General features: G+C 62.7%; 103 protein-coding genes, 1 other RNA gene and 2 pseudogenes (2 of these 106 cut by a window edge). 47 read left to right on the forward strand and 59 right to left on the reverse strand.

Going from position 1 to position 113,941, the window contains the following annotated elements; translation table 11 throughout:
* The 9 genes from mraY to rsmI form a co-directional block, all read right to left on the reverse strand.
* Window positions 1-533, reverse strand: partial view of a phospho-N-acetylmuramoyl-pentapeptide-transferase gene (gene mraY / locus IEC33019_RS13305; RefSeq protein WP_070092343.1) — the 5' portion only. The gene continues 550 nt to the left of window position 1, outside the view; the window shows 533 of its 1,083 coding nt (coding positions 1-533); its start codon is at window positions 531-533; its stop codon lies off the left edge, out of view.
* Window positions 533-1,900, reverse strand: coding sequence for a UDP-N-acetylmuramoyl-tripeptide--D-alanyl-D-alanine ligase (locus IEC33019_RS13310; protein WP_070092342.1), 1,368 nt, complete (start codon window positions 1,898-1,900; stop codon window positions 533-535). Before IEC33019_RS13310 ends, mraY begins: the two co-directional genes overlap by 1 nt.
* On the reverse strand, window positions 1,893-3,356 hold the full coding sequence (locus IEC33019_RS13315) for a UDP-N-acetylmuramoyl-L-alanyl-D-glutamate--2,6-diaminopimelate ligase (RefSeq protein ID WP_070092341.1): 1,464 nt from the start codon (window positions 3,354-3,356) through the stop codon (window positions 1,893-1,895). Before IEC33019_RS13315 ends, IEC33019_RS13310 begins: the two co-directional genes overlap by 8 nt.
* The gene (locus tag IEC33019_RS13320) at window positions 3,356-5,086 is read right to left on the reverse strand and encodes a peptidoglycan D,D-transpeptidase FtsI family protein (protein WP_172959815.1); all 1,731 of its coding nucleotides are present in this window, start codon (window positions 5,084-5,086) and stop codon (window positions 3,356-3,358) included. Before IEC33019_RS13320 ends, IEC33019_RS13315 begins: the two co-directional genes overlap by 1 nt.
* Window positions 5,086-5,379, reverse strand: a complete 294-nt coding sequence (gene ftsL / locus IEC33019_RS13325) for a cell division protein FtsL (protein WP_070092339.1) — start codon at window positions 5,377-5,379, stop codon at window positions 5,086-5,088. Before ftsL ends, IEC33019_RS13320 begins: the two co-directional genes overlap by 1 nt.
* A complete protein-coding gene (rsmH, locus tag IEC33019_RS13330; protein WP_070092338.1) occupies window positions 5,376-6,323 on the reverse strand; it encodes a 16S rRNA (cytosine(1402)-N(4))-methyltransferase RsmH in 948 nt (315 codons plus the stop codon). Before rsmH ends, ftsL begins: the two co-directional genes overlap by 4 nt.
* Window positions 6,320-6,775, reverse strand: coding sequence for a division/cell wall cluster transcriptional repressor MraZ (gene mraZ, locus IEC33019_RS13335; protein WP_011535546.1), 456 nt, complete (start codon window positions 6,773-6,775; stop codon window positions 6,320-6,322). The genes rsmH and mraZ overlap by 4 nt, the downstream gene beginning before the upstream one ends.
* A 310-nt stretch (window positions 6,776-7,085) precedes the next feature.
* Window positions 7,086-7,445, reverse strand: an RNA gene (gene rnpB, locus IEC33019_RS13340) — RNase P RNA component class A.
* Between the two features lie 68 nt (window positions 7,446-7,513).
* A complete protein-coding gene (gene rsmI, locus IEC33019_RS13345; RefSeq protein WP_170831767.1) occupies window positions 7,514-8,356 on the reverse strand; it encodes a 16S rRNA (cytidine(1402)-2'-O)-methyltransferase in 843 nt (280 codons plus the stop codon).
* Between the two features lie 220 nt (window positions 8,357-8,576).
* Here rsmI and IEC33019_RS13350 point away from each other — a divergent pair, with 220 nt between their 5' ends.
* The 5 genes from IEC33019_RS13350 (at window position 8,577) to IEC33019_RS13370 (ending at window position 12,366) form a co-directional block, all read left to right on the forward strand.
* Window positions 8,577-10,394 carry a penicillin-binding protein activator gene (locus IEC33019_RS13350; protein ID WP_070092336.1) on the forward strand — a complete coding sequence of 606 codons (1,818 nt, stop codon included), beginning with the start codon at window positions 8,577-8,579 and terminating at the stop codon, window positions 10,392-10,394.
* A complete protein-coding gene (locus IEC33019_RS13355) occupies window positions 10,394-10,765 on the forward strand; it encodes a YraN family protein (protein WP_070092335.1) in 372 nt (123 codons plus the stop codon). The genes IEC33019_RS13350 and IEC33019_RS13355 overlap by 1 nt, the downstream gene beginning before the upstream one ends.
* An 88-nt stretch (window positions 10,766-10,853) precedes the next feature.
* Window positions 10,854-11,447: a phosphoheptose isomerase gene (locus tag IEC33019_RS13360; protein WP_043207486.1), complete on the forward strand. Its 594-nt coding sequence runs from the start codon at window positions 10,854-10,856 to the stop codon at window positions 11,445-11,447.
* Window positions 11,444-12,022, forward strand: a complete 579-nt coding sequence (locus tag IEC33019_RS13365) for a BON domain-containing protein (RefSeq protein WP_070092334.1) — start codon at window positions 11,444-11,446, stop codon at window positions 12,020-12,022. Before IEC33019_RS13360 ends, IEC33019_RS13365 begins: the two co-directional genes overlap by 4 nt.
* A gap of 125 nt (window positions 12,023-12,147) precedes the next feature.
* Window positions 12,148-12,366, forward strand: a complete 219-nt coding sequence (locus IEC33019_RS13370) for a YgdI/YgdR family lipoprotein (protein ID WP_070092333.1) — start codon at window positions 12,148-12,150, stop codon at window positions 12,364-12,366.
* A gap of 53 nt (window positions 12,367-12,419) precedes the next feature.
* Here the strand turns inward: IEC33019_RS13370 and IEC33019_RS13375 are convergent, their stop codons facing one another.
* The 7 genes from IEC33019_RS13375 to rplM form a co-directional block, all read right to left on the reverse strand.
* Window positions 12,420-12,848, reverse strand: coding sequence for a ClpXP protease specificity-enhancing factor (locus tag IEC33019_RS13375; protein ID WP_070092332.1), 429 nt, complete (start codon window positions 12,846-12,848; stop codon window positions 12,420-12,422).
* Window positions 12,849-12,858: 10 nt separating this feature from the next.
* Complete coding sequence (locus IEC33019_RS13380; RefSeq protein WP_070092331.1) at window positions 12,859-13,482, reverse strand: glutathione S-transferase N-terminal domain-containing protein; 624 nt, start codon at window positions 13,480-13,482, stop codon at window positions 12,859-12,861.
* Window positions 13,483-13,605: 123 nt separating this feature from the next.
* Entirely contained in the window at window positions 13,606-14,388 is a 783-nt protein-coding gene (locus IEC33019_RS13385; RefSeq protein ID WP_070092330.1) for a cytochrome c1, read from the reverse strand.
* A complete protein-coding gene (locus tag IEC33019_RS13390; RefSeq protein WP_070092329.1) occupies window positions 14,388-15,599 on the reverse strand; it encodes a cytochrome b in 1,212 nt (403 codons plus the stop codon). The genes IEC33019_RS13385 and IEC33019_RS13390 overlap by 1 nt, the downstream gene beginning before the upstream one ends.
* Window positions 15,599-16,192, reverse strand: a complete 594-nt coding sequence (petA, locus tag IEC33019_RS13395; protein WP_070092328.1) for a ubiquinol-cytochrome c reductase iron-sulfur subunit — start codon at window positions 16,190-16,192, stop codon at window positions 15,599-15,601. Before petA ends, IEC33019_RS13390 begins: the two co-directional genes overlap by 1 nt.
* A 267-nt stretch (window positions 16,193-16,459) precedes the next feature.
* The gene (rpsI, locus tag IEC33019_RS13400) at window positions 16,460-16,852 is read right to left on the reverse strand and encodes a 30S ribosomal protein S9 (protein ID WP_043207470.1); all 393 of its coding nucleotides are present in this window, start codon (window positions 16,850-16,852) and stop codon (window positions 16,460-16,462) included.
* A 14-nt stretch (window positions 16,853-16,866) separates the two neighbouring features.
* Window positions 16,867-17,295 carry a 50S ribosomal protein L13 gene (rplM, locus tag IEC33019_RS13405; RefSeq protein WP_043207468.1) on the reverse strand — a complete coding sequence of 143 codons (429 nt, stop codon included), beginning with the start codon at window positions 17,293-17,295 and terminating at the stop codon, window positions 16,867-16,869.
* A gap of 255 nt (window positions 17,296-17,550) precedes the next feature.
* Between rplM and IEC33019_RS13410 the strand changes: the two genes are divergently transcribed.
* Window positions 17,551-18,591: an NADP(H)-dependent aldo-keto reductase gene (locus tag IEC33019_RS13410; RefSeq protein WP_070092327.1), complete on the forward strand. Its 1,041-nt coding sequence runs from the start codon at window positions 17,551-17,553 to the stop codon at window positions 18,589-18,591.
* A gap of 279 nt (window positions 18,592-18,870) precedes the next feature.
* Window positions 18,871-19,767 carry a GlxA family transcriptional regulator gene (locus tag IEC33019_RS13415; protein ID WP_167358094.1) on the forward strand — a complete coding sequence of 299 codons (897 nt, stop codon included), beginning with the start codon at window positions 18,871-18,873 and terminating at the stop codon, window positions 19,765-19,767.
* 149 nt (window positions 19,768-19,916) lie between these two features.
* Here the strand turns inward: IEC33019_RS13415 and zapE are convergent, their stop codons facing one another.
* The 3 genes from zapE to IEC33019_RS13430 all read right to left on the reverse strand — a co-directional run bounded on the left by zapE (window position 19,917) and on the right by IEC33019_RS13430 (window position 23,236).
* Window positions 19,917-21,011 carry a cell division protein ZapE gene (gene zapE / locus IEC33019_RS13420; RefSeq protein WP_070092326.1) on the reverse strand — a complete coding sequence of 365 codons (1,095 nt, stop codon included), beginning with the start codon at window positions 21,009-21,011 and terminating at the stop codon, window positions 19,917-19,919.
* 217 nt (window positions 21,012-21,228) lie between these two features.
* Window positions 21,229-22,575 (reverse strand): tryptophan--tRNA ligase, encoded by a 1,347-nt coding sequence (locus IEC33019_RS13425; protein ID WP_070092325.1) that lies wholly within the window; start codon window positions 22,573-22,575, stop codon window positions 21,229-21,231.
* Between the two features lie 25 nt (window positions 22,576-22,600).
* On the reverse strand, window positions 22,601-23,236 hold the full coding sequence (locus IEC33019_RS13430) for an alpha/beta hydrolase (protein ID WP_070092324.1): 636 nt from the start codon (window positions 23,234-23,236) through the stop codon (window positions 22,601-22,603).
* A 135-nt stretch (window positions 23,237-23,371) separates the two neighbouring features.
* Here IEC33019_RS13430 and IEC33019_RS13435 point away from each other — a divergent pair, with 135 nt between their 5' ends.
* Window positions 23,372-23,809: a YhcB family protein gene (locus tag IEC33019_RS13435; protein ID WP_070092323.1), complete on the forward strand. Its 438-nt coding sequence runs from the start codon at window positions 23,372-23,374 to the stop codon at window positions 23,807-23,809.
* A 147-nt stretch (window positions 23,810-23,956) separates the two neighbouring features.
* On the opposite strand, the gene mdeB is transcribed toward IEC33019_RS13435, so the two are convergent.
* Together mdeB and IEC33019_RS13445 are read right to left on the reverse strand one after the other, a co-directional pair.
* Window positions 23,957-26,638 carry an alpha-ketoglutarate dehydrogenase gene (mdeB, locus tag IEC33019_RS13440; RefSeq protein WP_372340665.1) on the reverse strand — a complete coding sequence of 894 codons (2,682 nt, stop codon included), beginning with the start codon at window positions 26,636-26,638 and terminating at the stop codon, window positions 23,957-23,959.
* 149 nt (window positions 26,639-26,787) lie between these two features.
* Window positions 26,788-27,984 (reverse strand): methionine gamma-lyase, encoded by a 1,197-nt coding sequence (locus IEC33019_RS13445; RefSeq protein WP_070092322.1) that lies wholly within the window; start codon window positions 27,982-27,984, stop codon window positions 26,788-26,790.
* 127 nt (window positions 27,985-28,111) lie between these two features.
* On the opposite strand from IEC33019_RS13445, the gene IEC33019_RS13450 reads away from it, so the two are divergent.
* The gene (locus IEC33019_RS13450) at window positions 28,112-28,591 is read left to right on the forward strand and encodes an Lrp/AsnC family transcriptional regulator (RefSeq protein WP_070092321.1); all 480 of its coding nucleotides are present in this window, start codon (window positions 28,112-28,114) and stop codon (window positions 28,589-28,591) included.
* Window positions 28,592-29,779: 1,188 nt separating this feature from the next.
* On the opposite strand, the pseudogene IEC33019_RS28200 reads toward IEC33019_RS13450, so the two are convergent.
* Window positions 29,780-29,860 (reverse strand): annotated as a pseudogene (locus tag IEC33019_RS28200) (hypothetical protein); the annotation flags it as partial.
* Between the two features lie 156 nt (window positions 29,861-30,016).
* Here IEC33019_RS28200 and IEC33019_RS13465 point away from each other — a divergent pair.
* Both IEC33019_RS13465 and IEC33019_RS13470 read left to right on the forward strand, forming a co-directional pair.
* Window positions 30,017-32,365 carry an S-type pyocin domain-containing protein gene (locus IEC33019_RS13465; protein ID WP_099593629.1) on the forward strand — a complete coding sequence of 783 codons (2,349 nt, stop codon included), beginning with the start codon at window positions 30,017-30,019 and terminating at the stop codon, window positions 32,363-32,365.
* The gene (locus tag IEC33019_RS13470) at window positions 32,362-32,625 is read left to right on the forward strand and encodes a bacteriocin immunity protein (RefSeq protein ID WP_043207449.1); all 264 of its coding nucleotides are present in this window, start codon (window positions 32,362-32,364) and stop codon (window positions 32,623-32,625) included. Before IEC33019_RS13465 ends, IEC33019_RS13470 begins: the two co-directional genes overlap by 4 nt.
* A gap of 285 nt (window positions 32,626-32,910) precedes the next feature.
* Here the strand turns inward: IEC33019_RS13470 and cysN are convergent, their stop codons facing one another.
* The 3 genes from cysN to IEC33019_RS13485 all read right to left on the reverse strand — a co-directional run bounded on the left by cysN (window position 32,911) and on the right by IEC33019_RS13485 (window position 36,747).
* Complete coding sequence (cysN, locus tag IEC33019_RS13475; RefSeq protein ID WP_070092318.1) at window positions 32,911-34,812, reverse strand: sulfate adenylyltransferase subunit CysN; 1,902 nt, start codon at window positions 34,810-34,812, stop codon at window positions 32,911-32,913.
* 15 nt (window positions 34,813-34,827) lie between these two features.
* Window positions 34,828-35,745, reverse strand: a complete 918-nt coding sequence (cysD, locus tag IEC33019_RS13480; RefSeq protein WP_023378799.1) for a sulfate adenylyltransferase subunit CysD — start codon at window positions 35,743-35,745, stop codon at window positions 34,828-34,830.
* A 243-nt stretch (window positions 35,746-35,988) separates the two neighbouring features.
* Window positions 35,989-36,747 carry a Nif3-like dinuclear metal center hexameric protein gene (locus IEC33019_RS13485; RefSeq protein ID WP_070092317.1) on the reverse strand — a complete coding sequence of 253 codons (759 nt, stop codon included), beginning with the start codon at window positions 36,745-36,747 and terminating at the stop codon, window positions 35,989-35,991.
* Window positions 36,748-37,056: 309 nt separating this feature from the next.
* Here IEC33019_RS13485 and algW point away from each other — a divergent pair, with 309 nt between their 5' ends.
* On the forward strand, window positions 37,057-38,217 hold the full coding sequence (gene algW / locus IEC33019_RS13490; protein WP_070092316.1) for a Do family serine endopeptidase AlgW: 1,161 nt from the start codon (window positions 37,057-37,059) through the stop codon (window positions 38,215-38,217).
* 172 nt (window positions 38,218-38,389) lie between these two features.
* Here algW and IEC33019_RS13495 read toward each other — a convergent pair whose 3' ends face one another.
* The 4 genes from IEC33019_RS13495 to IEC33019_RS13510 all read right to left on the reverse strand — a co-directional run bounded on the left by IEC33019_RS13495 (window position 38,390) and on the right by IEC33019_RS13510 (window position 42,545).
* Window positions 38,390-39,154: an amino acid ABC transporter ATP-binding protein gene (locus IEC33019_RS13495; RefSeq protein ID WP_043207442.1), complete on the reverse strand. Its 765-nt coding sequence runs from the start codon at window positions 39,152-39,154 to the stop codon at window positions 38,390-38,392.
* Window positions 39,155-39,164: 10 nt separating this feature from the next.
* Entirely contained in the window at window positions 39,165-40,262 is a 1,098-nt protein-coding gene (locus IEC33019_RS13500) for an amino acid ABC transporter permease (RefSeq protein WP_070092315.1), read from the reverse strand.
* Between the two features lie 10 nt (window positions 40,263-40,272).
* Window positions 40,273-41,451, reverse strand: a complete 1,179-nt coding sequence (locus tag IEC33019_RS13505) for an amino acid ABC transporter permease (RefSeq protein WP_070092397.1) — start codon at window positions 41,449-41,451, stop codon at window positions 40,273-40,275.
* 65 nt (window positions 41,452-41,516) lie between these two features.
* Complete coding sequence (locus IEC33019_RS13510; RefSeq protein ID WP_043207439.1) at window positions 41,517-42,545, reverse strand: amino acid ABC transporter substrate-binding protein; 1,029 nt, start codon at window positions 42,543-42,545, stop codon at window positions 41,517-41,519.
* 337 nt (window positions 42,546-42,882) lie between these two features.
* Here IEC33019_RS13510 and IEC33019_RS13515 point away from each other — a divergent pair, with 337 nt between their 5' ends.
* From IEC33019_RS13515 to IEC33019_RS13535, 5 genes are all read left to right on the forward strand, one after another.
* Window positions 42,883-43,539 carry an alpha/beta hydrolase gene (locus IEC33019_RS13515; RefSeq protein ID WP_070092314.1) on the forward strand — a complete coding sequence of 219 codons (657 nt, stop codon included), beginning with the start codon at window positions 42,883-42,885 and terminating at the stop codon, window positions 43,537-43,539.
* Between the two features lie 100 nt (window positions 43,540-43,639).
* Window positions 43,640-45,079, forward strand: a complete 1,440-nt coding sequence (gene rhlB / locus IEC33019_RS13520; RefSeq protein WP_070092313.1) for an ATP-dependent RNA helicase RhlB — start codon at window positions 43,640-43,642, stop codon at window positions 45,077-45,079.
* 227 nt (window positions 45,080-45,306) lie between these two features.
* Window positions 45,307-46,257 carry an ornithine cyclodeaminase family protein gene (locus tag IEC33019_RS13525; RefSeq protein ID WP_070092312.1) on the forward strand — a complete coding sequence of 317 codons (951 nt, stop codon included), beginning with the start codon at window positions 45,307-45,309 and terminating at the stop codon, window positions 46,255-46,257.
* Window positions 46,258-46,267: 10 nt separating this feature from the next.
* Window positions 46,268-47,398: an NAD(P)/FAD-dependent oxidoreductase gene (locus IEC33019_RS13530; protein ID WP_070092311.1), complete on the forward strand. Its 1,131-nt coding sequence runs from the start codon at window positions 46,268-46,270 to the stop codon at window positions 47,396-47,398.
* Between the two features lie 74 nt (window positions 47,399-47,472).
* Window positions 47,473-48,099 (forward strand): helix-turn-helix transcriptional regulator, encoded by a 627-nt coding sequence (locus IEC33019_RS13535; protein WP_070092310.1) that lies wholly within the window; start codon window positions 47,473-47,475, stop codon window positions 48,097-48,099.
* A gap of 61 nt (window positions 48,100-48,160) precedes the next feature.
* Here IEC33019_RS13535 and IEC33019_RS13540 read toward each other — a convergent pair whose 3' ends face one another.
* The 6 genes from IEC33019_RS13540 to IEC33019_RS13565 all read right to left on the reverse strand — a co-directional run bounded on the left by IEC33019_RS13540 (window position 48,161) and on the right by IEC33019_RS13565 (window position 53,231).
* On the reverse strand, window positions 48,161-48,937 hold the full coding sequence (locus tag IEC33019_RS13540) for an ABC transporter substrate-binding protein (RefSeq protein ID WP_070092309.1): 777 nt from the start codon (window positions 48,935-48,937) through the stop codon (window positions 48,161-48,163).
* Window positions 48,938-49,124: 187 nt separating this feature from the next.
* Window positions 49,125-49,571: a molybdopterin synthase catalytic subunit MoaE gene (moaE, locus tag IEC33019_RS13545; protein WP_070092308.1), complete on the reverse strand. Its 447-nt coding sequence runs from the start codon at window positions 49,569-49,571 to the stop codon at window positions 49,125-49,127.
* Window positions 49,572-49,573: 2 nt separating this feature from the next.
* A complete protein-coding gene (locus IEC33019_RS13550) occupies window positions 49,574-49,819 on the reverse strand; it encodes a MoaD/ThiS family protein (protein WP_070092307.1) in 246 nt (81 codons plus the stop codon).
* Window positions 49,819-50,289 (reverse strand): cyclic pyranopterin monophosphate synthase MoaC, encoded by a 471-nt coding sequence (gene moaC, locus IEC33019_RS13555; RefSeq protein ID WP_070092306.1) that lies wholly within the window; start codon window positions 50,287-50,289, stop codon window positions 49,819-49,821. Before moaC ends, IEC33019_RS13550 begins: the two co-directional genes overlap by 1 nt.
* 150 nt (window positions 50,290-50,439) lie before the next feature.
* Window positions 50,440-51,834 (reverse strand): PhoH family protein, encoded by a 1,395-nt coding sequence (locus IEC33019_RS13560; protein ID WP_070092305.1) that lies wholly within the window; start codon window positions 51,832-51,834, stop codon window positions 50,440-50,442.
* Between the two features lie 272 nt (window positions 51,835-52,106).
* On the reverse strand, window positions 52,107-53,231 hold the full coding sequence (locus tag IEC33019_RS13565; RefSeq protein ID WP_070092396.1) for a polysaccharide deacetylase family protein: 1,125 nt from the start codon (window positions 53,229-53,231) through the stop codon (window positions 52,107-52,109).
* Window positions 53,232-53,367: 136 nt separating this feature from the next.
* On the opposite strand from IEC33019_RS13565, the gene yaaA reads away from it, so the two are divergent.
* The 15 genes from yaaA (at window position 53,368) to IEC33019_RS13640 (ending at window position 72,747) form a co-directional block, all read left to right on the forward strand.
* Entirely contained in the window at window positions 53,368-54,147 is a 780-nt protein-coding gene (gene yaaA / locus IEC33019_RS13570; RefSeq protein WP_070092304.1) for a peroxide stress protein YaaA, read from the forward strand.
* Between the two features lie 922 nt (window positions 54,148-55,069).
* The gene (locus tag IEC33019_RS13575; RefSeq protein ID WP_070092303.1) at window positions 55,070-56,386 is read left to right on the forward strand and encodes a nucleotide sugar dehydrogenase; all 1,317 of its coding nucleotides are present in this window, start codon (window positions 55,070-55,072) and stop codon (window positions 56,384-56,386) included.
* 62 nt (window positions 56,387-56,448) lie between these two features.
* Window positions 56,449-57,930 carry a glycosyltransferase family 2 protein gene (locus tag IEC33019_RS13580; RefSeq protein ID WP_081337443.1) on the forward strand — a complete coding sequence of 494 codons (1,482 nt, stop codon included), beginning with the start codon at window positions 56,449-56,451 and terminating at the stop codon, window positions 57,928-57,930.
* A 35-nt stretch (window positions 57,931-57,965) separates the two neighbouring features.
* Window positions 57,966-59,129, forward strand: a complete 1,164-nt coding sequence (locus IEC33019_RS13585) for an alginate biosynthesis protein Alg44 (RefSeq protein ID WP_070092301.1) — start codon at window positions 57,966-57,968, stop codon at window positions 59,127-59,129.
* 13 nt (window positions 59,130-59,142) lie between these two features.
* The gene (gene algK, locus IEC33019_RS13590; RefSeq protein WP_244509743.1) at window positions 59,143-60,660 is read left to right on the forward strand and encodes an alginate biosynthesis TPR repeat lipoprotein AlgK; all 1,518 of its coding nucleotides are present in this window, start codon (window positions 59,143-59,145) and stop codon (window positions 60,658-60,660) included.
* Window positions 60,657-62,135: an alginate export family protein gene (locus IEC33019_RS13595; RefSeq protein ID WP_070092300.1), complete on the forward strand. Its 1,479-nt coding sequence runs from the start codon at window positions 60,657-60,659 to the stop codon at window positions 62,133-62,135. Before algK ends, IEC33019_RS13595 begins: the two co-directional genes overlap by 4 nt.
* A gap of 19 nt (window positions 62,136-62,154) precedes the next feature.
* Window positions 62,155-63,717, forward strand: a complete 1,563-nt coding sequence (gene algG, locus IEC33019_RS13600) for a mannuronan 5-epimerase AlgG (RefSeq protein WP_070092299.1) — start codon at window positions 62,155-62,157, stop codon at window positions 63,715-63,717.
* A gap of 13 nt (window positions 63,718-63,730) precedes the next feature.
* Window positions 63,731-65,176, forward strand: coding sequence for an alginate O-acetyltransferase (locus tag IEC33019_RS13605; protein WP_070092298.1), 1,446 nt, complete (start codon window positions 63,731-63,733; stop codon window positions 65,174-65,176).
* A 7-nt stretch (window positions 65,177-65,183) separates the two neighbouring features.
* Window positions 65,184-66,290: a mannuronate-specific alginate lyase gene (locus tag IEC33019_RS13610; RefSeq protein WP_070092297.1), complete on the forward strand. Its 1,107-nt coding sequence runs from the start codon at window positions 65,184-65,186 to the stop codon at window positions 66,288-66,290.
* A gap of 121 nt (window positions 66,291-66,411) precedes the next feature.
* Window positions 66,412-67,869: an MBOAT family O-acyltransferase gene (locus IEC33019_RS13615; RefSeq protein WP_070092296.1), complete on the forward strand. Its 1,458-nt coding sequence runs from the start codon at window positions 66,412-66,414 to the stop codon at window positions 67,867-67,869.
* A 10-nt stretch (window positions 67,870-67,879) separates the two neighbouring features.
* On the forward strand, window positions 67,880-69,037 hold the full coding sequence (locus tag IEC33019_RS13620; protein WP_070092295.1) for an alginate O-acetyltransferase: 1,158 nt from the start codon (window positions 67,880-67,882) through the stop codon (window positions 69,035-69,037).
* A gap of 13 nt (window positions 69,038-69,050) precedes the next feature.
* Complete coding sequence (locus tag IEC33019_RS13625; RefSeq protein WP_070092294.1) at window positions 69,051-69,698, forward strand: alginate O-acetyltransferase AlgF; 648 nt, start codon at window positions 69,051-69,053, stop codon at window positions 69,696-69,698.
* A 33-nt stretch (window positions 69,699-69,731) separates the two neighbouring features.
* Window positions 69,732-71,186, forward strand: coding sequence for a mannose-1-phosphate guanylyltransferase/mannose-6-phosphate isomerase (locus IEC33019_RS13630; protein ID WP_070092293.1), 1,455 nt, complete (start codon window positions 69,732-69,734; stop codon window positions 71,184-71,186).
* Window positions 71,187-71,342: 156 nt separating this feature from the next.
* Window positions 71,343-71,807, forward strand: coding sequence for a multidrug transporter (locus IEC33019_RS13635; protein WP_070092292.1), 465 nt, complete (start codon window positions 71,343-71,345; stop codon window positions 71,805-71,807).
* A gap of 115 nt (window positions 71,808-71,922) precedes the next feature.
* Window positions 71,923-72,747 carry an SDR family oxidoreductase gene (locus tag IEC33019_RS13640; RefSeq protein ID WP_070092291.1) on the forward strand — a complete coding sequence of 275 codons (825 nt, stop codon included), beginning with the start codon at window positions 71,923-71,925 and terminating at the stop codon, window positions 72,745-72,747.
* A 114-nt stretch (window positions 72,748-72,861) separates the two neighbouring features.
* Here IEC33019_RS13640 and IEC33019_RS13645 read toward each other — a convergent pair whose 3' ends face one another.
* The 4 genes from IEC33019_RS13645 to IEC33019_RS13660 form a co-directional block, all read right to left on the reverse strand.
* Complete coding sequence (locus IEC33019_RS13645) at window positions 72,862-74,301, reverse strand: efflux transporter outer membrane subunit (protein ID WP_070092290.1); 1,440 nt, start codon at window positions 74,299-74,301, stop codon at window positions 72,862-72,864.
* On the reverse strand, window positions 74,298-75,359 hold the full coding sequence (locus IEC33019_RS13650; RefSeq protein WP_070092289.1) for an HlyD family secretion protein: 1,062 nt from the start codon (window positions 75,357-75,359) through the stop codon (window positions 74,298-74,300). The genes IEC33019_RS13645 and IEC33019_RS13650 overlap by 4 nt, the downstream gene beginning before the upstream one ends.
* A 28-nt stretch (window positions 75,360-75,387) precedes the next feature.
* The gene (locus tag IEC33019_RS13655) at window positions 75,388-76,929 is read right to left on the reverse strand and encodes an MFS transporter (RefSeq protein WP_070092288.1); all 1,542 of its coding nucleotides are present in this window, start codon (window positions 76,927-76,929) and stop codon (window positions 75,388-75,390) included.
* 984 nt (window positions 76,930-77,913) lie between these two features.
* The gene (locus tag IEC33019_RS13660) at window positions 77,914-78,822 is read right to left on the reverse strand and encodes a LysR family transcriptional regulator (RefSeq protein ID WP_070093300.1); all 909 of its coding nucleotides are present in this window, start codon (window positions 78,820-78,822) and stop codon (window positions 77,914-77,916) included.
* A gap of 169 nt (window positions 78,823-78,991) precedes the next feature.
* On the opposite strand from IEC33019_RS13660, the gene IEC33019_RS13665 reads away from it, so the two are divergent.
* Complete coding sequence (locus tag IEC33019_RS13665; RefSeq protein WP_070093301.1) at window positions 78,992-79,441, forward strand: universal stress protein; 450 nt, start codon at window positions 78,992-78,994, stop codon at window positions 79,439-79,441.
* Between the two features lie 80 nt (window positions 79,442-79,521).
* On the opposite strand, the gene IEC33019_RS13670 is transcribed toward IEC33019_RS13665, so the two are convergent.
* The 4 genes from IEC33019_RS13670 to IEC33019_RS13685 are packed head-to-tail and all read right to left on the reverse strand — an operon-like array spanning window position 79,522 to window position 84,283.
* Entirely contained in the window at window positions 79,522-80,382 is an 861-nt protein-coding gene (locus tag IEC33019_RS13670) for an efflux RND transporter periplasmic adaptor subunit (RefSeq protein WP_070093302.1), read from the reverse strand.
* A 10-nt stretch (window positions 80,383-80,392) separates the two neighbouring features.
* Entirely contained in the window at window positions 80,393-80,593 is a 201-nt protein-coding gene (locus IEC33019_RS13675; protein ID WP_043207396.1) for a DUF1656 domain-containing protein, read from the reverse strand.
* Window positions 80,583-82,760 (reverse strand): FUSC family protein, encoded by a 2,178-nt coding sequence (locus IEC33019_RS13680; RefSeq protein ID WP_070093303.1) that lies wholly within the window; start codon window positions 82,758-82,760, stop codon window positions 80,583-80,585. Before IEC33019_RS13680 ends, IEC33019_RS13675 begins: the two co-directional genes overlap by 11 nt.
* Window positions 82,757-84,283, reverse strand: a complete 1,527-nt coding sequence (locus tag IEC33019_RS13685) for an efflux transporter outer membrane subunit (RefSeq protein WP_070093304.1) — start codon at window positions 84,281-84,283, stop codon at window positions 82,757-82,759. Before IEC33019_RS13685 ends, IEC33019_RS13680 begins: the two co-directional genes overlap by 4 nt.
* A 180-nt stretch (window positions 84,284-84,463) precedes the next feature.
* On the opposite strand from IEC33019_RS13685, the gene IEC33019_RS13690 reads away from it, so the two are divergent.
* A complete protein-coding gene (locus IEC33019_RS13690) occupies window positions 84,464-85,411 on the forward strand; it encodes a LysR family transcriptional regulator (RefSeq protein WP_070093305.1) in 948 nt (315 codons plus the stop codon).
* Between the two features lie 188 nt (window positions 85,412-85,599).
* Window positions 85,600-86,574 (forward strand): 2-hydroxyacid dehydrogenase, encoded by a 975-nt coding sequence (locus IEC33019_RS13695; RefSeq protein WP_070093306.1) that lies wholly within the window; start codon window positions 85,600-85,602, stop codon window positions 86,572-86,574.
* A gap of 152 nt (window positions 86,575-86,726) precedes the next feature.
* Here the strand turns inward: IEC33019_RS13695 and IEC33019_RS13700 are convergent, their stop codons facing one another.
* Entirely contained in the window at window positions 86,727-87,629 is a 903-nt protein-coding gene (locus IEC33019_RS13700) for a DMT family transporter (RefSeq protein WP_099593631.1), read from the reverse strand.
* Between the two features lie 180 nt (window positions 87,630-87,809).
* Between IEC33019_RS13700 and IEC33019_RS13705 the strand changes: the two genes are divergently transcribed.
* The 3 genes from IEC33019_RS13705 to IEC33019_RS13715 all read left to right on the forward strand — a co-directional run bounded on the left by IEC33019_RS13705 (window position 87,810) and on the right by IEC33019_RS13715 (window position 89,659).
* The gene (locus tag IEC33019_RS13705) at window positions 87,810-88,685 is read left to right on the forward strand and encodes a helix-turn-helix domain-containing protein (RefSeq protein ID WP_099593634.1); all 876 of its coding nucleotides are present in this window, start codon (window positions 87,810-87,812) and stop codon (window positions 88,683-88,685) included.
* Window positions 88,686-88,882: 197 nt separating this feature from the next.
* Window positions 88,883-89,230 carry an HPF/RaiA family ribosome-associated protein gene (locus IEC33019_RS13710; protein ID WP_070093309.1) on the forward strand — a complete coding sequence of 116 codons (348 nt, stop codon included), beginning with the start codon at window positions 88,883-88,885 and terminating at the stop codon, window positions 89,228-89,230.
* Between the two features lie 126 nt (window positions 89,231-89,356).
* Window positions 89,357-89,659 (forward strand): DUF3509 domain-containing protein, encoded by a 303-nt coding sequence (locus IEC33019_RS13715; RefSeq protein ID WP_070093310.1) that lies wholly within the window; start codon window positions 89,357-89,359, stop codon window positions 89,657-89,659.
* 3 nt (window positions 89,660-89,662) lie between these two features.
* Here IEC33019_RS13715 and IEC33019_RS13720 read toward each other — a convergent pair whose 3' ends face one another.
* Entirely contained in the window at window positions 89,663-90,133 is a 471-nt protein-coding gene (locus IEC33019_RS13720) for a phosphate-starvation-inducible protein PsiE (protein ID WP_043207367.1), read from the reverse strand.
* A 240-nt stretch (window positions 90,134-90,373) separates the two neighbouring features.
* Between IEC33019_RS13720 and IEC33019_RS13725 the strand changes: the two genes are divergently transcribed.
* Window positions 90,374-90,637 (forward strand): YebG family protein, encoded by a 264-nt coding sequence (locus tag IEC33019_RS13725; RefSeq protein ID WP_070093311.1) that lies wholly within the window; start codon window positions 90,374-90,376, stop codon window positions 90,635-90,637.
* Window positions 90,638-90,741: 104 nt separating this feature from the next.
* Here the strand turns inward: IEC33019_RS13725 and IEC33019_RS13730 are convergent, their stop codons facing one another.
* Window positions 90,742-91,761, reverse strand: coding sequence for a Leu/Phe/Val dehydrogenase (locus IEC33019_RS13730; RefSeq protein WP_070093312.1), 1,020 nt, complete (start codon window positions 91,759-91,761; stop codon window positions 90,742-90,744).
* Between the two features lie 124 nt (window positions 91,762-91,885).
* On the opposite strand from IEC33019_RS13730, the gene IEC33019_RS13735 reads away from it, so the two are divergent.
* The gene (locus IEC33019_RS13735) at window positions 91,886-92,692 is read left to right on the forward strand and encodes a SirB1 family protein (RefSeq protein WP_070093313.1); all 807 of its coding nucleotides are present in this window, start codon (window positions 91,886-91,888) and stop codon (window positions 92,690-92,692) included.
* 18 nt (window positions 92,693-92,710) lie between these two features.
* On the opposite strand, the pseudogene IEC33019_RS13740 reads toward IEC33019_RS13735, so the two are convergent.
* From IEC33019_RS13740 to hmgA, 4 genes and pseudogenes are all read right to left on the reverse strand, one after another.
* Window positions 92,711-95,250, reverse strand: a pseudogene (locus IEC33019_RS13740) (autotransporter outer membrane beta-barrel domain-containing protein).
* A gap of 213 nt (window positions 95,251-95,463) precedes the next feature.
* Entirely contained in the window at window positions 95,464-96,093 is a 630-nt protein-coding gene (gene maiA, locus IEC33019_RS13745; RefSeq protein ID WP_070093315.1) for a maleylacetoacetate isomerase, read from the reverse strand.
* Between the two features lie 12 nt (window positions 96,094-96,105).
* On the reverse strand, window positions 96,106-97,398 hold the full coding sequence (gene fahA / locus IEC33019_RS13750; protein WP_070093316.1) for a fumarylacetoacetase: 1,293 nt from the start codon (window positions 97,396-97,398) through the stop codon (window positions 96,106-96,108).
* Window positions 97,399-97,401: 3 nt separating this feature from the next.
* Window positions 97,402-98,703: a homogentisate 1,2-dioxygenase gene (gene hmgA, locus IEC33019_RS13755; RefSeq protein ID WP_070093317.1), complete on the reverse strand. Its 1,302-nt coding sequence runs from the start codon at window positions 98,701-98,703 to the stop codon at window positions 97,402-97,404.
* A gap of 198 nt (window positions 98,704-98,901) precedes the next feature.
* Between hmgA and IEC33019_RS13760 the strand changes: the two genes are divergently transcribed.
* Window positions 98,902-99,684: an IclR family transcriptional regulator gene (locus IEC33019_RS13760; RefSeq protein WP_070093318.1), complete on the forward strand. Its 783-nt coding sequence runs from the start codon at window positions 98,902-98,904 to the stop codon at window positions 99,682-99,684.
* Window positions 99,685-99,727: 43 nt separating this feature from the next.
* Here IEC33019_RS13760 and IEC33019_RS13765 read toward each other — a convergent pair whose 3' ends face one another.
* From IEC33019_RS13765 to IEC33019_RS13780, 4 genes are all read right to left on the reverse strand, one after another.
* Complete coding sequence (locus IEC33019_RS13765; RefSeq protein ID WP_099593636.1) at window positions 99,728-102,880, reverse strand: dermonecrotic toxin domain-containing protein; 3,153 nt, start codon at window positions 102,878-102,880, stop codon at window positions 99,728-99,730.
* A 354-nt stretch (window positions 102,881-103,234) separates the two neighbouring features.
* Complete coding sequence (locus IEC33019_RS13770) at window positions 103,235-104,140, reverse strand: alpha/beta fold hydrolase (RefSeq protein WP_070093320.1); 906 nt, start codon at window positions 104,138-104,140, stop codon at window positions 103,235-103,237.
* Between the two features lie 176 nt (window positions 104,141-104,316).
* Window positions 104,317-105,003: an LrgB family protein gene (locus IEC33019_RS13775; RefSeq protein ID WP_070093321.1), complete on the reverse strand. Its 687-nt coding sequence runs from the start codon at window positions 105,001-105,003 to the stop codon at window positions 104,317-104,319.
* The gene (locus IEC33019_RS13780) at window positions 104,993-105,379 is read right to left on the reverse strand and encodes a CidA/LrgA family protein (RefSeq protein ID WP_070093322.1); all 387 of its coding nucleotides are present in this window, start codon (window positions 105,377-105,379) and stop codon (window positions 104,993-104,995) included. The genes IEC33019_RS13775 and IEC33019_RS13780 overlap by 11 nt, the downstream gene beginning before the upstream one ends.
* A gap of 99 nt (window positions 105,380-105,478) precedes the next feature.
* On the opposite strand from IEC33019_RS13780, the gene IEC33019_RS13785 reads away from it, so the two are divergent.
* Window positions 105,479-106,366, forward strand: coding sequence for a LysR family transcriptional regulator (locus IEC33019_RS13785; RefSeq protein WP_070093323.1), 888 nt, complete (start codon window positions 105,479-105,481; stop codon window positions 106,364-106,366).
* 161 nt (window positions 106,367-106,527) lie between these two features.
* Here IEC33019_RS13785 and IEC33019_RS13790 read toward each other — a convergent pair whose 3' ends face one another.
* On the reverse strand, window positions 106,528-106,983 hold the full coding sequence (locus IEC33019_RS13790) for a flavodoxin (protein ID WP_070093324.1): 456 nt from the start codon (window positions 106,981-106,983) through the stop codon (window positions 106,528-106,530).
* Between the two features lie 103 nt (window positions 106,984-107,086).
* Between IEC33019_RS13790 and IEC33019_RS13795 the strand changes: the two genes are divergently transcribed.
* Together IEC33019_RS13795 and IEC33019_RS13800 are read left to right on the forward strand one after the other, a co-directional pair.
* A complete protein-coding gene (locus tag IEC33019_RS13795) occupies window positions 107,087-107,524 on the forward strand; it encodes a PAS domain S-box protein (RefSeq protein WP_070093325.1) in 438 nt (145 codons plus the stop codon).
* Window positions 107,525-107,583: 59 nt separating this feature from the next.
* Complete coding sequence (locus IEC33019_RS13800) at window positions 107,584-108,177, forward strand: hypothetical protein (RefSeq protein ID WP_070093326.1); 594 nt, start codon at window positions 107,584-107,586, stop codon at window positions 108,175-108,177.
* Here IEC33019_RS13800 and IEC33019_RS13805 read toward each other — a convergent pair.
* On the reverse strand, window positions 108,174-109,106 hold the full coding sequence (locus tag IEC33019_RS13805) for a MerR family transcriptional regulator (protein WP_372340679.1): 933 nt from the start codon (window positions 109,104-109,106) through the stop codon (window positions 108,174-108,176). The genes IEC33019_RS13800 and IEC33019_RS13805 overlap by 4 nt on opposite strands.
* 249 nt (window positions 109,107-109,355) lie before the next feature.
* Between IEC33019_RS13805 and folM the strand changes: the two genes are divergently transcribed.
* From folM to IEC33019_RS13820, 3 genes are read left to right on the forward strand one after another with little or no spacing between them, the layout of a single operon-like run.
* Entirely contained in the window at window positions 109,356-110,048 is a 693-nt protein-coding gene (gene folM, locus IEC33019_RS13810) for a dihydromonapterin reductase (protein WP_070093379.1), read from the forward strand.
* A 10-nt stretch (window positions 110,049-110,058) separates the two neighbouring features.
* On the forward strand, window positions 110,059-110,355 hold the full coding sequence (locus IEC33019_RS13815) for a DUF1244 domain-containing protein (RefSeq protein WP_070093328.1): 297 nt from the start codon (window positions 110,059-110,061) through the stop codon (window positions 110,353-110,355).
* Window positions 110,348-110,689, forward strand: coding sequence for a HopJ type III effector protein (locus IEC33019_RS13820; protein ID WP_070093329.1), 342 nt, complete (start codon window positions 110,348-110,350; stop codon window positions 110,687-110,689). The genes IEC33019_RS13815 and IEC33019_RS13820 overlap by 8 nt, the downstream gene beginning before the upstream one ends.
* Before the next feature lie 109 nt (window positions 110,690-110,798).
* Here IEC33019_RS13820 and IEC33019_RS13825 read toward each other — a convergent pair whose 3' ends face one another.
* From IEC33019_RS13825 to IEC33019_RS13835, 3 genes are all read right to left on the reverse strand, one after another.
* Window positions 110,799-111,707 (reverse strand): alpha/beta hydrolase family protein, encoded by a 909-nt coding sequence (locus IEC33019_RS13825; RefSeq protein WP_099593641.1) that lies wholly within the window; start codon window positions 111,705-111,707, stop codon window positions 110,799-110,801.
* Between the two features lie 178 nt (window positions 111,708-111,885).
* A complete protein-coding gene (gene fabV / locus IEC33019_RS13830) occupies window positions 111,886-113,097 on the reverse strand; it encodes an enoyl-ACP reductase FabV (RefSeq protein ID WP_070093331.1) in 1,212 nt (403 codons plus the stop codon).
* A gap of 251 nt (window positions 113,098-113,348) precedes the next feature.
* Window positions 113,349-113,941 carry the 3' portion of a LysR substrate-binding domain-containing protein gene (locus IEC33019_RS13835; RefSeq protein WP_070093332.1) on the reverse strand. It continues 268 nt past the right edge of the window, so 593 of the gene's 861 nt are visible here — the last part of the coding sequence; the start codon falls outside the window, past its right edge; its stop codon occupies window positions 113,349-113,351.

Consider the following 113,941-nt stretch of genomic DNA (forward strand, 5'->3'; position numbering starts at 1 on the left):
ACGATGAAGAATGCGCCCAGGGGAATGGTGAGGTCCTTGAGCATCGGCACGATCAGGGTAGTCTCGACGCTGGTCGGTGCGGTCATGTACAGGAACACCGCGGCGCCCAGGCCGAACACCGATTGCCAGAAGTACTTCCAGCGGCTCGGCAGGCCGCGGGAGTTCTTCTCGATCACCTTGCGGTAGTCGTCCACCCAGCCAATGGCACCGAACAGCATGGTCACGATCAGCACGACCCAGACGTAGCGGTTAGTCAGGTCGGCCCACAACAGGGTGCTGATGCCGATCGCGGACAGGATCAGGGCGCCGCCCATGGTGGGGGTGCCGGACTTGGACAGGTGCGATTGCGGGCCGTCGTTACGGACAGCCTGACCGATCTGGCGGATCTGCAGGGTGCGGATCATCCACGGCCCGAGCCACAGCGCCAGGGACAGCGCGGTCAATACACCCAGGATCCCGCGCAGGGACAGGTACTGGAAGACCGCGAAGCCCTTGTAGAACTGTTGCAGATACTCGGCCAACAGCAGCAGCATTAATGTTTCTCCCCGCTGGGACCGCACAAGGCCGCCACGACGTTTTCCATCGCAGCGCTGCGCGAGCCCTTGATCAAGATAGTGGTGTCGCTGGCAGTCTCGGCGCGAACGGCATCGATCAGCTCAGCTTGGGTAGCGAAATGGCGACCATTGGCGCCGTACGCCGCGACCGCGTGGGCCATATTGGTACCCACCGCGTACAGGGCGTCGACCTTGCCGCGGGCATAGTCACCCACCTGACGGTGGCCTTCTTCTGCCCATTGCCCCAGTTCGCCGATATCCCCGAGCACCAGGACGGTGCGTCCGGAAAAGCCGGCGAGTATATCAATGGCGGCGCACATCGAGGTGGGATTTGCGTTGTAACTGTCATCGATAACCCGAACCCCATGAGGTGCGATCTGAGCGACGGTCCGGCCCTTGACCGGCTGAACCGCGCCCAAGCCGGCGGCAATACCTTCCAGGCTCACGCCCAGGGCATGGGCAGCCGCGGCTGCGGCCAACGCGTTGCTGACGTTATGAGTGCCCAGCAGGTTCAGTTGAACCTGCACCGAGCCTTGCGGCCCATGCAAGATAAACGATGGGCAGCCGCGGGCGTCGCGCCCAATCTCGCTGGCATGGAAATCGGCCTGTGGGTTATCCAGAGCGAAGCTGAGGACGCGGTGCTGGCCCGCGCGCTTGCGCCAGATCTCGAAGGCTTTGTCTGCCAGATTGAGGATGGCCGTACCGCCCTCGCCCAGACCTTCGAGGATCTCGCCCTTGGCCTCGACGATTTTCTCGGGGCCGCCGAACTCGCCGACATGGGCGGTCCCGGCATTATTGATGATGACCACTTGAGGCTGGGTCAGGCCAACGGTGTAGCGGATCTCGCCGATGCGCGAGGCGCCCAGCTCGATCACCGCGGCGCTGTGCTCCGGGGAGATTTCCAGCAAGGTCAGGGGCGCGCCGAGGTCGTTGTTCAGGTTGCCCCGGGTGGCCAGGACCAGGCCACGGGTGCGCAGGATGCTGGCAAGCAGCTCCTTGACCGTGGTCTTGCCGCTGGAACCGGTGATGGCCGCGACAGGCTTGTCGAACGCGGCGCGGTTCAGGGCGCCGAGTTGGCCCAAGGCCAGGCGGCTGTCGGCGACGACCAGTTGTGGCAGGTCGACGCCTTCCACTTCACGCTCCACCAGGGCAGCCACGGCGCCCTTGACCTTGACGTCCGCCAGGTAGTCGTGACCATCGAAACGTGGCCCGGCCAGGGCGACAAACAACTGCCCAGCACCCACGGTGCGGCTGTCGATGCTGACACCGCTGAAGCTTGCGTCGGCGCCGACCTGACGCCCCGCGAGCGGCGTGACCAACTGACTGAGTGTCATGGGCTTAAGCATGCGGAGCCTCCCAGGCTGCAAGTGCCTTCTCGGCTTCGACCAGGTCGGAGAAGTCATGGCGCTCGCCTTTGATCTCCTGGTAGTCCTCATGCCCCTTGCCAGCCAGGACGATGACATCGTCGGCGGCAGCGGTGGCGATCAGGTGGGCGATGGCGTTGCCTCGGCCAGCGACGAATTCGACGTCGCATGGCTTGGCGAAACCAGGGCGAATGTCATCGAAGATCCGCTGTGGGTCTTCGGTACGTGGGTTGTCGTCGGTGACCAGCACCCGGTCGGCCAGGCGCTCGGCCACTTCAGCCATCAAGGGGCGCTTGCCGCGATCACGGTCACCACCGCAGCCAAACAGGCACAACAGTCGACCATGGGCATGCGGACGCAGGGCTTCGAGTACTTTTTCCAGGGCATCGGGGGTGTGGGCGTAATCGACCACCACCAACGGTTTGTCGCCACCACCCAGACGCTGCATACGGCCAATGGGGCCTTGCAATTGCGGGGTGACCTTGAGGATTTCGTCCAGCGGGTAGTCCAGCGCCAGCAGCGTGGCCACGGCGGCGAGCATGTTGCTCAGGTTGAAGCGGCCCAGCAGGCGGCTGCGCAGCGCGTGCTCACCCTGCGGGGTCACCAGCACCGCACGCACGCCGTCGTCATCGAAGCGGGCTTGCTTGCAGAACAACGTAGCGTCCGAATCCAGCAGGCTGTAGCTGATCAAACGGGACTCAGCATGGCTCTGGGCCAGGCGACGACCGAATTCATCATCCAGGTTGACCACACGACAACGCAGGTTCGGCCAGGCGAACAGCTTGGCCTTGGCGGCCTCGTAGGCCTCCATGCTGCCGTGATAGTCCAGATGATCGCGGGACAAGTTGGTCATCACCGCGATATCGAATGCCAGCGCCGCGACACGCCCTTGCTCCAGAGCATGGGAGGACACTTCCATCGCCACGGCCTTGGCGCCGCCATGCTTGAGGTCGCTCAAGGTGGCCTGCACGGCGATCGGGTCTGGCGTGGTCAGGCGCCCGCTGCGCAGCTCACCATAGAAGCCGGTGCCCAGCGTGCCTATCAGACCGCAACGCTGCCCCAGGGCATCGAGGGCCTGGGCCACCAGTTGGGTGACACTGGTCTTCCCGTTGGTGCCGGTGACACCAACCAGGTCCAATTGACGGCTCGGCTCACCATAGAAGCGCCCGGCGATCTCTGACAGCTGGCCAATCAGGCCGCGCACGGGGATCAGCGGCACCTCGGTGATCGGCAGAACGCTCGCGCCCTGCTCTTCATAGGCCACTGCGGCAGCGCCACGGGCCAGGGCATCGGCGATGTGCGCACGGCCATCGACCTTCGCCCCAGGCACAGCCAGGAACAGATCGCCCGGCCGCACCTGGCGGCTGTCGAGGGTCAGCTCACGGATCAGCGGATCGCGGCTGGCATGGGCGAAAAGCTTGCTCAATGGCATTGTCATCAACCACGCCCTCCATTGGCGGGTACTGCGCTGGCCTGCTGGGTCGCGGGTTGCGGCAGGTTGTCTGGCGGTACGTTCATCAGGCGCAGCGTGCCCGACATCACCTTGCTAAATACGGGGGCCGATACCAGGCCGCCGAAGTAGCCGCCCTTGCTCGGCTCATCGATGACCACGACGATGGCATAGCGCGGATCGCTCATCGGGCCAAAACCGGCGAACAGCGAACGGTAGGCGTTTTCGGTGTAGCCCTTGGAGCCTACGGTGGCCTTACGCGCGGTACCGGACTTGCCACCCACGTGATAGAACGGCACCTGCGCACGGAACACACCGCGCGGGGCTTCGATGACCTGCTGCAACATGGTCTGCACGGTTTCAGCGGTGTCGGCCGGAATCGCCTGCACAGCCTCCGGCGCCTTGTCGACCTTGAGAATCGACAGCGGAACCATCTTGCCGTCATTGGCAATCGCCGCGTAGGCGTGCACGAGCTGCAACGCCGTCACCGAAAGGCCGTAGCCGTAGGACAGCGTGGCGGTCTCGGCTTTGCGCCATTCACGGTGGTTGGGCAGGTTACCGACACGCTCGCCCGGGAAGCCCAGGCCCGTGTACTGGCCCAGACCGACCTGGGACATGACCCGGTAGATCGCCTCGCCACCAATGTCGAAGGCGATCTTGCTCATGCCGACGTTACTGGAGTTGATCAGGATGCCGGTCAGGTCGAGGATCGGGCCTTCGCTCCTGGACACGTCTTTGATCGTATAGCGGCCGATCTGCAGACTGCCCGGGTAGACCTCGACCTTGTCGGTGGGTTTCCAGCGGCCACTCTGCAAGGCCGCGCTCATGGAGATCGGCTTGACCGTCGAGCCTGGTTCGAACACGTCGATGATCGCCCGGTTGCGCATGGCCGCAGGGAACATGCTACGGCGGTTGTTCGGGTTGTAGGTCGGCTGGTTGACCATCGCCAAAACCTCGCCGGTCTTGACGTCCATGATCACCAGGCTGCCGGCCTTGGCTTCCTGTTCGGCGATGGCGTTACGCAGCTCGCGGGTGGCCAGGTACTGCAGGCGCAAGTCGATGGACAATGCCAAGGTCTTTCCGGCCTTGGCGTTCTTGGTGACCTGGATGTCCTTGATCAGCCGACCGCGCCGGTCCTTGATCACCTGGCGCTTGCCGGGCACGCCGGCGAGCCATTCGTCATAGGCCAGTTCGACCCCTTCGCGACCGTGGTCGTCCAGGTCGGTGAAGCCCACCATATGTGCGGTGACATCGCCCGCCGGATAGAAGCGGCGGAATTCTTCCATGCCATAGACGCCCGGTACCTTGAGGTCGAGCACCTGCTGGCCCTGCTCCGGCGTCAGGCCACGGACCAGATAGATGAATTCTTTGTTGGCTTGCTGGGTCAGACGCTCGGTCAGTTGCTGAGCGTTCTGCCCGAGCGCGGCAGCCAGCTGGGGCCAGCGATCACGGGCGACCTGCATTTCCTTGGGGTTGGCCCAGAGGGTAGTGACCGGCGTACTGACGGCCAGCGGCTCGCCGTTACGGTCGGTGATCAGGCCACGGTGCGCGGGAATAGGAATATGACGCAGACTGCGAGCATCGCCCTGCCCTTTGAGGAAATCACGGTCGACCACCTGCAGATCGATGATGCGCCAGGCGATGGCACCGACCATCAGCGCCAACAATGCGATCACCACCCGGAAGCGCCAGGGGTAGAGTGCGCCTTCGAGCTTCATCATGGCGCCACCATCCGCACTTCGTCAGCGGCCGGCACGCGCATTTTCAGCTGTTCGCTGGCCAGGTTCTCGATGCGGCTGTGGGCGGTCCAGGTGCTTTGCTCGAGAATCAGCCGACCCCATTCAGCCTGAGCCTTGTCGCGCTCGTTCAGTTCGCCGTAGAGGGTGTTGAGCAACTGACGGTTCCAATGGGCGCTGTAGGACACGGCGATCGCCGACACCAGCACACCGACAAACAGCAGAAGCATCAGGAAGCTTCCGCCTGGCAAAGGTTTGGCGAACAGCCGGCTCACCGCAGCTTCTCCGCCACCCGCATCACGGCACTGCGCGCGCGCGGGTTGGCCTGAAGCTCTGCATCGGAGGCGAATTGCGCCTTGCCGATCAGGCGGATCTTGGGTTCGAAGACCTTGTGCTGCACCGGCAGGTTGCGCGGCAGGTTGTCCGCCTCACCCTTGGCAAGCTTGCGCATGAAGAGTTTGACGATACGGTCTTCGAGCGAGTGGAAGCTGATCACCGCCAGGCGGCCACCGACTTCCAGCGCCTCGATTGCGGCCTCAAGACCGGTCTCGAGATCGCCCAGCTCGTTGTTGACGTGAATACGCAACCCCTGGAAGGCGCGGGTAGCAGGGTTCTTGCCCTTCTCCCAAGCGGGGTTGGCGACCTTGAGCACTTCGGCAAGATCACCTGTGCGGGTGAACGGTTGCTGTTCGCGGCGCAGCACGACGGCGCGCGCCATGCGCTTGGCGAAGCGCTCCTCACCGTACTCCTTGAAGACACGGGCGATTTCTTCTTCGGGTGCGGTGGCGATGAACTCGGCGGCACTGATGCCCTGGTCAGGGTTCATGCGCATGTCCAGCGGGCCATCATTGAGGAAACTGAAGCCACGCTCGGGGTCATCCAACTGCGGCGAGGAGACGCCCAGGTCGAGCAGAATGCCGCTGACCTTGCCATCCAGGCCACGCTGCGCGACTTCATCGCCCATCTCGGCAAAGCTGCGCTGCACAATGACAAAGCGGCCGTCTTCGGCCGCCAGCGCTTGCCCCGTCGCAATCGCTTGTGGATCTTTGTCGAACCCCAGCAGCCGCCCTTGCGGCCCGAGCTTACTGAGAATCAGGCGGCTGTGCCCGCCCCGCCCAAAGGTGCCATCCAGATAGCAACCGTCGGCGCGCAGGGCCAATGCCTCGACAGCTTCGTCGAGCAGCACGGTGATGTGGTTGAAGCCGCTATCTATCGTCACAGGATCAGGTCACGCAAGTCATCGGGCATGGCACCCGGTTGTTGAATAGCTGCAAGGTCGGCTGCCGAAACCGCGTTCCAGGCGTCCTCATCCCACAGCTGGAATTTGTTCAGTTGCCCCACCAGCATCGCCTTCTTGTCGAGCTTGGCGTATTCACGCAGACGGGGCGGTACCAGAAAACGACCACTGCCATCGAGCTCCAGGTCCACCGCATTACCGATCAGCAAACGCTGCAGGCGGCGGTTTTCCTCACGCAACGACGGCAAGGCACGCAATTTGGCTTCGATCTGTTCCCACTCGTCGAGGGGATAAACACACAAGCAGGGGTCTACAGCGTCGATGGTCACGATCAACTGACCATTGCAACGCGAATCGAGCTCGTCACGGTACCGACTCGGCATGGCGAGTCGGCCCTTTGCATCGAGGCTGACGGCGTTGGCTCCGCGGAACACGGCTGCGATTCCCCACTGATGTTAGCTTTATTTGGTCAGAAAACCCACTTCATCCCACTTTCTGCCACTTGCGCACACTATAGGAATCCGTCCGCCACACCGTCAAGGCACGTTCATAAGGAAATCCCTTACAGGACGGCGATTTAGCGCAACAAAGGAAGGAGGAACGACTACCAGCGAAGAAATTTGGCGAGAAAAATCAAAGACACGCGGACACATGCGGCGCGAACTTAAAGTGATTTATTAAGAGTAAGAATTTTTCGGTATTACCAGGACATATCTGCTATCGATTCAAGCAGGGAAGGAGGAGGTGGAGAGTCGATCTATAAGCCGGGTTCTGTCGAGGACAGTCATTCCTCTACGACGGCCATCACTGGACGCCTTTAGCAACCTACCCGGTTCCGACGCGGGCCACGCCGTAAGGAACCCTATTTGGTCTTGCTCCGAGTGGGGTTTACCTAGCCACGAACTGTTGCCAGTCGTGCGGTGCGCTCTTACCGCACCTTTTCACCCTTACCGGCACCGAAGTGCTTAGGCGGTTGTTTTCTGTGGCACTTTCCGTAGGCTCGCGCCCCCCAGGCGTTACCTGGCACTCTGCCCTATGGAGCCCGGACTTTCCTCCCCCCTCTTTTGTGGAACAAAAGAAGGCAGCGACTGTCCGATCGACTCTCCGCCGACAAGGTTAACGGCAGGCGCGCTCAAGAACAAGTGACGCAACTAAAGAATATCAATTTGCCACTACTGGGATTTCTGTTTTTCCAGTGCAATTTGATAGAGCAAGTTCTTACGAACACCAGTGATTTCCGCCGCCAATGCAGCCGCGCGCTTGAGTGGCAACTCTGCCAGCAACAAATCCAGCACCCGCTGCGCCTCACCGCTAATGGCCTGCTCGTCCTCAGGCGCGCTCCAGCCGCCGACCAACACCACGCATTCACCCCGCTGCTGGTTGCTGTCGCCTGCGACAAAGGCGCGCAGCTCACCCAGCGGCAACCCCTTGAGGGTCTCGAACGTCTTGGTCAGTTCCCGCCCCAGCACGGCCGGGCGGTCTGCACCGAACACCGCTTCCATGTCCTCCAGGCACTCAAGGATGCGGTGCGGTGCTTCATAGAAGATCAGGGTACGCGGCTCTTCCTTGACCTGCTCGAGCCGAGCGCGGCGCCCGGCCGTCTTGGCCGGCAGGAAGCCTTCGAAGATGAACCGATCCGACGGCAGCCCCGCCGCCGATAAGGCGGCAATCAATGCGCAGGCGCCCGGCACCGGCACTACTTGCACCCCAGCGGCGCGCGCCTGGCGCACCAGGTGGTAGCCCGGATCGGAGATCAAGGGCGTACCGGCATCCGACACCAACGCCACGTCGTCCCCGGCCAGCAGGCGGGTGATGAATCGCCCGCCTTCATCGCGCTCGTTGTGCTCGTGGCAAGCCGCCAGGGGAGTGGCGATACCGAAATGCTGAAGCAGGCGCACCGAGTGACGGGTATCTTCGGCAGCGATCAGCGCCACATTCGCCAGGACCTTGAGGGCCCGGGCGCTCATGTCGTCCAGATTGCCGATCGGCGTGGCGACCACATAAAGCGTCCCCATCGTGGATTTCGAAGCCCCTGCAACATCAGTCACTGCGCACACCTGTCTTGTGGATCAAAGGCGCCATTGTAGCCCGAGCACCCGTAACAGCGCGCAAAGAACTTCAAGGGCCCGCACCTGTAGACGACCTATAGTGAAGGATCAACGTCAGCAACATCGCGCCCCGGCCGACGCTTGGGTACAATTGCCGGCCACCTTGATCGAGTAACAGGACCTTTACATGATCGCTTGCCTGCGGCTGTTCACAGCCCTCTGCTTCGCTGCCCTGCTGGCAGCTTGCGCCAGCTCGCCCTCATCCAGCCTGGGCGAACTGCCACGCACCCCGGATGCCAGCATCGAGCAACTGCTCGACAAGGCAGCCACCAGCAAGTCCGCGGAAGATGCCGCACTGCTGCGCCTGAGCGCCGCCGACCTGGCCTACAAGCAGAAGGACTACCCACGCGCCGCACGCATTCTCGAGCAGGTCCCGATGGACTCGCTCAAGCCGGCCCAACAAGTGTTCGCCAGCACCCTGGCCGCCGAACTCGCCATGAGCCGCAACCAGCCCAAAGCGGCCCTGAGTGCCCTCGCTCACCCGAGCCTGCAACGCCTGGACGAACTGCCGAAGGACCAGCAGGCACGTACCTACAGCGTTCACGCCGCCGCCCTGGAGGCCGATGGCCAGACCCTGGCCGCCGCCCAGCAGCGCGTACTGCTTGCCCCGCTGCTCAGCGACAAGGCCGCCGCCGCGAACGACGACGCCATCTGGGCCCTCGTCGCCTCGCTGCCGGCCGAACAGCTGCAACAGCCCACCAACAATGAAATCCTCGCCGGCTGGACCAGCCTGGCGCTAGCCGTCAAGCGCGCCGGCACCCTGGAGCAACAACAGGCCGCCATCGACACCTGGCGCGACCAGCACCCGGATCACCCGGCCGCCAAGCAACTGCCGCTGGCCTTGGTCAAACTCAAGGAACTGGCCAGCCAACCGCTCACCAAGATCGCTCTGCTGCTGCCTCAGGAAGGCCCGCTGGCCGGCGTTGCCCGCGCCCTGCGTGATGGCTTCATGGCTGCCCACTTCCAAGCCCAGCAATCCGGCCAGCCCGCCCCGGCCGTACAGGTCTTCGACAGCTCGCGCCTGACCTCGCTCGATGACTTCTATCGCCAGGCCCAGGCTGCCGGCGTGCAACTGGTCGTAGGCCCGCTGGAAAAACCCCTGGTGAAAAAGCTCGCGGCCTATCCGCAACTGCCGATCACCACCCTCGCCTTGAACTACGCCGACGCTGGCCAGAAAGCGCCACCACAGCTGTTCCAGTTCGGCCTTGCGGCCGAGGACGAAGCCCGCGAAGTCTCACGCCGCGCACGCGCCGACGGCATGGTTCGCGCCGTAGCACTGGTACCGAGTGGCGAATGGGGTGACCGCGTGCTGGCCGCCTTCCGCCAAGACTGGGAAAGCCATGGCGGCACCCTGCTGGCTGCCGAACGCATCGCCCAGCCGGTCGCGCTTGCCCAGCAGATCGCGGAACTGTTCCAACTGCGCCAGAGCGAAGGTCGCGCCAAGAGCCTGCAAAGCACGGTAGGTGGCACCATCGCCGCACAGCCTTCGCGTCGCCAGGACATCGACTTCATCTTCCTCGCCTCGACCCCGCAGCAGGCCCAGCAGATCAAGCCAACCCTGAATTTCCAGTACGCCGGCGACGTTCCGGTCTATGCCACCTCGAACCTGTACAGCGCCAGCGGTGACGTGAACCAGTACAACGACATGAATGGCATTCGCTTCTGCGAAACCCCATGGCTGCTCGACTCCACCAACAGCCTGCGCCAGCAGGTGGTCCAGCAGTGGCCTCAGGCCGCAGGCAGCCTCGGCCGCCTGTACGCGATGGGTGTCGACGCCTACAGCCTGGCGCCGCGCCTGAACCAGCTCAAAGCCTTGCCCGACAACCGTGTCGAAGGCCTTTCCGGCAGCCTGACCATGAACCCCAGCCAGCGCGTCGAACGCCAACTGCCCTGGGCCGAGTTCTCGGGCGGCCAGGTCAAGCGCCTGCCGGACACCCCTCGCTAATGCCCGACGCATCGCCCGCCAGCGCTGGCCAAGCTGCGGAAAACCATGCCCTCGCGTTCCTTCGAGGGCAGGGTCTGCAGTTGCTGGCGCGCAACTGGCGATGCAAGGGTGGTGAGCTCGATCTGGTCATGCTCGACGCCGATACAGTAGTATTCGTCGAAGTCCGCTACCGGTTGCACGCGGCCTTCGGCGGAGCCGTCGGCAGCATCGACATGCGCAAGCAGAAGCGACTGGCGCTCGCCGCCAACCTGTTCCTGCAGAAGGAGCCACGCTGGGCCGATCAGCCCTGCCGCTTCGACGTTGTCGCCCTGCAGGGCAGCCACCATGCGGGCCAACCGCTGCAATGGCTGAAAAACGCCTTCGAATGCTGAACCCATTCCGATTTTTTAGCTCTATGTTTCGCGGGCTGGTCCCTGTCGCGCGTCGCGCCGGCCACCGCCCCTCTTAAGGTCACACCAGATGGACATGCAATCCCGAATTCGCCGGCTGTTTCAGGCCAGCATCGATACCAAGCAACAGGCGATGGACATCCTGGCACCCCACATCGAGCAGGCCAGCCTGGTCATGGTCAATGCGCTGCTCAACGAGGGCAAGATGCTCGCGTGCGGCAACGGCGGCTCGGCCGGCGATGCCCAGCATTTTTCCTCGGAGCTGCTCAATCGTTTCGAGCGTGAACGCCCGAGCCTGCCAGCCATCGCCCTGACCACCGACAGCTCGACCCTCACCTCGATCGCCAACGACTACAGCTACAACGAAGTCTTCTCCAAGCAGATCCGCGCCCTGGGCCAGCCCGGGGATGTGTTGCTGGCGATCTCTACCAGCGGCAATTCCGCCAACGTGATACAAGCGATCCAGGCCGCGCACGACCGTGAAATGATCGTCGTGGCATTGACCGGGCGCGACGGCGGAGGCATGGCCTCGCTGCTGCTGCCTGAAGATGTGGAGATCCGTGTGCCGTCGAACGTCACCGCGCGAATCCAGGAAGTCCACCTGCTGGCGATCCATTGCCTGTGCGACCTGATCGACAGCCAACTGTTCGGGAGTGAAGAATGATCCCTAAGCGCCTCGGCCTGATGGCCCTGACCCTGTGCCTGAGTATCTCTGGCTGCAGCTCGGTACTGACCTCCACCCGCAACTCGCCCATCGAGGACGATCGCGGCACCCGCACCATCGGTAGCAAGATCGACGACTCGCTGATCGAGACCAAGGTTTCGGTCAACATCGCCAAGGCCAACGCCGACCTGGACAAGGGCTCTCACATTGTCGTCAGCAGTTACAACGGCGTAGTCCTGCTGGCCGGCCAGACCCCACGCGCCGATCTCAAGAGCCTGGCCGAGCAAACCGCCAGCCAGGTACAGCGGGTCAAGAAGGTCCATAACGAGCTGCAGGTCATGCAGCCGTCCTCGATCCTCGCCCGTAACAACGACGCCTGGCTGACCACCAAGATCAAGGCTCAAATGCTGGGCGATGCCAGCGTGCCCAGCACCCGCATCAAGGTGATCACCGAGAACGGCATCGTCTACCTGCTTGGCCTTGTGACCCAGGGCGAGGCCAACGCCGCCACCAACGTGGTGCAGGGCGTCTCGGGTGTGCAGAAGATCGTCAAGTTGTTCGAATACATCGACTGACGCAAACAGCGTAACGCCTGACCGCAATACAAGCCCGCTCCTGCAGGGATCACACACGACCCTGTGGGAGCGGCAAACCCCGCCCCAAGATCCGTTCCACCCTTCGTTATCCTCAGGAAGTACCCATGAAGAAGTCCCTGCTGTCCGTCCTCGCGATCGGCGCATTCGCCGCCCTGGCCGGCTGCTCGACCCCAAGCCAGATCACCCTCAACGATGGCCGTGAAATCCAGACCGTCGACACACCGAAGTATGACAGCGACGCTGGCTTCTACGAGTTCGAGCAACTGGACGGCAAACGCACCCGTGTCAACAAGGACCAGGTTCGCAGCATTCAGGATCTGTAAGCCCAAGACCCGAAGCCAATAAAAAAGGCGATCCATCTGGATCGCCTTTTTTGTTACTTGACCACCTTGAGGCTGGGTCGACCACTGGGGCGTGGTGGCTGGCCACCTCCCTCGGGCGGACCATCGTCATCCGGCTCGACATCGTCGTCGTCCAGCTCGTCGCTGTCCAACGGCGGCTCCAGCTCGAAGACCATGCCCTGACCGTTCTCTCGGGCATAGATGCCCAGGATTGCACCGACCGGCACAAACAACGAATGCGCCACGCCACTGAAGCGACCTTCGAAACTGACCGCCTCGTTGTCCATGTGCAGGTTACGCACGGCATTGGGGGAAATGTTCAGGACGATCTGGCCATCGCTGGCAAATCCCTGGGGAACCTGGACCGCTGGAAACTCAGCATTGACCAGCATGTGGGGGGTGCAATCGTTGTCGACGATCCACTCGTACAGCGCTCGAACCAGATAGGGGCGACTGGAGTTCATCAACGGCTCCTTAAAGCTTGCGCATTTCACGTTCTGCAGCGGACAGGCTCGCCTGGAAAGGCTCGCGGGCAAACTGTCGCTCCATGTAATCCAACAGCGGCTTGGCCTGCCGCGGCAATTCGATACCCAATAGCGGCAATCGCCACAATATGGGCAATAGACAACAATCGACCAGGCTTTGCTCCTCACTCATGAAGCAAGGGAACTCTCCGAACAACGGAGATACGCCAGTCAGGCTCTCGCGCAATGCCTTGCGTGCCTCAACGCGCGCCGCCTCCGTGCTGCGGGCATCGAGGATGGTGTCGGCCAGTGCGCACCAGTCGCGCTGGATGCGATGCATCAGCAGACGGCTGTTGCCGCGCGCCACCGGATAGACCGGCATCAGCGGCGGGTGCGGGTAACGCTCCTCAAGGTACTCCATTACCACGGTCGATTCGTACAGCGCCAGATCGCGGTCGACCAAGGTCGGCACGCTGGCATAAGGGTTCACTTCGACCAGCTTGGGCGGCAGGCGTGCAGGATCGACATCGACGATCTGCACGGTGATGCCCTTCTCGGCGAGAACAAGGCGTACCCGGTGAGAATAATGATCAGCGGGGTCGGAATAGCAGGCTAACCGGTTGGTTGCGCCCATGTAGCGCCTCCTCGCATGGGGATGCTTTGTGAAACTCTAAATGCAAACGCGCCCTGGAGAGCTCCACCGCTTCAGCGATGGGGCGCTCCAGGGCGCGTTCAACTACCAGAAACTACTGCGTGATCAGTGCACGTCCTTCCAGTATTCGCGCTTGAGCAAATAAGCGAATACGAAGAAGAAAGCCAGGTACAGCAACACATAGGTACCAATGCGCTGGCTTTCCAGTTTGACCGGGTTGGCCGAATAGGCCAGGAAGGTCACCAGGTTCTTGACCTTCTCGTCGAACTGCTCGGTCGTCAGGGTACCGGATTTCGGCTCGATGGTCAGCTGGTCACAGGCTTCATGGGTCAACGGACTGCCGGTCAGCGGGTCGAACTGCTTCTTGCCATCGACCACCATCTGCACCTGCTTGCAGCCGATCACCTGATTACCCTGCAGACCAACCAGCACGTTGGGCATGCCGACGTTCGGGAACACCTTGTTGTTCACCCCATAAGGACGCGACTTGTCCTCATAGAAGCTGCGCAGGTAGGTGTACAGCCAGTCGGTACCGCGAACACGCGCAACCAGGGTCAGGTCGGGCGGTGCCGCACCGAACCAGGTCTTGGCATCGCTGGGCTGCATACCGATCGTCATGTGATCGCCGATCTTGGCGCCGGTGAACACCAGTTTCTCGAGCATCAGCTCGTGCGGTATGCCCAGATCATCGGCCACGCGCTCATAGCGCTGGAACTTGGCGCTGTGGCACCCCATGCAATAGTTGGCGAAGGTACGCGCGCCATCCTGCATGGCAGCCTTGTCGGTCAGGTCGATATCGACCTTGTCCAGCACCGGGCCGTGCTCGCTGGCGGCGAAGGACAAGGCGGGCATCATTGCCAGGAACAGTACTGCAATTAGCTTTTTCATCAGCCAGTCACCCTTTCCGGAACCGGTTTGGTCTTCTCAAGCCTTGTGTAGAACGGCATCAGCAGGAAGTAGGCGAAATACAGCACGGTGCAGACCTGCGACAGCAAGGTCCGACCCGGCGTAGGCGCCAGTACGCCCAGCACACCGAGAATCACGAAGGCAATGCAGAACACCACCAGGAACACTTTGCTCAACCAGCCTTTGTAGCGCATCGAGCGCACAGGGCTGCGGTCCAGCCAGGGCAACACGAACAGCACAGCGATTGCGGCCCCCATGGCGATCACGCCGAACAATTTGTCAGGGACCGCACGCAAGATCGCGTAGAACGGCGTGAAGTACCAGACCGGCGCGATATGCTCAGGCGTCTTGAAGGCGTTCGCCTGTTCGAAGTTCGGTTTTTCCAGGAAGTACCCACCCATTTCCGGGAAGAAGAACACCACCGCGCAGAACACGAAGAGGAACACCACCACACCGACGATATCCTTGACGGTGTAGTACGGATGGAATGGAATGCCGTCGAGCGGAATGCCGTTTTCATCCTTTTTCTTCTTGATGTCGACGCCGTCCGGGTTGTTCGAACCCACTTCGTGCAGCGCCAGGATGTGCAACACCACCAGGCCCAGGATCACGATCGGCAGAGCGACCACGTGCAGGGCGAAGAAGCGGTTCAGGGTGATACCCGAAATCAGGTAGTCGCCGCGGATCCACTGGGTCAGGTCGCCGCCGATCACCGGGATGGCGCCAAACAGCGAGATGATCACCTGGGCACCCCAGTAGGACATCTGGCCCCATGGCAGCAGGTAGCCCATGAACGCCTCGGCCATCAGCGCCAGGTAGATCAGCATGCCGAACAGCCAGACCAGCTCGCGCGGCTTCTGGTAGGAGCCGTAGAGCAGGCCGCGGAACATGTGCAGATACACCACGATGAAGAACGCCGAGGCACCGGTCGAGTGCAGATAGCGCAAGATCCAGCCGTATTCGACGTCACGCATGATGTACTCGACCGAGGCAAATGCCTCTTCCGCCGAGGGTGTGAAGCTCATGGTCAACCACACACCGGTGACGATCTGGTTGACCAGCACCAGCAGCGCCAGGGAGCCGAAGAAGTACAAGAAGTTGAAGTTCTTGGGCGCGTAGTACTTGCTCAGGTGGTCTTCCCACATCTTGGTGGCGGGGAAGCGAGCATCAATCCAGTCCATGAACTTGCTCATCATGCCTTCTCCTGATCGATGCCGATGACAATGATGTCGTCCGACTCATACGAGTGCGGGGGCACTGGCAGGTTGAGAGGTGCCGGTTGCGACTTGTAGACGCGACCAGCCAGGTCATAGTGCGAACCGTGGCAAGGGCAGAAATAGCCGCCTACCCATTTCGGCCCCAGGTCAGCGGGCGCGACCTCAGGACGGAAGGTCGGCGAACAACCCAAATGGGTGCACAGACCAACAAGGACGAGGATCTCCGGCTTGATCGAGCGATTCTGCGGGTCGACGTAGGTCGGCTGCACCGAAGCCTTGGATTCGGGATCGGACAAATCTCCGGTGATTTTCTTCAGATTGCCGAGAATTTCCTCAGTTCGTCGCACGATGAAAACAGGTTGCCCTCGCCACTCAGCCACCATCTGCTGACCTGGCTCGACCTTGGCGATATTGACCTTCACCGGTGCGCCGGCGGCTTTCGCCTTGGCACTGGGGAACCATGACCCCACGAACGGTACCGCAGCCCCCACTGCCCCCGCTGCGCCTACCACGGATGTGGCGGCTACGAGGAAGCGGCGCCGGCCTGCGTTGACGCCGTCATTGCTCATTCAGTCCTCTCCCATCAGCTGCTTTGGCCTGTTGGATCAGGCATCTACTTAGTTGTGTCTGTGGCACTAAAAGTTGGCCGCAATGGTAAGGAACAAGTCCACACACTGACAAGGTGATTACCCCCCAGGCGGGCTGCAACCCTCGCTTTGCTTGATCTGCGTCTATGCGGCAAGTTGTCACTGACATGCTGACAGGTTAGTTCAAGACATAAAAAAAGCCCGGTTCCATAAACGGAACCGGGCTTTTTTTCGACTGCCGAAGCGGTATTAACGCTTGGAGTACTGAGGACGCTTACGCGCTTTACGCAGACCCACTTTCTTACGCTCGACTTCACGAGCATCGCGGGTGACGTAGCCAGCACGACGCAGAGCGCCACGCAGGGATTCGTCGTAGTCCATCAGAGCACGGGTGATACCGTGACGGATCGCACCGGCTTGACCGCTGACACCACCACCGGAAACGGTGACGTAGATGTCGAACTTCTCAACGGTCTCGGTCAGCTCCAGCGGCTGGCGAACAACCATGCGAGCGGTTTCGCGACCGAAGAACACGTCCAGAGAACGGTTGTTGATGGAAATGTTACCAGTGCCCGGACGCAGGAAAACGCGAGCGGTTGCGGTCTTGCGACGGCCAGTGCCGTAATTTTGAGTCGCCGACATAATGAACTATCCCGTTAGATCTTCAGTTCTTGAGGCTGCTGAGCAGTGTGTGGGTGAGCAGCACCCGCGTACACTTTCAGCTTGCGGTACATGTCGCGACCCAGCGGGTTCTTCGGCAGCATGCCTTTGACCGCGGTCTCGATGACACGCTCAGGGGCTTTGTCGATCAGCTTCTCGAAGCTGATTTCCTTGATGCCACCTGGGAAACCGGAGTGGGAGTAGTACATCTTGTCCGAAGTTTTGGCACCAGTAACACGTACCTGCTCGGCGTTGATGACGACGATGTAGTCGCCGGTGTCAACGTGAGGGGTGTATTCTGGCTTGTGCTTGCCACGCAGACGACGAGCGATTTCGGTAGCCAGACGACCCAGGGTCTGACCAGCGGCGTCAACTACGTACCAGTCGCGCTTTACTGTTTCCGGTTTAGCAGTAAAAGTTTTCATTCTCTAAAGCCTCAGAGGCCGCCCAGCGAAAAATAGACGGCGAATCTTACTGGATAGTGCACAGCTTGCCAAGGGCAAGCGCGCAGCCGCACACGGACGCTATTGGGGGCTCGGGTCGGCGCGTCCAATGTTCGACAAGGGTTCCTCCTGCATGGTGGTGCATCACTTCCGCCACACGGAGAGGGGCAGAATTATCCAGATTGCAGAAAAAAATTCAACCTGATTTGATGGTTCGATTTGCAGGAGACGATGCCCATGCAATATCGCCAACTCGGCCGAACCGACCTTGATGTCAGCGCCCTGTGCCTGGGCACCATGACCTGGGGCGAACAGAATGACGAGACCCAGGCCTTCGCCCAGATCGCACTGGCCAAGGCCAGCGGGGTCAACTTCATCGACACGGCAGAGATGTATCCTGTGCCGCCACGCCCGGAAACCTACGCCGCCACCGAGCGCATCATCGGCAACTGGTTCCGCCGCCATGGCGATCGCGACGACTGGATCCTGGCAAGCAAGGTCGCAGGCCCTGGCAATGGCATCAGCCACATCCGCGACGGCCAGCTCAAGCACAACCGCCAGCACATCGTCGCCGCACTGGAAGACAGCCTGCGGCGCCTGCACACAGACCGCATCGACCTCTACCAATTGCACTGGCCCGAGCGCAGTACCAATTTCTTCGGCAAGCTGGGCTACCAGCACCTGCCCCATGATCTGTTCACGCCGTTGGAAGAAACCCTCGAGGTGCTCGATGAGCAGGTACGCGCAGGCAAGATCCGCCATATCGGCCTGTCCAACGAAACGCCATGGGGCACCATGAAGTTCCTGCACCTGGCCGAGACCCGTGGCTGGCCGCGGGCCGTGTCGATCCAGAATCCCTACAACCTGCTCAACCGCAGCTTCGAGGTGGGCCTGGCGGAAGTGGCGATCCGTGAGCAGTGCGGTTTGCTGGCCTATTCTCCCCTGGCCTTCGGCATGCTCTCGGGCAAATACGAGGACGGCGCACGGCCAGCGCACGCACGCCTGACGCTGTTCAGCCGCTTCTCCCGCTACTCCAATCCGCAGACGGTTTCCGCCTGCAGCCGCTACGTGCAGCTGGCTCGCCAGCATGGCCTGGACCCTGCGCAGATGGCCTTGGCCTTCGTCACCCGCCAGCCGTTCGTGACCAGCAACATCATGGGCGCCACCAGCGTGGAGCAATTGCAAAGCAACCTGGACAGCCAGGCCTTGACCCTCAGCGACGAGTTGCTCGCAGCCATCGAGGCGATCCATCAGGACCAGCCCAACCCGGCGCCTTGAACGCAGTCCGGCACATCCCCTGGCGGACAAACCCACCTCCACAGCGTCGCGTACTTTTCTGTGGACGTGGGCTTTTCACAAGTGGATCCAACTGGCGTTGGCGGGGTAGACACAACTACCAAAAAATAAGACGATCCAGCCGGTGATTGACCACTCTACCCTATAAGAACAATGACAATGATGTTTACCCAACCCTCCGCGTCGTTGCGGCGCGTCAGCATCCTGGCCATTGACAAGGTGTTCGCTTCGACCCTCATGCAAGCCAAGGATTTCTTCCACCTGGCCAGCCTGCGCTACAGCAAGCAATTGGGCCTGGGGCTGCAACCGATGTTCGAGATCTGCCTGGTGAGCCCGGACGGCAAGCCTGTGGACAGTTTCAGCAATGTTCAGGTCCCGGTCGACAGCGGTCTGGTCGATGCCGACGTGATCATCCTCCCGGCGTTCTGGGAAGACTTCGACAACCTCCAACAACGCTACCCCCAGGTCCTGCCCTGGCTACGCGAGCAACATGCCCGCGGTGCGGTTCTGTGCGGCGAGGCCAGCGGCGTGTTCTGGCTGGCCGAGGCAGGCCTGCTCGATGGCAAGGAGGCGACCACCTACTGGCGGTTCTTCAACAGCTTCGCCGAGCGCTTCCCCAATGTCCGACTGAACCAGGACAAACACCTGACTGACGCCGACAACCTGTACTGCGCAGGCGGCACCACGTCGGCGTGCGACCTGTACATCTATCTGATCGAGCGTTTCTGTGGTCCCAACGTCGCCCGTGCCGTGGCCCGCGACATCCTCTACGAAGTGCAGCGCAGCTACACTCCCGGGCGCATGGGCTTTGGCGGACAGAAGCTGCACCAGGACCTGATCATCCTGCAGATCCAGCACTGGCTGGAGGAGCACTTCGCCGACAAGTTCCGCTTCGAAGACGTGGCGCGCAATCACGGCATGAGCATCCGCAACTTCATGCGCCGTTTCCAGAGCGCGACAGGTGACAAACCCCTGCACTACCTGCAACGCCTGCGCATCGAGACCGCCAAGGGGCTCTTGTCGAGCACGCGCAAGAGCATCAAGACCATCAGCTATGAAGTGGGCTACGACGACGCCAGCTTCTTTGCCCGGCTGTTCCGCCAACACACCGAACTGTCACCGAACCAGTATCGACAGCAGTTCGTGCAGGAAGCCTGAATACAGGAAACCCGCGCCCACAGGACCGGCGATGATCCTTGTGGGAGCGGGTTTACCCGCGAAGAGAACGCCGCGAAAAGACAGTTGCTCCAAGAGGAGCAAAGATCCAATCGACGTTAGGCTCTGTACGAAAAGCCTTGATACAGACCCTAGGGCTTGTGCGCCCGCGCCAGGAACTCGTGGGACTGCATCTCCAGCAAACGGCTCAGCGTGCGCTGGAACTCGAAGCTCAGACGGCCACCGGTATACAGGTCCTTGAGCTCGACCTCGGCGGAGATGATCAGCTTGACGTTACGGTCGTAGAACTCGTCGACCATGTTGATGAAGCGTCGGGCGATGTCATCTGTGGTCACGCCCATCTGCTCGACATTACTCAGCAACACGGCATGGAAGATCTTGCCCAGTTCGATGTAATCGTTCTGGCTGCGCGGGCCATCGCACAAGGCGCGGAAGTCGAACCAGGCGACGTCATCGCACGTGCGGATCGCTTGGATTTCGCGGTTCTCGATCACCAGCACGTCGTTTTCCACAGCCTGGGTGCACTCGGGCGTCAAGGCGCGGAAGCTCTGGCGCAGGCTCTCGTGGGCGGCATCATCGAGCGGGAAGTGATACAGCTCGGCCTGCTCCAGGTGACGCAGGCGATAGTCGACCCCGCTGTCGACGTTGACCACTTCGGTGTTCTGTTTGATCAGCGCGATGGCCGGCAGGAAGCGCGCACGCTGCAGGCCATCCTTGTACAGGCCGTCGGGGACAATGTTCGAAGTCGCCACCAGGGTCACGCCATTCTTGAACAGCTCTTCCATCAAGGTGCCGAGGATCATCGCATCGGTGATGTCGGAGACGAAGAATTCGTCGAAGCAAATCACCTTGGCTTCGTCGGAAAAACGCTTGGCGATGATAGTGAGCGGGTTCTTCTCACCCTTGAGGGTCTTCATCTCCTCGTGCACACGCTTCATGAAGCGGTGGAAGTGCGTGCGCATCTTCTGCTTGAACGGCAGCGCCTCGAAGAAGGTGTCGACCAGGTAGGTCTTGCCGCGACCCACGCCACCCCAGAAATACAAGCCCTTGACCGGTGCCTGCTCCTTCCTGCCGAACAGCTTGCCGAACACGCCGGGCTTGTTGTTCTGCGCCGCCAGCAGGTCGTCGTACAGGCGCTGCAGGTGACGCACCGCAGTTTCCTGCGCCGCATCATGGAAGAAGTCGGGACGTTTCAGATCTGCTTGATATCGTTCGAGGGGCGTCATGATTCGTTAGCGAGGCAACAAAAAACGGGCCGTCACTGTAGCGACAGGCCCGCTTAATGGCAATCATACATACGGCCATTGCACCGCTGGGCTGTGCGCTATCGGTACGCAAGCCCCAATTCGGATTGTCTGTTCCGACCCTTTCGCGGGTGAACCCGCTCTCACAGGTACAGCACATTCACCCGCGAATGCCGGCGAGAAGCCGGCGCACTTCGCATCAGTCTTGAGGCTGCAAGGCTGCGCGCAGGCTCTCGATGGCCGCGTCACGGGCCTCGCCGGTCTGGAACTGCGGCCCATCGGCAACCTGCTCGCCGTTCAGCCAGAGCGAGAAGCCCAGGCCTTCGACACGCACATCCGCCTCCCCCCCCTGCTGCAACTGCTTGCTCACGGCGCCTGCGCTCTTGCCGTCGGCGAAGCTGCGCGAGAGCAGCAGTTGTTCGCCATCGGCGGCCAACAGGCGGAAGCGGAAGCTGCCGTCGTCGTCGCGGAAACTAATGAAACGCGCAGTCTTGGCAGCTTTCTTCTTCACTTCGGCGCTGGCCTGGACGCTGGTGCGGAACGAACGCAGGCCTACCGCCTCGCGCAGTTGCTCGAGGAACGGCGTGGCGATCTTGCGGGCCTTGGCGGCACCCGCCAGGAGAATGTCTTCCAGGTCGGATGGGCGCGAAATCAATTGGTGGTAGTGCTCACGCTTTTCGGCCAACTGGCCGTCGAGCAACTGGAACAGACGCTGCTTGGCCTCCCCCCAACCCAGGCCCTGCAACAGCTCTTCCCGGAATTCGGCCGACTGCGCGGGCGTGGCGAAGGCCTGGAACAGGGTGAACAGGTGCGAGTTGTCCGCATCTTTCGGCTCGCCCGGCGCGCGGGAGTCGGTGACGATGCGCGAGATCGCGTCTTTCATGTCCTTGGCGCTGGTGAACAGCGGGATGGTGTTGTCGTAGCTCTTGGACATCTTGCGACCGTCCAGACCCGGCAGCGTCGCCACGGTTTCCTCGATCACCGCCTCCGGCAGGGTGAAGAAGTCCTTGCCCTGGCCGAACAGGTGGTTGAAGCGCTGGCCGATGTCGCGAGCCATCTCCACGTGCTGGATCTGGTCACGGCCGACCGGCACCTTGTGGGCGTTGAACATCAGGATGTCCGCGGCCATCAGCACCGGATAGCTGAACAGGCCCATGGTGACGCCGGCGTCCGGGTCTTCGCCGGCTTCGACGTTCTTGTCCACCGAGGCCTTGTAGGCGTGGGCGCGGTTGAGCAGGCCCTTGGCGGCGACGCAGGTCAAAAGCCAGGTCAGCTCAGGGATCTCAGGGATGTCGGACTGGCGATAGAAGGTGACCTTGTCCGGATCCAGGCCACCGGCCAGCCAGGTGGCGGCGATCTCCAGGCGCGAACGCTGGATGCGCTGTGGATCGTCGCATTTGATCAAGGCGTGATAGTCGGCCAGGAAGTAGAACGAGTCGGCACCGGGCTGCTGGCTGGCGACGATCGCAGGGCGGATGGCGCCGGCGTAGTTGCCCAGGTGCGGGGTGCCGGTGGTGGTGATACCGGTGAGAATGCGCGTAGTCATGGGTGTTCGCTTGATCAGGCTTGGCTCAGTTCGAAAGACGCGGCAGCACCAGATCCTTCAGATCGGTCAGCTTGCCATGGAAAAAGTGTCCGCATTCTGCCACTTTCAGCAGCTCATGGGGGCGCGGCAGGTTGTCGGACCAGTCATACACCAGTTGGGGATCGACGACCTCATCGGTGTCCGGCTGCACCACGGTCAACGGGCAACGCTGGGCCAGCGGGAACTGCTCGCTCAGGCGCATCACCGCCGGGGCGATCATGAACAGGTGCTGCAACGTCACATCGGCAGCCTCCAGGCGCCCCGCCAGGCTGGCCGCGACGAATCCACCGAAGGAGAAGCCCATCAGCACCAGCGGCAGCTCAGGATGCTTGGCCCGCAGCCAGGCCGCAGCCGCCTGGGCATCGTCGACTTCACCTGCGCCCATGTCATGGGTGCCGGCGCTCTGGCCCACGCCACGGTAGTTGAAACGCAAGGTGATGTAACCTGCGTCACGGGCGGTACGCTGCAGGGTCGAGACCACCTTGTTGAGCATGGTGCCACCCTGGACCGGATTGGGATGGCAGATCAGCACCGCACCACGGGCATCGGCCACATCCAGGTACAAGGCTTCCAGCTGGCCGCATGGGCCATTGATGAACAAGGGGGTTTCGCGGATAAGCAAGGCACTACTCCGTGACCTCGGTGAAGGTCGACTCGTCTAGCTGAAGAATTCTGTTCTGATTTGCGATCGCTCGCGGTATACAGCGCAGGTCTGAGCCGTTAACGTAAAGCAAAGCCGTTTATAGAGGAAGGACTCGTGGAACTCTCGCTCCTTGTTTGGTTGTTGCCGACCCTGGCCCTCGTCGTCGGCGTGGTGGTGGGCTTCGTCGTTGCCCGTCTGCTGCCCAACGCAGCGCCCAGCAGCACCCAACGTCAGCTGGATGACATCCAGCAGCGCTTCGATAGCTACCAGAACGAAGTGGTCACCCACTTCAACAGCACCGCTTCGCTGGTCAAGAAACTGACCCAGAGCTACCAGGACGTCCAGGACCACCTCGCCGACGGTGCCAACCGCCTGGCCCTCGACGACGTGACCCGCCAACGCCTGCTGGCCGCCCTGCATTCCGAAGCGGCCCAGGGCCCACGTGATCGCCTGACCCCGCCCAAGGACACCGCCGAAGTGCCTCGCGACTACGCGCCGAAGACGCCGAACTCGCCGGGCATGCTCGACGAGAGCTACGGCCTCAAGCGCTGAACATCAAAAAGGCCTCGCAAGAGGCCTTTTTTGTGGGCGTTCGCCAGGGAAGACCTGGGCAATGCCCGTAGGAGCTGGCGAAGCTGCAAAGCAGCCCCAGGATGAAATGAGCTTGCCTTCAACCACAAGCCCTTGCCAGCCCGCCGCTCATCGACACCAAGGGGCCACACCGTCAGCGATTTCATACCGTGCCCTCGCCTGCCCCAACACCTCCTCGCCCAACCGCCCTTGCCTCATCAGGCTGTACAGCGCCGCCATCACCACACTGTACCGATCCACCTCGAAGAAGCGCCGCAACTGCTGACGTGTATCGCTGCGCCCGAAACCATCAGTGCCCAGTGTCATGTAAGGCGCCTGCACATATTCGGCGATCAGTTGCGGCCAGGCCCGGGCATAGTCGCTGGCGGCGACCACCGGATCATCACCGGCCAGGCACTGGCTCACATAGCTGCTCGCCTCACGCCCCTGGATTGCCGCCCGTTGCGTGTCCCGTGCCTCACGCGCCAGTTCGCTGAAACTGGTGACACTGAAGACGTCGCTGTCCACCTGCCATTCGGTGGCAAGCAGCTCGCTGGCAGCGATCACTTCACGCAGAATCGCCCCGGCGCCGAGCAACCGCACTTTGGCACGTGGCTGCAGGGCTTGCTGCCTGGCGAAACGGTACATGCCGCGCAGCACATCGCCCCGTACGGCGTCGGGCAGCGAAGGCTGTGGATAGTTTTCGTTCATCACTGCCACGTAGTGGAACTCGTCGCACTGCTCCACCAGCATGCGCCGGGCCGCGTGATCGAGTATGACCGCCAATTCGCCGGCAAAACACGGATCCCACGCCCGGCAATTGGGCACCAGCGCCGCCATCACCAGGCTGGAGCCGTCCTGGTGCTGCAACCCTTCGCCGCCCAAGGTGGTACGCCCGGCCGTGGCGCCCAGCAGCAGGCCACGGGCGCGCTGGTCAGCAGCGGCCCAGATCAGATCGCCCACGCGCTGGAACCCGAACATCGAGTAATAGATGTACACCGGCAACATAGGTTCGCCGTGTACCGCGTAGGACGTAGCCGCCGCCACCCACGAAGAAATCGCCCCAGCCTCGGTGATCCCCTCCTCCAGCAGTTGGCCGTCCCGTGCCTCTTTGTAGCTGAGCAGGGACCCGGCATCCTCAGGCTCGTAGCGCTGCCCGCAGGACGAATAGATTCCGATCTGCCTGAACAAACTGGCCATGCCGAAGGTACGCGCCTCATCGGCGACGATCGGCACCACCCGCGGCCCCAGCTCCGGCGCCTTTAACCAATGCCCGAGCAGCCGCACGGCAGCCATGGTGGTGGACATTTCCTTGTCCGCGGCATGCAGGGCGAAACCGCCGAAGGTTTCCAGATCCGGCAGCGCCAGGCGACGACAGTCGCTGCGCCGCACCGGCAACGTCCCGCCCAATGCCGCCCGTTGTTTGCGCAGGTAACGCATTTCCGGGCTGTCCTCGGCAGGCCGATAGAAGCGCAGTTGCTCCACGGCGTCGTCCGATAGGGGCAAATGGAAGCGATCACGGAACGCCAGCAGCGCCTGGACATCGAGCTTCTTGGCCTGGTGCGCGGTCATCCGCGATTCGCCGGCGCTGCTCATGCCATAGCCCTTCTTGGTCTTGGCCAGGATCACCGTCGGCCGCCCCTTGCAGGCCTTGGCCGCGGCATAGGCCGCGTGCAGTTTGCGAAAATCGTGACCACCCCGCTTGAGGGCGTTGATTTCGTCGGAGCTCATGTGCGCCACCAGACGTCGCAGCGCCGGCTGCTGGTTGAAAAAGTGCTCGAGGTTGTAGGTGCCATCCTTGGCACCAAGGGTCTGGAACTGCCCGTCTGGCGTCGCCGCCAACTGACGCAGCAGCACATGCTCGTGGTCGCGAGCGAACAGGGCATCCCACTCCGAACCCCAGAGCACCTTGATCACGTTCCAGCCTGCGCCGCTGAACAACGCCTCGAGTTCCTGGATGATCTGCCCATTGCCACGCACCGGGCCATCCAGGCGTTGCAGGTTGCAGTTGACGATGAACGTCAGGTTGTCCAACCCTTCGCGCGCCGCCAGGGTCAGGCCCGCCGTGGATTCTGGCTCATCCATCTCGCCATCGCCGAACACGCCCCAGACATGCCGTGAATCAGTCTCGAGGACGCCGCGATGCTGTAAATAGCGCATGAAGCGCGCCTGGTAGATGGCGTTGAGCGGGCCAATCCCCATGGAGCCGGTCGGAAACTGCCAGAAGTCGGGCATCAACCACGGGTGTGGATAAGAGCACAGGCCATTGCCGGCGACTTCCTGGCGATAGCTGGCCAGTTGCGCCTCGCTCAAGCGCCCTTCGAGAAACGCCCGGGCATAGATACCCGGGGCGGAATGGGGCTGGAAGAACACCAGGTCGGCCGAGCGTCGCTCGCCACCGCTCTCTCCACGGAAAAAGTGCTGGAAGCCCACCTCGAAGATCTCCGCCGCCGAGGCATAGCTGGCGATATGCCCGCCCAGATCGCCATAGGCGTGATTGGCCCGCACCACCATGGCCAGGGCGTTCCAGCGCAGGATGCCGGTGATGCGCTCATCCATCTCCAGATCGCCCGGATAGGCGCCTTGCTGCTCCACCGACAAGGTGTTGCGGTAGGCAGAAAATGGCAGGGCATCACGCGCCAGCCCTAATTCCAGGGCATGGCTTTGCAGGCGCTGCAATAAATAGCGCGCTCGGGCTGGCCCGCAATGGGCCAAGGCCGATTCGAGCGCTTCGCACCATTCGCGGGTTTCAGCCGGGTCACTGTCCAGGTCAGTATCTTGGGCCGTCAATGGCTCGTTCGGATTCATCATCGCCACCATCGGGCTTATCCTTCATGTTCCGGGCACGATTCGCGGGTAAACCCGCTCCCACAGGTTTTACGCTGCTCTCAGAAATATCGCGGTGTCTGTGGGTTTGCGCGCGGAGCAAGTCCGTTAACCCCACAGATTCTGACGCCGTTTCAGGCGCAGGCCTTCAATGCCTGGGCGATATCGGCCATCAGGTCATCGATGTCCTCCAGCCCCACCGACAGCCGTACCAAGCCTTCAGAGATGCCATGGTGGGCACGCTCCTGCGGCGTGTAGCTCGAGTGAGTCATGCTCGCCGGGTGCTGGGCCAGCGACTCGGCATCACCCAGGCTCACCGCCCGGCTGAACAGCTGCAGGGCATTCATGAACCGCCGCCCCGCCTCGATCCCGCCCTTGAGTTCGAACGCGATCATCCCGCCCGGCAGACGCATCTGCCGCTGGGCCAACGCATGCTGGGCAAAACTCGGCAGGCCCGGATAGTGAATCAATTCCACCTGGGGCTGACGCGCCAGGTATTCGGCCAACTGCTGGGCATTGCTGCAGTGGCGCTCCATGCGCAGGGCCAGGGTCTTCATGCCACGCATCAGCAGCGAGGCATCGTGAGGCGAGAGCACCGCACCGGTCATGTCCTTGAGGCCCTCCAGGCGGATGCGGTCGATCAACGCCTTGCGCCCGACCACCAGACCCGCGGTGATATCGCCATGACCACTGAGGTACTTGGTGGCCGAGTGCACCACCAAGTCGGCACCCAGCTCCAGCGGGCGCTGCAGGTAGGGCGTGCAATAAGTATTGTCCACCACGATGTGGATGTCGCGACCGCCCACCGCCTGCGCGACGGCCGCGATATCGACCAAGTGCATGTTGGGGTTGGCCGGGCTTTCGAAGTAGATCATCCGGGTCTTTGGCGTGATGGCCGCCTTCAGCGCTTTTTCGTCGTTGAGGTCAACGTGCAGGATCTTGACCCCGAACTCGCCGATGCCATGGTGCAGATAGGCGAAGGTGCAGCCATACAGGGTACGCCCGACGATCAGTTCATCGCCCGGTCGTAGCAGCGTCCATAGCGTCGAGGTGATGGCCCCCATGCCCGAAGCCAACGCCAGCCCAGCTTCGCCACCTTCGAGCGATGCCATGCGTTGTTCGAGCAAGGCCAGGGTCGGGTTGGAAATGCGGCTGTAGAAATGCCCACTCTCCTCACCTGCAAAACAGGCGGCGCCGTACTCGACGGTCGGGAAGGCATAGGTGGCGGTCTGATACACCGGCGGCACCAGCGCGCCGCCGTGGGAAAGCGGGTCATAGCCATGATGGATGGCCCGCGTGGAAAAACCGGTGTTGTTATTGGAGTCGCGCATGGCAACAGCCTCTGGTGGTTTGTTATAAGCTTATGCCACCGCGTCGCGGGTAATTTTCCAAAATCGCCCACGCATACGCATATCTTTTGGCACAAAAACAACAAAACAAACATCAGGAGGGCAAATCATGCCTTCAACCCTCGACCGCACCGACCGTGCCCTGCTCGCGGCCTTGCAGGACAACGCCCGCCTCACCGTCGCCGAACTCGCCGACCAAGTATCCCTGACCACCTCGCCCTGCTGGCGGCGCGTCAAGCTGCTGGAGGACAACGGCTACATCACCGGCTATCAAGCCATCCTCTCGCCCAAGTCGCTGGGCTTTGGCGTGACCGCCTTCGTGAGCATCATGATGGATTCGCACACCAAGGAAATGGCTCTGGCCTTCGAAAGGAAGCTGCTGGAGATCCCCGAGATCGTCGCCTGCCACAACATTTCCGGGCGCTACGATTTCTTGCTGGAGATCCTTGCGCGGGACCTGGAATCGTTCGGGGAATTTACCCGGGAGGTGTTGCAGCGTTTGCCGGGAGTGAAGGAGATCTATTCGAGCTTTTCGTACAAGGCGGTGAAAGAACGGCGAGTGATTCCGGTGTCGGAAAAACACATATGAAATAGCTCACAACCCTCATACCCAGCGACTCCACCCGACACCACAACGACTAACTTGCGCATGTTTTCATCCGGCCGATTCATCTATGCCCCATGAAAGCACGCAGCCGCCCTCCTATTGATCGCTGAAATCTATAGAGCGCAACGCTCCATGTAAGACTCGTCTCCCACTAACGAGGGGAGCTTCCTACTTGAACTTGTGAAAAAGCGAAGTATCCCGCAAGAGGGTTCACGGTGAAAATAATACCCCCCTAGATGCGCGAGCACACCATGGAACGACTCAACCTTACGATCATGTTTTTTCTTTCCGGGTGCGGCAACGACTGGATGTGGATCCCTGATAGACAAGAAATAAAATTCAAATGTGACATGGACCCCTATCGGCAAGGTTGCGAAAGAGGAATAGATCATCAAGAGCATTACAAACTGATTCAAAAGCCGAAAAATTAAATCCATTAAACTTCCCGACCTGAAGCGCAGCCGCAGCAGCTCCAACCCACGTCAATAAACCCAGCAGCTTTGCAAAGCGCAAGCAAACCAGAAGTCTTCCTTCTATAGCCACCAGAATCTCCCTACGGCCGCAGCCGAGGCATCGCACAATATAGCGCCCAGCGTTTACCAAAAATCCTTGCCAGACTTAGAAATCCAAAACACGCTCACCACAAAAGAATAATCAATGCCCGATTTACCCTACTCAACCATTAAAGAGCTGACCGTTCTATCAGCGATCTTTCTAGCAGGTTGCAATAGCGACATGCCTTTATTCTTCCCCGACCGATAAGCGGTTCATTTCCGATGCGACATAGATCCTATCCAGCAAGACTGCAAACGGCAGATGGACTATCAGGAACACTTTCGATGGATCAAGCAACCCCAGCCCTAGGCCTCTTGAAACAATCACTTCTCACCGGCCTCCTGCTGCTATCAGCCTGTAGTGCCGGCGGCCCCTACCTGGTGCCAGACAGCTCAGATCAACACTTCAACTGCGACATGTCCCCCTACAGCCCAGCGTGCGTGCAACGCAGCGATTATGACCGGCACCTGGAAATGATCAGGACTGAAAAACAGACCCGGCGTCTGTTGCGCAACTAGTCTGACGCCACGAATTAAAAAACCGTCCAAAGGCGGTTTTTTAATTCGCAATAGTCGAGAATCGAACTGTGCCGTAATGACGCAGTATATCCAACATCTAACGCCCCTCCAAACTGGTGGTTTGGGTATCGATCACCAAGTCCGCATCCAGCGGCACATCGTATGGAAAACTTTTCCCCAGGGTGTAGCTCCATAGTTAGAAGGTACATATGAATCCTACAATGTGCTCCTACAGCGCTTACCGCACCTTCGTTCACAGCCCTGCTATATACCCGACAGAATCCTCTCAGCCAATTCTCAATAATCGCCATGACCGTTCAACTTGGAGAGGCTCATGGCCCCACAAAAAATCGGAAGCACTTATTATCTAGATGAAGGCCTCTATATCAATGCTTATCGCGACAAGCCATTTACAGGTGGCATAGGTGGCGGTGGAAGCGGCTCGGGTGGCTGGGGACTGAACGAAGGCCCACGTAGGGGAGAGGGGCAAGGGTCTCAACGCCCGCGTCATGACATCATACCTGGATGGAACACTATATTATTTGACGAACTAAAAGGCATCAATGCTGATATCGATAAAAAAATGGCACCTCGCTACAAAGCGCTTTCCAAAACAATAGAGATCGAAATAAACGAAGCAAAAAATCGCCATATTTCAAAAGGCGCCACTCCTTACATCAAAGCCAAAGCCGAACAGCATGGATTATTTGAACTCATCCACAGCAAACGAAGCGAATACACCACCCACCTTGAAAGAGAGCTTTCATTCTGGGGTAGCAGCATCTTCTACAAACCCCCAATCTATTTTATTTCCAAAGGCACGAAGCTCCTGAAGAAAAACAAACTAGATGCGGCATTCTTGGGATACGAAACCTCTTTACAATCCGCCCATGAGCGAAAAATAATTGACCGAATATTCGAAGCCATCCGCCCGCACCTTCATGCTACAGCGAAAGCGTTGGAAACCACTGAAAATCTTGCCCACCTTGATTACGCCCTAACAATAAAAACCCTCGATGAAAAAGCAGACGCCATCCGGATCGAACAAATATTTCATTTCCAGGCCCTCCCTGGCTTCTTACAAAATGATTTACTGAAGGCATCTCCGAAGGCAAGCCAACAAAACTCGGTACAAACGTTGGCCTACTATGAACAAGCACTACGGACGTTGGCTGCTAATAGGGCTAAAGCGATAACCCCTTATCTCAAGGCCAATCCCAACATTAAGGCACCTCTGACAAGCGCTGAGCTGGAAGCACTTGATAGCCTGATCCAACATCAACAGCTCAAAGGTGTCGGGCCACGTTGGCTCGACTATCACAAGTCACTGCTCAACAAGGAGTCTGCTCGGATACTGAACGACACACTGACGGCATTTTCCGGACTGAATGCCCGTGCAAAACGAGTGGAGCAACAGCGAACCGCCGCCAACGCGCAGGAAGCGGCTCGCAAAAAAGCAGAAGCTGAACGCAAAGCCAAAGAGTTGGCTCAGCAAAAAGCGGACGCAGCGCGCAAAGCCGAAGAGCTCGCGCGCCAAAAAACCGAGGCTGAACGCAAAGCAAAAGAAGCTCAGCAGAGGGCTGAAGCTGAACGCCAACAGATCAGTTTCATCGCGCTGGAAGGCGCTTCGGTCTCCTTACCGCCGGCGCTTCCTATCGGTGCAGCCACCTTCGCGATTCCACAAACAGCCTACATTGCACTGCAAAACGCCATACAGGAGGCCGTGACTGGTTTGGCCCGCATTGCAGCGCCAGTGGTCGGTAACATCCTTGTTGGCACTCTGTTTCTGGCTTGGCCTTCGACATTGGGAAACAGCGAACGGCGCTACCTGGTCAGCGTCCCTCTCACAGACCTTTCTACACCTGACAGACCAGACTTAGCAGCCCTGGCTCTGAAATCGGAAAGTATCGACCTGCCCTATCTGATCGCAAGCAGCGGGAGCGGGGCCGAACTAGATCTGTACCTCACCCCCGGAGGTCGGGCGGTTCCTGTTCGCGCCGCCACGTTCGACAGCCAACGCCAAGTATACAGCCTGGCACTGGACAACCCGCAGCGCATTCTTACTTGGACGCCCGCCAACGCACCAGGTAGCGAACATGGGAGCTCCACCAGCCTGCCACCCATCCCGCCCGGCACTGTCGTCTACACCGGCAGCAGCTTGAATCCGGTCAAGACGGAGCAACAGGGCTATCCTGCGTTGGATCTGCTGGATCAAGAACGGCTGATCGTTACCTTTCCGGCTGATTCGGGTTTGCCACCGATACTGGTGATATTCAAAGATCCTCGCCTGGATCCGGGGGAACATTATGGGCAAGGCTTGCCCACCTCCGGTGTCTGGCTTGGAGATCAAGCGCGTAGCTCAGGAGCGCCTATCCCATCGGAGATTTCAAAGGCGCTATCGGGTAAAGCGGTGCGAGACATGAAAGAATTCCGAGAGGATATTTGGAAAGCGGTGGCACAAGACAATCAACTTTCCGCCCAGTTCTCCGAAGCCAACCTGAAGCGCATGGCATCAGGGCTAGCTCCAAAAGTACAAAGTATTGATCGGCACAAGTCACAGTCTACTTTTGTACTTCATCATCACATTCCTGTTTCAGCAGGCGGTGCGGTCTACGACCATGACAATATTCGAGTCGTCACCCCAAAAGCTCACTTACAAATTCATTACGGAGAGCAGCCATGAAAGAGAAAAGCAAAATTTCTGACTATACTGAATCAGAGTTCCTCGACTTTTTAAAATTAATATTCGAGACAAACGGATCCAGCCCTGATGAAATACTGGACCCATTACTGGATCATTTTGAAAACATTACCGAACACCCGCTGGGGACTGATCTAATTTTCTGGCCAGAAACGGCTGAATTAGGAAAGCCAGAGCAAATTGTTCGAATTGTCAAAGAGTGGCGCTTGGCAAATGGCAAGGACGGCTTCAGAGCTTCATAAAATTGGGCCAGTCAAGGCCCCTTATGAAACGTCAGCGCTCACCGGCCTCCTACTCCTATCAGCCTGTAGTGCCGGCAGCCCCTACCTGGTGCCAGACAGCTCAGATCAACACTTCAACTGCGACATGTCCCCCTACAGCCCAGCGTGCGTGAAACGCAGCGATTATGACCGGCACCTGGAAATGATCAGGACCGAAAAACAGACCCGGCGTCTGTTGCGCAACTAGTCAGGTGCCATAAACAAAAAACCCCGCCGAAGCGGGGTTTTCTGTTTATGGCAAGCGGATCAGATCGCGCCGCGCTGACGCAGCACATCCAGCACCTGCTTGACGCCGTCTTCAACGCTGGTGGTCTGGGTGTCGATCACCAGGTCCGCGTCCAGCGGCACATCGTACGGGAAGCTTTCGCCCGGGATGTTGTCGCCGCCCGCAGCGTACAGGCCCTGTGGGTCGCGTTCGCGACAAGCGATCGGCGAGGCCTGGACGTAGACGGTGACCAGGCGCTCCTTGCCGATCAGCGCCTTGGCCTGCTCGCGGCCTTCGGCGTCCGGGGCCACGAAGGCAGCCAGGGTCAACATGCCGGCTTCGTTGAACTGACGCGCCACGTGGGCGGCGCGACGCCAGTTCTCAGTGCGACCGGCGCGGTCCTGTGGCAGGCCTTTGTTAAGGTCATGACGCAGGTTCTGGCCATCGAGCACATAGACCGCACGGCCCATGTCGAACAGCTTGCGTTCAACGGCATAGGCCAAGGTGCTCTTGCCCGCGCCGGAGAGGCCGCTGAACAGCACGGTGGCTGGCTGCTGGCCGAAGCGCAGGGCACGCTCTTCGGTGGAAACGTGGGCGAGTTTGCCATGCTGACCAGTGCTGCCGTGCGGCAGGACCGGCGGGGCGATGATCATGCCGGCGCCGACGGTGCCGTTGGTCAGGCGGTCGATGACGATGAACGCGCCGGTGGTGCGGTTGCTGTCATAGCCGTCCAGGGCGATGGCGGCATCGAGGCTGACCTTGACCCGACCGATCTCGTTCAATTGCAGGGCACTGGCAGCGCCTTGCTCCAGGGTGTTCACATCGACCTTGTGGGTGATGCTGGCGATCGAGCCCGGCACATAGCTGGTGGCGCGCTTGATGTCGTACTTCTTGCCCGGGAGCATCGGCTCCTCGGCCATCCATACCAGCATGGCGTCGAACTGGTCGGTAACCGGCGGAACGTTGTCGGCATGCACCAGCAGGTCGCCACGGGAGATGTCGATCTCGTCTTCCATGGTCAGGGTGACGGCCTGGCCAGGGCCTGCGTTTTCCAGTTCACCTTCGAAGGTGACGATGGACTTGACCCGGCTGCTCTTGCCCGACGGCAGCACGACGATTTCGTCGCCCTTGTGCACCACGCCGCTGGCGATGGTGCCGGCGAAGCCACGGAAGTTCAGGTTCGGACGGTTGACGTACTGCACCGGGAAGCGCAGGTCGGTGAAGTTGCGGTCGGCCGACACTTCGACGGTTTCGAGGATTTCCATCAGCGTCGGGCCGGCGTACCACGGCGAACGCTCGCTGTGGTTGACCACGTTATCGCCCTTGAGCGCCGACATCGGCACGAAGTGCAGGCTGCTCGGGGTCAGGTTGATGGCTTCGGCGAACTTCAGGTAGTCGGCCTTGATCGATTCGAAGACGTCCTGATCGAAGCCCTTGAGGTCCATCTTGTTGACCGCGACCACGATGTGCTTGATGCCCAGCAACGAGGCAATGTAGCTGTGGCGGCGGGTCTGGGTCTGCACACCGTAGCGGGCATCGACCAGGATGATCGCCAGGTCGCAGGTGGACGCGCCGGTCGCCATATTGCGGGTGTACTGCTCGTGACCCGGGGTGTCGGCGATGATGAACTTGCGCTTGGCGGTGGAGAAATAGCGGTAGGCGACATCGATGGTGATGCCCTGCTCACGCTCGGCCTGCAGGCCGTCGACCAGCAGCGCCAGGTCCACTTCCTCACCGGTGGTGCCGACTTTCTTCGAGTCACGGGTGATGGCCTCGAGGTGGTCCTCGTAGATCATCTTGGAGTCATGCAGCAGGCGCCCGATCAGGGTGCTCTTGCCGTCGTCGACGTTGCCGCAGGTCAAAAAGCGCAGCAGTTCCTTGCGCTCGTGCTGGGCCAGGTAGGCGAGGATGTCCTCGCTGATCAGATCAGATTGGTGCGACATGATGAAACCCTGAAATTAGAAGTAGCCTTGGCGTTTTTTGTCTTCCATCGAGCCTGCACCATCGTGGTCGATGACGCGGCCCTGGCGCTCGGACGTACGGGTCAGGAGCATTTCCTGGATGATGTCCGTCAGGGTCTCGGCTTCCGACTCGACAGCACCCGTCAACGGGTAGCAGCCGAGGGTACGGAAACGCACCTTCTTCTTGACGATGCGCGCTTTCTCTTCATCGGTGAGATGCTCGAGGATGCGCTCGTCGTCGATCATGATCAGGGTGCCGTTCTTCTCGATGACTTCACGCTCGGCGGCGAAGTACAGCGGCACGATCGGGATGCCTTCGAGGTAGATGTACTGCCAGATGTCCAGCTCGGTCCAGTTCGACAGCGGGAAGACGCGGATCGACTCGCCCTTGTTGACCTTGCCGTTGTACACGTTCCACAGTTCCGGGCGCTGGTTCTTCGGGTCCCAGCGGTGCTTGCTGTCACGGAACGAGTACACGCGCTCCTTGGCCCGCGATTTCTCTTCGTCGCGGCGAGCACCACCGAAGGCAGCGTCGAAGCCGTGCTTGTCCAGCGCCTGCTTCAGGCCCTGGGTCTTCATGATGTCGGTGTGCTTGGAGCTGCCATGGGTGAACGGGTTGATGCCCTGCGCCACACCTTCAGGGTTGACGTGGGTGATCAGCTCCAGGCCCATCTCCTCGACCATCTTGTCGCGGAAGCGGTACATCTCCTGGAATTTCCACTGGGTGTCGACGTGCATCACCGGGAACGGCAGCTTGCCTGGGAAGAAGGCCTTGCGCGCCAGGTGCAGCATCACGGCGGAGTCCTTGCCGATCGAGTACAGCATCACCGGGTTGTCGAACTCGGCGGCCACCTCGCGGATGATGTGGATGCTCTCCGCCTCCAGCTGTTTCAAGTGCGTCAGTTTGTCGACCATGGCTACTCACGAAAAACGATCTTATGGACGGCCTGCGGGCCGTGTTCGAGCGAGGAACTGTATCACAGCGCCTGATTCTATTTAGGAGGCTGACTAGACCGAAAGAATCTAACGATATGACTGCGGGTTTGGGGTGAATCGAGGCCGCCAGGTCGCTTCCCTCGGGGGCGGCGATCTTCCGTGGGAGCCACTGTCTTGTCTCGATCTTCAGGCTGATGCTGACGCTTGTGGGAGCGGCCTCGGTCAGATGGGATTGGGACAGTCGATGAACAGGTGCTCCACCGCAAAGCGCCGCGCCAGGTAGTCGCCCAGCGCCTGCACGCCGTAACGCTCGGTAGCATGGTGCCCGGCGGCGATGAAGCTGATGCCGTTCTCCCGGGCGCTGTGGAAAGTCTGCTCGGACGCCTCGCCACTGAGGAACAGGTCCACGCCAGCCGCGATAGCGGTATCGATGTAGCCTTGCCCGCCGCCCGTGCACCAACCGACCCGGCGCACCAGTTGCTCGCCCTCGATCACCAGCGGCTCACGGCCCATCACCTCCTGCACCCGGCGGGCGAAATCGCGCGCCGACATCGGCTCGGCCAGGGATCCCACCAGGCCGACCACCTTGGGGTTCAGCGGGTCCAGTGGGCCCTCGACGGTGATGTCCAACTGGCGGGCCAATTGCACGTTGTTGCCCACCTCAGGGTGCACATCCAGCGGCAAGTGATAGGCCAGCAGGCTGATGTCATGCTTGAGCAGGGTTTTGATACGGCGCTGCTTCATGCCCGTGATGCAGGGGTTCTCGCCTTTCCAGAAGTAACCGTGGTGCACCAGCACCAGGTCGGCCTCGGCCTCCACGGCCGCATCCAGCAATGCCTGGCTGGCGGTGACGCCACTGACGATCCGGCTGACCTGCGGGCGTCCTTCGACCTGCAGGCCATTGGGGCAGTAATCCTGGATCTTCGCGCTGCCCAGGTAGCGCTCGGCTTCCTCGACCAGAGTGTTCAGGGCGACGGCCATGGAAAATCTCCTCGAAATCTGCACGTTCGGCGGGCGCAACGCCCGTATAATGGCCGCCATTATGGGCCGTCGCCGGCTTCGGGGAAACCGGCGGCAGTCGCCCGGGGGCAAGCTCGTGGCGCTGCCACTCACGGGTAAAGCCGCTCCTCACAGGACCTGACGACAACCCTGTGGAAGCGGGCTTACCCGCGTACGCTGCGCCGCGGTCAAGACCGTCGCCTGATCGGCTGTTTCACGTGTATGATCGCGCGCGCTCGCACCCCTGCTGCGTAGCCAACTGGCCCCTGCCCTACTCCCAGGATTCATTCGATGCTCAAGGCTCTGCGTTATTTTGGCTGGCCCCTGCTTACCGGTGTGCTGGTCGCCCTGCTGATCATCCAGCGCTTCCCTCAGTGGGTCGGTCTGCCCAGCCAGGATGTCAACCTGCAGCAGGCCCCACAGACCACGCGGATCGTGCAGGGTCCGGTGTCCTATGCCGACGCCGTGACCCTGGCCGCGCCAGCGGTGGCCAACCTGTACACCACCAAGGTGGTCAACAAGAGCGCTCACCCACTGTTCGAAGACCCGCAGTTCCGCCGCTTCTTCGGTGACAACCTGCCCAAGCAGCGGCGCTGGGAGTCCAGCCTGGGGTCGGCGGTGATCATGAGCCCCGAAGGCTACCTGCTGACCAACAACCACGTGACCAGTGGCGCCGACCAGATCGTGGTAGCGCTCAAGGACGGTCGCGAAACCCTGGCCCGGGTCATCGGCAGCGACCCGGAAACCGACCTCGCGGTGCTGAAGATCGACCTGAAGAAACTGCCGGCGATCACCATCGGCCGCTCTGACAATATCCACATCGGCGACGTGTCCCTGGCCATCGGCAACCCCTTCGGCGTCGGCCAGACCGTGACCATGGGCATCATCAGCGCCACCGGCCGCAACCAGCTGGGCCTGAACAACTACGAAGACTTCATCCAGACCGACGCGGCGATCAACCCCGGCAACTCCGGTGGCGCGCTGGTCGACGCCAACGGCAACCTGATCGGCATCAACACCGCGATCTTCTCCAAGTCCGGCGGCTCCCAGGGCATCGGCTTCGCCATTCCGGTCAAGCTGGCGCTGGAGGTGATGAAATCGATCGTCGAGCACGGCCAGGTGATTCGTGGCTGGCTGGGCATCGAGGTGCAGCCGCTGAGCCAGGAACTGGCCGAATCCTATGGCATGCAGGGCCGTCCGGGCATCGTCGTGGCGGGTATCTTCCGCGATGGCCCAGCCCAACGTGCCGGCCTGCAACTGGGCGATGTGATCATGAGCATCAATGGCGAACCGGCCGGTGACGGTCGCAAGTCGATGAACCAGGTGGCGCGGATCAAGCCCAACGAGAAGATCACCATCGAGGTGATGCGCAACGGGCAACCGCTCAAGCTGATCGCTGAGGTAGGGCTGCGACCGCCACCAGCACCGGCCGCCGCCCAAGAAGAAAAGTAACGAAAGGGGCAGCCTTGCCGCCCTGTGAAGCGGGTTTATAGAGACAGCGAGCCAACCCGTCGCCTGCTTCGCGGGTGAATCGGTGCGCCGAACCGCCGCTCCCACAGGTACAGCGGTGTTCTTGAGCGCACCGCAGAACCTGTGGGCAGGGCTGCCTAGCCATCCAATGGCATCAATGCAGGATCTGGCTCAGGAACAGCTTGGTCCGATCACTGCGCGGCCGGTCGAAGAAGTCATCCGGCGCGGCCTGTTCGACGATCTCCCCCTTGTCCATGAAGATCACCCGGTTCGCCACGGTCCGTGCAAAACCCATCTCGTGGGTCACGCAAAGCATGGTCATGCCGTCTTCGGCGAGCCCCACCATGGTGTCGAGCACTTCCTTGACCATCTCCGGGTCCAGCGCCGAGGTCGGTTCGTCGAAGAGCATGATCTTGGGCTTCATGCACAGCGCCCGGGCGATCGCCACCCGCTGCTGCTGACCACCGGACAACTGCCCTGGGTACTTGTGCGCCTGCTCGGGAATGCGCACCCGCTCCAGGTAATGCATGGCGATTTCCTCGGCCTTGCGCCGGGGCATCTTGCGCACCCACATCGGCGCCAGAGTGCAGTTCTCCAAGATGCTCAGGTGGGGGAACAGGTTGAAGTGCTGGAACACCATACCCACCTCGCGGCGGATCGCCTCGATCTGCTTGAGGTCGTTGGTCAGCTCCACGCCATCGACCACGATGCGCCCCTGCTGGTGTTCCTCCAGTCGGTTGAGGCAGCGGATGGTGGTGGACTTGCCCGAGCCGGACGGGCCGCACAACACGATGCGCTCGCCCTGGCGCACATTGAGATTGATGTCCTTGAGTACGTGGAACTGCCCGTACCACTTGTTCACACCCTGCATCTGGATGATGCCTTCGGGGCCGACAGGCTGTTTGATCGCTTCACTCATTTCGAGACTCCTAACGCTTGTGGCCAGTGTCCAGCTTGCGCTCCAAGTGCATGGAGTAGCGGGACATACCGAAACAGAAAATCCAGAACACCAGGGCGGCGAACACATAGCCCTCGGTGGCCATGCCCAGCCAAGTCGGGTCGGCCGCAGCCTGCTTGACGCTGTTGAGCAGGTCGAACAGGCCGATGATGATCACCAGGCTCGTGTCCTTGAACAGGGCAATGAAGGTGTTGACGATGCCCGGGATCACCAGCTTGAGCGCCTGGGGCAGGATCACCAGCCCCATCGACCGCCAGTAGCCCAGGCCCATGGCCGCGGCCGCCTCGTACTGGCCCTTGGGGATGGCCTGCAGGCCGCCCCGGACCACCTCGGCGATATAGGCCGACTGGAACAGGATCACCCCGATCATCGCCCGCAGCAGTTTGTCGAAGCTCATGCCCTCGGGTAGGAACAACGGCAACATCACCGAGGACATGAACAACACGGTGATCAGTGGCACGCCACGCCAGAATTCGATGAAGGTCACGCAAACCACCTTCACCGCCGGCAGGTTGGAACGCCGTCCCAGCGCCAGCAGGATGCCCAGGGGCAAAGCGCCGACGATGCCGACGGTGGCGATCACCAAGGTCAGCATCAGGCCGCCCCACTGGCTGGTCGGTACCGTGCTCAGGCCCAGGTAGCCGCCGTGCAGCAAGGTGTAGGCGATGATCGGGTACAGCACCAGAAAGCCCAGGCCATAAGCCACCTTGCGTGGGAAGCGCTTGATGAACAGCGGTGCGGCGCCCAGCACGGCGAGCCAGACGGTCAGGTCTACCCGCCAGCGCAGTTCCATGGGGTAGTAGCCATACATGAACTGGCCGAAGCGTTGCTGGATGAACACCCAGCAGGCGCCTTCCTTGGTGCAGTCGGCGCGGGTGGTGCCGACCCAGTTGGCATCGATGAACGCCCACTGCACCAGAGGCGGCACGATCAGCCACACCAGGTACAGGGCGAACAGCGTCAGCAGGGTGTTGAGCCAGCTGGAGAACAGGTTCGCGCGCATCCATGCGAGCGCACCGACGGTCTTGACCGGTGGCGGCATGTCAGGTTTGAAAACATGGGCAGTCACTGGCGTATCCTCACCGCTCGATCAGCGCGATGCGCTTGTTGTACCAGTTCATCAGCAGCGAAATGCTGATGCTGATGGCGAGATAGACACTCATGGTGATGGCGATCACCTCGATGGCCTGACCGGTCTGGTTGAGCACGGTACCGGCGAACAGCGAGACCATCTCCGGGTAGCCGATACCGGCAGCCAAAGACGAGTTTTTCGCCAGGTTCAGGTACTGGCTGGTCAGCGGTGGCACGATCACCCGTAGGGCCTGAGGAATGATCACCTTGCGCAGGGTCGGTCCCTCGCGCAGGCCAAGCGAACGCGCCGCTTCGGTCTGGCCATGGCTGACCGAACGGATCCCCGAGCGCACGATCTCGGCGATGAACGCGGCGGTATAGATGGTCAGCGCCAAGGTCAGGGCCAGCAGTTCGGGGATCAGCACCCACCCACCGACGAAATTGAAGCCCTTGAGCTGCGGTATTTCCCAGCTCAGCGGGTTGCCGAACAACAGCACGCACACGCCCGGAATCCCGATGAACATCAGCAGGCCCACCCAGAACTTGTGGAACGGCTCGCCGGTTTCATCGAAGCGCTTGTTGGCATGACGCACCATCAGCACGATGGCGATGACCGCCAGCACCACGGCGCCCACGAACGGCCAGAAGCCCTCGGCCATGGAAGCACCGGGCATGTTCACGCCGCGGTTGCTGATGAAGAAGGTGTCCTGCAGGTTGATGCTGCCCCGCGGCCCTGGCAGCGTGAGGAACACCGCGAAGTACCAGAACAGGATCTGCAGCAACGGCGGAATATTGCGGAATGTCTCCACATACACCGTCGCCAGCTTGTTGATCATCCAGTTAGGCGACAGCCGCGCCACGCCGATGATGAAACCCAGCAGCGTGGCCAGGATGATGCCGATGAAGGTGACCAACAGGGTGTTGAGCAGACCGATAAGGAACACTCGGGCGTAGCTGTCCGACTCCACGTAGGGAATCAGGTGCTGGGCGATGCCGAAGCCTGCGCTGCGCTCGAGAAAGTCAAAGCCCGAGGTGATCCCCCGGTGTTGCAGGTTGGTCTGCGTATTGTGGAACAGGTACCAGCCCAGCCCCACCACGAAGACTACCGTGACGATCTGGAACAGCCACGCGCGCACACGTGGATCGCTCAGGGAAAACCCCTTCTGCGCGCCAATTTGATTTTGCATGTAATGCCCCGAAAGGATGGGATCGAACAACCTGCGGCGGCGCAGTGCCGCCGCAGGTGCAACCATCAGCGCACTGGAGGCGCGTACTGGATGCCGCCGTTGTTCCACAGGGCGTTCATGCCACGATCGATCTTCAGGTCAGTGCTTTGGCCCAGGTTCTTCTCGAACACTTCGCCGTAGTTACCGACCTGCTTGACGATCTGCACCACCCAGTCCTTGGGCAGCTTCAGGTCCTTGCCATACTCGCCGTCGGCACCGAGCAGGCGGGCGACGTCGGGGTTCTTGGTGGACTTGGCCTCGGCCTCGACATTCTTCGAGGTGATGCCTGCCTCTTCGGCGTTGAGCATGGCGAACAGGGTCCACTTGACGATGCTGAACCACTCCTCGTCCCCCTTACGCACGACCGGGCCCAGAGGCTCCTTCGAGATGGTTTCCGGCAGCACCACGTACTCGCTTGGCGCGGCCAGCTTGGAGCGCTGGGCGAACAACTGCGATTTGTCGGAGGTCAGTACGTCGCAACGGCCCGATTCCAGCGACTTGGCGCTTTCATCGGAGGTGTCGAAGGTGATTGGGGTGTACTTCAGGCCATTGGCGCGGAAGAAGTCGGAAACGTTCAGCTCGGTGGTGGTACCGGCCTGGATGCAGATGGTCGCGCCATCGAGCTCCTTGGCGCTGGAAACGCCCAGCTTCTTGTTGACCAGGAAACCGACGCCGTCGTAGTAGGTGACCCCGGCGAACACCAGGCCCATGCCGGCATCACGCGAGCTGGTCCAGGTGGTGTTGCGCGACAGGACGTCGACTTCACCCGATTGCAGTGCCGTGAAGCGCTCTTTGGCGTTGAGCTGGCTGAACTTGACCTTGGTCGCGTCGCCGAAGACGGCAGCGGCCACTGCGCGGCACACATCGGCGTCGATACCGACGATCTTGCCGGTGCTGTCCGGTACCGAGAAGCCCGGCAGGCCGTCACTCACGCCACACTGGACGAAGCCCTTCTTCTTTACCGCATCAAGCGTAGCGCCAGCGTGGGCGAAGCTGGTGGCACCCAGCGCAGCGGCAGCGGTCAGGACTGCCAGGGTGGTTTTCAACATCTTCATTCACAACCTCCAATCGCTCTTGTTGTATCGAGCCGGAATTGCACCGCACCCTTATGAGGCGCATCCGACCCTTGTTGGCTTGTTATTGGGTCAATTGGCGCAATGGGCCGTTCTGCTGACAGCCTTCTATCCGCACGAAGGGGTGTTACCGTCGCCGGCCATCCCCTCGCATCGGTTGATTCATAGCAAAGGGCGTACCACAGTCCTGGGCTTAAGCGTTTAAGGGGTCGTCAAGCTGGAAAAGTTGTAGAGTTGCGACATCTTCTTGTGGCATTACCCATGCACGCCTTTATTTCATGCACTCGATCAGGCGCGTGCGCACACTTTCGGAGCCGTCATGACCAACCCGTTGATCCTCGAACCCCAGAACACCGCAGATGCCTGTGTGATCTGGTTGCACGGCCTGGGAGCCGACCGTTACGACTTCCTACCGGTGGCCGAAGCGCTGCAGGAACACCTACTCAGCACCCGCTTCGTTATGCCCCAGGCACCGACACGTCCGGTAACGATTAATGGCGGCTACGCCATGCCCAGCTGGTACGACATCAAGGCAATGACCCCTGCCCGCGCCATCGACGAAGCGCAGTTGGAAGCGTCCGCTGACCAGGTGGTGGCGCTGATCGAGGCCGAGCGGGCCAAGGGTATCGACCTGGCGCGGATTTTCCTGGCCGGTTTCTCCCAGGGTGGCGCGGTGGTCTTGCACACGGCCTATATAAAGTGGCAGGAAGCCCTGGGCGGTGTGCTGGCGCTGTCCACCTACGCGCCCACCTTCAATGACGGCCACCAGCTCAGCGCCTGCCAGCAGCGCACACCAGCCCTGTGTCTGCACGGCGTGCACGACCCCGTGGTGATCCCGTCCATGGGCCGCACGGCCTATGAGCACCTCAAGCAGTGGGGCGTCGAGGTGACCTGGGAGGAATACCCGATGGAGCACGAAGTGGTGCCCCAGGAAATCAACGACATCTACAACTGGTTGGTGCGCCACCTGCGCTAGCGGTGCAATCGGCTGTAGTTGTAGGCACCGCACTACGCCCTGCCCGGTTCTTGCATTACACTGCCGGGCGTACATTCCTTAACCAGTTGACGAGACGATCGTGCTCAAGGCACTCAAGAAAATCTTCGCCAAGGGCGACGCCGCACCCCAGGCCACCGCGCCTGCTGCCGGCGTAATGACGCCCCCACCTGCGCCCGCGGTCGAACCGCCGGCGCCCCCAGCCTCGCCGGTCGACTCGACCGAGGCCACACCACCTCCTCGCGACGACAAGCCCGCCAAGGACAAGCCGCGCCGCGAACGCAAACCCAAGCCCCAGGCCAGCCTGTGGAAGCCGGAAGACTTCGTGGTCGAGCCCCAGGAGGGCAAGACCCGCTTCCATGACTTCAAGCTCTCCAACGAGCTGATGCACGCCATCCACGACTTGGGCTTTCCTTATTGCACGCCGATCCAGGCCCAGGTGCTGGGTCATACCCTGCGCGGCAAGGACGCCATCGGCCGGGCCCAGACCGGCACCGGCAAGACCGCGGCGTTCCTGATCTCGATCATTTCCCAGCTGCAGCAGGTGCCGCCGCCCAAGGAACGCTACATGGGCGAGCCGCGTGCGCTGATCATCGCGCCGACCCGCGAACTGGTGGTGCAGATCGCCAAGGACGCCATGGCGCTGACCAAGTACAGCGGCCTGAACGTCATGACGTTCGTCGGCGGCATGGACTTCGACAAGCAGCTCAAGGCCCTGGAAGCGCGTCATTGCGACATCCTGGTGGCCACGCCGGGCCGCCTGCTGGACTTCCACCAGCGCGGCGAAGTGCACCTGGACATGGTCGAGGTGCTGGTGCTCGACGAAGCCGACCGCATGCTCGACATGGGCTTCATCCCCCAGGTCCGCCAGATCATTCGCCAGACCCCGCCCAAGAGCGAGCGTCAGACCCTGCTGTTCTCCGCCACCTTCACCGACGACGTGATGAACCTGGCCAAGCAGTGGACCACCAACCCGGCCATCGTCGAGATCGAGCCGGAGAACGTGGCCAGCGAAACGGTCGAGCAGCACGTCTATGCGGTGGCCAGCAGCGACAAGTACAAGCTGCTGTACAACCTGGTGACCCAGAACAAGTGGGAACGGGTGATGGTCTTTGCCAACCGCAAGGATGAAGTGCGCCGCATCGAAGAGCGCCTGGTGCGCGATGGCATCAACGCCGCCCAGCTGTCGGGCGACGTGCCGCAGCACAAACGCATCCGCACGTTGGAGAACTTCCGCGAAGGCCGCATCGCGGTGCTGGTGGCCACCGATGTGGCAGGCCGTGGTATCCACATCGACGGTATCAGCCACGTGATCAACTTCACCCTGCCGGAAGATCCGGACGACTACGTGCACCGCATCGGTCGTACTGGCCGCGCCGGCACCAGCGGCGTGTCGATCAGCTTCGCCGGCGAGGACGATGCCTACCAGTTGCCGGCCATCGAAGAGCTGCTGGGGCGCAAGATCAAATGCGAGATGCCACCGGACGAGCTGCTGACGTCGATACCGCGCAAGCATCACTGAGCCCTGTACCTTGGGGCACCTTGTGCCCCTTCCCAAGCGGTCCGGCGCCTCGGCAGGACTGCTCCCACAGGCACTGCGCCACTCTGCAGTGCCTGCTCTTTGGCAAATCCTTCCCCCTCCCCCTCTCTTCCCGGTGCTGCGCTGTACCCCAACCTTTTTACGCCCGCGATATTGTCCAAATAAACAAAAAGTCCATAATGGAAAAAATAGTTTATCTGGAGCCTCGCATGACCGCGCCCCTCGTCGTCGATCAACAACACACCCGCCAATTGCTCGCCCAGGTGGATGTCCCACATATCCTGCGCAACTTGTTCCGTGACCTGGCCAGCGGCCAAGCAGTACAACCGCCGCAACAACTGGTGGAGTTTCCGGCTGGCCGGGGCGACTTCATCAACTATGGCGGCGTATTGGCCACGGAGCGGGTCTATGGGGTGAAAACCTCGCCCTACATCGTCCGCGACCAAGGCCCCCTGGTCACCGCCTGGACCCTGCTGATGTCCATGGACAGCGGTCAACCCCTGATGCTCTGCGACGCCAGCGAACTGACCACCGCACGCACCGCCGCCACCACTGCCGTGGCCATCGACGCGCTGGCTCCAGGCCATGCCCGTCGCCTGACGGTGATCGGCAGCGGCCCGATCGCCCGCGCTCACCTGCACTACGTGCGCGACCTGCGCGACTGGCAGGACATTCGCCTGTATTCCCCCAGCCTGGGCCAGCAGAGCGCTGGGCAACGCGAACAATTGGCCGGCCTCGACAGCCGCCTGCAACTGATGAAAAGCCTCGAACAAGCCCTGGACGATGCCGACGTGATCATGCTCTGCACCTCCTCGGCCGTGCCAGTCATCGACCCGCGCACGCTGAGCAAACCTGCGCTGATCACCTCGATCAGCACCAATGCCGTGCGCGCCCATGAAATCCCACCAGCCTGCCTGGGCGAGATGGATGTCTACTGCGATTATCGGGTGACCACCCCCGGCAGCGCCGGCGAAATGCGCATCGCCGCCGAACAACTGGGGTGGCAGGCAGACGCCATCGTCGGCGACCTGCCGCAACTGCTCAGTGGCAAGGCCCCTGCGCCCGCCTACCAACGCCACGCTTTCTTCCGTTCCATCGGACTGGGCCTGGAGGACATTGCCCTGGCCAATGCCCTGTATCAGCTGCTGCGCGAAGCCTGAGGAGAACAGCATGCAGACTGCCGACTACATCATCGTGGGCGCGGGTATCGCCGGCGCCTCCACCGGCTACTGGCTCGCGGCCCATGGCCGCGTGGTTGTGCTCGAGCGCGAATCCCAGCCCGGCTATCATTCCACCGGCCGTTCGGCGGCGCTCTACACTGCCGCCTATGGCACGCCACAGGTACGCGCCCTGACCCTCGCCAGCCGCGCCTTCTTCGATCATCCGCCCAGTGGTTTCGCCGAACACCCATTGCTCACACCGCGCGGTGAGATGACCGTGGACTTCAACGGCGACCCCGCCGAACTGCAACGCCAGTACCTCAGCGCCAAGGCCTGCGTGCCCGAATTCGAGCTGCTCGATGCCGACCAGGCCTGCGCCCGTCTGCCGGTGCTGTGTCGGGACAAAGTCCATGGTGCCCTCTACGACCCGAGCGCCAGCGACATCGACACCGATGCCCTGCACCAAGGTTACCTGCGCGGCATTCGCCGGCAACAGGGCGAAGTGCGCAGCGATTGCGAGGTGCAGCATGTGGAGCGTGACGCCCACGGGCTGTGGCAGGTGCATACCAACCACGGCAGTTTCAGTGCGCCCGTGCTGATCAATGCCGCGGGCGCCTGGGCGGACCACATCGGGGAGCTGGCCGGCGCTCGCCCCCTCGGTCTGCAACCCAAGCGCCGCGCTGCCTTCATCTTTGCCGCGCCCGAAGGCGTCGACTGCCACCATTGGCCGATGCTGGTCAGCCTCGATGAGTCCTTCTACATGAAGCCGGATGCCGGCATGCTCCTTGGCTCCCCCGCCAATGCCGACCCGGTGGAGCCGCACGATGTGCAGCCCGAAGAACTCGACATCGCCCTGGGCATCTACCAGATCGAGGAAGCCACCACCCTGCGCATCCGCCGCCCTACTCGCACCTGGGCCGGGCTACGCAGTTTCGTTGCCGACGGCGACTTGGTCGCCGGCTTCGACCCGCAGGTACCTGGGTTGTTCTGGGTCGCGGGCCAGGGCGGTTACGGCATCCAGACCTCGCCCGCCATGGGCCAGGCCAGCGCCGCCCTGGTCCGTGGCGAGCCGCTGCCGCAACACCTGCAGGGCTTTGGCCTGACGGCCGCCATGCTGTCCCCGGCGCGCCTGTCGGGATGACGCGCCGCCGCGATTGCGGCACACTCGCAGCGCCCTAGCCGCAAGGGCGCTGACACAGCCTGGAGCCTGCCTCAATGCCATCCCTTCGCCCTGACCCGGCCCTGGACAACTACCGGGCCATCGCCGATGCCATCGCCACTCTGTTCTTCCCCCATGCCGAAGTGGTGCTGCACGACCTGCGCACCCAGAAGATCGACTACATCGCCAACAACCTGTCCAAGCGCGAGATCGGCGACGATGCGGCCTTGGAAGACATGCTCGAACACGGCACCGATGAGACCAACATCGGGCCCTACGAGAAACTCAACTGGGACGGGCAGAAGATCCGCTCATTGAGCACCGTGTTGCGCGATGCCGCAGGCACTCCCCTGGCGATGCTGTGCATCAACCTGAACATCTCATTGTTCGAGAACGCCAAGGCGGCGCTGGACCTGTTCCTTTCGCCCAGCCGATTGATTCCCCAACCCGATGCGCTGTTTCGCGACGACTGGCAGGAACGCATCAACACCTTCCTCAACGGCTGGCTGCGCCAACGTCAGTTGAGCCTCAACCTGCTGACCCGCGATCACAAGCGCGAGCTGGTCCTGGCCCTGCATGCCGAGGGCGCCTTCAAGGGCAAGAGCGCGGCCAACTATGTGGCCAACGTGCTGGGAATGGGACGGGCGACAGTGTACAAGCACCTGAAGGAGCTGAAGGCCTGAGCGGTTCAGGCGTCATTGGGGGCGGTCGGAAAGGGGCGCAAAGCGCCCCCTGCGTACTGTTTCAGTCGCCGTAGATATCCGACTTGAAGTACTTGGCCTGGATCTTCTGGTATTCACCGTTGGCACGAATGGCATCGATGGCGCTATTGAGCTGGCTCACCAATTCGGTGTTGCCTTTGCGCACTGCGATCCCGGCACCTTCGCCAACGTACTTGGGATCCTTCAGCTCCGGCCCTACGAAGGCATAGTCGGCGCCACGAGGCATCGACAGGAAGTCCTCCAGGGGAATGGTATCGGCGAAAATGGCATCCACACGCCCGGACGCCAGGTCCATGTAGATCTCTTCGTTGTTGCTGTAGCGGTTGACCTTCACGCCCTTGGGCTCAAGCACTTCGGTGGCGTAGCGGTCGGTGGTGGTGGCACGTTGCACGCCGATGGTCTTGCCCTTGAGGCTCTGGTACTGATCATCGACCACCGCCCCCTTCTTCATCACCAGACGTGATGAGGTGAAGTAGTACTTGTGGGTGAAGTCCACCGATTGCTTGCGCTCTTGGGTAATGGTCATCGACGACAAGGCCGCATCGATCTTCCTGACCTTCAACGAAGGGATCAGCCCGTCGAACTCGACCTCGTTCCAAACACACTTGACCTTCATCTGCGCGCACAGGGCATTGCCGATGTCGTAATCGAAGCCCACGATTTCGCCCTTGTCGTTTTTCGAGGCAAACGGCGGGTAGGCGGCCTCGATACCGATACGCAGGACGTTCTCGGCAGCGTACAGGTTGCTACCGGTCAACAGGCCCAGGGCCAGACCGCTGATCAGGGTGAGCTTTCTCATGGGGGATCTCTCTCGCTCGTTATTGGAGGTGTGGTGCAAGACAGAGGAAAGGGGACAGGCGCAAGGTTGCCTGGAATCATTTTGTACTTATGATTCCATACTGGACTTTTTTGTATAGAAACTCAACTACCAACCACAACGTGCGACAAGGGCAGGCGCACCCCGCCCGCCCGTGCCTCCGGCAGGTTTACCAGCGACCGGCGGCGTCCTGGTCGCTTTGCCGGCCTTCGACCCAACGCGGCCCATCCTGGGTGTTCTCTTTCTTCCAGAACGGCGCCCGGGTCTTGAGGTAGTCCATGATGAAATTGCAGGCGTCGAACGCCGCCTGGCGGTGCGCGCTGGCCACGCCGACAAAGACGATCGGCTCGCCCGGCTCCAGCGCGCCGATGCGGTGCAGCACCTCGACCTTGAGCAGTGGCCAGCGCTGCTCGGCCTCGACCACGATCTTGGCCAACGCTTTCTCGGTCATGCCCGGATAATGCTCAAGGAACATCCCCGCCACTTCACGGCCATCGTTGAAGTCCCGCACATAGCCGACGAACCCCACCACCGCGCCCACACCGACGTTGGCCGCGTGCATCGCATTGACTTCAACACCCGGATCGAAGGCCTGCGCCTGTACTCGAACGCCCATGTTCAACCTCCCGTGACCGGCGGGAAGAACGCCACTTCGTCGCCCTCCTCCACCGGCTCGGCCAGCTTGCACAGATCCTGGTTACGTGCGCACATCAGGTTCTGCTCAGCCAGCAGCTCATATTGGCCGCCCTTGGCCACCAGCGCCTGGCGCACATCGTCGAGGGTCGCGAAGGCGCCTTCGAGCGGCTCGCCGTCGAGCCCCAGCAACTCACGATAACGGGCGAAATACACCACCTGAACCTTCATCACGCCTCCACCTGGTAATGGCCGCTCTTGCCGCCGACCTTCTCCAACAGGCGTACCTGCTCGATCACCATGCCTTTGTCCACGGCCTTGCACATGTCATAGATCGTCAGCGCCGCGACACTGGCAGCGGTCAGCGCCTCCATCTCCACGCCAGTCTGCCCGGCCAGCTTGCAGCGGGCGACGATGCGCACCGCGTCAGTGCCCTCGGCGCTGAGCTCGACCTTGACGCTGGTGAGCATCAGCGGATGGCACAGCGGGATCAGGTCGCTGGTCTTCTTCGCCGCCTGGATCCCGGCGATGCGCGCCACGGCGAACACATCGCCCTTGGGATGCTCGCCGTCGACGATCATCTGCAACGTCTGCGGCAACATGCGCACGCGCGCTTCGGCCACCGCCTCACGAGCGGTCACGGCCTTTTCGGTGACGTCGACCATGTTGGCGCGCCCCTGGGAATCGAGATGAGTCAGCACTGCATTGCTCCTGTGAAGGGAACAAAGAGTGTAAACCCGCAGGTCAGCTTTGAGCAGTGGTTGTGTCGCAGGCAGGCCAAACCCTTCGCGGGTAAAGCCGCGAAGGGTACGCCCCAGAGGCCGGGCGGCGAACCGCCCGGCAGGCTGCTGTTACAGGTGAGACTCGGCGTACTCGGCCAGCACCGAACGTGGCACGCCCTGCAAGGTGATATGAACGCCGTGGGGGAAGTCCTTGAAGCGTTCGGTGAGGTAGGTCAGGCCGGAGCTGGTAGCCGACAGGTAAGGGGTGTCGATCTGTGCCAGGTTGCCCAGGCACACCACCTTGGACCCTGCCCCGGCACGGGTGATGATGGTTTTCATCTGGTGCGGGGTGAGGTTCTGGCACTCGTCGATCAGGATGAGGCTCTGCTGGAAGCTGCGTCCGCGGATGTAGTTCAGCGACTTGAACTGCAACGGTACCCGCTCGAGGATGTACTCGACGCTGCCATGGGTGCTCTCGTCATCCATGTGCAGGGCTTCGAGGTTGTCGGTGATGGCGCCCAGCCAAGGCTCCATCTTCTCGGCCTCGGTACCTGGCAGGAAACCGATCTCCTGGTCCAGGCCCTGCACGCTGCGGGTGGCGATGATGCGCCGGTAGCGCTTGCTGACCATGGTCTGCTCGATGGCTGCGGCGAGCGCCAGGATGGTCTTGCCGGAGCCGGCGGCGCCGGTCAGGTTGACCAGGTGGATATCCGGGTCGAGCAGCGCGAACAACGCCAGGCTCTGATGGATGTCGCGTGGTTTGAGCCCCCAGGCTTCCTGGTGCAGCAATGGCTCCTGGTGCAGGTCGAGCAGCAGCAGTTCGTCTTCGCGGATGCCTTTGATCCAGCCGACGAAGCCTTGCTCGTCGATGATGAACTCATTGACGTGCACCGCCGGCAGGTTGTCGGTCAGTTGCACCCGATGCCAGGTGCGGCCGCGCTCCTGGCGGGTCTCGACCTTGCTGACGCGATCCCAGAACGAACCGGTCACCGAGTGGTAACCCTTGGACAGCAAGGAAACGTCATCGACCAGTTGGTCGGTGCTGTAGTCCTCGGCGGCGATGCCACAGGCACGCGCCTTCAGGCGCATGTTGATGTCCTTGGTCACCAGCACCACATCCAGATCGGAACGGCGGGCACGCAACTCCAGGAGCTGGTTGATGATGATGTTGTCGTTGAGGGTTTCGGGCAGCAGCCGGTTCGGCTCGTTGCGTGGACTCATCAGGATCGACAGGAACCCTTTGGGCCCGCTCTTGCCGCGCTGGATCGGTACGCCCTGCTCGACATCGCTGGGCGAGGCATCGCCGAGGGTCTGGTCGATCAGGCGAATGGCCTGGCGGCATTCGGCGGCGATGGTGTGCTTACCGGTCTTGAGCTTGTCGAGTTCCTCCAGCACCGTCATCGGAATGGCGACATGGTGCTCCTCGAAGTTGAGCAACGCGTTTGGATCGTGAATCAGGACATTGGTATCGAGCACATACAGGATTGGCTGGGTGGAGGAAGAGTTGCGTCCTTGGTCATCCATACTCGGTCACCTTATGTGAAAGCCACACGACGCGTAATGCTGCGCCGCAGAGTGACCGCCGTTCTCCCCGTATCCGCGTTGTTACGGGCGGGGAGCGCACCTGGCAAGGAGGGCCTGGATGACGCCACCTGTGCTGCAGGATTCGGCTGTCTGGTTCCTACATACCGCATTAGTGATGACCAAAAAAAGTCTTTTTACGTTCCTTTGAACTTTATTTTTCCGATTGACGTTCAGGGCTTGGCTTGAGCCCTGAGCGGTACTAGAGTCAAAGATCAAGCCCCTTCATGTTGCCCATACTCCAGGCAATCTTCCCAACCGATCCCACTCTGCGCCGTGTTGCGCAGCAACCAATCCACCGCCGGCTGTGCCTTGGGCAGGTTGTCGTGGAACTGGATCACCCCCTTGCGCCACAACAGCATCAAGGTCAGCACCCGGTGTGCCGAGGCTTCGGCGCTGAGCGCGCTGTCGTCCTGGGCGTCGATGTCCCACAGCGAAACCTTGAGTTTCTGGCTGGCCATGAACGCTTCGCCATCGGCCCGGCGCTGCCCATAGGGTGGACGAAACAGCGGCACGTACTGCGCCGGCAGGTCGGACTGGACCCTGGCCTGGGCTCGGCGCAATGACGCCTGCCAGTCTTGCCATTGGGCATGGGAGCGGTACTCCCAGCCCTGGATACCCACGCATTGCCCCGCATAGAGCGCCACCACTGGTGAGCTGGACGCGCGCTGCTGCAAGCGATTGCCAAGCACGAAGAACAGGCCGCCGAGCTTCTGTCGGCGCAGGTAGTCGGCCAATTCGTCGGTGGCACCGCCCTCGGGCGTGGGACCGCCGACGAAGGTCAGCAGGAACATCCGGTCATTGAGCTCGTCGCCCGTGCGCTCGCTGTCCGACAGGCGCTCGACCTCGCTGCTGGTCTGGGGGAACAACGCCGCCTTGCGCAGTTGCTCATCCAGGTATCGGGTGTGGAATGCCCGGCTGGGCTCGAGCCAACCGCTGTAGAACTCGCCCACGCTAGGGGTGAAGGTGGCGGCCAGGGTTCGCAGCTCGGCCATGGACTCCAGCGGATAGCAGAAGGACGCGTCCTGCTCGCAACTGCGCTGAGCCTGCTGGTAGTTCTCCCACAGCCGCTGCCACATGCGCGCGCGCACCGCGCGAACCACCGCCAAGTTGATCTGCCGCAGCTGCAGGCGCGCCGTCAGGGCCGGCTCGTCGAGCATTTCGCTTTCCTGCAGCACCTGGGCGAACGACAGGATCTCGGCGCGCGAGGCGACATCGAACAACGCCGGGCTGTCCAGTTGTTCAGGCCACAAGGTGCGGTTCAGGGTGGCCTGGGGCAAGGGGGCGGCCTGGGCAGCCACGCTCAGCAGGCCGGCCAACAGGACGAAGGCAATACGCACGATCAAGCTCTCCGCAGCATCATGACGCGCACTATAACGTGACGCTCGGCGATGGTCCGTGACTATCGTCGCGATAGTTTGGTCTTGCCGGCCTCAGCCCGTAGAATCCGCCTCGACGATTCCAGGAGCCGACCCGATGCTGACGGTGATTTCCCCCGCCAAGACCCTCGACTACGACACCCCGCCGGTGACCCAGCGCTACACCTTGCCCCAGTACCTGGACGATTCCCAGGCGCTCATCACGCAGTTGCGTGAGTTCACACCGGCGCAAATCAGCGAACTGATGCACCTCTCGGACAAGCTCGCCGGCCTTAACGCCGCCCGCTTCGGCAGCTGGACCCCGGACTTCACCCCGGCCAACGCCAAGCAGGCACTGCTGGCCTTCAAGGGCGACGTGTACACCGGGCTGGATGCCGAAAGCCTTGGCGAGGATGACTTCAGCTATGCCCAAGACCACCTGCGCATGCTGTCGGGCCTGTATGGCCTGCTGCGCCCGCTGGACCTGATGCAGCCCTATCGCCTGGAAATGGGCACCAAGCTGGCCAACGCCCGCGGCAAGGACCTTTACGCCTTCTGGGGCACGCGCATCAGCGAATGGCTGAATCTGGCCCTGGCCGAGCAGGGCGACGACGTATTGCTGAACCTGGCCAGCAACGAGTACTTCAGCGCGGTCAAGCGCAGCGCCCTGAAGGCACGGGTGATCGATGTCGACTTCAAAGACCTGAAGAACGGCCAGTACAAGATCATCAGCTTCTACGCCAAGAAAGCCCGCGGAATGATGAGCCGCTTCGTGATCCAGGAGCGCATCAACGACCCCGAACAGCTCAAGCGCTTCGATGTGCAGGGCTACTACTACAGCGCCGAGCAGTCCAAGCCGGACCACCTGGTGTTCCTGCGCGACCACCCTGAGGACTAAGGTCGTCTGGACCTCCGCGTCACCGGTGGGAGCAACGGTCTTGCGTTGCTTGCACCGGCCCCTTCGCGGGTACAGCGGTGCTATCGAGAGCACCACAGCCCCCTGTAGGAGCGGGTTTACCCGCGAAGAAGACACCACTGAGCAAGACAGTTGCTCCCCCGGTCATGTCACCGCATCCGTCAGCCCTGCAACAGGGCAGGCTTCAAATGGCCATCTCGCCATGATTCCGACGCCAAAAAAACAACACGCCTCGCTTTATTGCAAAACGCCATAAGACCGTTCGTAGTTTTTTGACGAATTTTGAAAAAAATTTTCGCATACTGGCATATAAGCATCCTGGGTCGATTTCGTCCTTTATATATAGGGGTGAAGCTGTCGCGTGCTATCAGATTGAAAGTATTTGCCGCTGAAAAAATATTTAGAAATCTTTCATTCGTGCGAAACCCACCCCGGAACTTCTGCTAGCGGCAATCGCTCATAGGACCCGTAACGACTTTCTTGCCACTGTCGTGAGAGATGACTTACAGATGACAACCGGCCGGTATCCACTACCGGCTCCGATAACTTCGACAGACGCAACGGTATCAACCGAACGCCCTGTCCACGAAGGAGAGACGCGCCCCTACTAATCGTCCTAGTGGTTGATTTCATAGGATTTTTCCAATTGAAAGAGCAAGCACAGCAGTAGGCGTAATAGCACACTGCAATAAAGACGGCTGCATTTCAGGGCACGCCTTTTAATACTGGCCATTTAACTGCCAACTTTGAGTGCACAACTTTGCGCGCTCTGGATTTATTCATGCCTGCGTTCGGTGATATGTGCAATCGCCATGACACCGTGCGCCTGAAAACTGCTGGTTAATCAACCCGGTCCGGCTCTTTCGCGAAAGAGCCGACGTGATAAACACACGAGGTGAATACGATGCGTATCAGCATCTTTGGTTTGGGTTATGTGGGTGCGGTCTGTGCAGGTTGCCTGTCGGCACGGGGTCACGAAGTGATTGGCGTGGACGTGTCCAAGACCAAAATCGACCTGATCAACCAGGGCAAGTCGCCCATCGTCGAGCCGGGTCTGGAAGAGTTGCTGCAGCAAGGCATCGCCAATGGCCGCCTGCGTGGCACCACTGACTTCGCCGAAGCCATCCGCGCCAGCGACGTGTCGATGATCTGCGTCGGCACCCCCAGCAAGAAAAACGGCGACCTGGGCCTGGAGTACATCGAATCGGTGTGCCGCGAGATCGGCTACGTGCTGCGTGACACCGAGCGCCGCCACACCATCGTGGTGCGCAGCACCGTGCTGCCCGGTACCGTCAAGAACGTGGTCATCCCGATCCTCGAGGACTGCTCCGGGAAGAAGGCCGGCGTCGACTTCGGCGTCGCGGTCAACCCAGAATTCCTGCGTGAAAGTACCGCCATCGCCGACTACGACCGCCCACCGATGACCGTCATCGGCGAGCTGGACAAGGCCAGCGGCGACGTGCTCCAGGCCATCTACGAGGAACTGGACGCGCCGGTCATCCGCAAGCCGGTCGAAGTGGCCGAAATGATCAAGTACACCTGCAACGTCTGGCATGCCACCAAGGTCACCTTCGCCAACGAGATCGGCAACATCGCCAAGGCCGTGGGCGTCGATGGTCGCGACGTGATGGATGTGGTCTGCCAGGACAAGGTCCTGAACCTGTCCCAGTACTACATGCGCCCAGGTTTCGCCTTCGGCGGCTCGTGCCTGCCCAAGGACGTGCGTGCCCTCACCTACCGCGCCTCGAGCCTGGATGTGAAAGCCCCGCTGCTCGACTCGCTGATGCGCAGCAACGAGTCCCAGGTGCAGAACGCCTTCGACATCATCGAAAGCCACGACAAGCGCAAGGTCGCCCTGCTGGGCCTGTCCTTCAAGGCCGGCACCGACGACCTGCGTGAAAGCCCGCTGGTGGAACTGGCCGAGCGTCTGATCGGCAAGGGCTACGAGCTGAACATCTACGACCAGAACGTCCAGTACGCCCGTGTCCACGGCGCCAACAAGGATTACATCGAGTCGAAGATCCCTCACGTCTCCTCGCTGCTCAATGACGATCTGCAGCATGTCATCGACAACGCCGACGTGATCATCCTGGGCAACCGCGACGAGAAATTCCGCGCCCTCGCCCAGCAGGCGCCGGCAGGCAAGCAGGTGATCGACCTGGTCGGCTTCATGACCAAGCCGACCTGCAACACCAGCCGCACCGAAGGCATCTGCTGGTAACCCCCGGCCGGGCAGCGGGCGACCGCTGCCCTTCCCCCTGATTCGCGCGACGGATGCTGAACATGCAAAGACTCCAGACAGTGCTGCTGCAGTGCGCCGGATGGCTGCTCTACGTGAGCCTGCTCATGTTGATCGCCCTGGCCCTGCCCAGCGACATCTTCGACTCGCAATCGAAGCACTTCATCTTCCTGGTCGGCGCGGTCGGCATCTGGCGCTACTCCATGGGCGCCACCCACTTCATCCGTGGCATGGTGTTCCTCTACGGCGTCTACCCCTACCTGCGCCGCAAGGTGCGCCAGCTGGGCAAGGCCGCCGACCCGTCCCACGTGTACCTGATGGTCACCAGTTTTCGCATCGACGCCCTGACCACCGCGCAGGTTTACAGCTCGGTGATCCGCGAGGCGATCGAGTGCGGTTACCCCACTACCGTGGTCTGCTCGCTGGTGGAGATGTCCGACGAGCTGCTGGTCAAGAGCCTGTGGGCCAAGTACAACCCGCCCGCCCACGTCAACCTGGACTTCGTGCGCATCGCCGGCACCGGCAAGCGCGATGGCCTGGCCTATGGCTTCCGCGCCATCTCGCGGATGATGCCGGACGAGCATGCCGTGGTGGCAGTGATCGACGGCGACACCGTGCTTGGCGAAGGCGTGGTGCGCAAGACCGTGCCGTGGTTCAAGCAGTTCCCCAATGTCGGTGGCCTGACCACCAACGAATTCTGCGAAGTGCGCGGCGGCTACATCATGAGTGAGTGGCACAAGCTGCGCTTCGCCCAGCGCCACATCAACATGTGCTCCATGGCCCTGTCCAAGCGCGTGCTGACCATGACCGGGCGCATGTCGATGTTCCGCGCAAGCGTGGTGACCGACCCCGAGTTCATCGCCGACGTGGAAAGCGACTCGTTGCACCACTGGCGCCTGGGCCGCTTCAAGTTCCTCACCGGTGACGACAAATCCAGCTGGTTCAGCCTGATGCGCCTGGGCTACGACACCTTCTACGTGCCCGATGCGGCCATCAACACGGTCGAGCACCCGCCGGAGAAGAGCTTCGTCAAGGCCAGCCGCAAGCTGATGTACCGCTGGTACGGCAACAACCTGCGGCAGAACTCCCGCGCGCTGGGCCTGGGCCTCAAGCGCCTGGGGCTGTTCACCTGCATCGTCTTGCTCGACCAGCGCGTGTCCATGTGGACCAGCCTGCTGGGCCTGACCGTGGCGGTGATCGCCAGCCTCAAGTTCGGCCTGGGCTTCTTGCTCGTGTACCTGCTGTGGATCGGCATCACCCGCCTGATCCTCACCATCATGCTGCTGTGCTCGGGCCATAACGTGGGGCCGGCCTACCCGCTGATTCTCTATTACAACCAGATCGTCGGCGCGGTGATGAAGATCTACGTGTTCTTCCGCCTCGACAAACAGTCCTGGACCCGCCAGCCGACTGCCCTCAAGCGTGACCTCGAAAGCTTTCAACAATGGTTCAACACCTGGTCTTCACGGACCATGACCTTCTCGGCAGCCAGCATCTTCGTCGCTGTGCTGTTCATGGTCGTGTGAGCCCCCGGATCGGATCTAACAGGAACGAAATCGCCATGAATACCGCCGTGAACGCCAATGTCGTGCATGAGTCCGAAGCCCAGCGCCAGCACGTCCGGGTACGTATCCCCGCCAAGCTGCGCTACCTGGACCGCAATCGCGAACCGCACGATGTGAAGGTGGACGATCTCTCCGCCGGGGGCCTGTCCTTCCACACCAGCAAACCCTTGAACGTCGGCGACGTGCTGCGCGGTCGCCTGCAGTTCACGGTCGACAACCTGGGCCTGTCCATGGACGTCGAGTTCCAGGTGCGCTCCTACCAGAGCACCGGCCGCACCGGCGTGCAGTTCCAGAACCTCGAACAGCGCGACGTGGCCACCCTGCGCCACATCATCACCACCTTCCTGTCCGGTGAGATGATCAACGTCGGCGGCGTGCTCAGCACCCTACAGCGCGACAACTTCACCAAGGCGCGCAAGCAAAAAGACAGCGGTTCGGGCCTCTCCGCCTTCGGCCGCCTGCGCGCCGTGACCGTCAGCCTGAGCGTGTTCGTGGTCGGTGTGGCGGCCTTCGGCTTCATCGCCAAGTCGCTGTATGGCATGTACTTCGTCAGCCACGCCGAGGCCGGTGTGGTTTCGGTGCCCACCACCAACGTCACCATGCCGCGCGACGGCAGTGTGCAGAGCCTGGTGGAAAACGGCGCCCAAGTGGTCAAGGGCGCGCCGCTGGCAAGCTTCAGCACCAGCATGCTCGATCTGCTCAAAGGCCATCTGGACGACTCGCAGCTCGAGCCCGCCAAGGTCGAGGAACTGTTCGGCAAGCAGCTCTCCGGCACCCTCACCAGCCCATGCGACTGCGTGGTCGCACGCCAGCTGGTGGATGACGGCCAGTACGCAAGCAAAGGCCAGCCGATCTTCCAACTGGTGCCACGCACCACCAACCCGATGGTCGAGGCGCGCTTCAGCTATCGCCAGTTCGACCAGGTCAAGCCAGGCACCCGCGTGCAGTTCCAGGTGGCCGGCGAAGACGAAATGCGCACTGGCAAGATCGTCAGCAGCGCCAGCCTCAACAGCGAGGACCTGGCCTCGGACATCCGCGTCCAGATCAAGCCCGACAGCGGCCTGCCTGCGGAACTGGCCGGTCGTCCGGCTGCCGTCAATGCCGACCGTGGCCCGTCCCTGGACTGGCTGATCGACAAGGCCGTGGCCCGTGGGCTGTAAGAGGGACCTGACCATGAACCCTTCGAAGCGTATGACGCCGCTTGAGTCGACAGGGGCCCTGTTCGCGGGTGAACCCGCTCCCACAGGGATCGTGTCCAGCGCTGCCCCTGTAGGGCGTGCGCGCCCACTGGCCTGGTGCGGCCTGGCCCTGGCCGTCGCCCTGGCCGGCTGCTCGGGCCTGCCTGACCAGCGCCTGGCCAACGAGGCCATGAAGCGCGGCGACACCGCCCTGGCCGAGCGCAACTACAAAGCCCTGGCCGACCTTGGCTACAGCGACGCCCAGGTGGGCCTGGCCGATATCCAGGTCGCCACCCAGGACCCCGCCAAGCTCAGGGCCGCCGAAGCCACCTACCGTACTGCCGCCGCCACGTCGCCACGGGCCCAGGCACGCCTGGGTCGCCTGCTGGTGGCCAAGCCCGGCACCACCCAGGCCGAGCGCGAGGAGGCCGAGACCCTGCTCAAGCTCGCCGCCCAGCAAGGCGAGCGCAACACCCTGATCCCGCTGGCGATGCTCTACCTGCAGTACCCGCAGAGCTTCCCCAAGGTGAACGCCCAGCAGCAGATCGACCAGTGGCGCGCCGCCGGCAACCCCGAGGCGGGCCTGGCCCAGGTGCTGCTCTATCGCACCCAGGGCACCTACGACCAGCACCTGGGCGATGTGGAGAAGATCTGCAAGGCCGCGCTGGACACCACCGACATCTGCTATGTGGAACTGGCCACCGTCTACCAGAAGCGCGCCCAGGCCGACCAGCAGGCCGCGCTGATCCAACAGCTCAAGGCCGCCTATGGCCGTGGTCTCGTGCCGGCCACCCGGGTCGACAGCGTCGCCCGCGTGCTGGCCGACCGTAGCCTGGGGCAGACCGACGAAAAAACCGCCAAGGAGCTGCTCGAACAGGTGGCCCCGGCCAACCCGGCGTCCTGGGTGAGCCTGGCGCAGTTGGTCTACGACTTCCCGGAACTGGGCGACAACGACCAGTTGCTCGCCTACATCGACAAGGGCCGCGAAGCCGGACAGCCGCGCGCCGAACTGCTGCTCGGCCGCCTCTACTACGAAGGCAAGACGCTCCCGGCCGATGCCGCCAAAGCCGAAGAACACCTGCAGGCCGCCGCCGCAGCCGGCGAAGTCAGCGCCCATTACTACCTCGGCCAGCTGTACCGCCGTGGCTACCTAGGCCACGTCGAGCCGCAGAAGGCCGTCGACCACCTGCTCAGTGCCGCACGCGGCGGACAGAACAGCGCCGACTACGCCCTCGCCCAACTGTTCAGCGAGGGCCACGGCATCCGCCCTGCCCCGGCCAACGCCTGGGTATTCGCCCAACTGGCCCAGGCCAACCCGTCGCCGCAATCGACCGAGCTGTTGCAAAAGCTCGACACGCAATTGAGCCCTGACCAGCGCAACCAGGCCCAGCGCCTGCTGGACCAGGAAAAGCAGGCGCGCGGCAGCATGGCCCAGGTCGGCTCCAACCCCCTGGCCTTCGAAGCCTTGCAAGACGACGCAAAAGAAGAAGTAGACGGTGAGGACTCGCTATGACGCTCAACCCCTTCGTGAAAGCCGGCATTGGCCTGAGCTTCGCCCTGCTGTGGTCGTGCCCGACCCTGGCGGACATGACCGCCGAGAAGAACTTCGGCCTGGACATCAAGATCACCGGCCAGTCCGAAGATGACCGCGACCTGGGCACCCGCTCCGGCGGTGACGTCAACGGCCTGGGTCTGGACCTGCGCCCTTGGGTCTACGGCGAGCGCGGCAACTGGAGTGCCTTCGCCATGGGCCAGGCGGTGGCGGCGACCGACATCATCGAGACCGACACCCTGCGCCAGTCCGAGGATGGCAGCACCGTGGACAACGCCGATGACAGCCGCAAACCAGACAAAAGCTACCTGGCCATGCGTGAGTTCTGGGTCGGCTACAGCGGCTTCACGCCCTACCCAGGCGAACAACTGCGCCTGGGCCGCCAGCGCCTGCGCAGTGACGACGGCATGTGGCGCGACACCAACATCGAAGCGCTGAACTGGACCTTCGACACCACCCTGCTCAAGGCTGACCTGGGCGTGGCCCAGCGCTTCAGCGAGTACCGCACTGACCTCACCGAGCTCGCGCCCGAGGACAAGGACCGCACCCACGTGTACGGCAACGTCGCCACCCAGTGGACACCTGGGCACTGGGTCGGCGTGCGCGCCCATCACTCCAGTGACAGCGGCAGCCTGAAAAACCCTGGCGAAACCGTCGACCCACTGGACAAAACCCGCACGGGCGATCTGACCTGGCTGGGCCTGGAGGCCAACAGCGACGCCTATAACTGGCGCAACGACCACACCGTCAACTACTGGGGTAGCGTCACCTGGCTGACCGGCGACCGCGACACCCTCAGCACGCAGACCGTGGGCAACGACCAGGTCGCCACCGGCAAGCAGAGCGGCGACGTCAATGCCTGGGCCACCGACCTGGGCGTGCGCCTGCGTCTGGACCCCAACTGGCAGGTCGGTGCGGCCTATGCCCGTGGCAGCGGTGGTGGCGGCAGCGACGGTTCGAGCAACTACGAGCAGACCGGTCTTGAGAGCAACCGCTCCAACTTCACCGGCACCCGCTCGCGCGTGCACCGCTTCGGCGAAGCCTTCCGTGGCGAGTTGGGCAATCTGCAGGCGGCCACCCTGTTCGCCTCCTGGCAGCTGCGCGACGACTACGACGCAAGCTTCATCTACCACAAGTTCTGGCGCGTCGATGACCAGCAGAACATCGGCTCCAGCGGCATCAATGCCGTGGTCGAGGACAACGGTGTGAACCGTCCGCTGATCAACGGCGAGAAGGACCTGGGCCAGGAGATGGACGTGGTCGTCACCAAGTACTTCAAGCAAGGCCTGCTGCCAGCTTCGATGAGCCAGGCCATCGACGAACCCTCGGCCCTGGTGCGCCTGCGCGCCGGCGTGTTCAAGCCAGGCGATGCCTACGGCAGCGAAGCGGACTCCTACATGCACCGCGCCTTCGTCGACGTGATCTGGCGCTACTGAGGCCCGGGAGAGGACACTCATGAACCTTCACCCGCATTTTCGCCACGGCCTGCTGGCCAGTGCCCTGCTGCTGGCCAGTAGCGGCCTGGCCTATGCCGAGCCGGTCAAGCCGGTGGTCAAGGAGTTGCAGCAGGCCAAGACCTACACGGTCTCCAGCGCGCCGATCGAGCCGCTGCAGATGGACCCGCCCAAGCTGCCCGACCTCTCCGGCTACACCGCCGAAGCGGTGCAGAAAAAGCTCGACCGCAGCCATAAAGGCAAGGTCAGCGTGCGCCGCATGCTCCAGGAGGAATCGCTCAAGGAGTTCATCGGTGGCGACAACAAAGGCGCCGAATGGGTCAGGCGCCAGCAGGGCATCCCCCAGGCGATCTTCATCGATGATGGCCATGTGGACCTGGTGCAACTGAGCAAGCAGGTGCCCAAACAGTACCTGCGCGAAACCGAGCCGGGCGTGTACCTGGCGCGCCTGCCGATCGTGGTCGGGCGCAAGGGCGTGCTGGAGATCAATGGCAAGGTCAAGGAGCTGCGCCTGTCCCAGGAGGGCGGTTCGTTCCTGATCAACGACGGCAAGCTGTTCGTCACCGACACTCAGGTCACGGGCTGGCGCGAGAAGGACAACGGCCCGGCCACCTTCCGCAAGCCGGACGAGTTCCGTCCGTTCCTGTTGTCCTGGGGCGGCACCGAGACCTACATCGTCAACAGCAAGATGGCCAGCTTCGGCTACGCCAAGTCCAAGTCGTACGGCGTGAGTATCTCCCAGTACACGCCGAACATGGCCAAGCGCATGGGCCGTCCGGAGCCCACCGGCTGGATCATCGGCTCCGAATTCAGCGACATGTGGTACGGCTTCTACTGCTACGAGACCCAGGACTTCGTGATCAAGGACAACACCTATCGCGACAACATCGTCTACGGCATCGACCCCCACGACCGCTCGCACCGCCTGATCATTGCCGGCAATACCGTGTACGGCACCAAGAAAAAGCACGGGATCATCGTCTCGCGCGAGGTCAACGACAGCTGGATCATCAACAACAAGAGCTACGACAACAAGCTCTCCGGCGTGGTCCTGGACCGTAACAGCGTCAACAACCTGGTGGCCTACAACGAGATCTACCGCAACCACACCGACGGCATCACCTTGTACGAAAGTGGCGACAACCTGATCTACGGCAACAAGCTGCTCAACAACCGCCGCCACGGCATCCGCGTGCGCAACAGCGTGAACATCCGTCTGTACGAAAACCTCGCCATGGCCAACGGCCTGGTGGGCGTGTACGGGCACATCAAGGACCTCTCCGATACCGACCGCGACATCGCCCTGGACCCGTTCGATACCAAGGTGTCGCTGATCGTGGTCGGCGGCGAACTGGCGGCCAATGGCTCCGGCCCCCTGTCGATCGACTCGCCGCTCTCGGTCGAGCTCTACAAGGTCTCCATGCTCGCGCCGCGCAAGGCCAACGGCATCAGCCTCAACGGCGTGCTCGGCGAGCGCCAGGACGAAATCCTCGACCTGCTGGTGCGCCAGCAGAAGGCCGTGCTGATCGACCCGGTCGAACGCCAGACCGAAATGATCGATTAAGGAAGCCCAGACCATGACTCCGCATCTGATGAAACTGCTCGGCCTGTCCGCTGCCCTCCTGGTCATCAGCCAGGGCGTGCGCGCCGCCGATGTACAGGCCCCGAGCTTCACCGCCGAGCCTTGCTGCCAGCTGTGCCCCGAAGCCCACGACGCCAGCCGCTACGTGACCCGCTACCAGCAGAACTTCACCACCCTGGTCCAGGCCCAGGGCGACTGGCTGTTCCGTACCCGCGAAGACCTGCGCACCGAATTCAACACCACCCCGGCCGGCTACAAGCGCCTGCAGCAGGTGCATGACGCGTTCAAGAAGCGCGGTGTCGAGCTGGTCGTGGTGTACCAGCCGACCCGTGGCCTGGTGAACCGCAACATGCTCAACCCCGCTGAAAAGGCCGCCTTCGATTACCAAAAGGCCCTGGGCAACTACCAGGCCATGCTCAAGCGCTTCGCCAGCATGGGCTACAACGTGCCCGACCTGTCGCCGCTGACCAACGAACAATTGGTCGCCGCCGACCAAGGCAAGGATTTCTACTTCCGCGGAGACCAGCACTGGACGCCCTACGGCGCTGAGCGCGCGGCCAAGATCGTGGCCGACACCGTGCACAAGATGCCGGCCTTCGAAGGCATCCCGCGCAAGGAATTCGAAACCCATAAATCTGGACGCATGGGCAAGACCGGCACCCTGCACAACGTCGCCGGCCAGCTCTGCGGCACCAGCTATGCAGTGCAGTACATGGACCAGTTCGCCACCGAGCCCAAGGGTGGCGCGAGCGGGGGTGACGACCTGTTCGGCGATTCGGGCAATGCCAAGATCACCCTGGTCGGCACCAGCCACAGCGGCAAGAACTACAACTTCTCCGGTTTCCTGCAGCAGTACATCGGCGCCGACGTGCTCAACGTCGCCTTCCCCGGCGGCGGCCTGGAAGGCTCGATGATCCAGTACCTGGGCAGCGAGGAGTTCCAGAAGAACCCTCCGAAGATCCTCATCTGGGAATTCTCGCCGCTGTACCGCCTGGACCAGGAAACCATCTGGCGGCAGATCCTCGCCCTGCTCGACGATGGCTGTGACGACCGTCCGGCCCAGATGAGCGCCAGCGCCACCCTCAAGCCCGGCAAGAACGAGCTGATGGTCAATGGCAAAGGCGGCGTGATCAAAGACCTGATCAACCGCAACCACCAGCTGGACATCAAGTTCGAGGACACCTCGGTCAAGGTCCTGCAGGCCACCCTCTGGTACCTCAACGGCCGCCACGAGGACATCAAGATCGAGAAGCCGGAAACCTCCGACACCGACGGCCGCTTCGTCTTCCAGATGCGTGAAGACGAGGACTGGGCCAGCCAGAACCTGCTCGCCCTCGAGATCCAGGGGCCGGAAACCGGCACCCAGAAGGTCGAGGCCAAGCTGTGCAAACGCAACAACTTCGCCGGCCCTGCGCAAAACACCGCGCAGGCCGGCCAGTGAGGCGACCATGAATCCATTGCGCACAATCACTGCCCCCGCCCTGCTCGCCCTGGCCCTGTTCGGCCCGGCCGCGCAGGCCAGCGGCCTGATGCCGCCACAGGGGTACTACGCCGGGATCGAGAAGCTCAAGAAAGCCGACGGCAACTTCCGCTGCGAACCTGCGCCCAAGCCCTACACCGGCCCCCTGCAGTTCCGCAGCAAGTACGAAGGCTCCGACGGTGCCCGGGCGACATTGAACAAGGCCTCTGAAAAGGCCTTCCGCCAGTCCACCGAGGACATCACCACCCTCGAGCGTGGCGTCAGCAAGATGGTTGGCCAGTACATGCGCGACGGCCGCCCGGCCCAGCTCGACTGCGCCCTGACCTGGCTGGGCACCTGGGCGCGAGCCGATGCGCTGGCGTCCACCGACTACAACCACACCGGCAAGTCGATGCGCAAATGGGCACTGGGCAGCATGAGCGGCTCGTGGCTGCGCCTTAAGTTCTCCAACTCCCAGCCCCTGGCCGCGCACCAGGCCGAGGCCGAACTGATCGAAAAATGGCTGGCGCGCCTGGCTGAACAGACCGTGCGCGACTGGAGCGACCTGCCGCTGGAGAAGATCAACAACCACAGCTACTGGGCGGCCTGGGCGGTGATGGCCACCGCCGTGGCCACCGACCGACGCGACCTGTTCGACTGGGCGGTGAAGGAATACAAGGTCGGCGCCAACCAGGTGGACGACCAAGGCTTTTTGCCCAACGAACTCAAGCGCAAGCAGCGGGCCCTGGCCTACCACAACTATGCCCTGCCGCCGCTGGCGATGATCGCAAGCTTCGCCCAGGTCAACGGCGTGGACGTGCGCGGCGAGAACAACAACGCCTTGCAGCGCCTGGCGCAGCGAGTGCTCAGCGGGTCGAAGGATCCCAGCGCGTTCAAGGCCCGCAACGGCGAGAAACAGGACATGCACGACCTGACGATCGACAGCAAGTACGCGTGGATGGAGCCCTACTGCAGCCTCTATGCGTGCAGTGGCGACACCCTCCAGCGCAAGCGCGGCATGCAGCCGTTCAACAGTTTCCGCTTAGGCGGAGACCTGACCCGGGTCTACGACCCGAGCGCAGAGAGCAAGAAGTAACACGACACCCTGTGGGAAGCGGGTAAACCCGCTCCCACAGGGCCTAGGTATCCCCCACTTTCGAGTGGGGGGTTTGGGGGGCGCTTTGCCTCGGATGCTGTGAACAAAAAGGAGAACCGGGATGGTCTTCTCGTCCAACGTGTTCCTGTTCCTGTTCTTGCCGATATTCCTCGGCCTGTACTACTTGAGCGGGCAGCGCTATCGCAACCTGCTGCTGCTGATCGCCAGCTACATCTTCTATGCCTGGTGGCGGGTCGACTTCCTGGCGCTGTTCGCCGGCGTCACTCTGTGGAACTACTGGATCGGCCTCAAGGTCGGCGCCGCAGGCGTGCGCACCAAACCAGCGCAGCGCTGGCTGCTGCTGGGCGTGGCGGTCGACCTGGCGATCCTTGGCTACTTCAAGTACGCCAATTTCGGCGTCGAGAGCCTCAACGCCATCATCACCTCGTTTGGCCTCGAACCGTTCATCCTCACCCATGTGCTGCTGCCGATCGGCATCTCGTTCTACATCTTCGAGTCGATCAGCTACATCATCGACGTGTACCGTGGCGATACCCCGGCCACGCGCAACCTGATCGACTTCGCGGCATTCGTGGCGATCTTCCCGCACCTGATCGCAGGCCCGGTGCTGCGCTTCAAGGACCTGGTCGATCAGTTCAACAACCGCACCCACACCCTGGACAAGTTCTCAGAAGGCTGCACCCGCTTCATGCAGGGCTTCATCAAGAAAGTGTTCATCGCCGACACCCTGGCGGTGGTCGCCGACCATTGCTTCGCCCTGCAGAACCCGACCACGGGCGATGCCTGGCTGGGCGCCCTGGCCTACACCGCGCAGCTGTACTTCGACTTCTCCGGCTACAGCGACATGGCCATCGGCCTGGGCCTGATGATGGGCTTCCGCTTCATGGAGAACTTCAAGCAGCCCTACATCAGCCAGTCGATCACCGAGTTCTGGCGGCGCTGGCACATCAGCCTGTCGACCTGGCTGCGCGACTACCTCTACATCACCCTGGGCGGCAACCGCAAAGGCACCTTCCACACCTACCGCAACCTGTTCCTGACCATGCTGCTGGGCGGGCTTTGGCACGGTGCCAACTTCACCTACATCATCTGGGGCGCCTGGCACGGCACCTGGCTGGCCATCGAGCGCGCCCTGGGCATCGACACCAACCCGCAGCGCTTCAACCCGATCAAGTGGGCGTTCACCTTCCTGCTGGTGGTGGTCGGCTGGGTGATCTTCCGCGCCGAGAACCTGCACGTGGCCGGCCGTATGTACGGCGCCATGTTCAGCTTCGGCGAGTGGCAGCTGTCGGAACTCAACCGCGCCCAGCTCACCGGCCTGCAAGTGGCGACCCTGGTGGTGGCCTACCTCACCCTGGCGGTGTTCGGCCTGCGCGACTTCTACCGCAACGCCAAGCCCACGCCCAAGGCCACCCCGGTGCAGATCAACGCCGACGGCTCCGTCGGCCTGGACTGGACCCGCGTCATGACCCGCGTCCTGGTCCTGCTGCTGTTCGTTGCTTCGGTGCTCAAGCTCTCGGCGCAGAGCTACTCGCCGTTCCTCTACTTCCAGTTCTGAGGACAGGACCATGAACCGGACACTACGCATCACCTATTCCCTGTCGTTCCTCGGCCTGCTGACCGGGCTTGGCGCCTGGTCGGTCGGGGGCCTTGAAAGTTTCAACCGCACCGAGCAGATGACCCTGCTCAACGGCAAGCTGGCCAAGGCCGCCGAGACTCACTACGACGAGCAGTTCCCGATCAAGCGCATCGGCACCAACCTGTGGGCGGCGCTGGACTACAAGCTGTTCAACGAAGGCCGCCCAGGCGTCGTGCTGGGCCGCGAGCAGTGGCTGTTCAGTGACGAAGAGTTCAAGCCCACCGCCGGTGCCGAACAACTGATGCAGGAGAACCTGGCGCTGATCCGTGGCGTGCGCGACACCCTGCAGCGCCAAGGCACGCAGCTGGTGCTGGCGATTGTCCCGGCCAAGGCGCGGATCTACTCCGAGTACCTGGGCAAGGCCGTGCCGACCCGCCTGCATGAAGGCCTGTACAACCAGTTCCACGCCCAAGCCCGCCAGGCCGGTGTGTTCGCCCCCGACCTGCTCGCGCCCCTGGAGCAGGCCAAGAGCCGTGGCCAGGTGTTCCTGCGCACCGACACCCACTGGACGCCCATGGGCGCCGAGGTCGCGGCCCAGGCTCTGGCCGAGGCGGTGTCGCGCCAGAACCTGCTCAATGGCGACCCGCAAGCGTTCATCACCGAAGCTGGCGCCACCAGTCCATACAAGGGCGATCTGACCAACTTCCTGCCGCTCGATCCGCTGTTCAGCAACCTGTTGCCGTCACCGGACAACCTGCAGCAACGCAGCACTCGCCCGGTCGAGGCCGCAGGCGAAGCCGGCGACGCCCTGTTCGCCGAAACCCGGATTCCGGTGGCGCTGGTCGGCACCAGCTACAGCGCCAACCCGCACTGGAACTTCCTCGGCGCCCTGCAGCAAGCCTTGCGCAGCGACGTGGCCAACTACGCCGAAGACGGCCACGGCCCCCTGCTGCCGATGCTCAAGTACCTGCAAAGCGACGCCTTCAAGGACGCCGCCCCGCAAGTGGTGGTGTGGGAATTCCCCGAACGTTATCTGCCAATGAAAAACGACCTCAGCGCCTTCGATCCGACCTGGATCGCCCAGCTGAAGAACACCCGCAAGACCGAAGAAAACCTGGCCCTGTCGTCCAATCGGACGGTTCACTGAAGAGGACATCAACATGACCAACAAACCTTCCTTCGCTAAAGCTTTCACCCTCGCTGCGGGCTTGTCCCTGCTTTCGCTGCAGGCCCTGGCCGGCGCCGATGCGGCGCTCTATGGCCCGAGCGCACCGAAAGGCTCGACCTTCGTGCGCCTGTACAACGCCGCCTCCAGCCCTGCCGCGGCGTCCGTGGGCAACACCCAGATCAAGCCGGTCGGCGCCCAGGCCAGCAGCGACTTCAGCTTCCTGCCAGGGGGTGACTACACCGCCCAGGTCGGCGGCAAGAGCGTCCCGGTCAAGCTGGCCGCGGACAAGTACTACACCCTGGTCAACAACGCCGGCACCAGCCCGCAATTGATCGAAGAACCCCCGTTCAAGAACAAGCAGAAAGCCTTGGTGCGCGTGCAGAACCTGAGCGACCAGTCGCTGACCCTCAAGACCGCCGACGGCAAGACCGAAGTGGTCAAACCGGTGGCCGCCAAAGGCCGTGGCGAGCGTGAGATCAACCCGGTCAAGGTCAGCCTGGCCCTCTACGAAGGCGACAAGAAGGTCAGCGACCTCAAGCCGGTCGCCCTGGAGCGCGGCGAAGCGGCCGTGCTGTACGTCACCGGATCCGGCAGCAGCCTGTCGCCGGTCTGGGTCACCCGTCCTGTCGCCAGCAACTGATCCCAAGCCCTATCGACCTTTTGGAGAAACATCATGATTCCGGTAATTCTTTCTGGTGGTAGCGGTTCGCGTCTGTGGCCTTTGTCGCGCAAGCAGTTCCCCAAGCAGTTCCTGGCCCTGACCGGCGAGCACACCCTGTTCCAGCAGACCCTCGAACGCCTGGTGTTCGAGGGCATGGACAGCCCCATCGTGGTCTGCAACAAGGACCACAAATTCATCGTCCAGGAGCAGTTGGCCGGGCTCAACCTGCAGACCCAGGGCATCCTCATGGAGCCCTTCGGGCGCAATACCGCGCCCGCGGTGGCCATGACCGCGATGAAGCTGGTCAACGAAGGCCGCGACGAGCTGATGCTGGTGCTGCCGGCCGACCACGTGATCGAGGACCAGAAGGCGCTGCAACGCGCCCTGGCCCTGGCCACCGTGGCCGCCGAGCGCGGCGAGATGGTGCTGTTCGGCGTGCCGGCGACCAAGCCTGAGACCGGATACGGTTACATCCGCTCCAGCCAGGACGCCTTGCTGCCTGAGGGCGTGGCGCGCGTCGCGCAGTTCGTCGAGAAGCCCGATGAGAAACGCGCCAACGAGTTCGTCCGCGCTGGCGGTTACTTCTGGAACAGCGGCATGTTCCTGTTCCGCGCCAGCCGCTTCCTCGAAGAGCTGAAAAAGCACGACCCGGACATCTATGACACCTGTCTGCTGGCCCTGGAACGCAGCGACGAAGAAAACGACGTGCTGAGCATCGACGCCGCGACCTTCGCCTGCTGCCCGGACAACTCCATCGACTACGCGGTGATGGAGAAGACCCAGCGCGCCTGCGTGGTGCCGCTGTCGGCGGGCTGGAGCGACGTGGGCTGCTGGTCGTCGCTGTGGGATGTGCACGAGAAAGACGACAACGGCAACGTCACCAAGGGCGACGTGGTGGTGCAGGATAGCCATAACTGCATGATCCACGGCAACGGCAAGCTGGTGTCGGTGATCGGCCTGGAGAACATCGTGGTGGTCGAGACCAAGGACGCCATGATGATCGCCCACAAGGACAAGGTCCAAGGCGTCAAGCAACTGGTCAACACCCTCGACCAGCAAGGCCGCAGCGAGACCCAGAACCACCTGGAGGTGTACCGTCCGTGGGGCTCGTACGACTCGGTGGACATGGGCGGGCGTTTCCAGGTCAAGCACATCACCGTCAAACCGGGGGCGAGCCTGTCGCTGCAGATGCACCACCACCGCGCCGAGCACTGGATCGTGGTGTCCGGCACGGCCGAAGTGACCTGCGACGAGAACGTGTTCCTGCTCACCGAGAACCAGTCGACCTACATCCCCATCGCCTCGATCCACCGCCTGCGCAACCCGGGCAAGATCCCGCTGGAGATCATCGAAGTGCAGTCCGGCAGTTACCTGGGCGAGGATGACATCGAGCGGTTCGAGGACGTGTACGGCCGGACCTCGACGCCGGTGGAGCGCGGCATCTCGATCAAGACCATCGCGCAGTAATGACACTGGGGCCGCGCTGCGGCCCTTTCGCGGCACAAGGCCGCTCCTACAGCGAGTGCGCAATAGCGGTAGGCGCGGCCTTGTGCCGCGCCCTTTTTGAGGCCACCGCGATTTAAAGCTAGGATGACCTGACTGCTGCAACCAAGGTCCGCTTCCATGCTTATCGGCGCCCTGCTCATCCTCACCTGGCTCACTCTGTTGCTGCGCTACCCGGCCAAGGCCTTGCCGATCTCCCTGGCGGCCGTGTTCGGCCTGGGATTGGTGGCGCTCGGCGTGGTCTGGCAGGACAGCCGCGAAGCCTCGCAACTGGCGCGCCTGGACCTTCGCCTGCGCTATGCCCCCGACCAATGCCCCGCCGACCGCACCCTGCAGGTGCACATGAAGAACGGCAACGACGTCCCCCTGACCGAACTGCGCTGGCGCGTCGCCGCCTATGCGCCCGGTGACACCGTCAACCTGGCCGAGAACACCTACAACGCCCCTCGCTACCGCGGCCCGGGCGAGCTGCAACCTGGCGCCGAATGGACCGACTGCCTACCCCTGCCGCCGCTGCGCAGCGGGTATCGCCCACAGACCCTGGAATTTCGTGCCGAGCATCTACAAGGTACATTCGCCAACTAATGTGTTGCCTGTGCCGGCCCCTTCGCGGGTAACCCGCTCCCACAAGGGCGAAGGTGATCCCGCGAATGGGCCGGCACAGATGCCTACAAACTCCATCTGCTAACAGGCCTGAACCATGCCCACCGTTCTGATCACCGGTTGTTCCAGCGGCATCGGCCGCGCCCTGGCCGACGCCTTCCGCGATGCCGGCCACGAAGTCTGGGCCACCGCCCGCAAGCCTGAGGATGTCGAACGACTGGTCGCCGCAGGCTTTACCGCCCGGCAACTGGACGTCACCCACCCCGCAGACCTCAGCCGCCTGGCCGATGAGCTGCAAGACCGCCATGGCGGCCTGGACATCCTGATCAACAACGCAGGCTACGGCGCCATGGGCCCGCTGCTCGACGGTGGCGTCGAGGCCATGCGTCAACAGTTCGAGACCAATGTCTTCGCCGTGGTCGGGGTCACCCGCGCGCTGTTCCCGTTGCTGCGTCGCAACCGAGGCCTGGTGGTGAACATCGGCAGCGTCTCCGGTGTGCTGGTCACACCGTTCGCCGGTGCCTACTGCGCCTCCAAGGCGGCCGTGAATGCCCTGAGCGACGCCCTGCGCCTGGAGCTCGCGCCGTTCGGCATTCGCGTGATGGAAGTGCAGCCCGGGGCGATCGCCTCGCAATTCGCCGACAATGCCCAGCGCCAGGCCGAAGACGTGCTCGCGGCGGATTCACCGTGGTGGCCACTGCGCGACTACATCCAGGCTCGGGCCCGTGCTTCGCAAGACAAGCCGACACCGGCTGCGGTGTTCGCCCAAGGGGTGCTCGCCGCCACCGGCAAGAGCCCGACGCCCGCCGTGGTGCGCCTGGGCAACGGCAGCACCGCGTTGCCGTTGCTGGCCCGGCTGCTGCCACGACGGTTGCTGGACAAGGTGCTGCGCAAGCGGTTCGGCTTGCTGCGTCCACTGTGATACGGCGCAGCGCCTTTCGCGGGTAAACCCGCACACAGGTTCCGCGCGGCCCTTGCAAGCCATGCACTACCTGTGGGGGCCGGCGAAGCCTGCGATGGGCCGCATAGCGGCCCCTTACACCTTCTCGTCGAACGCCTGCCAGCCGCCGCCCAACGCCTTGTACAGCCCCACCAATGCCTGGGAGACGGCAGCCGAACTGTCGATCCACTGCTCCTCGCTGGCCAGCAGCGCACTCTGCACGGTCAGCACATTGAGAAAGTCCACTGCCCCTTCCACGTACTGGCGCTGGGCGGTCTCCAGCGCGACGCGGTTCTGCTTCACCGCCTCGGCCAGATGATCCCGGCGCAGTTGGCTGGCGTTGTACAGACGCAGCACATCGTCGATCTCATGCCACGCGCCCAGCACCACCTTGCGGTAGTTGAGCGCCGCCTCCTGCTGTTGCGCCTCGCGCAGTTCGAGCGTGCCCTTCAAGCGCCCGCCCTCGAAGATCGGCAATGACAATTGCGGGCCGAAGGCGAAGCGCCGGGCGTCCCACGCACCGAAATCTGACAGCTGCATGGCCTGGAAACCGACACTGCCAGACAGCCGAATACTCGGGTAGAAGTCGGCCTTGGCCACGCCGATGCTGGCGGTGGCCGCATGCAGTCGCGCCTCGGCCTGGCGGATGTCGGGGCGGCGTTCGGCGAGTTCCGACGGCAGGCCGATGGCAAAGCGCTGCTGCGGCGTCGGCAACTCGCCGGGCGCCAGCAACTCGCTTTGCAGGCTGCGCGGCGGTTCAGCGACGAGCAGGCTCAGGGCATTGATCAGATCGTCGCGCCGTGCCTCCAGCGTGGGCAGACGTGCCTCGATCGACGCCACCTGGGCGCTGGCCTGGGCCACGTCCAAGCGCGTGGCGACGCCCTCGGCCTGGCGATCCTCAGAGAGCTTGAGGCTATGCCGGGCGACCTTGAGGTTGTCCTGGGTGACCTCCAGGGTGTGTTGCACGGCGCGCAACTGGATGTAGTCACCGGCCGTCTCGGACAACAGCGCCAGAAGCACACCGCGTCGGTCGTTCTCGGCCACCGCCACCGAGGCATCGGCCGCCTCGACCTGACGACGCACCCGCCCCCAGAGGTCCAGTTCCCACCCTGCCACCAGGTCGCCCTGCCACAGGTTGAAGGCGGATTTGCCCGCCTTGCCGGATGGGTCGCTCAGGCCCTCGGCGCTATTGCGGGCGCGACTGTAGCCGGCATTCACGTCCACCGAGGGCACCTCGTCGGCCGCCACGGTGCTGCGCAGGGCGCGGCTTTGCAGCAGGCGCGCGCTGGCCATCTGCAGGTCCAGGTTACGTTCGGCAACGCGCTGGATCAGCGCGCTCAGGCGTGCATCGTGAAAGCTGTCCCACCAACGCAGTTCCAACGGCTCTGCGGTCGGCTGACTCGCCGCCGCCTCGCCTTGCACCTGGCTCCAGGCCTGAGGTGCCTGGCTGTCCGGGCGCTGGAAGTCCGGCCCAAGGGTGCAGCCGGCGAGCAGCACGGCCAACAGCAGAGGGCTTATGCGTGTTGCCGGTTTCATCGCGCGCTCACCTCTTTGCCGTCGAGGGGGTCACCGTGGGTGTCGATGGTCGCCACCACCGACATGCCCACACGCAAGCGCTCGAGCAGCGGCTGGCCATCGTCGAAGACGATCTTCACCGGAATCCGTTGCACGACCTTGGTGAAGTTGCCGGTGGCGTTGTCCGGTTTGACCGCGGCGAAGGTAACCCCGGTGGCCGGGGCGATGCTCTGCACATGGCCGTGCAGTGTCTCGCCGGAGAAGGTGTCGACGCTGATGCTCACCGACTGCCCCGGTTGTACATGAGTGAGCTGGGTTTCCTGAAAGTTGCCCACCACGTAGGCCTGCTGCAGCGGCACCACCGACAGCAGACGCGCCCCCGGATTGACGTAGGCGCCAATGCGCAGGGCGCGCTCGCCGACCATGCCGTCCACCGGCGCGGTGATGCGGGTGTAGGAGAGATCGAGCTGGGCTTTTTCAACGCCCGCCTCGGCGCGCTTGAGCTGGCCCTCGGCGCTGGCCACCTGGGCGGTGAGAATGTCCACCTGCTTGCGCGTGGCGACCAACGCCGCCTGGGCATTGGCCAGTCGTGCCCGGGCCTGGTCGACACGGCTGCGCGCCTGCTGGGCGTTCTGCACGGTGCCGGCGCCTTGCTCGGCCAGGCGGCTGTAACGGGTCACCTCGTGATCAGCGAAGGCCATTTCGGCCTGGGCTGCCCGCACGGCCGCTTCGGCCTGGGCGATCAACGATGCCTGGCGCTCCAACGTGGCGCGCGCATCGGCGCTTTGCGCCTTGGCCACCAGCAATTGCGCCTGGGCGGCGTCGAGGGCTGCGCGGTAGTCGCGGTCATCGATGGTCGCCAGCAACTGGCCGGCGCTCACCTGCTGGTTGTCCTCGACCAGCACCTCCTTGATGAAGCCAGGAACCTTGGGCGCGACCACAGTGTAGTCGGCGGTCACATAGGCATCGTTGGTGCTTTGCTGGTGGTCGCTGCCCAGCATCCAGGGGGTCACCAGCGCAGCGAGCACGGCCAGGCCGAGCACCGAGCCGATCACGAGGGTCTTGCGGTTGTTGGTCATTTCTACAGTCTCGAATTCATCCAGGACGTCATGCCACCGCGCGCGGTGGGTAGATCCGGGTAGGCACGAAAGGAATCAGGCAAATCAGGGCCACGGCGACGCCGGCCATGACCCAATACAGGTCGGCGGACGTCAGCACTTGGGCTTGCTCGTGGAGGCGCCGGGCCAGGCCTGCGGCCTGGTCATCGACCAGGGGCGCGTTGCCCAGGCTGTCCACCAGGTGGTTGGAATGAAAATGCCGGCGCACGGTGCCCAGAGCGTCCAGCAGGCCGGTGGCGATCACCGAGGACAGGCCCTTGACGGTGTTGAACCAGCTCGATGCAAAGGGGCCTTCCTGGGGCGTCATACCGTTGGTCGAGAGCATCAGCAACGGCAGTACCGACATCGGCTGGCCGAACACCTGCAGCAAGTAGAAGGGGTAGAAGTCGCCGCGGATCCACTGCGAGGTCAGCAGGCTGCTACCTACGCACGAGGCCGCCAGCATCCCCAGGCCCAGCGCCAGCACCCAGCGGCAGTCCACCGCGCGGATGTTGCACAGCGCCGCCGTGAGCGGCAGGGCGATCAATTGCGGCATGGCCACCAGCATCATCAACGGGCTTGTCTGCGCCGGGCGATAGCCCTGGATCTGCGCGAGATAGGCCGACGGGATGCTGCCCACACCCGACAGCACGATCAGCACGCCCGCCAGGGTCACCAAGGCAAAACTCAGGTTGCGCCGCGACAGCAAGCGCAACTGGAAGAACGGCAATGGCTCGGACCATTCGTTGTACATGAACAGCACCAGCAGCAGCACGCCAGCGCCGAGCAGCCAGCAGATCAGCGGTGAGTCGAACCAGCCCCAGCGATCGCCCAGGGACAGGCCCAGAACGATGCAACTGATAGCCGGCAGGCCGAGCACCATCCCACGCCAGTCGAACTGCTTGAAGCGTTCCAGGCGCAGTGGGTCCTGGGGCAGGCCCCAGCCCACGCAGAACATGGCCAGGCCCGAGGGCAGGATGATCTGCCAGAACGCCCACTGCCAGCCGACATACTCCGTCCACAGGCCCGCCAGAGGTGTGCCGAGGTTGGGACCGAACGTGGCGGTCAGGGCATAGCAGGCCAGGCCATAGATCTTGATGCCCGGAGGCAGAAAACGCAGCGCTACGGTCATCAGCATCGGCGGCAAGGCCCCCGAGGCAAGGCCCTGGACGATGCGCAGCAGCATCAGGCTGTGCAGGTTGGGAGCGAAGGGCTGGACCAGGCCCAACACGGCGAACAGCCCGATGGCATAGATCGTGAAGCGGCGCAGGGAGAAGGTGCCGGCCATCCAGGGCGCGAAGGCCATCGCCGAGACCGACGCGGCCGAATACACCGCCAGCAGCCAGGCGCCCTCGTCGGCGCCGATGCCCATGGCGCCGCGGATATCGGCCAGGGAAATCTTCGTCACTGCCTCGTTCAGACCCGCGCAGAGCACCGCCAGCAGCACGCCGAACAGCCCGACCACCACCCGCAGGCCAAACGCCGTCTGGACCGGTGCGGCCGGTGCAGGCGCAGCGGCGGGCACTGCGAGGGGCGTGGACAGGGAACTCATGGACAGACATCTCCAGCAACAATTTGAGGCAGGAGGAAAGTCTAAAAAGGTCGAATGCTGACGAAAACTGACTTATTGGCAGTTTTATGTTGCGTCTGGCGCAATCCATCCCCGCGCCCACCTGTCACCGCAGCCCCCTATGGGTTTACTCGCGAATCAGCCAACGCGTTGAATGGCACGGGCTTCGCCCGTGTTCGCGGGTGAACCCGCTCCCACAGGGGGGCTGCGTGGCACTCGGTACGCATAACGCGTTTTTGTGGGAGCGGGTTTACCCGCGAATCAGCCAACGCAGTGAATGGCACGGGCTGCGCCCGTGTTCGCGGGTGAACCCGCTCCCACAGGGGGGCTGCGTGCACACCCGGCTACGCATAACGCGTTTTTGTGGGAGCGGGTTTACCCGCGAATCAGCCAACGCAGTGAATGGCACGGGCTTCGCCCGTGTTCGCGGGTGAACCCGCTCCCACAGGGGGGCTGCGTGCACACCCGGCTACGCATAACGCGTTTTTGTGGGAGCGGGTTTACCCGCGAATCAGCCAACGCAGTGAATGGCACGGGCTGCGCCCGTGTTCGCGGGTGAACCCGCTCCCACAGGGGGGGCTGCGTGCACACCCGGCTACGCATAACGCGCTTTTGTGGGAGCGGGTTTACCCGCGAATCAGCCAATGCGGTGTATGGCACGGGCTTCGCCCGTGTTCGCGGGTGAACCCGCTCCCACAGGGGAGCTGCGTGGCACACCCGGCTACGCATAACGCGTTTTTGTGGGAGCGGGTTTACCCGCGAATCAGCCAACGCAGTGAATGGCACGGGCTGCGCCCGTGTTCGCGGGTGAACCCGCTCCCACAGGGGGGCTGCGTGCACACCCGGCTACGCATAACGCGCTTTTGTGGGAGCGGGTTTACCCGCGAATCAGCCAACGCAGTGAATGGCACGGGCTGCGCCCGTGTTCGCGGGTTCGGTGCTTCGGTTTCTCCGCGAGAGGCCCCGTCACGGGTCGACGCTGCAACAGGCCTTGAGCGTCTGGCGCAGCCAACGATGCGCCGGATCGTTCTGAAAGCGCGGGTGCCAGGCCTGCATGACGGTCACCTGTTCCAGCGGCAATGGGATCCGGAACGAGCGCAGCGGCAGGCCCAGTTTGTTCACGCTGTTGAGGATGTTGGCTGGCATCGGCAGGATCAGATCCGAATCAGGCAGCGAGAACATCGCTGAATGAAAACTCGGGGTGATCAGCGCCACACGCCGCTGAGCCTTGAAGTTGGCCAGTTCCACATCGATCGGCCCGTTGGCCCGGCCGCGTCGCGACACACTGATCTGCGGGTAGGCGGCAAAACACTCCGGGGTGATCTCGGCGTCGAAGATCGGATGGTCACGGCGCGCCAGGCCGATGTACTCGGTGTGAAACAGGCTCTGCACCTTGATCTCCGGCCCGAACTCCACGGTCGAGCTGATGATCAAGTCAGTGCGCCCGTCGCGCAGCACGCTGTCGTCGTCGCCACCCGGGCTCTCCGGCACGAACCTGAGCACCGTGCGTGGCGCTTGCTCGTGCATCATGCGCAACAGCTGGGCCCCATACAGGGCAATGAACAGGTCGTTGGTGCGGATGTTGAAAGCCCGCTCCAGGCTCGGCAGGTCCACATTGTCGCCACTGCGAAACACTTGCCCGGCCTGCTCCACCAGGGCCGACACCTGTTCGCGCAGGGCCAATGCCCGAGGGGTGGGCACCAAACCCCGGCCTGCGCGCACCAGGATCGGGTCGCCCAACGCATCGCGGATCCGCCCCAAGGTGCGGCTCATGGCCGCCGGACTCAGGTTCATGCGCTGCGCCGCGCCGACCACACTGCCCTCATCGAGCAGGGCATCGAGGGCGACGAGCAGGTTCATATCGGGCAATTGCATGGGCCGTTTTCCGTGACAGCTGTGGGAAATGACATCTTATCAGGCCGGATGATTGCGTCTGGCGCAATGTCGCCGTGCGTGGCGGGCCATTTATCCAGGTCGGGGGAACGATCGAAAATGGTGCGAACAGCTATCCGCGAAAAGCCGCCACCGAACCGAAGGAATACTCATGCCCCGCCCGGTCCTGATCGCCATCGACGCCTCCTCCGCCGCCAGCGCCCTGCTCGACCTCGCCCAGCGCTATTGCAGGCCCGACGAGCACGAGTTGCACGTGCTGCTGGCCATCGACTCGACCTTCGCCGTGCACGACCACCCGACGACCTACACCAAACAGGAGCAGCAGGAGTACCCGGCCGCCTGCGAAGAACAGCACCTGGCCGACCAGGCCGTGGCCAGGGCCGTGAGTGCATTGCGCGACGCCGGCTTCGGCAGCCACGGCTGCATGGTCGCCGCCGAACCGGTCGAGGCCATCGTCGGCAAGGCTCAGGCGCTGGACTGCGAACTGATCATCATGGGCCACCGCCACCTGTCGCGGCTGGGGCGACTGCTGGATCCGTCGATCAGCGCCAAGGTGATCGATCGGGTGCAGATTCCGGTGTTGGTGGGGGCGGCGGGATAAGCCCACTGGCTCGGGGCTGCTACAGACGCATTCGCGGGTGAACCCGCGAATGCGTCAGGAGCCTCAATGCCGAACTCGGATCAGCCCTCGCTCGGCTTGACCACCACCGTGCAGGTCGTCCCCGCCGCCAGCAAAAAGCCTTCCGGCACTTCATCGATGTGAATGCGCACCGGCACCCGCTGGGCCAGGCGCACCCAGTTGAACGTCGGGTTCACATCGGCGATCAGCTCGCGGCTCTGCGGGTTGTCGCGGTCGTAGATACCGCGGGCGATGCTCTCCACATGCCCCTTGATGCGCTCGCCGCTCATCATCTGCAGCTCGGCCTGGTCGCCCACCTTCACGTGGGGCAGCTTGGTCTCCTCGAAGAAGCCATACACCCAGAACGAATTTTCATCCACCACCGCCATCACCGCTTCGCCGGTGCGGGCGTAGTCGCCCTTGTGGATGTTCAGGTTGGTCACATAGCCATCGACCGTGGCGATGATCCGCGTGCGCTTGAGGTTGAGCTCGGCGGCCGCCAGCTGGGCCTGAGCCTGCTGATAGTCGGCCAGCGCAGAGCTTGCGATATTGCTGGCGTCGTCACGGTTTTCCTTGGAGATCACCAGGTTGTCCAGGTCGGCGCGGCGCTTGGCATTGACCTTGCGCATCTCCCAGGTGGCCTTGCGCGAGGCGACCAGGGCCCTGGCCTGGTCCACCGCCAGTTGGTAATGCTCGGGGTCGATCTGGATCAGCAGGTCGCCCTTCTTCACCCGCTGGTTGTCCTTGACCGGCACATCCACCACATAGCCCGGTACATCGGCGGCGACGTTGATGATGTCGGCGCGCACCCGGCCATCGCGGGTCCAGGGGGTGGTCATGTAGTGCAGCCACAACTGGCGACCGATCACCACGGCACCCGCCAGCACCAGCAAGGTAGCGATCAGGCTGAAGAACTTTTTCATCGAAGGATTCTCACCAGTAGACAGACAGCGCCATGGCGCCGAAGAGGCAGATGAACAAGCACAGGCGCAGCAGCGCCGGGTGCCAGAAGAAGCGGTAACCGTCATGGCTTGCGATGAAGCGGTCCAGGCCCCAGGCCAGGCCGGCGGCGAACAGGAACATCAAGGTCATGGTGGGCATGTACACGCCATGGAAGGCGATTTCACGAGGCATGGTGCAATCCTTTGGCCGGAGCCAGGGGCGACTTGGGGTCGAGCAGGGAGGTGCGGATGAAATGCAGGTAGCTCTGCACCCGGCGCAACACCGAGGTGTCGAAGTGCCGGGCGAAAGGTTCGTCAGTGGCCTGCACGCGGCTGATGGCGTGGTCAACCGCCACCAGCGCGCGTTCGTGGTTGCTGGCATTGGGCTGCAGGAACAACCTCGCCAAGGCCCGGCCCATCACCCGGATGGCCTGGCGCCAGGGCTGGCTTTCGGCATAGGCCGGGTGGATTGGCGCGCGCACCTGTTCTTTACGCAGCTCGATGATCGCGTGACCGATTTCCAACACCGTGAACATCCAACGCATCAGCTCGCTCTGCACCTGCGGCCTGCCGGCAGCCAGGCCGTAGGCTTGGTGCAGCAGGTCGCGGGTGCGGCTCTCGAAGGCCGAACCCAGCCCCCGTAGGCGACCGGTGATGGCGAACAGCACTTGCTCGCGCAGGTCCTGCTCCAGACGGCTCCACAGCCAGCGGCTGTTCGGCGGCAGGATGATGGCCCCGGCGGCGGCGCAGACCAGCATGCCGATGACCATGCCAATGTAATCGTTGATGAACACGTAGGGGTCGTACACGGTCAGGTTGTTCGGCACCGAACCGATGGCGAAGAACACCAGCAGGCCGATGCCGTAGCCGGCATAGGCCGGGCGCGAGGAAAGAAACGCGCCCAGCACGAACACCGGCGCCAACACCATGCACAGCAGCGGGAAGCCGTCGATCCAGGGGAAGACGAAGAAGGTCTCGAAGAAGCCGACGAAGGCCCCGATCATCGTGCCGCACGCCATCTGGAAGGACATGCGCTTGGGGTTCGGCGAGGCCGCCGACAAACCCACGGTGACCGTGGCGATCAGGGTCATCATGGCGCCGCTTGGCCAGTCGCTCAGCAGCCAGTAGCTGCCCAGCAGCAACAGCACCGCCGAAGCACGCACGCCAGCGGCCAGCGACACCAGCCAGCTGGTCTGGGCCACGTAGGGCTCGTCCCACTGTTCGCGCTCGTGCTTGTGGGCAGCGAGCGAGGCGTGGGTCTGGGCGTAGCTGTACATCTCGTCGACGAAGCGGTACAGCAGCTCGAAGGCCGTGTGGAAGTCGAGCAGGTCCGATTCGCTGGGGTCGGTCTTGAGGTAGTCGGCGCGCAGGCCACGCACCTGGGCTTGCAGGCCTTCCTTGTAGGCCGCCAGCTCCAGGGTCAGGCGTAGCGCATCGGCGTCGGTCAGCGCGCGGCCCACATAGGGATCGAGCAGCTCGGCAAGGGTCGCCAGGCCCGGTTCGATGGCCCCGACGATCTGCAGCGGACCGCGGGCGCGCAGGCGCTCCAGCAGGCTGTGCAGGGCATTGAAGCGGGTGGTGATGGCCATGAACTCGCTGTTCATGCGCACCAACCGGCCCGAGCGCCTGCGCATGTGCGGGTCTTCGAAGGCCGTGACGTTGCGCAGGCTCTCCAGGCCCACGGCCTCGGCGATGAAGCGCACGTTGCTGCTTTCATAGCGGTCCGGCTGGCTGTCGCCACGCAGGGCCTCGACCACCACCCCGGCGAACACCCCAAAGCGCTGGTACAGGGCGTTGCGCATGGCAGCGCTGGCCGACTGGGGCAGGATCGCCGCGCTGACCAGGGTCGAGACCAGGATCCCCAGGGAGATCTCCAGCACGCGCCACACCGCTGCCATGAAGGCCTGGTCGGGGTGTTGCAGCACCGGCAGACCGATCATCGCCGCGGTGTAGCCAGCCAGCACGAAGCCATAGGCCTGGAAGGTGCGGTAGCGCATAGCGCCGGCCGAGCACAGGCCGACCCACAGGGCCAGGCTGGGCAGGAACAGCTCGGTGTTCTGCGGAAAGACGGCGACCAACGCGACCATCATCGCCGAGCCCGCCAAGGTGCCGAGCACCCGGTAGAAGCTCTTGGCGAACACATGCCCGCTCTGTGGTTGCATGACGATGAACACCGTGATCATCGCCGTGCGCGGTTGCGGCAACTCCAGGCGCATGGCCAGCCACAAAGTGATGAACGCTGCAGCCAGGACCTTGAAGATGTAGACCCAGGTCACCCCGTCAGTCCGCGCCCAGGCAAAGAAGCCCCGGCGCCATTCCAGGCTTTGCAGCCAACGCAGGGGCAGGCTCGATGTGCTCATTCGGCGTGGCTCGGGGTGTCGAAGATGGCCAGCGTCGCAGGTGTCTTCGGCGCGGCCTGGCGTTGCTCGTCGGGTACGTCCTCACCGGCCTGCAACCCACCGCCAAGGGCGGTGACCAGCTCGGCATGGGCGCTCAGGCGTGCGGCCTGGACCTGCTGCTGGATCTGCTGCTGACGGAACAACAAGGTCTGGGCGTTGAGCACGTTCAGGTAATCGGTCAGCCCGCGCTGGAAAGCGACCATGGCGATGTCGTAGGTCTTCTGGGCGGCGGCCACGCTCTGGGCAGCGAAGTGCGCCTGCTCGTTCATCGACTCGCGGCGGATCAACTGGTCGGAGATGTTCTTCAGCGCGCCCACCACGGTCTGGTTGTAGCGCGCGACGGCCATGTCGTAGCCGGCGGAGGCCACGCCCAACTGCGAGCGCAGGCGCCCACCGTCGAAGATCGGCAGGCTGATGGCCGGGCCTACGTTGTAGTTGAACTTGCGCCCGGTCAGAAACTCCAGCGGGCCACCACCGGTGGCCATGAAGCCCAGGCTGCCGACCAGGTCGACGTTGGGGAAGAATCCCGCATGGGCCACATCGATGCCCCGGGCCTGGGCCGCCACCTGCCAGCGGCTGGCGACCACATCGGGACGCTGGCCGACCAGCTCGGCCGGCAGGTTCGATGGCAGCTTGAGCGGCGCACCGAGGGTCAGGGTGGGGCGCTGGATCTGCGCGCCCTCCCCCGGCCCCTTGCCAGCCAAGGCCGCCAACTGGTTGCGAGTCAGGGCGATTTCTTCGTTGAGGCTGTCGAGCTGACGGTGGGTCTCCGGCAGCGGGGCCTCGGCCTGGCTGACTTCGAAGTGCGTGCCAAGGCCGCTGTCGAGGCGGCGCTTGGCCAGGGCGAGGATCTGCTCTTGCTGCTCCAACTCGGCCTTGACGATATCGCGCTGGGCAAAATGCAGGCTCAGCTGGATATAGGTGCGCACCACGTTGTTCTGCAGCTCCAGCTGGGCTTGGCGGGCTTCGGCGACGCTCATGTGCGCCTGGTCCACGGCCTGCTCGCTGGCATTGCGCTCACGGCCCCAAAGGTCCAAGGCGTAGCTGAAACCGATGGCGGCGTTGTTGTCCCAGGTATTGGCACCGGACAGCGCGCCAGGGCCGTAGAACTGATCCTCCGGCCAGTTATGGCGCTTGAGAGTGGCCTGACCGTTGACCTGGAGCTTTTCCGCCGACTCGATCACACCCGCCATGGACTTGGCCTGGCGCACCCGCGCCGCGGCCATGGCCAAGGTCGGGCTGCCGCTCTGGGCCTGCTCGACCCAGCGATCGAGCTGCGGGTCGCCATAGGCACGCCACCACTGCTGCGCCGGCCAATGGGCGTCGGTGGCAGCTTCGCGAATCGCGTCGTCGGTGGTCAGGGTATTGGCTTGCAGCGTCTTGCTTTGCGGGGCAATGCCCCAGGTTCCGATACAGCCGCTCAAGGTGAGGCTAAGGGCACAGGCACTGAGCGCATTCAGCGCTCTGATGATGCGACGCGGCACAGCTGCGATTTCCCGAGGATGAGGTGAAGAGGCCGGGCAATTCTAGGGGGCGGTCGCACTGGCGATAAGCGTATATTCCTGCGAATCTTTGTTACCAAAACAGCGATAATCCGGCTTTAGTCTGAAGACCGTTTTGGTTACTTCATGTCACAATTTTGTCCTCTACCTTGAGAGTGACCCATGGACACCCTGCAAAACATGCGTGCTTTCAGTTGCGTGGCCCAGCTCGGCAGCTTCACTGCCGCCGCGGCGCAACTGGATACGACCACCGCGAACGTCTCGCGGGCGGTCTCCAACCTGGAAGCCCATCTGCAAACTCGGCTGCTCAATCGCACCACCCGGCGTATCGCCCTGACCGAGGCTGGCAAGCGTTACCTGATGCGCTGCGAGCAGATTCTGACCTTCGTCGAAGAAGCCGAGGCCGAGGCCAGCGATGCCCACGCCCGCCCGGCCGGGCAGTTGAAAGTGCATTCGATGACCGGTGTCGGCCAGCATTTCGTGGTCGATGCCATCAGCCGCTACCGCGAATCGCACCCGGACGTGACCTTCGACCTGACCATGGCCAACCGCGTGCCAGACCTGCTCGAAGAGGGTTATGACGTCTCCATCGTGCTGGCCAGCGAGCTGCCGGACTCCGGCTTCGTCTCCCAGCGCCTGGGCATCACCTACAGCATCGTCTGCGCCTCGCCCGAGTACGTGGCCAAGCACGGCACCGCGCACAAGCCGGCCGACCTGCTCAAGCATTCCTGCCTGCGCATGGTCAGCCCGGTGATCCCGCTGGAGAAGTGGCTGTTCGACGGCCCGGAAGGCCAGGAGATGGTCAACATCACCACCTCGCCGTTCCAGGTGAACTCGGCCGACGCCATGAAAACCGCGATCCGCAGCGGCATGGGCGTGGGCGTGCTGCCAATCTACTCGGCCATCGACGGCCTGCGCGACGGCAGCATCGTGCGGATCATGCCCGACTACCGGCTGCAGGAGCTGAACCTCTATGCGATCTACCCTTCGCGTCAGTACCTGGATGCGAAGATCAAGACCTGGGTGGAGTACCTGCGCAATTCGCTGCCGGAGATCCTCGCGGCGCATGAAGCAGACCTCAAGACCCACGAGTTGCTGATCGCCAACTGAAAAAGCTGCTGCATCGGGGCTAGGGACAATGGTAGGTTGCTATCCATTGGTTCTGTGATCCACAGCGTTCACCACAGTCCTTGTGGGAGCGGGTTTACCCGCGAATACGTCGGCCAATTCACTGCCGCATTCGCGGGTAAACCCGCTCCCACAGGACCTCACTAAATCCTGCCTTGCAGAGAAGCCCGATGAAAAAGACCGTCCTGGCCTTCAGCCGCATCACCCCGGCCATGGCCGAACGCCTGCAGCAAGACTTCAACGTGATCGTGCCCAACCCCAAGCTCGGTGACATCGCCGCCCAGTTCAACGAAGCCCTGCCTCAGGCCCACGGCCTGATCGGCGTCGGCCGCAAGCTCGGCCGGGCGCAGCTCGAAGGCGCGGGCAAGCTGGAGGTGGTGTCCAGTGTCTCGGTCGGTTACGACAACTATGACCTGGACTACTTCAACGAGCGCGGAATCGCCCTGACCAACACCCCCGACGTGCTGACCGAAAGCACCGCCGACCTGGCCTTCGCCTTGGTCATGGGCTGTGCCCGCCGGGTCGCCGAACTCGATGCCTGGACCAAGGCCGGCCAATGGCAGGCCACCGTCGGCCCGGCCCATTTCGGCAGTGACGTGCATGGCAAGACACTGGGCATCGTCGGCCTGGGCAACATCGGCGCCGCCATCGCCCGGCGCGGCCGCTTTGGCTTCAACATGCAGGTACTGTACAGCGGCAACAACCGCAAGCCGGCACTGGAACAGGAGCTCGGCGCCCAATACCGCAGCCTGGAGCAGTTGCTGGCCGAGGCCGATTTCGTGTGTTTGGTGGTGCCGTTGTCGGACGCCACGCGCAAGCTGATCGGTGCCCCTGAGCTCAAGCTGATGAAGCCCAGCGCCTTTTTGGTCAACGTTTCCCGTGGGCCGGTGGTGGACGAGGCGGCGCTGGTCGAGGCGCTGCAAAACGGCACCCTTCGCGGCGCCGGGCTGGACGTGTACGAGAAAGAGCCGCTGGCTGACTCACCGCTGTTCGCGCTGCCCAATGCCCTGACCCTGCCACACGTGGGCTCGGCCACCGCCGAAACCCGCGAGGCCATGGCCAACCGGGCGATCGACAACCTGCGCGCGGCGCTGCTGGGCGAGCGGCCTCGGGATCTGGTCAACCCGCAGGTCTGGAAGGGCTGAGTCGCCTATCAGGACGCCTTCGCGGGTAAACCCACGCAGGCTCGCCGTTGTTCTTGAAGCCGGCGCAGCACCTGTGCGCGGTACCCGCGAAAGGGCAGCACAAAGGGTTACGTCGTGAAAGGGCCGCATGATGCCCATCACTCGATGAACACCTACCTCACGCTGACCGCACTCCCCATCACCTTGGCCTTGGGCTTGCGAAACACCAGCACGTTACCCGCCATCACCGCCACCAGCCCGAGCAGCGCGGGCGCCGTCCACTGATAGCCCTCGGCGACCGCGGACACATTCAGCGCCACCAGCGGGAACAGCACCGTGCAATACGCCGCCCGTTCCGGCCCCATGCGTCCGACCAGGGTCAGGTAGGCGGTAAAGCCGATGACCGAACCAGGAATCACCAAGTACAACAGCGAACCGATGTAGCGAGTGTTCCACTCCATGTCGAAGGGAATGCCGCTGAACAGACAGTACAGCGCTAGCATCGTCGCGCCATACATCATGCCCCAGGCGTTGGTGGTCATGGGCTTGAGCCCTGCCTTCTGCTGCACGCTGGACAGCATGTTGCCCGCCGAGAAGCACAACGTGCCAAGCAGCGCCAAGCCCAGGCCGTACAAGGTCTCGCGGCCGGCGGTGTGGCTGAACAGCTCTGGCCAGAACAACAGGCCCAGCCCCACCAGGCCCAAGGCGCCACCGCCCAGCACGTTGGCGGCGATACGCTGGCCGAAGAAGATCCGCGCGTTGAGCGCATTCCATAAGGTGGCAGTGGAGAACACCACGGCGATCAGCCCGCTGGCGATCCACTGGCTGGCGGTAAGGAAACACATGAAGTTGACGCAGAACAGACAAAAGCCTTGGGCCAGGCACACCATGTGCGCGCGCCGGTTCATCGGTTGCAAGCGGCGGGTGAGCAGGAGGATGGCGAACAGGATCAGCCCCGCCAGAGCAAAGCGATAGACGATCGACACAGGGATGGCGACCACGCCCAGCTGCAGTTTCAGGGCGATCCAGGTGGTGCCCCAGATCAGGACGGTGAGCAGGTAGAGCGACAGGTTCATGGTATGGCTTCCGTGGCGGTCACAAGATCTGGGGCTGCGTTGCACCCCATCGCAGAGTTCCCCGTGATCTTCAGTCTCCACCCGCCCCGCTCCCTGCGCTTGCACAAACTTGCGCATTTGCCACTTGCGCAGCTGTCAGCCCGAACGCCACGCAGTAGGATGTCGACAGAGGAATCGCCCATGACCCCACTGACCCAGCTGCAAGTCTTCAATGCCATGCACGCCTCGCCCAACGCCCGGCTGGAACTGAGCGCGCACCTGGGCGACGGCCTGGCCGCAGCGCTGTGGAGCAATCGCGACGATGCCCGCGACTACCAGGCGCCGAGTCACCATACCCTGTCGTGCTACATCGCCGACGGCACCGGCACCTTCCGACGACAGCGCCCGGCGGACAAGGGCGCGCCGGACAAACTGTGCATCATGCCCGCAGGTCACGAGTCCAATTGGGTGGTCAACGGCCAGATCCGCCTGGCCCACCTGTACATCAGCGAAGAACAGTTCGCCCTCGGCTGCATTCGCCTGCTCGACCGTGAACCGCGAGAGATGCAGTTGCAGGAGGCAACCTTTCTCGATGACCCGCATCAGGCCCGACGCTTCCGCCAACTGGTGACATTGGACTGGGACGAGCCCGGCGAACGCCTGCTGGCCAGCAGCCTGGCCCATGAAATCATCGACCACGCCGTGCTCAGCCAGGCAGGTCTGCGCCAGGGCCTTCGCCTCAAAGGCGGCCTGGCACCGCACCAGCGTCGACAGTTGATGGACTACATCGAGGCGCACCTGGACCAGCCCATGACCCTGGGCGAGCTCGCCGTACGCTGCAACCTGTCCGAATACCACTTCGCCCGCATGTTCCGTACAAGCTTCGGGCTACCGCCCCACCAGTATCTGCTGGCGCGCCGCCTCAACCGGGCCTGCCAACTGTTGCGCCAGGGCCAGATGCCGCTAGGCCAGGTGGCCCTGTTGTGTGGGTTCGCCAGCGCCAGCCACTTCAGCAATCGCTTCCGCCAGGCGCTGGGCGCGACGCCCGGAGACTACCGGGCAGCCTTTCGCGGTTGATCGGTTCACACACTTCGCCCATGAAAATCTGATGGTGGCAATTTTCCAGGGTCGAACTGCAACAGAAAATTTATTTTCAAAAGGGGCTTGATTTCGTTTCGCCGTTGGCTGACTTTAGGGTCAAGAGGCGAAGAAATTCCAAGGGCCTCAAAGGCCTAGGCGCGTCTCTTGCGAGCAAGCTGAATAAGGATTGAATCATGCAAATCCAGGTCAACAGCAGCAATCACATCGAAGGCAACATCCGGCTCAACGAGTGGGTTCGCAGCACGCTTGAAAGCACGCTCGAACGCTACGAGGACGACCTCACCCGCATCGAGGTCCACCTGCGTGACGAGAATGGCACCAAGCCCGGCCCGCATGACAAACGCTGCCAGATGGAGGCTCGCCCGAAAGGCCATCAACCGATTTCCGTGACCCACACCGCCACGTCCCTGGACCAGGCTGTGGATGGCGCCGCCAGCAAGCTGAACAACGCGCTGGACCACTTCTACGGCAAGTTGCGCAGCAAACGCGGAGTCCTTCAGATGAGCGACCCTGAAGCCTGAACCCTGCGATCGAATCAAAACGCCCGGCAATGCCGGGCGTTTTCATGTCCACCGATCAGTGGCCCTGAACCAACCCTGCGATCCTCCGGTCAACCTCTGCAGTCATTCATTGCAGACCGACCGATCATGAACAATCCCTTCGACCAGATCAGCGACGCCTTCGCCCCCGAATACCGGGTCAACTTGAGCATCGAACGCCTGGACGGCAGCATCATGCTCACCCTCTCCGATGACAGCGGCGTGGTCGCCAAACGCCTGATCAGCGCCGTCCAGCGCAATGATCCGCAGCGTTTGCAGCGCGTGATCGACAGCATTCGCCTGGGCCTGGCCATCGAGCTGGGCCAAAACCCGCTGGAAGTCCTGGCAGCCCTCACCCACGCCCCGCGCCGGGACCTGCGCCGCATCCCTGTCGCTGGCATAGCCAACTGAGCGCTACTTGCCGTCCTCGACTTCCTTACCGTTGGCATCCAGCACCTTGGTGGACGGATAGCGGTACGAGGCGTAGCGCACAACGAGGATCGAAAACGCCAGCAACAGGATGCCGCCACACAGGTACAGCAGCCCGACATCGGGTGCTTTGTGATGCGATACATCGCCGATCAGCAGACGGGTCAGCGCGGTGATTGCCACGTACAGCAGGAAGCGGATCGGCATGTGGTTGGTCTTGAAGTAGATCCCGACCATCGCCCCCAGCTCCAGGTAGATGAACAGCAGCAAGATGTCATCGACGCTGACCCCGCCCTTGCCCAACATGTCCAGGAATGTGACCACCGCCGCATAGGCGGTGATGGCGCCAATACCGAACAATGCCAGGTAGTGAAACGCCTCGACGCACAAATTGCCCAGCGAGTCGGCCGAGCCATGCAGGCCCTTGCGCAGTTTTTCTGCCCATTTGATATTCACGATGTTCGATTCCCCGATACGCGCTGAAGGATGATGCGTCACCTCTGTGACGCTTGTGCCATGCAGTAAAAAGGCCAGGCCTCTGCCTTGGAAGGCGACCGATTGCCGCAAGACACCTGTGGGCTAGGCTCTGAAAGGAAAAGGCCATCCTGTGAGTTGCATCCCGGTGGCCTAAGCGAGTACTGTATATAAATACAGTAAACCCCTAACCCCAACAGCAAAAAGGCACAGAGGTGATGAATGGCCGTCGAAGTGGTGTATCGCAGCAGCCGCGATCCGGAGCGCTTGTTCATGGATAAGGCCGAAGCAGACCGTCACGACAAGATGCTCGAACTGGCCGAGCGCCTGGCCGAGGTGCTGCAAAAGGCGGTGCCATCGTTGAGTGAACAGCAGGTCGAGGAAGCCGGTATCTACATGGCCAAGAACCGCGACGTGTTCGCCCGGGCGTTCAAGAACCAGCCAGATGCCTTGGCCGAGTTGCTCGAGGGCGGTGCTGCCGAGTGATAGCGTTTGGAAGCGCCGCACCGGCTTCGTAGTAGCGGGTTTACCCGCGAACACTGGCGCAGCCGATGGCATGAATTGTCTGCATCAATCAGCAGCTTCAGCGCTCATCCGTAGAGCAACCGCTCCGCCAGTGTTTGCGCCACCCGCGCTGGCGAACGCTTCTCCGCCTGGGCATGGGCAAACACTTCGGTCAGCCGCGTCGGAATGCGCGCCAGGTGCGCGGTGATGGTGCCCAGGTCCTCGCCACGGTGGGTCAGTGCCACATAGATGAGGCCTCCGGCATTGATCACGTAGTCCGGTGCATAGAGGATGCCGCGCTTTTCCAACTGGTCCGCCACCTGCAGCGTGGTGAGCTGGTTGTTCGCGGCTCCCGCCACCGCTGCGCAGCGCAGTTGCATCACACTCTGGCCGTTGAGCACCGGCCCGATGCCACAGGGCGCAAAGATGTCGCAGGGCGTGCTGATCAGCGCGTCGTTGGTCACAGGATGCGCCCCTAGCTGCTCCACGGCCAGGCGCACTCGCCCGGGGTCGAGGTCGCTGACCAACAGCTCCGCGCCCGCAGCATGCAACTGCTCGGCCAAGGCATAGCCGACATTGCCCAGCCCTTGCACGGCGATGCGCAGCCCTTCCAGGTTATCGCTGCCCAGGCGTGCCATGGACGTAGCGCGAATGCCCGCGAACACCCCCATGGCCGCGTGGGGTGATGGATCACCCGAAGCGGTTGTGCTGGTGACATGAGGCGTGGTCTGGGCGATGCAGTCCATGTCCAGGGTCGAGGTGCCGCTGTCCACGGCGGTGATGAAACGCCCCTGCAGCGAATCGACGAAGCGACCGAACGCTTCGAACAACGCGGCGCGGTTTTCCACATGGGGATTACGCACGATCACGGCCTTGCCGCCGCCCAGCGGCAAGCCCGCCAGGGCCGCTTTGTAGCTCATGCCCTGGGCCAGACGGATGGCGTCGGTCATGGCACTTTCGTCATCGGCGTAGGGTAGATACCGACAGCCGCCCATGGCCGGGCCCAACTGCTCGCTGTGAATGACCACGACGGCCTTGAGGCCTGTGGGCGGATCGATGCACAGGTGCAGGGACTGGGTGCGAGTGCTTTGCATGAGCGCGAACATCGACGGGCTCCCCCGAGAGGTGCTCCTACCAGTATAGGCAGGCCATCAAGCTGCGATCCCCTGGCGGACCACTGGACGAAAGCACGCGCCAAGGCTAAAAGATAAGCGTATGCGGAGAGTGCCCATGAACCCACGCCAAGCCTGCCTGGCCTGCCTGGATCGCGAGCCTGTCGCCCTGCTGGAAGCAACGCTGTGGATAGCGGCCGAGCACGACCGGACCGTAGAGCCGGCGGCGAGCCTCGCCCAGTTGCACGACTTGCAGCGAGAAATCAGCGCCAACCTGCCGATGCTGCCGCTCCACGAACTGGCCCAACCACTGCTGCGCCAACTCAGTGCCCTGGGCTTCGCGCAGGATGAATACCACCCCTTGCGACCTCAGGTGGCGTTGATGGACAAAGTCCTGCAGCGCCGTCGCGGCCAGCCGTTGACCCTGGCCATCCTCGCCCTTGAACTGGCGCGACGCTTGTCGATCCCTCTGGAGGGGGTGAACTTCCCCGGCCACTTCCTGCTGCGCGTGCCCGGAGCCGACCACCTGCTCGACCCCTGCGGTGGTCGACGGTTGTACCCCGCCGACTGCCGCGAGCTGCTGGCCCGCCAGTTCGGCCCCCATGTCCCCTTGAGCGCCGAACACATGCACAGCGCAGCGCCCATGCAGATGCTCCAGCGTCTGTCGCGCAACCTGCGCCACCTGCACAGCAGCAACGAAAACGACCTGGCTGCCCTGATCGACGCCGAACGGGTGATGCAACTGGGCCCGGTGCTGGCCAGCGACTACCTGGCCCGGGCCACGCTCTACCAGCACCTGGATTGCCCCCAGGCCGAGCGCTACGACCTGGAGCATGCCCTGCTCCTGACCGACGACCCCATCCAGCGTTTGAAATTGAGCGAACGCCTTGGCCACTTGCCACCGGCCAAGCGCTCGCTTCACTGACAGGGCCTCAGGCTGCGATCACCAACTGATCCTGATCCCTGCATTGGCACTGACACCTTCCAGGTCGTTGGTGTCCAGGTTGGTGCTGTAGTCCGCCGCGAGGTATACACCGACCGTCGATGACAAGGTCGCCACGACCCCGACACCGAGGTCAGCGGACGTTGACTTGTGATCACTCTTGATCCGATCGACATCGTCGTAGGTCACCGTGTCGTGACCGCCGAAGGTCTTCCAGGCATTGACGCGAACATAGGGCTCGATCGGCGTGCCTTGCACCACGTAGCGCCCTTTCAGGCGCGTGCCCAAGCGACCGGTCCAATAATCCTGGGCATCGTAGGACACCTTGGAAATGCCATCGTGCTGGCTGTCCATGTCGATCTGCTGATTGATCACCTGCACCTGCGGCTCCACCACCCAATGCTCGGATACGGCGATGGGATAGCCGGCTTCGGCGGACAACGCCAAGGCATGGCCGCGGTTGTCCATCTTCACACCACGGTCGGACTTGTTATCCCCATCCAGGCGTGTGCCCATGGCCACGAGGTCCACGTACCAGCCGATCTTTGGGTCAGTCAGGGTCCAGTAGGCGCCGTAGTTGTCACCGTCGAGTTTGACCCGGCCAGAGCGATGATCCTGGAAGCCCTCGGAGAAGCCTTTGACGTCGCCGTCCAGGCGGCTCTGGCCGATGAAGACACCCGCACGCTGGACATATCCGGCGTTGGTTTTCGCGGCAAACAGATCGTGGCCCACCTGATACCCCTTGATCGAGCCGTCGAAACTCGGCGACACGGTGCCTGACCAGCGCTTGTCGAAGTCACTGCCATAGGCACGGCCCCAACCACCCAGGCCGTTCTTGCCCAACAGGCTTTGCTCCCCCTGACGATCGTGGAAGGTGCCCAGTGCTTGCAGGGTCATCACTTGCGCGGCGGGCACCACCACCGAGTACACCGGCACCTCCTGTCGGTACAGGGGGATCGGCTCAGCGCCAGGGACCGGCGTAGGCAGAGGCGGCGTGGTGTCCGAAGGCTGTGGTGAGACTTCAGCCGGGTCCGGCGCGGGGGACGATGGATCGGAAGGCTCCGTAGCCGGCGGTACGGCGACCACCGAGGAGCGCAGGTACCAGTTGTTTTCCGAACCGGCTGTCACTCCGCCCTTGAACAAGTAGTACTGGTACGCGCCCGCGGAGACTGGTCCTCGAAGGGCAAAGGCATTGGCATTACTGACCGCCCCATTGAGCGCTTGTACGACTTCGATCCCATTGTCGCGGGTAAAGCCGCCATGTCCTCCAAGATTGCTCACCACCAGTTGGGTCCGACCGGTGATCGCTCCGCCGGAAACCGCAAGTTTGTCGCTGGCGGAGCTATCGTCACCGAGCTGCGTCTGAAGCCGCAACAGGCCATTGGAGCCGACATAGTTGCCATGCACCGTCAGGACGTCCGTGGCACTGGCGCTGCCGGTGGTCATATCGATGATGCCGGCGTTGACCAGCGTGGCCTCTCGGCCGGCAGTGAACGGTCGGAGTCACCCTGGGTTACCGCCAACACGCTGCTGTCGTCGATAGAAAACGTGCCCGTATTGCTGGCGCTATCACCCAGCACGAAATGCCCTGCCAAGTCGAAGTGCGAGCCATTGTCGAGATTGACGGTTTCCCACCCGCAGTAACGAGCGGGGCCGCCGGAGACGGTGTTGTCGAAGGTCAGCCGGTCATTGCCAAGCCCCCCATCGACAGAGGGTGTGGCAGCCAGCAGGCGTTCGCTCAAACCGCTGAGCAGCGCGGTATCGTTGCCATCGCCCATCAACACGGCCGAGTTGATCTGCCCGCCCTCGCGCCAGGTGAAGGTATCGTTGCCAACACTGGCGCGGATTTCGCCATCGATGACGCCACCGCTGACCGTGATGTGATCATCCCCGCCGCTGGTGCTGATGTTGCCGCCGATGGTTCCGCCCGAGACGGTGATCGTGTCGATATCGAAACCGGTGACCAGGTTGCCACGGATCGTGCCGCCGGACATGTCGTAGATGTTCTTGTCCAGCTTCATGTCGACCCGGCCAATGGTGCCGCCGGTCTGCCGCGCCACATCCCCGTCTTCGAACGCACCGACGATGACACCGTCGGTCATCAGGAAGGTGTCGCGCGAGTCGCCCTGGGCAAGTGAACCGATCTGTCCACCGGTCATGACAAAATCATCGATACCATTGCCTTGGGAAACAGCGCCGGTCACGGTGCCTGCGCTGATACGGAATCGATCCGCCCCATCGCCCTGGGTGACTGACCCGACGAGGGTTCCGGACTCCATGTTGATCGCATCCGCCCCCGGCCCGGTGACCACGTTACCGTTGAGGGTGCCGGTACCGCCGGCGGGGAACGTCAGTGTGTTGTTACCTTGCAGGTCCGTGAGCCCAGTCGCGCTGGTGCCGCTGTCGCAGACGAAAGCGTCATCACCAGGGCCAGGCGTAAAGGCGCACGCCGCGTGTGCCTGTTGCACCGCCACACTGAGAAGAGACACAACTCCCATGCCGAGCAGCTGGCATTGTGAATAGAAGCGTTTCGTACGCATAAGGCGAACCCATGGCTTGCTTTCAATAGCAGCATTGGATTTAGCACATGCGTTCCACTTGCGCGGACTGCTAAGCGGTTTTTGAGAACTTGTCGCCATTTTTCATGGCTAATTCAGTACAGAGACGCCAAATCCATGCAGATTCACGCGGGCGCCGCTGAGCAGCCCGCGTGATGGCCTGTGCAATCGAGCCGCGCCCTTTCGGAGCGGGGCTCAGGCCGGTGTATCCGCCTGGCAGGAAGGGTGGGCCTTGGCGAAGGCCGGGTGGGCTTGCGCCAGAGCGGCCACACGGGCGATACGTGGATAGCCACTGAGGTCGACATTGAATCGCTCGGCGGCGTAGAGCTGCGGGATCAGGTAGACATCCGCCAGCCCAGGATCATCACCGAAGCAGAAGCCTCGCTCACCGATCAACGGCTCTACCGCCGCCAGGCCCTGGCCGATCCAGTGGGCGATCCACTGGTTGACCTGGGTATCGTCATGGCCCAACTGACGCAGTTGGTTGAGCACGCTGACGTTGTGCAGCGGGTGAATATCGCAGCCGATGATCGCCGCCACGCCCCGAACCTTGGCCCGCGCCTCGGCACCAACGGGCAGCAGGGCGGGCTGTGGATAAGCTTCTTCGAGGTACTCGATGATCGCCGGGGACTGCACCAGCAGCTCGCCGCCATCGGTGCGCAGAGCCGGCACCCGGCCCTGAGGGTTGAGCGCCAGGTATTGCGCGCCACGTTGCTCGCCCTTGAGCAGGTTGACCGGCAGGGCCTGGTAATCCAGGCCCTTGAGCGCCAGGGCGATGCGTACCCGGTACGAGGAAGTGGAACGGTAATAGGTGAACAACTCCATCGCCCCGCCCTCTCAGTTGGCCGAGATGATCTTGCCGCGGCACTCGCCGAAGCCGATGCTCGCCACGCCGTCGCGGGTGCAGCGGGCGCGAAGGATGATCTCGTCGCCGTCCTCAAGGAATTTTCGGACCTCGCCACTGGCCAGTTCCACCGGATGCTTGCCGCCCTCGGTGATCTCCAGGAGGCTGCCGAACGAGCCGGGCGCGGCACCCGACAGCGTGCCCGAACCGAACAGGTCGCCCGGCTGCAGCTGACAGCCGTTGACGCTGTGGTGCGCGACCATCTGTGCCACGGTCCAGTACATGCTGCGGGTGTTGCTCAGGGTCAGGCGGTGGGCTGGCAGGCCCTGTTCACGCATGCGCTCGGTGAGCAGCAATACTTCCAACTCGATGTCGAAGGCGCCAGCGGCCTGGTCGCGTTTGTCCATCAGGTAAGGCAGTGGCTGCGGATCGCCTTCCGGACGCGGCGCCTGGGCGCAGCGGAACGGCTCCAGGGCTTCGGCGGTGACCACCCACGGCGAGATGCTGGTGATGAAGCTCTTGGACAGGAACGGGCCCAGTGGCTGGTACTCCCAGGCCTGGATATCGCGCGCCGACCAATCGTTGAGCAGACAGTAGCCGGCCACGTGCTCGGCGGCGTCGCTCACCGGGATGGACTGGCCCATGTCGTTGCCCTGGCCGATCCAGATGCCCAGCTCCAGTTCGTAGTCCAGACGCGCGCAGGGGCCGAAGTTCGGCTCGGTCTGCCCGGCCGGAAGGGTCTGGCCCTTGGGGCGGCGCACGTCGGTGCCGGACGGGCGGATGGTCGAGGCGCGGCCGTGGTAACCGATGGGCACGTACTTATAGTTGGGCAGCAACGGGTTGTCCGGGCGGAACAGCTTGCCGACGTTCTTGGCGTGCTCGATACCCACGTAGAAGTCGGTGTAGTCGCCGATCTTTGCCGGCAGGTGCAGTTGGCACTCGCTGGCGGGGTAAAGGGCAGCTTTCAAGGCCGCTTGATGCTCGCTGTGCTCGCCCAACAGCGCCAGCAGGCGCTCACGCAGGGCCACCCGGGCTTCACGGCCCAAGGCAAAGAAGGCATTCAGCGCGCCGCCACAGGTGGCTTGGGCCGCGACCTTGGCCGGGCCGTCGAACAGGCCGGCGGCGAGCACTGCTTCCAGATCGAGAATCGCGTCACCAATGGCGACGCCGCAACGTGGTGCCTGGCCTGGACGGCTGAAAATGCCCAGGGGCAGGTTCTGCAACGGGAAGTCGCTGTGCCCGTTGGCGTGCTCGACCCAGCTACGGGCGATGGCGGTCTGATTCATGGGTTATCTCCGATTCGGGTTGAAGGTGCTCGGCAAGGTGGCCCAGCAACTATCGTAGTCAGCCTGCAACTGCGGGCACTCGAGAGCATGACGGCTCGGACGCAGCACCTGGCTGGTCTCGAACATAAATGCCATGGTGTTGTCGATCTTGTGCGGCGCCAAGTCCGCGGCGATGGCCTTGTCGCAGGTCTCGGCGTCTGGCCCGTGGGCGCTCATCACACCGTGCAGCGAAGCACCGCCGGGCAGGAAGCCCTCGGCCTTGGCGTCGTAGGCGCCCTGGATCAGCCCCATGAACTCGTTCATCAGGTTGCGGTGGAACCAGGGTGGACGGAAGGTGTTCTCGGCCACCATCCAGCGTGGCGGGAAGATCACGAAGTCCATGTTGGCCATGCCGTGGACGCTGGTCGGCGAGGTCAGCACGGTGAAGATGGAAGGATCGGGATGGTCGAAGCTGACCGTGCCGATGGTATTGAAACGACGCAGATCGTACTTGTACGGCACGTTGCTGCCGTGCCAGGCGACCACGTCCAGTGGTGAATGCTGCAGCTCACAGGCCCAGTGCTCGCCGAGGAACTTCTGCACCAATTGCACGGGCCCGCTGGCCTCTTCGTAGTGCGCCACCGGGGTCAGGAAGTCACGCGGATTGGCCAGGCCATTGCTGCCGATCGGGCCCAGGTCCGGGATGCGCAGTGGCGCGCCATGGTTCTCGGCGATGTAGCCACGGGCCTGGCCATCGAGCAGCTCGACGCGGAACTTCATGCCCCGTGGAATCACGGCGATCTCCAGCGGCTCGACCTCCATCACCCCCAGCTCGGTGGCGATGCGCAGGCGACCTTGCTCCGGCACCAGCAGTAGCTCACCGTCGGCGTTGAAGAACACACGCTCCATGGAGCGGTTGGCGCGATAGATATAGATGCTCACGCCGGCGGGCTTCTCCGACGCCGAGTTGGCCACCATCGGCAGCCAGCCTTCGATGAAGTCGGTAGGCTCGGACGGGATCGGCTGCGGGCTCCAACGCAGGCGGTTGGGCGTGATCGCGCCTAGCGGGCCGGTCAGTGGCTGGCGCTCAAGGCGCTCGAAGCGTGGGTGCAGCGCCGACGGGCGAATGCGGTACAGCCACGTGCGACGCAGCTCGCTGCGGGCCATGGTGAACGCGGTGCCCGAGAGCAGTTCGGCATACAGGCCGTAGGGGGCTTTTTGTGGGGAGTTCTGCCCGACCGGCAAGGCGCCAGGCAGCGCTTCACTGGCGAACTCGTTGCCGAAGCCGCTCAGGTACTGCAGATCAGGGGAAGAATCGAGATTCATCGGTGCCTCCGGGCTCGATGAGAGCCGTTGCTGGCAGCTGGCTGCTGGCCCTGTCCGGGGCGTTCCGGTGAGTACTCCAGGCGTTGCAGCGCGTCTGCATTGTTTTTGTCGTAATCAGATTACGAATAACGTAATTTGATTGCCGAAAGGCGTCAAGCTATAAAGACGCCCACCTGTCTCCCCTGGATGCCCAACCCCATGGCCAAAGCCAGCTCCCCTGCCGACAACGGCAAGCAGAAGGTCCGCTCGGCGGAAGTCGGCACCGACATTCTCAAGGCCCTTGCCGAACTCTCCCCATCCACTTCGCTGTCGCGACTGGCCGAACACGTAGACATGCCGGCGAGCAAGGTGCACCGCTACCTGCAGGCCCTGATCGCCAGCGGCTTCGCCGAGCAGGACCCTGCCACCAACCATTATGGGCTGGGGCGTGAGGCATTGCGGGTGGGCATGGCGGCGCTGGGCAGCATCGATGTACTGAAAGTCGCGGCGTTGCCACTGTCGCAACTGCGCGATGAGCTCAACGAGAGCTGCTTCATTGCCGTATGGGGCAACCAAGGGGCGACGGTGGTGAGCATCGAGCCTGCGGTACGCGCAGTGACAGTGGTCACGCAGATCGGCTCGGTTCTGCCGTTGCTCAGTTCGTCCACAGGCCTGGTGTTCGCCGCTCATCTGCCGGAGCGCGAAACACTGCAATTGCGCGAACAGGAACTGGCTGCGATGAACCAGGTGTTCAGCGACTACGAGCCCCTGCTGGCAGAAATCCGAGCACGCGGCCTGCACCACGTGCATGGTTTGCTGATGCCCGGGGTGGATGCTTTGTCGGCACCGGTGTTCAACGCCATGGGCCAGATCGCCGCCGTGATGACGGTAGTCGGTCCGACATCGATCTTCCATGCCGACGAGCAAGGACCTGCGGCGAAACGCCTGCTGGCGGCGACGGGAGCCGTCAGCAGGCGAATGGGGTATGAACCACAGGCATAGCTCAACCGTTGAGATGCTGTCTCTAATCCCCGATGTGGCTGCTTCAGGTGAACTGACGAGGGACTGACTTCTCTCGAGAAACGACCAGTTGCGTATACCACGACAACTCTTCCTCGAATCGATTATTCAACGGTCCGATTCCCGCTGAGCCAAGCTCCTTGAACACCTCATGCCGCTCATAGAACGCTTTGAGTACCTCAAATTGCTGCTTCACCCACACACTCAGCGCGGATGACTCACCAGGAAACAACGTCGACCAGAGTTTGCTGCCTCGATCAAACAGCTGAGTACCATAGAACTTCACCACCTCGGTAAACCCAGGCAAGCTGGCGACGCCCCCGAGCAGGGATAACAGTGCCGCCGTCTTGTCGCCATCACGCAACGCCACGAGGCTGCGGTAGAACCCTTCACCGGCCTTGATGAAGCCCAGCACGATTCGCGCGGGCGGGAACGCCAGGGCGATGGCATCCGCCACCAGGCCGACCAACCAGAACACTTCTTGGGTGATGCGCTTCGCCGCACTGTAGGCGTCGCGTTCCGCCTCGGCCAACAAACGCTTTATACGTTGGCGTAGCGCCACCGACAGATCACGGATGTTGTACAGCACCTGCAACGACCGGGCGATCCTGTCGCTTGACGCATCTGAGGAGAGATTGCGTACGTCCTCATTCAGACCGCGGATCAACAGTTCATCGTCAACCGAAACATGCTCAAAGATCCAATCTTGCATGGCCTCGCTTTGCCACTCCCTGACGAAATCCTCGAACGTGAAGAGGTGTCGCCCATCAAGCCCATCGCTGAAATAGACCAAGGTGCCCCTCGCCTCGCTCGACTGCAGCAGGTAGCCACCGACTACCTCGGCACCGTTGATCTTCAGCATTGCCAGCTTGCAATCGGTAACGAAACTGCCCCGGTGAAACGCCATGCAGACCGGTCTCAACCAACGGGCATGCGCCTCGCTCAGGCGTCCGCTTTGCAGCTCCATCAGACAGTCCCGTTGAATTTTCATGCCCGTGATATGGCGATACAGTTCCAACGGCCTGGATTGGGCGTCCCCCTCCGGATCCAGATAACTCTCTTGGATTGCCTGGCAGTACTCCTCACCCAGCCTGGCGGCCCGGATGTAACCGTCGATCGTCCGGTTGTCCAAATGTGAGAGGTCCTGGCCAACGGTTGAAGTCAGCCGGGCGAAATCTCTGAAATTGAAGTCGGCGGGGTACCCACTGGCCGCCACTTGGGTCAAGGACTGACGAACGCCTTCTTCCAGTTCGACCAGAACGGTATCGGCATCGATCCAGCTTCCCTTGTTGCCTGGGTAACGGTTGATGCGCTCGCTCACGCGCTCACGGGCGTAGGCCATGAAGGTCGGCACCTCGGCCACTGTTTGGTAATCCGTCATCAGCACACGCAGCTCGTGGTCGATGTCGTTCACGCGTCGTTGCAGCGTCTCGTTCGGCTTGGGCGGCAGCTTCGGCCTGATCTCCCCAAGATCGTCGAGCACCTTCATCACCCTCAGCTTGGTCCAGTGCTGGATCACTTGTTGCCAGCCATCGACGTCCTTCGGGCGAACATTGACCGTCTCGCGTGACCATTCCTGAGGCAGTCTGGCTACAAGCTTCAGATACCGAGCCAACGCAGGGCGATCGGCATGCCGGACATGCTTGACGAGATAGTCGCGCCCCGCGGGCGTGGCACTCAACGCCCCCAATGCGAAACTCATATGCCCAGATGAATTGAACGCCTGGAAATCACCCGATGGCGACCCGGGCGCATAGAGCACATGGATATCGTCGTTGTAGAGGTACAGGTGATCGGTCAGCAGCATTTCGCCATTGATATACAACATTGCCACATTGATCTTGCCTGCATCGGAAGGCTGCGCCCATGTGTCCTGTGCGGCCTGCTCCAACAGTCGCACCGCTCTGCGATCGAGGCCCTGGAAGTCCGCTGCCTGCCTGGCAAGTTGCAGCTTGGCATCCAGCGCCTTGCCCAGCAGGAGGCAGATCTGGGCATGCTCATAGGTCTGTTCGACATGCTCGACATAACCTCGATGCAGCTGCAACTCGTCAGCGACCAAGCTCACACCTTCATCCCCGAGGGCGTTGCGCAAGCCCTCATGGGCGATCGCTATGGTCAGGCGGTTGCCGTGATAGGCACCGCCACAGACCCATTCGAGCAGTGAAACGGTGTGCCGCGACGCGTCCGCTGTGAAGTCATGCCGGATATGCAGTTGCACGTGTTCAGCAGACAACGCCGGAAAGCCTTTAGCCGCCAACCAATGACCAAGGCGCTGATTGGCATAGGCGTAGAAATCACTGTGCTGGGACTGTTCGGCCAGTTCAGTCTCGGTTTCGGTGACCGCCTGATGGAGCATCGTCAACTGCTCGCTCTCGTCGGGCGACAGGTGTCGCAGCCAGTGCGGCGCCTGGTCTTTGCGCAAAGCGCTGACAGCATCGGCTACACATCCCTGAAGCTGCTCGAACAAGGGGACCAAGGCAACGGCAGCCTTGTTGTCATCACGCCCGGCAGCGACGCCATCGATGACCAACCGGCGTTGTAGCAACCGCATATCCTCAAGCAGATACTCCTCAGCCGGGGCCCGTAGCGGCCTCAAACTCAGATCGACCGACGTTGCGTGCACCACGGCCGCACGTGCTTGTGGGGACAGACCCTGTGTCCAGCACCCATCGTTTTGCAGGTAGGCGAGCAGCGTGTCGGCCATACGCCGATGGTTATCGAACCAGACACCGGCTCCTAACCCATAGAGCACAAAAGGTTCCTCGTCATCGTACAAGTTGTGGCTCAGCGCCAGAAAACCAGGAATGCGCACCTTCTCGCCCGCATCCGTATGCAGCGAGACGGTTGCCCAAACGGGGTCAGCCTCTGGTAGCAGAGCCTCTATGGCCTGCCTAGGCGCGCCATGGCGCAAGGCACGGAATCGCACCTGCAAGCTCAGCAACGCCCGGAGTTGCTCACCCAGCAGTGGGGACTGCTCCGCCCACCAGTGATCAGCATCGACCTGCCAGTGTTCGTCCAACCAGCGCTCGGGATCACCAAGGGCCCCATTACGAGGCGGCAAGCCGGGGACGAGAGCAACCTCGCCCTGCAACATCATGCTCAACACCACAATAGTGCTCAGGATGTCCTGAGAGCCGGCAGGCAAGGACATGGAAGGAAAGGTCAAGGGAGAATTCATGATTTCTATCTCAATGCGATGTAGGAAATCGCAATGTGCAGAAATCAGAAAAAACAAAGCGGAGGGAAATACTGATTTACGAACCTGCGCTAACACCTGAAGAAACCACTGAAAACACCTCAGTGGACCTCAAGACGGAGGGAAGATTATCGCAGGCAATGTAAAGGTGAATGTCGTAGAGAGGTATTTTTCCGATCACAGGATGCGCCTATTCTTACCGCATTGGATCGGTACGAAGGCTCCCCCCAGCCTTTCGGGCCACCAAGGTTCACCGACGTTGATTTTGAAGCTCCTTGATCTAACGTCTCGATTGGCCGCTGCAGTTGCAGCGGCCTTTTTTATGCCCGCAACACGCTAGGACCAGGCGACTTTGCGTGGTACCTCGATCATCGGCTGCTCACGAAACGACAGGTAATGGCGCAACACCTGCTGCGGTGCCTCGGTGTGCGGATAATGCCCGATGCCTGGCAGCGCCACCGTGTCGGCGCCGGGCACCAGTTGCCGGTAGCGCTCGAGCATTCGCGCGCCGGACAGCGGGTCGGCCACACCGTTGATGAACCGCAGCGGCACACATCGTCGCAGCAAGGCCCCCACCCAGCGTTCACGATGCTGGCGTCGCTCGGGCAGGTAACCGATCAGCTTGTGCAGGATGCGCGTGCCACGATTGGCGACGATCAGGCTCCAGTAGTCATCCAGAGCACTTTCGCTCGGGTGCGTGCAGGGCCCATAGATATGGCTGACGTTGCGCACCAGGTCGTCGCGCCCGAAGCTGCGCGCCACCAGCCAGCCCAAGGGACTGAGCAGCAGCTTCTGCACCAGCATGACCTGGTAGCACTCCGGAAACAGCCCACTGTTGAGGAATGCGCAGCTGGCGATCTCGATGCGTTGTTCACAGTGGCGCGCCAGCAGCTCCTGGGCCACGGTGCCGCCGTAGTCGTGGGCCAGCAAATGCACGGGCTGGTCGATGTCCAGGTGGGCGAGCAGGGCCTGTTGCAGGTCGGCTTGCTCCATCAGGCTGTAATCGTGATCCAAGGGCTTGGCCGAGTCGCCGAAGCCCAGCATGTCGCAAGCGATGACGCGAAAGCGTTGGGTCAAGGGTACCCACAGGTAGTGCCAATCCCAGCTGGCCGTGGGGAAACCGTGAAGTAGAAGCAGTGGCTCTCCCTGCCCTGCAGTCCAATAGCGGATGGTCTGGCCCCGAAAGGCGAAACTCTGAGCTCGGGTACGCCAGACGCACAATGGTATTTCGGCCAGTGGCATCAGTGTTGTCCCGGTGGATAAGTGTTGGCGTCATAAGGCAGGGCTGCGTTCATTGCAAGTTACCTCGGCACTTACATGTGCTCTCTATGTCGAGATTCAGTCTAGCCAGCGCACCGGGCGACGAAACTTGCGTTGGCAGCCAGCTTGCTGGCTTTGCAGGTCAGGGGAACGAACGGTCACAGCAGCCTTGCCAGCAGAGGCCCGGCGAACAGGTTGAGCAGGCCGGTGAGCACCATGACCAGGCCAGCCACCGAGCCTTCCTCGCGACCCACCTCCTGAGCGCGGCTGACCCCGGCACCATGAGCCCCAACGCCAAAGAGCGCGCCACGGGCCAAAGGCGTGCGCAGGGGCAGCACACGCAGCAGCACGCCGCCGAACATCGCACCGAGCACACCGGTGAACATGACGAACACCGCCGTCAGCTCCGGCACGCCGCCCAGGTCTTGGGCCAGAGGCATGGCAAAGGGCGTGGTGATCGAGCGCGGCAATAACGACAGACTCACCGCAGTGTCCAGCGCCAGCAGGTGCGCCAGCCCCCAGGAACTAGCGATCGAGGCCATGCTGCCAGCCAGCATGCCTACCAGCAGGGCCGGCCAGTGGCGCGCCAGCATCGCGCGCTGCTGCCAGATCGGCACCGCGAAGGCCACGGTCACCGGACCCAGCACGCCCATCAACCAGTGGGTATCGCGCGAATACTCGGCATAGGCGGTGTGCAGTGGCACGGCCACCGCCAGCAGCAGCGCCGGCACCAGAATCAGTGGCGACAGCACGTAGCGCCCACTGCGCCGGTACAGCCAACGGCTGCCCAGGTAGGCGGCGAGGGTCAGGGCCAGCCAGAACAACGGCATCGGCTCAAGGCTCATGGCGCAGCCTCCAGCGGCAGACCAGCTCCACCGTGACGGCGGTCACCACCATCACCAAAAGAGTACTCACCGCGATCACCAGCAAAATGCGCCAGCCATCGCTACGCAGCAGGCCACCGTAGTCGAGCAGGCTCATCAACGCTGGGATGAAGAACAGCAGCATTTCAGCCATCAGCCAACCCGCGCCGGCCTGCAAGGTGGCGGGCTTGAGCACACCGCAAGCGAACAGCAGCAAGAGCAAGGCCAGCCCCATCACCCCGCCGGGAATCGGCCAGCCCAGCCAGCTGGACAGCTGGCCGCCGAGCAGGAACAAGGCAAGCAGGATCGCCAGCTCGACGAGCAGGCGCAGGTATTTTTTCAGTAAGGCGGGTTTCATTGGGATGGGGTCCTCGGCTGGGGTCCATTCTAGATTTCCCCTCCCTAGGCCAGAAGCGAATTGTTAGACTGCCAGCCATTCCAAAATGGAATTCTCAACATGGAATTCAAGCAGCTACGCAGCTTCATCGAAGTGGTGCACCGCGGGGGCTTTACCCAGGCGGCGCAGACGCTGCACATCAGCCAGTCGGCCGTGAGCAAGCAGGTCGCCCAGCTTGAGCAGGATCTCGGCCAGCCCTTGCTGGAGCGTCAAGGCTCGCAATTGCACCTGACCGCCGCCGGGCGCATTGTCCTGGCACGCGGCGAGGCCTTGCTACGCCAGCGCCAAGAGCTACAGAACGAACTGGACGATCTCAGCCAGATGGCCCGGGGGGAACTGCGTCTGGGGTTGCCGCTGCTGGGCAGCGATGCGCTGTTCGCGGGTTTGTTCGCCGAATACCGACGGCGTCATCCGAACATCTCGATCCAGCTGATCGAAGGCGGCAGCCGCACGGTGGAGCAAGCCGTCAAAAATGGCGAACTGGAGCTCGGCGGCTGCATCACGCCCACGGACCCTGCGTTCGAGTACCAGCCATTCTGCGATGAGCCGCTCGATGCGCTATTGCCCCAGGCGCATGCCCTGGCGGGGCAATCTCAGGTAGAGCTGCTGCAGTTGGCGGACACGCCGTTTCTGCTGTATCAGCGCAGCTTCATGCTCAATGACCGCTTGCTCGGCGCGTGCCAGCAACTGGGTTTCACGCCCAAGGAAGGCGGGCGCAGCGGGCAGGCGGACTTTCTTGCCGCACTGGTGGCGGCCGGGCAAGGGGTAGTGTTGTTGCCCCGGGTCGTGGCGCGGGCATTGGAGCGGCCGGGTGTGGTACGGGTGGCACTGAACCCGCCTGAGCTGCGCTGGGACATCGCCTTCATCTGGCGGCGCGGTGCCTACCTATCGAAGGCGGCGCAGGCGTGGTTGCAGCTCGTGCGCGAACGGTCTGCGTCCGGCCTGTAGCAACGGCGTCGTACCCTTCGCGGGTGAACCTATTCCCACAAGGGCTGCGCTGCCCCTGTGGGAGCGGGTTTACCCGCGAAGCAGACACCGCCGGGCAGGACCGTTGCACCCACCCGCTCGGCGTCCCGACTGCTCCGCGAAAGAAGCGTCTCCTACCGAGATCAGGCCTTGAGTGCGACCGCGAATTCGGCCAGCCACGGCTCAGCATCTGCCTCGGGCGTCACGGTCTCGCTGGCATCCAGGCGCAGCATCGGCAGCACTTCATGCACGCCCAGTTCAGCGAACAGTTCACGCATCTGTTCGCCACCCCCGCAGTACGTATCGCCATAGCTGGAATCCCCCAGGCCAATCACCGCGCCAGGCAAACCACGCCAGGCGGCCGGCAGGGTGTCGCGAATCGTGCTGTACAGCGGCATCAGGTTGTCAGGCAACTCGCCCATGCCAGTGGTCGAGGTCACGGCCAGAAACGCATCCGGGGCAAAACCCTGCAAGTCCTGCAGCGTGGCGCGGGCGGCATGCCAGGCGTCGAAACCGGCGGCCTTGAGCAGGGACTCGGCATGACGGGCGACTTCTTCGGCGGTGCCATACACCGAGCCTGAAATAATGGCGACTTTCATCGGGCAGAGGATTCCGAAACTGAGTGAAAACGAAGGATACTAGCATTCACCAGTGGCAAAAGGCCGCACTCCCACCAAAGTCCCCGCTTGCCAAGGCCCGGAAATGATCAACGCGCAACTGCTGCAATCGATGATCGATGCGTCGAACGACGGAATCGTGGTCGCCGAACAGGAAGGCGACGACACCATCCTGATCTACGTGAACGCAGCGTTCGAACGCCTGACCGGCTACGTCCGCAATGAAATCCTCTACCAGGACTGCCGCTTCCTGCAGGCCGATGACCGCGACCAACTCGGCCGCGCGCGGATCCGCCGGGCCCTGGCCGAAGGCCGGCCGTGCCGAGAAGTGCTGCGCAACTACCGCAAGGATGGCAGCGCGTTCTGGAACGAGCTGTCGATCACGCCTGTGCACAACGCCGCCGACCAGCGCACCTATTTCATCGGCATCCAGAAGGACGTCAGCCGCCAGGTGGAACTGGAGCGGGCACTGGCCGAGGCCCAAGCCCGGCTCGACGCGCTGAAATCCGACGAACGTAGCTGAACGAAGCGCTTTGTGCGCGGTCCATCCCCTTGAAGAAATCGCCGACTTCGAGCCCGAACATGCAAGCACAGGCCCTCCTGACCCAGGACGAACTGGATTTCATCCAGGACATGCAGCATTCGCCTCAATTGAACCTGGCCGACTCCATGTCGAGCCTGCTGGTCAATGGCGACCGCAACGTGCAGGAACTGCTCGCCCGCCTGGTGGCCAATGAGCACGTCACGCTCCAGGCCCACTACAACAACCAGCAGATCAGCTTCCCACTGCAACTGGTCGAAGACGAGTTCCACGCCGTTCACCTGCAACTGGGCTCGCCTGAAATCTTCGAAGATGGCCCCACCCTGCGCCCCTGGCGCCTGTCCCTGGAACAGCCAGCTGCGCTGTTGGATGCCGCTGGCATGCAGAGCGGGCTGTGGATCCGGGACATCTCCACCAAGGGCACCCTGGTGCAAGTACGGGATCTACCCGAGGCGCCCGTGCGTTTCAGCCTGACCTTCGCGCCTGAAGGCATCGAACCCATCCGCCTCAAAGGCGTGCTGCGCCGACGCATCGGCCCGGACCTGGCCGCCTACGACCTGTACCGCAGCCCGGCCGATGACCTGGAGCGCCTGCGCGAGTACATCCTCCAGGCCCACCAGCAGTTGCACAGTTAAGTATCCAACTGCCCGGCCAGGAACTGGCGCAAACGCCTGCGCATCAGGCTGCCCCGCGCGCCCAGGCAGGCAACCGGGCTCCCGGCCAGGTGGTCTTGGGCCAGTTCCGCCACTTCCCCCGCCAGCAACACCGGACACCCCACCCCCAAGGTCACCCGTGCCAGGCGCCTGCCCAGCTCCTGGGTGGGTTGCTGATGGGAGAACAGCACCAACGCATCAGGTGCCAGGCGCTCGCACACCAGCGCCAGCTCCTCCATCGGCTGCCCGGTCGCCAGCACCGTGACGCCCATCTCATCGCTGCCCAGCAACAGCCCCGCCACCAGCAACTCCAGCTCATGGCATTGAACTGATAGCGGCGCCAGCACTACGCGCTGGCGCCAGGGCCCACGCGCCAGCTGCAGACGCAGCAGCACCTTGCCACGCAAAAACTGGTCGAGGAACAACCATTCGCTGACCCGGCCAAAGCCCCCCTGCGTCGCACGCAAGCCATGCCAGACAGGCATGAACACCTCATCGAACACCGGGTCCAGGGCATGGCAGGCGAACACCTGGTCGAACACCTGCTCCAACGCCACGCCATCGAAGCGCTGAACCGCCTCCTGCACCTGGGCACGCCAGCGGGCGAGCTCATCGACGCTGCCGTCCCTCTGTACATCCTGTGCCCCAGCCTGATGGCGGGCCAGTATGCTGCCCACCTTGCTCACCGCGACACCACGCTCCAGCCAGCCAAGGATGCTGCGGATGTCGTCGATATCAGCCTGGGAATAGAGGCGATGGCCACTGTCGGTGCGGGTGGGCTGGATCAACCCGTAGCGGCGCTCCCAGGCGCGCAGGGTCACCGGGTTTACGCCTGTCAGCCGGGCCACTTCACGGATGGGAAACAATTCTTGATGTTCCAGGCCGGCCGAGGCGGCCACCTGATCATTGATGTGCACGGACAACGGCCTCTTGTGTCAGAACCTGCATTCTACGCCGGGACGCCCCGCCAGGTCAGCGCACCACTCGCCGGACTGGCACTGCCCGGTCACGCCCCGCTGGAGCTGCTGGCCGGTTGGCTGAACCCCGCGCCCTTCCTCCACGCGCCAGGCATCGCGCGGGCTGCGCAGCCACGCACGAGGGAAGCAGTTCGGGTATGCTGGGGCATCAATGCAAGGACAGACAAGTTGACGCCCCTGATCATGAACAGCCCAATTCTCGTCACCGGCGCCAGCCAGCGCGTCGGGCTGGCCCTGGCCCTTGAACTGGCACAGGCCGGTCATACGGTGGTCAGTGCCAGCCGCAGCATTCATCCACAAAGCCCGCATCCGAACATCGTGCAGTTTCGCGCCGACCTCTGCCAGGAGGCCGACCGCCAGGCGCTGATCGAGTACCTGCAAGACCACTACGACGGCCTACGGGCGATCATCCACAACGCCTCGCTGTGGCTGGATGACGGTCTGGACAACCTGCAGACCATGTTCCGCCTGCACGTCGAAGCGCCCTACCACCTCAACCTGGCCCTGGGCGATCTGCTGGGCAAGGTCGAGAAAGCCGACATCATCCACATCTGCGACGAGACCTCCTCACGCGGCAGCAAGAGCCACATCGGTTACGCCGCGACCAAGGCAGCGCTGCAGAACATGGTGTTGTCGTTCGCCGAAAAATACGCGCCGAAGATTCGCGTCAACGGTATCCTGCCGGGCCTGCTGATCCTCAAGGAAGGAGGCGACGACGCCTATCGCCAGCAGACGCTGAAAAAAGCCCTGCTGGAGTTCGAGCCCGGCGCCCGCCCGTTGATCGAGGCGGTGATGTTCCTGCTCGAAAGCCAGTACAGCACCGGCAGCCAGGTGGTCATCAACGGTGGCCGCCACCTGAAGAATCGCATGACCTGAGGGAAGCCCCATGACCCCGCAACAACAGCTCGAACTCGAGGCCGCCGCGTTCCGGCGCCTGGTCGAACACCTGCAAAAGCGCACCGACGTGCAGAACATCGACCTGATGAACCTCTCCGGCTTCTGCCGCAACTGCCTTTCCAAGTGGTACAAGGCCGCCGCCGACGAACGCCAGATCGACGTCAGCCTGGACGATGCCCGCGAGCACGTCTACGGCATGCCCTACGCCGACTGGAAAGCCCAGTACCAGAAAGAAGCCAGCGCCGACCAACAAGCGGCGTTCGAAAAAGGAAAGCCACGTGACTGATCTGACCACCCTGCGCACCCGCCTCGCCAGCGGCGAACACGTTTTCGCCGACACCCTGGCGTTCATCGCCGCGAACTACAGCTACCAGCCCCAGGCCTTCAACAACGGTGGCGTGGAGAATGCCGCCGGCCAGAACGAAGGCTCGTGCAAGACCCTGGGCCTGGCGCTGCTCGAAGGCTTGAGCGACCAGGAAGCCCTGCTGGCGTTCGGCGAGCACTACCGCAGTGTGCTGGCCACCCCCGAAGGCAGCGACCATGCCAACATCCGAGCGCTGATCAAGCATGGGCTGGCCGGTGTCACCTTCGCCGAGCAGCCGCTCACGGGTAATGCCTGATATCGCCGGGGCCGCCTTGCGGCCCATTCGCGGGTGAACCCGCTCCCACAGGATCAGCGGTGATCCAATGGAAGCGGGTTTACCCGCGAATAGCCCGGTGCAGGCGAGCTCAGCTGATGAGCCGTCCCGGCACCGCCTGAGGCAGCCCGCCCTGCTGCAACCAGGCCAGGGCAATCGGCCACAGGGTCTCGCGGAACCGGTCATGGAAGAACGCGAAATGCCCGACCTGCGCCACCGAGATATCCCCAGGCGCCAGCCGCAAGTGTCGCCGTTCGGCGTGCTGAAGGTATCCCAGTAACCGCTCGGTCGCCGCCACTGTCCCGAACGGATCATCCGTGAGGCTGATTGCCAAGGTCGCCGCCCGCACCTGGGCAAACGGCAATTGCGTCAGCGTCCGCCCGCTCGGGCGGTGCTCGTAGCGTGGCGTGCGGGTGGTCCAGTCGCGCACCACACCCGCCGGCGTATCCTCCATCCAGCCCAGCCGCTTGCCCGGAAAGTACCCACACAGACGGGTCAGCAACGGCATCACCACATGCCATTTGCCCACCAGTCGCCAGCGCTCGCTCGCCGAGTAGTCACGCCAATAGGCAAACTGCGCGCCCACCATCACCACCCGCCGCACCACGCCGCCAGACGGCGCCAGCCCCACCGCGCAGCCGCCGAAGCTGTGTCCCACCACATGTACCGGCTGCCCCGCGAAGCGCTCGGCGGCCAGTTGCAGCATCGCCTCGAAGTCCAGCCGCCCCCAGTCGCTCCACGACGCCTTGAAGCCGCGCAGCGACGCCGGCCGCGACTCGCCGATACCCCGGTAGTCGTAGGTCAGCACATCGAAGCCTTGGGCGAACAGGTAGTCGGCAAAGCGCGAGTAGTAGCGGCAGCGCACCGAGGTGGCAGCGTTGATGATCACCAGCGGACGCTGGGAGTCGGCATTGGCGTGGCGCCAGAGGAAGCCTCCGAGGCTGTAGCCGTCGGCGGTGGTATGGCGAAAGGCGGTGGCGGGCTGGGTCAGGCTGCTCATGACGCGCTCCCTGCTGTGGTGCGCCCACGCTAGCAAAAACAGAAAGGCTGTGGGAGGGCTTTGCCCTCCAATCGCAGCACAAGGCCGCGCCTACAGATTCACCGCCGCATCAAGCAACGCGATGAACCTGTAGGGGCGGCCTTGTGTCGCGAAAGGGCCGCAAAGCGGCCCCATACGATTACAGCTCGACGCAGTCGAACTTCACATCGGTGGCGACGTCTTCGTCGTAGTTGACGTCAGCGCGCTCGAAGCCGAACAGGTTGAGGAACTGCTTCTTGTAACCGGCGTAGTCGGTCAGCTGGAACAGGTTCTCGGTGGTCACCTGCGGCCACAGGGCCTTGCAGGCATCCTGTACGTCGTCGCGCAGTTCCCAGTCGTCCAGGCGCAGGCGGGCCTTTTCGTCCACCGGCATCGCGGCGCCGTCGGCGCGGTACATGCGGTCGCGGAACATGCGGTCCAGCTGGTCCTGGGTGCCTTCGTGAACGCCCTTCTCCTGCATGATCTTGAAGACCATCGACAGGTACAGCGGCATCACCGGAATGGCCGAGCTGGCCTGGGTGACGACGGACTTGAGCACGGCCACGTTGGCGCCGCCTTTGATTTCACCGGCCAGCTTCTTGTCCAGGCGCAGGGCGGTTTCGTCCAGGTCCTGCTTGGCCTGGCCCAAGGCGCCGTGCCAGTAGATCGGCCAGGTGATTTCAGTGCCGATGTAGCTGAAGGCCACGGTACGTGCGCCTTCGGCCAGCACGTCGGCTTGGCTCAGGGCGTCGATCCACAGCTGCCAGTCCTGGCCACCCATGACGGTGACGGTGTCGGCGATTTCCTGCTCGGTGGCCGGCTCGATGCTGGCCTCGATGATGGTGTCCTTGTTGGTGTCGATAGCGGTCGACTTGTACGGCTGGCCGATCGGCTTGAGCGCCGAGCGCACCAGTTCACCGGTCTGCGGCAGCTTGCGCACTGGCGAGGCCAGGGAATAGACGACCAGGTCGACCTTGCCGCCCATTTCGTTCTTGATCAGCTCGATGACCTTGGCGCGGGCTTCGTCGGAGAAGGCGTCACCGTTGATCGACTTGCTGTACAGCCCAGCTTCCTTGGCGAACTTGTCGAAGGCAGCGGCGTTATACCAACCCGCGGTACCGGCCTTGGTCTCGGTGCCCGGCTTTTCGAAGAACACGCCCAGGGTGTCGGCCTTGAAGCCGAAGGCTGCGGTGATGCGCGCCGCCAGGCCGTAGCCGCTGGATGCGCCGATGACCAAGACCTTCTTCGGACCATCCTCGCGCACGCCCAGCTTGCGGGTGGCTTCGATCTGGTCACGGACGTTGAGCTCGCAGCCCTTCGGGTGAGTCGTGGTGCAGATGAAACCGCGAACCTTAGGATGAATGATGGCCAATGTCTGTACCTCTTCAGGTTTGTGCCGAGGAAGCGCGCCGCAGGGGACGGTTCCGTTTGATCAGAGGGTGAGACTACCCCCGCAGGTTATCCGACACATATTACGGGCTGAACCGGGGGATTCAAAACGACGGTTCGCCTGTGTCACCCCTTTCGCGGGTGAACCCGCTCCCACAGGCACTGCGCAGCATTCAAGCCCCCATGCCCCTTACAGGAGCGGGTTTACCCGCGAAAGGGCCGATGCAGACGACTTCAAACTATCAATAAGGCCTCTTTCAACCATTCCAGAAACTGCCGCGCCAGCGGGTCGTCCTGGCTGTCGCGGTGCACCAGGCAGCTCCAGACCGGCCCCCGCACCCGCTGCGCCGACAACGGCTGTAACCGCCCCTCCTCCACCGAGCGCCGTGCGAGCAACTGGCTGACCAGCGCGATCCCCAGCCCCTCACCCGCCGCCTCCAGCAATAGGCCTGGGTCGGAAAAATTAAGCCCCTTGCCCTGCTGCCCGACGTCCTCGCCGCCTTCCAACTGCCAGTGGCTCCAGTCCATTTCACGTTCGCCATGCAAGGTGGTGCGCCGGGCCGCCGGGGTCGCCAGCAACGAGGGATGGCAGGCGGGATAGAGTTCGTCCTGGCGCAGCACGCTGAAGCTGCATTCGGCCTGGGCGCTGAGGTCGTCGCGCACGGCCAGGTCGATGGTCTGGGTGGTCATGTCCGGGGCCTCGAAGCTGGTGAACAGCCACAGGTCGACATCCGGGCAACGCTGGTGAAAGTCCCCCAGGCGCGGCAGCAACCAGTGGCGGGCAAAGGCCGGCGTGGTGTTGACCACCAACTGGTTGGGCTTGCGGT

Source organism: Pseudomonas putida (assembly GCF_002741075.1).
Taxonomy (GTDB): domain Bacteria; phylum Pseudomonadota; class Gammaproteobacteria; order Pseudomonadales; family Pseudomonadaceae; genus Aquipseudomonas; species Aquipseudomonas putida_T.

Bases quoted from the DNA above. Each gene is read 5' to 3' on its own strand.
- IEC33019_RS13310 (WP_070092342.1), bottom strand. From the start codon at position 1,900: ATGCTTAAGCCCATGACACTCAGTCAGTTGGTCACGCCGCTCGCGGGG.
- IEC33019_RS13315 (WP_070092341.1), bottom strand. From the start codon at position 3,356: ATGACAATGCCATTGAGCAAGCTTTTCGCCCATGCCAGCCGCGATCCG.
- IEC33019_RS13320 (WP_172959815.1), bottom strand. From the start codon at position 5,086: ATGAAGCTCGAAGGCGCACTCTACCCCTGGCGCTTCCGGGTGGTGATC.
- rsmI (WP_170831767.1), bottom strand. From the start codon at position 8,356: ATGGGGACGCTTTATGTGGTCGCCACGCCGATCGGCAATCTGGACGAC.
- IEC33019_RS13350 (WP_070092336.1), top strand. From the start codon at position 8,577: ATGATCGCTTGCCTGCGGCTGTTCACAGCCCTCTGCTTCGCTGCCCTG.
- IEC33019_RS13355 (WP_070092335.1), top strand. From the start codon at position 10,394: ATGCCCGACGCATCGCCCGCCAGCGCTGGCCAAGCTGCGGAAAACCAT.
- IEC33019_RS13360 (WP_043207486.1), top strand. From the start codon at position 10,854: ATGGACATGCAATCCCGAATTCGCCGGCTGTTTCAGGCCAGCATCGAT.
- IEC33019_RS13365 (WP_070092334.1), top strand. From the start codon at position 11,444: ATGATCCCTAAGCGCCTCGGCCTGATGGCCCTGACCCTGTGCCTGAGT.
- IEC33019_RS13370 (WP_070092333.1), top strand. From the start codon at position 12,148: ATGAAGAAGTCCCTGCTGTCCGTCCTCGCGATCGGCGCATTCGCCGCC.
- IEC33019_RS13375 (WP_070092332.1), bottom strand. From the start codon at position 12,848: ATGAACTCCAGTCGCCCCTATCTGGTTCGAGCGCTGTACGAGTGGATC.
- IEC33019_RS13380 (WP_070092331.1), bottom strand. From the start codon at position 13,482: ATGGGCGCAACCAACCGGTTAGCCTGCTATTCCGACCCCGCTGATCAT.
- IEC33019_RS13385 (WP_070092330.1), bottom strand. From the start codon at position 14,388: ATGAAAAAGCTAATTGCAGTACTGTTCCTGGCAATGATGCCCGCCTTG.
- IEC33019_RS13390 (WP_070092329.1), bottom strand. From the start codon at position 15,599: ATGAGCAAGTTCATGGACTGGATTGATGCTCGCTTCCCCGCCACCAAG.
- petA (WP_070092328.1), bottom strand. From the start codon at position 16,192: ATGAGCAATGACGGCGTCAACGCAGGCCGGCGCCGCTTCCTCGTAGCC.
- rpsI (WP_043207470.1), bottom strand. From the start codon at position 16,852: ATGTCGGCGACTCAAAATTACGGCACTGGCCGTCGCAAGACCGCAACC.
- rplM (WP_043207468.1), bottom strand. From the start codon at position 17,295: ATGAAAACTTTTACTGCTAAACCGGAAACAGTAAAGCGCGACTGGTAC.
- IEC33019_RS13410 (WP_070092327.1), top strand. From the start codon at position 17,551: ATGCAATATCGCCAACTCGGCCGAACCGACCTTGATGTCAGCGCCCTG.
- zapE (WP_070092326.1), bottom strand. From the start codon at position 21,011: ATGACGCCCCTCGAACGATATCAAGCAGATCTGAAACGTCCCGACTTC.
- IEC33019_RS13425 (WP_070092325.1), bottom strand. From the start codon at position 22,575: ATGACTACGCGCATTCTCACCGGTATCACCACCACCGGCACCCCGCAC.
- mdeB (WP_372340665.1), bottom strand. From the start codon at position 26,638: ATGATGAATCCGAACGAGCCATTGACGGCCCAAGATACTGACCTGGAC.
- IEC33019_RS13445 (WP_070092322.1), bottom strand. From the start codon at position 27,984: ATGCGCGACTCCAATAACAACACCGGTTTTTCCACGCGGGCCATCCAT.
- IEC33019_RS13450 (WP_070092321.1), top strand. From the start codon at position 28,112: ATGCCTTCAACCCTCGACCGCACCGACCGTGCCCTGCTCGCGGCCTTG.
- IEC33019_RS13465 (WP_099593629.1), top strand. From the start codon at position 30,017: ATGGCCCCACAAAAAATCGGAAGCACTTATTATCTAGATGAAGGCCTC.
- IEC33019_RS13470 (WP_043207449.1), top strand. From the start codon at position 32,362: ATGAAAGAGAAAAGCAAAATTTCTGACTATACTGAATCAGAGTTCCTC.
- cysN (WP_070092318.1), bottom strand. From the start codon at position 34,812: ATGTCGCACCAATCTGATCTGATCAGCGAGGACATCCTCGCCTACCTG.
- cysD (WP_023378799.1), bottom strand. From the start codon at position 35,745: ATGGTCGACAAACTGACGCACTTGAAACAGCTGGAGGCGGAGAGCATC.
- IEC33019_RS13485 (WP_070092317.1), bottom strand. From the start codon at position 36,747: ATGGCCGTCGCCCTGAACACTCTGGTCGAGGAAGCCGAGCGCTACCTG.
- algW (WP_070092316.1), top strand. From the start codon at position 37,057: ATGCTCAAGGCTCTGCGTTATTTTGGCTGGCCCCTGCTTACCGGTGTG.
- IEC33019_RS13495 (WP_043207442.1), bottom strand. From the start codon at position 39,154: ATGAGTGAAGCGATCAAACAGCCTGTCGGCCCCGAAGGCATCATCCAG.
- IEC33019_RS13505 (WP_070092397.1), bottom strand. From the start codon at position 41,451: ATGCAAAATCAAATTGGCGCGCAGAAGGGGTTTTCCCTGAGCGATCCA.
- IEC33019_RS13510 (WP_043207439.1), bottom strand. From the start codon at position 42,545: ATGAAGATGTTGAAAACCACCCTGGCAGTCCTGACCGCTGCCGCTGCG.
- IEC33019_RS13515 (WP_070092314.1), top strand. From the start codon at position 42,883: ATGACCAACCCGTTGATCCTCGAACCCCAGAACACCGCAGATGCCTGT.
- IEC33019_RS13525 (WP_070092312.1), top strand. From the start codon at position 45,307: ATGACCGCGCCCCTCGTCGTCGATCAACAACACACCCGCCAATTGCTC.
- IEC33019_RS13530 (WP_070092311.1), top strand. From the start codon at position 46,268: ATGCAGACTGCCGACTACATCATCGTGGGCGCGGGTATCGCCGGCGCC.
- IEC33019_RS13535 (WP_070092310.1), top strand. From the start codon at position 47,473: ATGCCATCCCTTCGCCCTGACCCGGCCCTGGACAACTACCGGGCCATC.
- IEC33019_RS13540 (WP_070092309.1), bottom strand. From the start codon at position 48,937: ATGAGAAAGCTCACCCTGATCAGCGGTCTGGCCCTGGGCCTGTTGACC.
- moaE (WP_070092308.1), bottom strand. From the start codon at position 49,571: ATGGGCGTTCGAGTACAGGCGCAGGCCTTCGATCCGGGTGTTGAAGTC.
- IEC33019_RS13550 (WP_070092307.1), bottom strand. From the start codon at position 49,819: ATGAAGGTTCAGGTGGTGTATTTCGCCCGTTATCGTGAGTTGCTGGGG.
- IEC33019_RS13560 (WP_070092305.1), bottom strand. From the start codon at position 51,834: ATGGATGACCAAGGACGCAACTCTTCCTCCACCCAGCCAATCCTGTAT.
- yaaA (WP_070092304.1), top strand. From the start codon at position 53,368: ATGCTGACGGTGATTTCCCCCGCCAAGACCCTCGACTACGACACCCCG.
- IEC33019_RS13575 (WP_070092303.1), top strand. From the start codon at position 55,070: ATGCGTATCAGCATCTTTGGTTTGGGTTATGTGGGTGCGGTCTGTGCA.
- IEC33019_RS13580 (WP_081337443.1), top strand. From the start codon at position 56,449: ATGCAAAGACTCCAGACAGTGCTGCTGCAGTGCGCCGGATGGCTGCTC.
- IEC33019_RS13585 (WP_070092301.1), top strand. From the start codon at position 57,966: ATGAATACCGCCGTGAACGCCAATGTCGTGCATGAGTCCGAAGCCCAG.
- algK (WP_244509743.1), top strand. From the start codon at position 59,143: ATGAACCCTTCGAAGCGTATGACGCCGCTTGAGTCGACAGGGGCCCTG.
- IEC33019_RS13595 (WP_070092300.1), top strand. From the start codon at position 60,657: ATGACGCTCAACCCCTTCGTGAAAGCCGGCATTGGCCTGAGCTTCGCC.
- algG (WP_070092299.1), top strand. From the start codon at position 62,155: ATGAACCTTCACCCGCATTTTCGCCACGGCCTGCTGGCCAGTGCCCTG.
- IEC33019_RS13605 (WP_070092298.1), top strand. From the start codon at position 63,731: ATGACTCCGCATCTGATGAAACTGCTCGGCCTGTCCGCTGCCCTCCTG.
- IEC33019_RS13610 (WP_070092297.1), top strand. From the start codon at position 65,184: ATGAATCCATTGCGCACAATCACTGCCCCCGCCCTGCTCGCCCTGGCC.
- IEC33019_RS13615 (WP_070092296.1), top strand. From the start codon at position 66,412: ATGGTCTTCTCGTCCAACGTGTTCCTGTTCCTGTTCTTGCCGATATTC.
- IEC33019_RS13620 (WP_070092295.1), top strand. From the start codon at position 67,880: ATGAACCGGACACTACGCATCACCTATTCCCTGTCGTTCCTCGGCCTG.
- IEC33019_RS13625 (WP_070092294.1), top strand. From the start codon at position 69,051: ATGACCAACAAACCTTCCTTCGCTAAAGCTTTCACCCTCGCTGCGGGC.
- IEC33019_RS13630 (WP_070092293.1), top strand. From the start codon at position 69,732: ATGATTCCGGTAATTCTTTCTGGTGGTAGCGGTTCGCGTCTGTGGCCT.
- IEC33019_RS13635 (WP_070092292.1), top strand. From the start codon at position 71,343: ATGCTTATCGGCGCCCTGCTCATCCTCACCTGGCTCACTCTGTTGCTG.
- IEC33019_RS13640 (WP_070092291.1), top strand. From the start codon at position 71,923: ATGCCCACCGTTCTGATCACCGGTTGTTCCAGCGGCATCGGCCGCGCC.
- IEC33019_RS13645 (WP_070092290.1), bottom strand. From the start codon at position 74,301: ATGAAACCGGCAACACGCATAAGCCCTCTGCTGTTGGCCGTGCTGCTC.
- IEC33019_RS13650 (WP_070092289.1), bottom strand. From the start codon at position 75,359: ATGACCAACAACCGCAAGACCCTCGTGATCGGCTCGGTGCTCGGCCTG.
- IEC33019_RS13655 (WP_070092288.1), bottom strand. From the start codon at position 76,929: ATGAGTTCCCTGTCCACGCCCCTCGCAGTGCCCGCCGCTGCGCCTGCA.
- IEC33019_RS13660 (WP_070093300.1), bottom strand. From the start codon at position 78,822: ATGCAATTGCCCGATATGAACCTGCTCGTCGCCCTCGATGCCCTGCTC.
- IEC33019_RS13665 (WP_070093301.1), top strand. From the start codon at position 78,992: ATGCCCCGCCCGGTCCTGATCGCCATCGACGCCTCCTCCGCCGCCAGC.
- IEC33019_RS13670 (WP_070093302.1), bottom strand. From the start codon at position 80,382: ATGAAAAAGTTCTTCAGCCTGATCGCTACCTTGCTGGTGCTGGCGGGT.
- IEC33019_RS13675 (WP_043207396.1), bottom strand. From the start codon at position 80,593: ATGCCTCGTGAAATCGCCTTCCATGGCGTGTACATGCCCACCATGACC.
- IEC33019_RS13680 (WP_070093303.1), bottom strand. From the start codon at position 82,760: ATGAGCACATCGAGCCTGCCCCTGCGTTGGCTGCAAAGCCTGGAATGG.
- IEC33019_RS13690 (WP_070093305.1), top strand. From the start codon at position 84,464: ATGGACACCCTGCAAAACATGCGTGCTTTCAGTTGCGTGGCCCAGCTC.
- IEC33019_RS13695 (WP_070093306.1), top strand. From the start codon at position 85,600: ATGAAAAAGACCGTCCTGGCCTTCAGCCGCATCACCCCGGCCATGGCC.
- IEC33019_RS13700 (WP_099593631.1), bottom strand. From the start codon at position 87,629: ATGAACCTGTCGCTCTACCTGCTCACCGTCCTGATCTGGGGCACCACC.
- IEC33019_RS13705 (WP_099593634.1), top strand. From the start codon at position 87,810: ATGACCCCACTGACCCAGCTGCAAGTCTTCAATGCCATGCACGCCTCG.
- IEC33019_RS13710 (WP_070093309.1), top strand. From the start codon at position 88,883: ATGCAAATCCAGGTCAACAGCAGCAATCACATCGAAGGCAACATCCGG.
- IEC33019_RS13715 (WP_070093310.1), top strand. From the start codon at position 89,357: ATGAACAATCCCTTCGACCAGATCAGCGACGCCTTCGCCCCCGAATAC.
- IEC33019_RS13725 (WP_070093311.1), top strand. From the start codon at position 90,374: ATGGCCGTCGAAGTGGTGTATCGCAGCAGCCGCGATCCGGAGCGCTTG.
- IEC33019_RS13730 (WP_070093312.1), bottom strand. From the start codon at position 91,761: ATGTTCGCGCTCATGCAAAGCACTCGCACCCAGTCCCTGCACCTGTGC.
- IEC33019_RS13735 (WP_070093313.1), top strand. From the start codon at position 91,886: ATGAACCCACGCCAAGCCTGCCTGGCCTGCCTGGATCGCGAGCCTGTC.
- maiA (WP_070093315.1), bottom strand. From the start codon at position 96,093: ATGGAGTTGTTCACCTATTACCGTTCCACTTCCTCGTACCGGGTACGC.
- fahA (WP_070093316.1), bottom strand. From the start codon at position 97,398: ATGAATCAGACCGCCATCGCCCGTAGCTGGGTCGAGCACGCCAACGGG.
- hmgA (WP_070093317.1), bottom strand. From the start codon at position 98,703: ATGAATCTCGATTCTTCCCCTGATCTGCAGTACCTGAGCGGCTTCGGC.
- IEC33019_RS13760 (WP_070093318.1), top strand. From the start codon at position 98,902: ATGGCCAAAGCCAGCTCCCCTGCCGACAACGGCAAGCAGAAGGTCCGC.
- IEC33019_RS13765 (WP_099593636.1), bottom strand. From the start codon at position 102,880: ATGAATTCTCCCTTGACCTTTCCTTCCATGTCCTTGCCTGCCGGCTCT.
- IEC33019_RS13770 (WP_070093320.1), bottom strand. From the start codon at position 104,140: ATGCCACTGGCCGAAATACCATTGTGCGTCTGGCGTACCCGAGCTCAG.
- IEC33019_RS13775 (WP_070093321.1), bottom strand. From the start codon at position 105,003: ATGAGCCTTGAGCCGATGCCGTTGTTCTGGCTGGCCCTGACCCTCGCC.
- IEC33019_RS13780 (WP_070093322.1), bottom strand. From the start codon at position 105,379: ATGAAACCCGCCTTACTGAAAAAATACCTGCGCCTGCTCGTCGAGCTG.
- IEC33019_RS13785 (WP_070093323.1), top strand. From the start codon at position 105,479: ATGGAATTCAAGCAGCTACGCAGCTTCATCGAAGTGGTGCACCGCGGG.
- IEC33019_RS13790 (WP_070093324.1), bottom strand. From the start codon at position 106,983: ATGAAAGTCGCCATTATTTCAGGCTCGGTGTATGGCACCGCCGAAGAA.
- IEC33019_RS13795 (WP_070093325.1), top strand. From the start codon at position 107,087: ATGATCAACGCGCAACTGCTGCAATCGATGATCGATGCGTCGAACGAC.
- IEC33019_RS13800 (WP_070093326.1), top strand. From the start codon at position 107,584: ATGCAAGCACAGGCCCTCCTGACCCAGGACGAACTGGATTTCATCCAG.
- folM (WP_070093379.1), top strand. From the start codon at position 109,356: ATGAACAGCCCAATTCTCGTCACCGGCGCCAGCCAGCGCGTCGGGCTG.
- IEC33019_RS13815 (WP_070093328.1), top strand. From the start codon at position 110,059: ATGACCCCGCAACAACAGCTCGAACTCGAGGCCGCCGCGTTCCGGCGC.
- IEC33019_RS13825 (WP_099593641.1), bottom strand. From the start codon at position 111,707: ATGAGCAGCCTGACCCAGCCCGCCACCGCCTTTCGCCATACCACCGCC.